Here is a 114,586-nt window from a genome sequence, read left to right as displayed (position 1 = left end):
ACGAAGTGGCCGATCCGTGCCTTGGCCATGACCGGCACGGACACGGCGTCGATGATCGCCTCGATCATGTCCGGATCGGACATGCGGGACACGCCGCCCTGGGCACGGATATCGGCCGGAACGCGTTCCAGCGCCATCACAGCAACAGCACCGGCGTCTTCGGCGATGCGGGCCTGTTCGACGTTGACGACGTCCATGATGACGCCGCCCTTGAGCATCTCAGCCATGCCCCGCTTCACACGGCTGGACCCGGTTTGGCCGGCCAAGGATACGGAATCGGGCGAGTTAAAAGATGCGGACACTGGGGACTCCTTGATGGGAAGAAAGAACTGGGGCATGAGGGCAGCGTTTATCCATGTCATCCCCGCCTGCTGCAGCAACCGACAGGTCGCCGGAGCAGGAGGCCTCCTGCCGGCACCTCCGAAATGTTTTCACCAACAGCACAGCTGGAGGCCCGCTGCGTTGCACCGGGTCCATCGCAGGAGGTACTTGCGTGATGCACCCCTGCACGTCAACCAGTCGGAAAGGCCTATAAGGCGGCAAAGACAATGAGAAATAAATTGCTCACAAAGGCAGTATAGATACAGTGGAGGTGCTGCACAAGAACGTTTGCCGCCCCGGGCCCGCAGAAGGGGCCCACCTGATAGGCTCCAAGCTGAGCACTTTATCACTCGCCCGAGCGCAGGATGGATCAATGACAGAGGTCGATGTCGCGGGGCACTCCTTGATTGCACTGGTTGGCGGAACAATCAAGAAGCTTCGTACCGCACAGCGCATATCCGTGACGGATCTGGCGAAGCGGTCGGATGTCAGCCGCAGGATGCTCACCGCCATTGAAGCCGGCACGGCCAATGCCTCCCTGGTAACCCTCGATAAGATCGCCCGGGCATTGGGCGTGGAATTCTCCGCGCTGGTCCGCACCCGCGCTGACAGCCCGGTAGAGCTCCTGCATGCAGACGAAGCGTCCACTGTATGGCAGGGAACCCGGGAGGGCAGTCGCGGGCGCGTCTTCACCACAACCAAGAGCCAGGGCCCGGCAGAGATGTGGGACTGGACCCTGGCCCCAGGGGACCGCTATGACGCTGAACCTGACCCTGCGGGATCAGAAGAGATACTCGCCGTCGTCAACGGAACACTCGCCCTCTCGGTGGATGGATCGAGCTATTCAGTGGGCAAAGGTGGGGTGGCCAGAATTGCCACAGACCGCACCTACTCCTACATCAACAGTTCCGCGGAAGTAGTGAGCTTCGTTCGGATCGTAGTGATCAACACTCCCTGAGCCGGAGATCGCCGGGCGTCGCACCGCTTCCCGCGGCGCCTGCCCCAAAAATCCTCCGCAGGTCACCCCCGGGTCTCCCTACCCACAGGGTGATGGAGTGCCCACGGCCCACGCTGAGCCAGGTCGCGGCAATTCGTCGGCGGATAGTCGGTGCATCGCCTGGATTGAGGACCTCCTCGGTTTGCTCCGAACGGATGATCGAAGATCCAAACTTCTGGATAACTGTCAGCACTCGAGCAGGCGCACCCTCAAGATGACAGCAATGCCCGGAAGGCAGGGTGGCGCTGACCATGCCCACCGCGGACTCCTTGGGATTGGTAAGAAGCTGCAGCGACAACTCCTGCATGTCCCCATCAATGGAGCTCATCGCCGGCCCCTTCCAGCCCAAAGTCTCCTGATTCGGGTCCACTACCTCTTCCACCCGCAGGGACAACGCCCTGCAGGGACGCACCACAACCGGCAGGCTTGCGTTCCGCCCGGACTCGATGTTGCTCAGAGAACCGACTGCCAATCCCACGGCTTCTGCAAGGCTGGTCAGGCTAAGCCCAAGCATGATCCGCTGTCGCCGGAGGCGTCGGCCCACGAGCGTTGCCATTCGAACCTCGGATGGTCCTGTTGCGGGAACGTCGTTGATCGTAGTCTCACGCACAAGCGAACACTATATTGCGCATCCTGGTCAGTCCTAACGGGAAGTGCGCTAGGCGAAGATGTGCGGTTGGTGGTCCAAAGCTCCACTAATCCATACAAAGGGTTGCGCGGTGGGGAGCAAGCGCGGGTGGGTTGTCCGTCACCACTGTTGTGCAGTATATTGCTCTTATTGGCAGGGCTGAGGCCCGTCTATCTGAAGGCGCGCCACCTGCCCCTCCTGACGGCGGTCTTCCGCGCGATGAGAAAGAACGAGACTTATGGAACAGCGAATCATCAACACGCCCGCAGCTCCTCCGGCAGTCGGCGCCTACAGCCAAGGCAAGCAGATCGGGCCCTTCCTGCAGCTCTCGGGGCAACTTGCCATCGATCCCACGACGGGATCGATTCTGGCCGGTGGAATTGCGGAACAAACGGAACAGAGCCTCAGGCAGATCGAAGCACTCCTGAAGGATGCAGGAGCATCATGGGCTGATGTGCTGATCACACGGGTTTACCTTGCTTCGGATGATGACTTCGACGCGTTCGACGCTGCGTACAGCAGGGTTGTTCCGCAGCCCTTCCCCGCCCGGGTAACCGTAGGTGCACAGCTTGCCCCAAGCGCCCTGGTCGAAATCGACGCACTGGCCGTCCTCCCGCACTGATCCCGCAGGCGCCCGTGCCATCGACGTCGACTGACGCCCCCGATGGCACGGGCCCTCCGGCCGCCCACGGAAGCTGAAACCATGGCGACTGAAACCAGCAATCCCGCCGCACCAACGGGTCCAGATGGGTGGAACGAGTTGTCCGAGGGACAGAACGTCGTCCTCGTCCACGAAACAGGACTGCCCGTCGAAGGCACCGTTGACGCCATCACCCACGACGGAAAAATCATCTGGATTACCTCGGTACCGCTGCACCGGCGCATATTTCATGCCGACGACGGTTACCGGATCAAGAACTAGCAGACATCACCAGGCAACGCCCCGCTACCGACCAACCCACCGGCGGCCGGAAGAGCCGTAGCGGTTCCCCCGGCAGGGCATGAGCCATTACCCCTTCCCCGACCCACAGACCGGAACGAGACTATGAACGCAGAAGACCCACCTACTCAAGGCACCGGTGCCCGCAACGGCGGGGACCTCGTCGTTGAGACCCTGGAAGCCCTGGGTGCGAAAACCGTCTTTGGCATCCCGGGCCAGCACGCCCTGGGGCTCTTTGACGCAATGGGGCGCGGCAACCTGCAGTTCGTCTCGTCGCGGGTGGAGAACAATTCCGCGTTCGCTGCTGACGGGTATTCACGGGCAACCGGTGAGGTGGGGGTCCTTTTCCTGTCCACCGGTCCCGGCGCCCTGACGTCCTTGGCCGGGCTGCAGGAAGCGTATGCCACCGGCGTTCCCATGGTGGTGGTCGCGAGCCAGATCCCGCTCGAGGGCCTGGGTGCCCGGCGCAAGGGTATGCTGCACCAGCTTGATGACCAGAAGGCGTCGGCGGCTAATGTCACCAAGAGCCAGCGGCTGATCCAGCACGCATCGGGCATCCCGTCCGCCATCCAGGACGCCTGGACCGAGGCCATTTCCTCGCCCCAGGGGCCGGTGTGGATTGAGATTCCGCAGAACGTGCTGCTTGATCCGATCATGGTGCCGCCGGTGGAGGACGCGCTGGCGGAAGCGGCGGACAATCCGCCGCGGGTGGAGCTGGTCCGTGAAGCGGTGAAATGGCTGCGGGCCGCGGAACGTCCGGCGATCATTGCTGGCGGCGGCACCCGGCGCGGCCGGGCAGAAAAGTCCCTGCTCTCCATCGCAGAAAAGCTTCGCGCCCCGGTGATCTGCACCCCGGGCGGCAACGGTGCGTTCCCTTGGAACCATGAGCTGTCGCTGCAGTCCTGGATCGAGGACCGCCACATGACCGATGTGCTGGAGGACGCGGACGTCCTGGTGGTTATCGGTTCGTCCCTGGGCGAGGTCACCTCCAACTACTTCACTTTTGAGCCGCGGGGCCGGATCATCCAGATCGACGCCGAACCCCGGGTCCTGGAGTCCAACCGCCCAGGCCTGGGCATCCGCGCGGATGCCGGCCAGGCCCTGGCAGCCCTGGACGAAGCACTTGAGGCTGGCCGCGCCACGCCAAACTGGCACGGGACATCCCCCGAGGACCTGGTGCAGGAATCACTGGCCAAGGTCCGTGCCCGCCTGGAATCACAGGACCTGGCCAAGGAACTGAAGTTCATGGCAGACATCCGCGAAGCGGTTCCGGCGGACATGCAAACCTTCTGGGACATGACTATCTCCGCGTACTGGGGCTGGAGCTGCTGGGATGCCCGGGAGGGCCAGTTCCACTCCGCCCAGGGTGCCGGCGGGCTGGGGTACGGCTTCCCGGCAGCCATCGGCGCGGCAGTGGGGCTGGAAACAGTGGGCAAGCCAGGCCGGGTGCTTGCTGTCTCCGGCGACGGATCCTCCATGTACTCCATCTCCGAACTGGCCACCGCGAAGCAGCACAACGTGCCGGTCACCTGGCTGATCGTGGACGACGGCGGCTACGGCATCCTGCGCGAATACATGGTAGGTGCGTTCGGCAAGGCGACCGCCACCGAACTCGCGCGGCCGGATTTCGTCAAGCTCGCCGAAGCGTTCGGCGTGCCTGCCACAAAAGTGGCCCCTGAGGATGTGGGGAAAGCCCTGAAGGCGGGCTTCGCGGCCGACGGGCCCAACGTCATCGTGGTGGAAACGCTCCTGAAGATGTTTGCCCCCACCCACCCGTCCACAAGCTGAAACCCATTGAGCCACGCAGAGCCGCCCACCCTGATACCAGGAGGGCGGCTCTGCCATTGCCACGACGCCCTCTGCAATATCGGCTTGAACAGCTGCGGGAATGAACAGCTGCTTTTGCCTACCGGGCCGGTGAAAAGACCGGGGTCTCGCCGGAACCCCGTGGCACTGACCCTGTAGGTAGCGGGCGAAATGCCCCAGTTGTCAGTGCTGAGGTGGGAAGAGGCCGGGAATCTGCAGGGTGCGCAGGGCGCATCATCAGGGGTGCGACGAAGGCTCCACCTGTAACCGAGCGGAGCCTTCGTCGAGGAATCGCGTCAGGAAACTGTGCGGATGAGCTTTCTGTTCGCGAACTCCTCAACCCCATAGCGTCCAAGTTCCCGGCCGAAGCCGGAGCGTTTAACCCCTCCGAAAGGCAACTCCGGTGATTCGACACCTACCCCATTGAGGAACACCATGCCGGCTCCAGCTGGTCGGCTACCCGCAACGCCTGCTCTGAATCCGTACTGAAGACGTAGGCTCCGAGCCCGAACACGCTGTCGTTAGCGACCGCTATCGCTTCGGCCTCCGAGGACACCCTGTGTATCGAGGCAATGGGTCCGAAAAACTCTTCCTGGTAAGCCGGGTTTTCGGCATCCAACCCGCTGAGGAGAGTCCCGGGGAAAAAGGTTCCGGACGGGTCTCCCCCGGTGACGACAGTCGCCCCGTGGGAGACTGCAAGGTCAAGCTGCTCCTGAAGCCGTTGTGCTGCCGCAGCCGAGGAGACAGGGCCCAGGATGGTTTCCGGACGAGAGGGGTCACCAGGCTTCACCTGTTCGAGAGCGGTCGCAAAACGGTCAGTAAAGGCGTCGAACAACTCGTCGATGACGACGAATCGCTTGGCCGCGTTACAGGCCTGTCCGTTATTTTCCAGGCGGGCCGAGACCGCTGATTCGACGACTCGGTCCAGGTCATCCGTTGACAGGAGGACGAACGGGTCCGACCCTCCAAGCTCAAGGACAACCTTCTTCAAATGCCGTCCAGCGATTTCCGCGACCGCAGCACCTACACGTTCGGAGCCGGTGAGGGAAACGCCCATGACGCGCGCGTCGGCGATAATTTCAGCTACCTGGTCATCGCTGGCATAGACGTTGGCGAACGCGCCTGCAGGAGCACCGGCGCTGTGGATCAGGTAGGTTGTTGACACCGGCTGACGGGTGGTTGGCCCCCGAGGGCGCTGTGAGCGCGGTGGTTGTTGTAGAAGTTTAACCACGCGGTGAGGGCGTCGGCTCGTTCCTGGTTTAAAGCGTAGGGGCGCCGGCAGGCACAACCTTCCTGAAGCGTCCGGTTGAAGCGTTCTGCCTTGCCGTTTTGCCACGGATGCCTGGCTTTTGTGAGCTTGTGCTTTGCGCCTAAGTTCTTATGGGCGGACTGGAAGTCGCGGGAGCGCCGATAAGCCAGCGCGTTATCGGTCATGACCCTTTCCACCGGTGCTCCGTGTGTTGCCATGAAGGCCACGGCCCGGGACAGGAAAGCGGCGCAGGTAGCGCCTTTTTCATCAGCCAGGACCTCGGCATAGGCCAGCCGGGAATGATCGTCAACGGCCACGTGCACGTAGTCGAAACCGATGCCGCGCCCACGCACTGACTCGCTGCGTCCGTGGGCACGCCACCCACCGCCGGCGGGATCCTGCCCAGTTTCTTCACGTCCACGTGCAGCAATTCACCGGGAACCTCGCGTTCGTACCGGTGTTCCGTGGCCCGACCGGCGCGGATCCTCACCCGGTGACCGGGTCCAGCTCCCAAAGCCTGGGCATGCCTGCCCGGGCAAGGATCCGCGAGACAGTGCGCGGATGCACGCCGCAGCGCATGCCCAGTTCGAGAGGGCCTTCGCGGTGCTCGGTACGTTGTCTGAGCACGTCCGCGACGAGCTTTTCATCCGTAGCGTGCGGGCACGAGCGGGGCCTGGAGGAGCGGTCTTCCAGCCCGTCCCAGCCATGCTGCCGGTAGCGGTTGAACCACCGGTAGGCACAGGTGCGGGAGACGCCCATCTCCTTAGCCACGTGTGCTGCCGGCCGGCCGGACAAAATACGCTCAACGAGTATCCGCCTACCTGCAAGGGCCAGACGGGAGTTACGGTGGACCATGAAGACCTCTTAGATTCAGTTGGCAGTTGTGGTAACCACCAACCTAAGAGGTCTTCACCCTTTCACCGTGTAACCAACGTCCTGTCTTAATACAGTTAGCGCGCGAGTCGGGCGCACCCTGCGTTTGCGGGGGTGTCGTTATGGGTGGGTTCTCCGGCCGAGAGGAGTCCGCCCCGGCCGGAGAAGGATTTATGCCTGTGCGCGGCGCGCGAAAAACTCGCTGACTTTTGGAAGACCGGCACGAAGAACTTCTTCGTTGTTGGCGTACCCGATCCGGAGGCAACCCTCCAGATCAAAGGCACTGCCCGGCATCATCAGCACACCGGTTTCTTTCAGCAGGGCCTCCGCCAACTCCGCTGACGGTTCGTCGGTGTTGTACTGCAGCAGAGCCGTGGTACCGCCGGCGGGCTTGACGTAGGTGATTGACGGCTCCTGCTGGACCCATTCATCCAGAATGGCCAGGTTGGTGCGCACGATGGAACGGGAACGCTCGAGGATCGCATCCTTGTTCTCCAGCGCGATGCGGGCCAGTACGTCATCGATCATTCCGACGCTGATGGTGTTGTAGTCACGACGGATTGCGACGCGCTCAATCACTTCCGTGGGGCCGGCCACCCAGCCCAAACGGAGTCCGGCGAGGGAGAAGGACTTGGACATGCTGGCAGTGCTGATGCCGCGGGCATAAACGTCCGCAATCGAGGCAGTGAAGCCGTCACCGTCCTGGGCCGTTCCGCGGTACACCTCATCACACAGGACGTACGCCCCCACGGTGGAGGCAATGTCGGCGATGGATTCGAGCACCTGCCGATCCATGACTGAACCAGTCGGGTTATTCGGGTTGTTCAACACGATGAGCTTAGTGTTTCCATCCACCATGGACTTCAGCTCATCAAGGTCCGGCAGGTAGCCGTTCTCCGGGCGGAGCTTCAGCAGCTGGACGTTGGCGCCGTAACTTTCCGGGATGGAGTAGTGCTGCTGGTAGGTCGGCAGTACCGAGATCACGCCGTCGCCGGGTTCGACCAGGGTTTCATGCACGAGGGCGTTGGCGCCGATCGCGCCGTGGGTTGTGATGGTGTTTTCCGGCTTCAGGGTCTCGTAAAGGCCGGCGATCTGCTCCCGCAAAGCTTCAGAGCCTTCAATCGCCCCATAGGTGAGCTTCATCGGCAGGATCTCGGCCATGAAGCTTTCCCTGCGCCCGGCCATTGTCAACAACTGATCAACCGTCAGCGACTCAACACAGGTCTCGGCGAGGTTGTACGCGCAGTCGTTCTCGTACTTGTTCATCCAGATCTCGACGCCGAAGTCCTTGATTTTCATGGCAGCTCCAAAATTCGATGGCACACGCGGCCATACGGGTTGTCTAAGAATGAGCACGCGACGCTCACCAGTGCTGTTACTTATATTGCCCACCTTGGGCAATGCGTGTCAAGATGCGGGGTTTTCGTGCCTGATCTCAGTCGGAAGTGCTGCTGCTTGTATTGCTCTTGTGAGCAATATATGTCTACTATGCCGGGGGTGATTTCCACCACCATGGGGCCCAGCGCGTCAGTTGGCCCGATTACCAGACTTTAGGAGTGCCAAGGATGCCTCCACTTCTTCACACCGTCTTCCGTAAGACCATCCCCGAAGATCAGGAGGGGAGCTCCCCCGTCGGCGCGCACTCGCTGACCAGAAGCATGGGAGTTTTTCAGCTCTCCATGCTCGGTATTGGTGCGACGGTCGGAACCGGATGGAAGCGGGAGCAGTGGGCAGCGGCAACAGTGCTGGGCGTCGCGCTGGCTGGAATGAATACCCTACCTGGCCATCGGTGAGATTCCGATAGGTGTGGCCGTGACCCTTGAATTCACCGGGCCCCTTCTGCTTGCCCTTGTGCAGACCCGGCGCCTTACCGACGCGGCATGGGCGCTGTTGGCGTTCGCCGGCGTCGTTCTCCTGGGGCTCGACGGCGGCAGCGCCCTCTCGGTCGCGGGTATCCTTTTCGCGCTCGGCGCGGGCGCCTTATGGGCTGTTTATATCCTTGCCAGTGCACGCGTCGGCCAGCTGGTACCCGGCGTCGAAGGCCTGGCCGTATCGATGGCGATCGGCGCGGTCATCGCGTTGCCCCTCGGCGCGACGGCTGCGACGGGCGGAGCGGTGGCCTCACCGCTGGTGCTGCCGGTCTTCATGGGTGTGGCGCTGCTGTCCAGCGCGCTTCCCTATGGTCTGGAGATGCTCGCGCTGCGGCGGCTGTCCACCCGTGTCTTCGGCGTCCTCTCCGCCCTGGGCCCGGCTGTGGCCGCCCTCGCTGGCCTGCTGGTGTTGGGCCAGGCGCTAGGCCTACGCGAGATCATAGCCCGGGTTTTGGTCACAGCCGCCTCAGTCGGTGTCACGGTCGGCGTACGACGGCGCCGCGCGGACAATGCAGACCTCCTCATCCCCCAACTCAAGAGAACGGACTAACCCATGCCCCTGCCCACGACCGACACCACTGTCACGTACCCGGACGGCGCGACCACCTCGACCGGAACCGTCCTCCACGTTGAGCCGCTCTCCGATGGACGATCCGCAGTCCTCCTCGACACCACCGCATTCCACCCGGTCGACACCGCATGGCCTGACCAACCCGCCGACCGCGGCACGATCACCACCGCGGCAGGCGAACAGCCAATCGTGGGCGGCGTCACCGGTGGCATCCACGACGGTCAACTTCACCTCGGCGCGGACATGCCCGTCCGGACAGGAACCGAAGGATGGACCTTCGTGGTCGCCTACATCATCGAAGGCCCCCTACCCGCGGTCGGCGAGTCCGTACAAGTCGACGTCGACCAGGACTACCGCGCAGCACTCTCCGCAGCGCACACCGCCTGCCACCTCGCCGCGCTTGCCCTCGACGCCGCACTCGCAGCAGCGTGGAGCAAACCAGCACCCACAGACGCACTGGGAAACCCAGCCTTCGACGCACTGGCCATCCAGCGTTCGCGCATCGACGCCCACGGGTCTACCGACACCTACCGCATCAAAAAATCTCTCCGCCGCAAGGGATTCGCTCCTACCTCCCTCGATGACCCCTCCGCCGTCGCCGAACGTGTCAACGACCAGCTCGAGCAGTGGATCAAGGCCGGCGGCGCGGTGAGGATCGAGCGGGACGATACCGCTCTTTCTGCCCGGCGCGCCTGGGTCTGCGAACTCCCTGACGGACGCACCGACATCCCCTGCGGCGGCACCCACCTCCACGACCTCGCCCAACTCTCCGACATCACCACATCGCTCACCACCGCCGAGATCGACGGTGGACTCGAACTGATCATGGAAACTGCCGCCACCACGACATGAATCTCCCGCAACTTTTACACCTTCGGCAGCGCGGCCGGCGCTGAACATTCATTGGTCAGAATCGCCACAGACCATCATCGCGATAGCAGACACGCCCTTTTACAATCCGGGCCAGAAGCCACAGAAAGCACTTGGAGAACGGCCGCGTACCGGTGGGATCGCACGGGTTTGCCCTGCCGAGGCAGGGTGACGGAATCCAGCTTATCGGCGCGAAAATACAGCGAGAATCAAGGGGAGTGGCAGGCGCTTCAGCCGGTCAACTCCTCTTGCCGAGCCCTGGCAAGGCCGGCGGAGTAAATTCCGCGGATCTTGGTCGTCCGGTTGGCTTAGCGGCCGAGCGACGCATAGCCGGAGCCGTCTTTGAAAATCCAGTCGGGTGCTTCCCAATCGGTCTCAGCCACAGTCTTTCCCTTCGTCGGCCGGTCACGCTCGTTCCCCTCATGGCAAGCGGACGGCCGGGTCCGGAACGGTAGGCTAGCGCGCATGAGGAAGCACCCGTACACGGGGCCCCGGGACACCGATGATTTCGATGGGCTGAATGCTGACCAGGCCGCGAAGCTGATGCAGGCGTACCGGCATCTTGGCGACGCCTTCGAGACGGTCGGCGACGAAGACCTGTCCGGACGGGGCTGGCTGATCGATGATCCGCTGGCACTGGTCGCGGCACGCAGGCGCCGGATGGCCAGGGCAGGCCGCGAACTGCACGCTGCAGTGAAGCTGGCACGACACCAGGGCAAGAACTGGGACGAGATCGGCGAGGCCTTGGGAATCAGCGCCCAGGCGGCCCGAGCACGCTACGGTCCCTGAGTGGGCGCGGCCGCGGTGGCACCTGCCTTAGATATCGTCGATTATCGGCGAAATGTCGGTCTAAATGACTCTTCCCTTATCCAGCACTATTGTCGGATATCCAGCACTATTGTCGGAGCTCGTCGGTGTGGGGGCTACGTTCTTATTAGGCGGCGCTGAGTCTTGGGTGGGTGCCGCGATCGTGCTTGGGCATGGGCTAAACCACTTTCGACCGGGTGATGCCGAGCATGACCCGGCCAACGATGGATTCTCTTCCGGCACACCGGGGCAGGATGCGATGGCACCCGCCCGCGGTGGTGCGGGCGGGTGTCGGAGGGCTCTGTCAGGCGTGCTGGTCGGACTGGGTGGAGTCGGGTTGGGCTGTCCAGGCCGGGGGCTCATCCTTGCCGGAGGCCTCGTCCTGTTCGGCCTTCTGGCTGGTGGCCTGCACGAGGCCGGGGGCATGGTGGACCGGGGCGTAGATCGCGTACAGGCGCATCGGCTCCTCGCCGGTGTTGATCACGTCGTGCCAGGTGCCGGCGGGAACCTGGATGGACCAGCCGTCGCTGACCTCCTGCTGGAACTCGAGGCGGTCCTTCTCCGGGCCCATAACGCATCGTCCCTGCCCGGCGTCCAGGCGCAGGAACTGGTCGGTCTCGGGGTGCACCTCCAGGCCGATGGACTTGCCGGGCGGGATGGACATCAGGGTTACCTGCAGGTACCTCCCGGTCCAGGCGACGGTGCGGTAGTTGGAGTTTTGGCGCGTGGCCGTCTCGATGTCGAAGGCGTTCGGGTTCGGGCCGTTGTCGTTAATCTGCACGGTGGGTGCTCCTTTCGGATCTGCGGGTGTTGAGAGGGTGTCTCCTCCAGACGGCGGGGCGCGGGCTGGGTGGCTGGGCGCGGCCCGGTCCTCACAGGGAAGGCTCGGCGCGGGCGGGCGGGGATTTCTAGACGGGGTGCGCATTCACCGCTCCTTCGCGGCGGCGAACCTTGTGGAGACCAGCAAGGCGATCGCAGCGCCGAGGCCCGCGGTGGTGAACACCGCGGTTAGTCCGGCCGCGGTGGCACCGGCGGTGCCGACCAGGGCGCCGGCGAGTCCGGTGCCGATGGCAATGCCGGCTTGGTTGCCCAGTTCCATCTGGGAGGAGGCGCGCCCGACGGAGCCGGCGGCGTCGTCGAGGACGGCGATGGAGTTGGTGGTGAACCCGATGCCGGCGCCGAGCCCGGCCACGATCCACCCGCCGACGGCGGCCAGGATGGGCGTCTCGGTCACGATGACGGCGCCGATGACGGCCAGGCCGACGATGACGAGCAGGGCACCGGCACGGGCGATGGCGGCCGTGCTCACCCGGGCCTTCAGCAGCCGGTCGGGCAGGTATGCGCCGGCGGTCCACCCGATGATGCCGGCGGTCAGCACCGCTCCGGCGGCGGGGGCGCTGATACCGCGCAGACTGGTGAGGGCCAGCGGGATGAACAGGTCCGCGGTGAAGAACGCCATGGACAGGGCGGCGGCGAACACCACGTTCGCCGGCAGCCCCCGACGGACGGTGAGCGTCCCGGCAGGCAGGATCTGCCGGATCCCCTGGTAGGCGAACGGCAGTCCGCACACCAGGGCGGCAACCGCCCACCACGGGGCCAGGTTCGGTGCGATCAGCACCGCCGCCAGGCCGGTGCTCAGCGCCAGGCCGCCGCCGAGGTACCGCGCCAGCGTGTGGCGGCCGCCGGTCGGGGCGCCGGCCTCGCCTCCGGCGCTGGCGTGCCGGTCGAGTCGTCCGAGTGGAGCCCGGATCAGGAACGCGGCCAGCGGGGCCAGCGGAACCAGGATTCCGAAGACCCACCGCCAGGTGAGGTTCTCGGCGATCAGCCCGGCCAGTACCGGACCGATCAGGCTCGGGATGGTGAACGCGCTGGCGTTCAGGGCAAGCATCTTCGGACGGATCCCCTCCGGGAAGCCCCTGCCGATCGCCGAGTATGCCGCGACCGATAGTGCGCCCGCGCCCAGGCCCTGGAAGATGCGGCCGGCCACGACCACCCACATTGCCGGAGCCAGGCTGGAGATCAACAGGCCGCCGGCGAAGCACGCCGTCCCGACGGCCAGGGGCTTGAGGATCCCGAACCGGTCGAACAGCGGCCCCGCGACGGCGAGGCCGATGATGTTCGCCAACGTAAACCCGGTGAAGACCCACCCGTACAGACCCACTCCTCCCAGCTCCTCGGCGGCTGCGGGCAGGGCGGTGCTCACCCCCAGACGCGAGAACGCCGCGGCGGCGACCAGGGTCACCACGCCGAGGGCCAGCGCCCGGAAGCGCGGACTGAGGACTCCCCCGGCCAGTGGCGCCTGCTCCTTCTCGACCGGCATTGTGACTCTCCCCCTTGCAGTTTTCCGTGTCATACTCAGTCCAACTACTTATCTAAGATAGTTATTCCTGATAATAATATCGACCGAGGAGGCAGGGGTAATGGCGACAGCCGAGCAGGTGATTGACGCGCTGTTCAGGGCAGGGCGCGGCGTGCAGACCTACCGGCGCCTGCCGGAGGGCCTGCGGCGCGCCCATCTCTACGTGCTGCACGCGATCGAGCAGCTGGGCGGCACGGCGCGTGTGACCGATATCGCGGAGCGGAGCCTGGTGAGGGTCCCCAATATGACCCGGCTGCTCAAGGAGACCGATGCCGCCGGCTGGACCGGCCGGGCGTCCGATCCGGCGGACAGACGCGCGGTGATGGTCTGCCTGACCGAGGCCGGCTCGGCCTGCCTGAAGAGGTACTACTGGGACTATCTAAAGGCCATCGCCCAGCGCCTCCAGCCCGGGGAACATCCCGAGTACGACGTCATGATCACCGCCATCGATCAGGCGGTCAGTGCCATCGAGGAGGCCACCGCCAGGATCAACAAGGCCGACACTGATCAGCCGACAACGGGGTAAGATCTCCGCTCGGGTCCCCGTGCGCATGTAACGCTGCAACCACCCCGACAATGCGTCGGCCGGCTGCCGCTCGTCTCACAGCAATACGCGGCCGGGCCGGTCCTCGGCGGCGCCGGTCCCGTGGGATCAACCTGCCGCGGTTTCCAGGTTCTGCCGCCTCGTTGTCTGGACGGCAGCCAAGGTGGACCGGACGTTTGAAGCGGCAGGTCACCCCCTTCACTCGGATCGATCACGGTCAGGGCGGAAGGGTCCGCGGCGCGGAGCCGGCGGCGGTGCAGGGTGCGGTCGCGGCTGCGACTGCTGTGAAAGAATGGCGACTGTGATGGCATTCGGCAATGAGAGCCTCTCGGAAAGGGTCAAGCAGACGATCCTGAACCGGGTGATTGATGGCACGTACCAGCCCGGAACCCGACTGGTTGAGCTGCAGCTGGCGAGGGAATTCGGGGTCAGTCAGGCCCCGGTCCGGGAGGCCCTGCGCGAGCTGGTCTCCACCCGGCTGGTGGAAAACCTTCCGCGGCGGGGCACGTTTGTGCGCGCAGCCTCGCAGGATGATCTGGCCGAGGTGTACCTGGTCCGGGTGGCGCTTGAGGGCACGGCCGCCCTGCATGCCTACCCGCGCCTACATGCCGATCCGACCCCGCTGCGTGAAGCCCTCGAAGGCATGCGCACCGCGGCTGCGGCCGGGGACGCGCACGGCATCGCCAAGTTCAGTACGGACTTCCATCGGGCCGCCATCGTGGCCACTGGCAACCGGCTGATGCTGGAAATCTGGGATTCACTGTTTGTGGAGGCCCGCACTTTGGCCACCGTCATCCGCGGCCACGTGGATTTGCACGCCGCGGCGGAGGCCCACGCCCCGATTCTGGAGGCCTTCGAGCACGGCACGCCCGAGGACTGCAAGCGGCTGGTGATAGAGCACCAGCAGGAGTACTCGATCCTCCCCCTCGGCTAGGAGCTGCTCAACTGCGGCTCCTCAGGCCTGGACGCCCCCGGCGGGACCGGTGCGTATCCTGAATTAGCACGGCGATGGTGATTCCTGCCAGCGCATATTTCGGTTTCCGCCCCGCCGCCCACCAGAACGGTCCCGGGTGGGCTTGGACTCTCCAGCCGGTTCGTCCACAGGAACAGCCAGGGTAAAAGCGTCGTCGCCAGCCCGTTATAACGCCTCATGAACGGTTCGGCGGAAACGGCAGACCGGTCACCTACGGGGCCAGGGGCGATCGGACCCGTGCCAGCCAACAGTGCCGGAGCACTCATTCCCAAGCCGGCGTGGCCGCCGCAATTAGGGGGAATCTGCGATGGATCTTAGCCTCCCGTCCGGCGACAGCAAGCGGGACCGCCACGTAGACACGCCGGTGGGCAGGGCACATGCGCCCCAGCCGCGGACCCGACGGCGATGGCTTCAGTCCGACCCGGCACAGACACAACCCGCTCTGCCACCGGCCGAAATGGCACGAAACGGGCGACTAAAGATTCCCCCACGCCTCTTGTGATGTGCGCCACTCGGCACGTACGCTATTACTATCAATTATCGATAACGCGCCCGCAGTTCGACCCGCGGGATCTTCCCGCAAGTTAACGCCACCGGAGCGAAAGCATGACTTGGCAAGGAACTCAACAGGGCTCACCGGTCGTTTGTGCCGATTGTGGGCATTCTTGGAGCCCCGATCACGGGTGGCTTGGGGCGATGATAGGGGTCTCACCGCGCCCGGGGCCGTGCTCGGCATCTGATGAATCGCAGGGCATGTGCGGATGCACGTCCGTCGGGCATCTCTGCTTCTAGAACACTATGTGCTGCCTTCCTCCCAGGAGTTGCCGGTTTTAAATCTGGTCGCGACAGGCATGTTATGTCGCCTGATTAAGCTTTTGTTTCTTTCAACTATTGGGGGCCCGACTACGCGGCTGCAGGCACGAAATGCGCTCTGGTCCTCGTTGTGGAACTCATCCAGGGCGGCGGGCGAGGAGCTTCCCTTCGCTCCAACGCCTTATACTCCGGCTCAAGCTGGCGCCGCCTTTGACTGGCCGCGCGTCGAAAGCCGTCGGCCGCAAGACCAAGCACGGCAGCAAAACACCTTCCGCGCGCAAGTTTCCGAAAGGAACTGGGCGGGGTGCAAACGGAGGGTGCCGATCTTCACACTTCGGGCGGCTATGGTTATTCCCGTGGAGGACTTTGCCCAGACCAGCACTGTGGGGGTTGTGCTTGCCGCCGGCGCCGGGAGCAGACTCGGAAGAGGGCCAAAAGCCCTGCTGCCGTATCGCGGCAGGCCCCTCGTGGAATCCGTTGCCGCAGCTCTACTCGAGGGCGGCTGCCGTGAAGTTGTGGTGGTGCTTGGCGCCGGCGCTCCGGAGGTCGCCAAGATTGCCGAACTGGACCATTATCGCGTGGTGGTGAACGAGGAATGGGAGTCGGGGATGGGAAGTTCCTTCGCGCTAGGCAATGCCAATGCTGAGGCCAGCAGCCATCTAATGATTGCACTCGTGGACCAGCCCGGCCTCACACCCGTGACGGTGGGACGGCTCTTGGCCGCCCACTGTCCGGGGCGGATCACGGCAGCCGCCTATGGGGATGGCGGGGCGAGCGGCAAGTCACGCCGCGGGCATCCGCTGGTGATCGACGTCGGGCTGCGCGAGGCTGTGGCCGAAACGGTAGCGGGCGATGCCGGGGCACGTGGTTTCATGCAAGCCCACCCGGAACTAGTGCAGGAGGTGGACTGCAGCGACCAGTCCAGCGGGCAGGACATTGATACGCCCGAGCAACTCCACCTTCTGCACTAACCGCTCCAGCCACATATTTGTCCGACAGCTCCAGGCCAAGCTGGCATCGAGCAGTTCCTGCAGCCTCAATCGGACCAGGCCAAAACTTCGATGTCGTCGTACCCCAGATGGACAAAGGCCCTTTCGTCGACGCCTTCCGCGGCGATCCAGAAGCCTGACCTGTCGGGAGTCACTGCCTCAATCGTCCCGCGGCGGGGTGTTGCGCCCTGGCGGCGCAGCTCGATCAGTTCTCCTGCTTCGGGGGTCCATTCAGGTGAGGATTCCGGATGAACCAACCGGTAAGGACCGTTCATTTCATTCTTCTTCCGTGCCGACCGCATGTTTACCCAGGGCCTAGGGACAAGCCACTGCTGACGTCGGCAAGCCTCTGCGGCGCCTTCGGATCGGGTGGGTGCTGGCTGTCATGGTGGATAGGGCTATCGAGCGCGGACAAAGGCACCCCGCTGCCACCCCAGCGACGCGCTATGATTTCGGCGGCAATCGACACTGCCGTCTCTTCCGGGGTTCTGGCACCGAGATCTAGTCCGACCGGGGACGCGAGTCTCGAGAGTTCGCGGTCCGTGAAGCCATGACAGCGCAGCCGTGCGTTCCTGTCCTCGTGCGTTCGGCGGCTGCCCATGACACCAATGAAGGCGGCAGGCGTCCGGAGTGCCTCCTCAATCACGGGTACGTCGAATTTCGGGTCATGGGTCAGGACGCAGATCACTGTTCTGCTATCGATGTAGGTTTCCCTGACATACTCGTGGGGCCGGCGGACTATCACGTCGTCGGCATCGGGGAACCGGGAGCGGGTCGTGAAGACGGGCCGGGCATCGCACACGGACACCCTGTAGCCTAGGAACTTTCCCACCCTGGTGACAGCCGCGGCGAAATCGGTTGAACCGAAAATCAGCATCCGCGGCGGCGGAGTGTATGACTCGATGAAAACGGTGACGTCCTCATGGCGCCTCTGTCCTTCTTCACCAAACCGCATGGTCCTGTTACTGCCGTGCTGCAGCAACCCTTGGGCGCCAAGGACGATGGCCTCATCCAGTTGGCTGTTGCCCGTCGATCCGTCGATCAGGTTCTCGCCGATGACCAGCTGGTCGCCGACGTGTAGGCCGTTCACAACTGTTGCCAGAGCTGTGGGCTGCGCCGACCGTACACGGTCGGATATCAACGCGATTTGATCTGCTGCCGGGTCGACCCGCCTAACGAAGAGTTGCACTGTCCCTCCGCAGGTGAGGCCGATAGTGAATGCATCATCGTCGCTGACACCATATGTCACGAGTTCAGGTTGCCCGGTGCCGAGGACTTCCTCGCATCTGGCGTAGAGGTCGCCCTCGACGCAGCCTCCTGAAACGGAGCCGACGACTCGGCCTGCCGAGTCGATCGCCATGGCTGCGCCGGGGGGCCTCGGTGAGGAGCTCCAAGTCTCGATAACCGTGGCGAGGGCGAAGGGAGCTGACCAGGTGGATATTTCGCTCAGTATGTCGCGCATGAGGAATCCGCCTCCGGGCGGTTAGGAAAAGCTGTGTCGAGATCCTTGTGGGACGTTATCCGGTCTCCCGCTGCAAGGTGGACCCGAGGGGACCGACAGTCGTATTGCGTGCTCCGACTGCTCAGGGTAGCCAAATGCAGGGGACTCCCCGGCCGCGGCGGTGCCGCACGCGGTGCGAACCACGGCTGCAATGCGGGGAGCACGTGACAGGGGTCCCCGCATTGCCGGGAATGGCTCTCTGCTGCGCGCTGTGGAGCGACAAGTTCGCTCACGACGCTGAAGCTAGGAGCTCGCAGGGGCCGCCGTGAGCTTGTCGTAGAGCGATCCTGCGTTAAGGGTCTGAATGTACTCCATCATGTACTCCTGACCGATGTCGACGGGGTAGCGCTCGGTGAAGTTCACGCGCTCGACTGTCTCCTCGCGGCTCCACCCGTTTGCGATCGCGTCGGCGACGGCGCTCTTCCAGTCAAGGAGGACTGCCCTCTGGGTGTTTATGTATGTCAAGTCCGTGACTGGGCCGTGGCCGGGCACGACTATGTCGACGTCCAGTGCGCGAATCTGGTCCAGGGCGGCCAGCCACTGGTCTACATCGGAGGTCATCAGCCAGGTCTGGCAGTCGCTGAACACCGTGTCGCCAGTGAAGACAAGGCGTTCTTCGGGAACGTGCACGGCGATCTGTCCGGGAGTGTGCCCGGGCGTATGGATGAGGTTGAATGTGTGGCCACCCAAACGGAGCGTCAGGTCGCCGTTAAAGACGATTTTGCCCTTGTTTGGGTCGCGGTAGTATTCCTCCCGCTCGGGGAAGAGATGGGCGCCCTCCGGGTCGTCAGGGAGCGCTTCGCGAGCGTATTCAAAAGGGTCCAGCTGGGGGTACACGGTCATGAAGTTGTCGTAGACGCCCTGGTGGTGCACGACGGTGCCGGCGCCCTTGAAGTAGTAGTTGCCGAAGATGTGGTCGACGTGATGTTCCGTGTTAATGACGTAACGGATGGGACCGTGGGTTTCAGCTTCACGGCGCATGGCCACAGCCTTGCTCGGCAGCTGCGGGGTGTCGATCACGACAACGCCGTCTGATGTAACGACGTAGCCGGGGTTGCTGCCTCTGATCTTCGTTTCTACGAAGACGTTTGGCCTGATCTGTTCCATGGGACGTACCTCTCTGTGCGTCTCGATGAGATGGTGTGGTTCGCGCTCAATCTGTACCGGTGAGCGGGACGGCCGGCTCGGTATGTTGCAGGACAAGGGAGCCGAAGAATTCGATGTGGGAACGCATCTCCACTCCGGCCAGGTTTGGCTCGCGCATGCGCATGGCACGCAGCACGGGTTTGTGCATTTCAGCGATCATGTGCAGGTCCCAGTCGGACTTGATCATGCTGATCAACGTCCCGGTTTCCACGCGGAGTGAGTGCCAGAGGTCGAGCAGGACTTCGTTGGCTGCCGTCTCGACGATGATTTCGTGGAAGCGGGTGTCGTGTGCCATCTGCGCGCGGGGGTCACCGGCCTCTGCTGCCACTTCCATCCCTGCGACTTCCTTCGCGAGTGCTCGGAGCACGTCTTCGGTCATCCTGGGAGCGGCTTCCCTACCGGCAAGCTCTTCGAGGGAAGCCCGGACAGGATAGACCTTGGCCAGCCTCTCCGGGGTCAGGGCGAGAACCCTTGCGCCCTTATGCGGCTGGCTTTCGATCAGGCGCATTCCCTCCAGATCGCGCAGTGCTTCCCGAACCGGAGCCTGGCTGGTGCCGAACTCCTTCGCGAGCTGGCTCTCGACGATGCGCATCCCTGGCGGGTAGGTGGCGTTGAGGATGCGCTCGACGACGCGGTTTTTGATTTCTTCCCTCAGAACCGTGCGGCCAATTGGCACGTCCATGTCGCTCCTCTTCGCCTGGTTGCCAGCAAATCGATTATCGATGATTCATGTGGGGATTGTCAACGAACCCCGGCGAGGGCCCGCCTTCCCGGGTCTCGGTCAGGCGGTGCCGCTCGCCGGAGTCTGCCGACTGGCAGGGCCTCAGGCTGGCCTTCGGGCCGGCCCAATGAGGCGTTGGAATTAGGCGCTCACACCGTCTCGGCGACAGGTCCCCTCGCATTGACAGGCGTGATGACCCGCTGCAGCAACCTGCCTGCCATGTCGGATGCGATGCCGAGCAGGGCGCCGGCGACCAGTGCAATCAGTGGGGCTATTGGGTCAGTTGCCCCGGTGCCGAAGAAACAGGCGCAGCCCGCAAATGCACCCGGAATGAAGGAGAGGTGGCGCCATGAAGCCTGGAGGCAAATTGCGAGGGTGAAAACGGCTACTGACACGCCCAGGGCACCGGTAAACATGAGCCATCCTGCGCCCAGGATCATCAGCCATCCGTAGATGACTCCGGATGCGTTGGCAGCCAGTGTCCTCGCCAGTCCCGACGCGCCGCCGCCGGCGGCGAAGTAGCAGGCCCAGGAAACGAAGGCGACCCATGTCACCGCGCCCAGGGAACCGGAGAACTGGGCCCACAATCCAGCCAGGACGGCCGCTGCGATTCCGACACCGAGATACGCCTTCATTCCCCGCACCCCCCTTCTGCGGATGCCCGGGGTGACCCCTGTCGGATGATTTTCTGGTGGGCAGTCGTCATTGACTCACTCCTCTGTAGGGAAGGCGGCCGGCCGGGAGGCCCCAACCACGCCGCCTGATGGGTGGATGCCGCCTCGTCCCGGTCTGATGCGCACCAGGTAGAAACCCGCCGTAACCCTCCGACGAGGGCCCGGTCCTGTCCGCGTCCACAGCGGGCGGTCCCCCGATCATCGATGATCGATAGTCGATAGTCAAGGAAAAAATTAGATTTACTTCAGGGCTTGACGTGCTCCCCGTCACGGTGGATCATCGATTATCGAAAGTTCGGCCCGGGATGGTCCCGGCTGTGACCAACACAATGGAGTGGGTTATATGAGCGACAGCAGCAACGTACGCGGCACGTTCTTCGGAGATGAAAGCTTTCCGATCGCGTGGGAGGAGGGGCAGAAGGATCTTTTCTGGGTCCATGACGACCTGCACATTCCAAACCCTGTGTCCCCGATGTATTCGGATATCGGCGGATGGTGGTTGAAGTGCGACTACATGTTCCGCCGTTTCGGCACCCCCTTCGCCTCTGACTGGATCGTTAAGATCATCAACGGCTACGTCTACACTGCTGCCGTTCCGGCCAGGGCAGGTATCAGGGCCGAGGGTTCGGAATACGGTGCTCGTTATGTACCGAGGGTGCCGCTGGACCCGGAGTACCCGGACCGCATTGGCGCGTATCTGGGATGGACGCTCCCCTACTATGCCGACAACTTCCTGGACTGGTGGCAAACGCGCCTGCGCCCTGAAATGGAGCGGAACTTCGAACGGCTCGATAGCTACGACTACGACGCGGCGAGCCTGCTTGACCTGGCCGTGCTGCTCGAGGACGCGATCGACATGCACGACCGGCACTGGCAAATCCACTGGGTGCTCAACTTCGCCCAGTTCTCCTCGACCACCGCGCTGAACACCGCAATCGCCGAGGCCAAGTCCGAGGGCGACCACTCGGCGCTGATGGGACGCCTGCAGAGTTCGGTGGAGAACCGCAACTGGGATTCAATCAAGCAGCTGTGGGAGATCAAGGAGAAGGTCAAGGCCGACGGCGGCGACGTCGCGGCAGCGTTCGGAAAGGCCACCGCCACCGATGTCCTCGCCGCGCTCAAAGAAACCGAGGCGGGCCGGTCATTCCTGGCCCAGGACATCGAGGCCTATCAGAAGGTCTACGGCTACAAGTCGATGTGGGCCCACGAATTCTCTTTCAAGACCTGGCGTGAGAACCCGGCGCCCATCATCGAAGCCATCCGCGGTTACCTGGAGGCCGACTACGACTTCCCCTCGGAAATCGCGGCGGTGGCGGAGGACCTTGAGGCGGCCAAGATTGAAGTCATGCAGGACGTCCCGGAGGGGGAGCAGCGGGAGAAGCTGGCGCGGGCACTGGAACTGAGCCTGAAGATGAACCCGCTCACCCCGGACCACCATTTCTATATCGACCAGGGCACCAACGCTCGAGTCCGGATCGTTCTTATAGCTATCGGCCGGAAGCTTGTCGAGGCGGGCATCCTGAGCGACCCCGAGGACGTCATGTACCTGCACTACAACGAACTCCGGGCCGTGATGGGCGGCGGCTACCCCGGCGACGTGTCCGAACTCGTCTCCGACCGCCGCGACGCCCGGGAGGACGCCTACGAGATCCGGCCGCGCGACTGGGTCGGGACCGCGACCGACGAGGCGCTGGCCTTCCCGTATCTCGCATTGTGGGCGTTCCCCGAGAAGTTCGACCGCAAGCCTGCCGCGGCTGGAGACCCGATCGTCGGCCTCCCTGCCTCCAGCGGCGTCGTGGAGGGAACCGCCAGGGTGGTTCTCTCGCCCGAAGAGTTCGAGCAGGTGCAGAAGCGCGACATCATTGTCTGCCGCATGACCTCTCCGGCCTGGGTGGTGCTGTTCACCCGCATCGGTGGACTAGTTACCGACGCCGGCGGCATGGCTTCGCACCCCGCCGTCGTCTCACGCGAATTTTCAATTCCTGCTGTCGTCGGTACCTCAGACGCCACCCGGAAGATCAAGACAGGCGACCGCATCCGAGTTAACGGATCCACCGGCCAGGTCGAAATTCTCGAGAGCTTCGAGCAGTCCGCAGAGCACCTGGCGGTCAGGGATCTGTCCGCCCACATCTGAAATAGCTGTAAGGAATTCATTATGAACGACATCCCGCTCGTCCTCTCGTTCGACGATCCCCGGGCGATGGAGACCAGCCTCAGCGGCGGCAAGGGCGCCTCACTGGCGACCATGACGTCCGAGAACCTCCCAGTCCCGCCCGGGTTTGTGATCACATCGGCGGCCTTCTCGGCGGCCGTCGATGAGGAGGCTCTCCGGCAGCGCTGCCGGGCCAAAGACATGGCCGGCGCCCGCCGACTCGTTGCCGCTGCCCGCCCGCCCGTGGACCTTATCGCCGAGCCCTACGCTCGGCTGCAAGGTCGGGTGGCAGTGCGGTCCTCGGCCTGCGCCGAGGACTCGGAAAACGCCAGCTACGCGGGCCAGCAGGAAACCTACCTCAATGTCGAGAACTTCGAGGACGTCATCGACAAGGTTGTTGAGTGTTGGCTGTCCTTCTTCACCGACCGGGCAGTCTTCTACCGTGAAGAGAAGGGCTCGCTCGAGGACATCGCGATGGCAGTCGTCGTGCAGCAGATGGTCGACTCGAAGAAGTCCGGAGTGATGTTCACCGTGGATCCTGTCCACCAGCGTCGCGACAGGATGGTCGTCGAAGCAGCCCTGGGACTTGGCGAGAACGTCGTCAACGGCGAAATGACCCCCGACCACTACGTACTTGACCGCAAGGGGGCGATCAAGCGCAGCAAGGTCGTCGATCAGCCAATCCTTGCGGAGTCGGAATCCCGCCAGCTCGCCACCCTGGGGCAGCAGCTGGAAAGCCTGCACGGCTCCCCGCAGGACATCGAATGGGCCTTCGACGAGGACGGCGCGCTTTATCTGCTCCAGTCCCGGCCTGTCACCACGTTCGGGGAGAGCCACCAGTGAAGTACGTTACGTACGAGAATGGAGGCCGCCGGCGCGTTGGGATCCTTGATGGGTCCCAGGTGCTGGATGCCGGCTTCGATGGCGACATGGTCGCCTTCATCGAAGCCGGCGCCCCGGCCGGGACCACGGTCCCGGTCCAGGGAGCACGCCTCGTGGCCCCGCTGCGGCCACGGACCCTCAGGGACTTCCTTGCATTCGAGGGGCACCTGAAGAATGCCTACCGGAACCTCGGCCGCGACATCCCGCAGGAGTGGTACGAGGTCCCGGCGTTCTACAAGGGACTTCCGGACACTGTGATCGGACCCGACGAGGAAATTCCCTGGCCGTCGTACTCCGCGCAGCTTGACCACGAGCTTGAGCTTGCCGCTGTCATCGGCACCCCGGGTCGCAACATCTCCGCCTCGGAAGCGGCCGGGCACATCTTCGGGTACACCATCTGGAACGATATCTCGGCCAGAGACATCCAGCGCCGGGAACTGCCGATCGGGATGGGCCCGGGCAAAGCCAAGGACTGGGATGGGTCCAACATCCTCGGACCCTGCATTGTCACCCCCGACGAGCTCGACCCAGAGGGCGTCCGGCTCACTGTGCGCGTCAACGGAGAGGAATGGGGATCGGATACAACTGCAAACATGCACCACACTTTCGCGGCCATGATCGAGTACATCTCCCAGGATCTCACCCTCCGGGCGGGGGAAGTCCTCGGCTCCGGCACCGCCGCAGGGGGGTCCGGCCTTGAGCTGGACCGCTGGATCCAGCCTGGAGATTTGATCGAGATGGAAGCCAAAGGCATCGGGGTCCTCCGCAACACCGTCGGCCCCCGCTCCTAACCCCGAACCAGCCACCACACCCAAAAACCGAAAATAAGGAGAAAGAACATGGCATTCGTCGTCGCAGCAGTGTGGAAAGCCAAGCCGGGCGAGGAGCACCGCATCCACGAAGTCATCCAGACTATGACCCCGCTCTCCCGGGCAGAACCGGAGAACCTCTACTACCAAGCCCAGGTCGCCCCGGATGACCCCACCAAGTTCTTCCTCTACGAGCAGTACACCTCGGAGCAAGGCTACGAAAACCACAAGGCGACCGAACATTTTCAGAAGCACGTCTTCGGCTACGCTGTCGACTTCCTCGAAAAGCGCGAGGTGGCAACCTACGAGACCATCGATGTCTGACTCTTTCGACGCCGTGCCGCAGCGGCTTTTGCTGCTGCGGCACGGCGAGGTCAGCTCACACCGTGGCGACGTACCTGTCACTCCGGACGGTCTGGCGTTCGCCGAGACCGTCGGGTTCCGGCTGGCCCAGCATGATGAAGAAATGCTAGTCCTCAGCGGAGAGACCCGCCGAACCCGCGAGACGGCCGAAGCGATCGCCGAAGGAGCCCGCCACGGCGGGATGAAGGTCAATGGGCCACGCATCAGCTTCGGGCTGAGGAACCCCGACCTTTACGTCGCCGGCGAACGCGTCAATATGGTCTCCAGCGCCGAAGCCCTCGCCGCGCAAGTCGAAGGTCTCGGAGAGGAAACCGCCGCCCTCGTGCCCTTTTTCACTGGTTTCCTGCCTGCCAAGGACCGCATCGGGTGGTGGCTCGGCCATCCCGACCCGCCGGGAGACAACGCATCCTCAGTCGCCCACAGAATTACCAAGTTCGCTCAAAGTCTCGCCGACCAGCCCCGCATGAGGCTCGTCGTCGGTGTCACCCATTCCCCGGTCCTGCGCGCATGCGCCCTAGAGATGCTCGGCCAGGACGGTGGTGAGCCCGATTGGGTTGCCGGCCTCAGCCTGCAAATCGGTACCGACCGGTGCATTAAAGCCGAATGGTTCGAGCATCCGACCTAGGCGCGCAACCCGAAGCGACTACTCCCCCGACCTCCCACAAGGAAGCACTATGACAGCCGTGGCAGCCAGCCAAGTGATCACCGTCAACCCCGCAACCGGAGCAGCGCTGCGCACTTACGACTCCTTTGCTCCGGAGCACATTGAGGAAGCCCTCCAAGCCGTCCACACCAGCCAGCGCGCGTGGGCCCAGCGCGGCGTCGAGAAACGCGCCGCCCTCCTGCGCAGGCTCGCGGACCAGATCCGGCTCCAGCAGGAGAGCCTGGCGTCCCTCATGGTCCAGGAAATGGGTAAGCCAATCGGGGAAGCCCTGGCCGAAGTCGAAAAATGCGCCTGGGTATGCGAGTACTACGCCGAGAAGGGCCCCGCTGCTCTGGCGGACCAGGAGGTGCCCACGTCGGCAGTCCAGAGCTGGGTAGGCTATGAGCCGCTGGGCACCGTGCTGGCCATCATGCCCTGGAACTTTCCCTACTGGCAGGTCTTCCGGTTCGCCGCCCCGACGCTCCTGGCTGGCAACACGGCCTTGCTCAAGCACTCCCCCAATGTCACCGGATGCGCCCTCGCCGTCGAGCGGCTCCTCCTCGATGCCGGGTTCCCCCACGATGTCTTCCGTACCCTCGTTCTGGCCGAACCCGACGTCCCCGCCGCTACCGAGCACCTCCTATCCGACCCAAGGGTGTCCGCCGTCAGCCTCACCGGAAGCGAGCGGGCGGGCGCCGCCGTCGCGGCCCTGGCCGGACGGGAGATCAAGAAGAGCCTGCTCGAACTGGGCGGCTCGGACCCATTCGTCGTGCTCGACGACGCCGACCTGGAGGTCGCCGTCGCATCGGCAGTGAAATCACGCTTCCTCAACTCCGGACAAAGCTGTCTGGCAGCCAAGCGGTTCATCATCCAAGACGCCGTCGCAGATGAATTCCTGGAACGATTCGCCGCAGCGGTGGCCTCGCTGAAGATCGGAGACCCTGCAGATCCCTCTACCGAAGTCGGCCCGCTGGCCCGCGCCGACCTGGCCGAGGCCGTCGAACGCCAGGTTGCAGAGTCCCTAGCCTTGGGCGCCAGAGTACTCACGGGCGGTCACCGGCTCGACCGGCCCGGTGCTTGGTATGCTCCCACCGTCGTGGCCGACGCCACCCTCGAAATGCCCGTCATGTCCGAGGAGACCTTCGGCCCCGTCGCAGCTGTGGCGCGGGTGCACAGTGACGACGCGGCCGTCGAGCTCGCCAACGCGAGCAGGTACGGGCTTGGAGCCAGCGTCTGGAGCGCTTCGCCGGAACGCGCCCTGGCTGTCGGGCGCCGCATCACGTCAGGCGCCCTGTTCGTGAACGCGGTCGTTGCCTCAGATCCCCGGCTGCCGTTCGGCGGCACCAAGCGTAGCGGTTACGGACGGGAGCTCGGGGACGCCGGCGCCATAGAGTTCACCAACGCCCGCACCTACTACGTCGGATCCGGATCACTTCCTTCCGGACCCGCCACGGAGTAATCCCGTGCAGCCCTTCGCCTACGCCCGACCGGCCAGCATCACCGAAACCGTCGAAGTGCTCAGCGCCCACCCGGATGCCAGGCTCCTCGCGGGAGGCACCGACCTCACGGTCGGCCTCCGCGACGGACGGGTGACTCCGCCCCTCGTGGTCGATCTGAAGCGCATCAAAGACCTTCCCCCGACAATCATGATGACCGGCGGGCGGGTGTGGATCTCCGCCACGGTCCGGTTGACCGACTTGGTCGTCCATGAAGCCGTGCAAAACCACTTCCCTGCCCTCGCCGAGGCAGCGGAGGTCGTAGGCTCAGTGCAGATCCGCAACAGGGCCACCCTCGCCGGCAACATCTGCAACGCCTCCCCGGCAGCTGACACAGTCCCCGCCCTCGCCGTTTACCGCGCAGCAGTTGTAGTCACCGGCCCCGAGGGCGAACGCGTAATCCCCGTCGTCGACTTCATCCTGGGCAACCGGCGCACAGCCCTGCGGCCGGGCGAGTTCGTCACTGCGGTGGCCCTGCCCATCCCGGAGGAACCGGTCGGGGCGTCTTTCGCCCGTATGACACGCCGCCGCGGTGTTGACCTCGCAACCATCAATCTCTGTTGCCGAGTGGACAGCAGAGGCACGGTTTCCTACGCATTCGGCGCTGTCTCGCCCAAACCGCTTCTCGTCATCGAACCCAGTGTGCTCACCGACCCCAAGTCCACAGAAGCGCAAAGGGAACACGCCCTGGATGCTCTCGTCGCCCATGCCAAGCCGATCACCGATGTCAGGGCCAGCGCCGAGTACAGGCTCGCGATGGTCAGAGTCTTGGGCAAGCGGGCCCTCAAAACCGCCACACGGCGCCTAAAGGCGAAGGAGGAGTAATGACCGAGACCCACCCCCTCCGGATGACGGTCAACGGAAGTCCCCACATTCTCGATGTGCCCCCCAATCTGGCCCTGCTGGACGTGCTTCGGGACGGATGCGGGCTCACGGGAACCAAGGAATGCTGTGCCGTGGGAGAATGCGGTGCCTGCACGGTGAAGGTTGACGGCCGCACCATCAACTCTTGCCTCATGCTCGCCATTGAAGCTGACGGGGCAGAGATCACCACCATTGAAGGTCTCGCCAGCGATGGTGGGCTCAATCCCGTTCAACAGGCATTCCTCGACCACGGGGCCATTCAGTGCGGGTTCTGCATCCCCGGCATGGTGATGTCGGCCCAGGCTGTGATCGACAGCAATTCCTGCCCAGGCATCGAAGAGATCCGGGAAGGACTCTCAGGGAACCTCTGCCGGTGCGCCGGCTACAACCGCATGTTTGAAGCAATGCTGGAAGTATCACGGCACAACGACCACGCCGCCAGCGGCGAGCACGGCAAGCGGCCGGTGCCGCACGACGCGCTCGAAGGCGCTCAAGAAGACGCAGTAATCCACGGACCCGCAGAGGTGGAGTTATGATCACGTCCGGCGGCGGGGCAGGCGTCACCACCGGGGCCGGCGCGGCCGTTAGCGACGGGCCCAGCATCGGTACTTCGGCGCGCCGGATCGGCGGCCGGGAACGGGTGACCGGTGCCCAGGAATTCCTCGCGGACATCCGCCTCGACGGGATGCTCCACGTCAAACTCGTCACCCTGTCCGTGGCCCGTGCGCGTATCGTCAGCATCGACGCCTCCAGCGCCTGGCAGGTCCCGGGCGTACGGGACGTCCTGACCCCAGCAGACCTCCCCCAGCCGATACCGCGCTTCGGACCGGCCTACCAAGACCGGCCCATCCTCGCCGACGGCGAGACGAAGTACCATGGCGAGGCAGTCGCAGCAGTCGCCGCAGACACGAAGGAAGCAGCCGAGCTCGCTGCCTCCCTTGTCCACGTCGAGTACGAGGTCCTGCCCGCCGTGACCCGTATCTCCGCCGCACTCGCCACCGACGCCCCCCTGGTTCAGGACCCCGGGATCCGCGGCCAGGGTGACCCCCTGGCCGACACGAATGTCCTCAAGGAACGCCACTACGGCTGGGGTGACATCGACGCGACGCAGGCCGACCTCGTCATCGAAAATGACTACACGTTTCCCATGGTGACTCACTTCGCGATCGAGCCCCACGGCTTCATCGCCGACGCCACCGGCGACGGCATCCGGCTCTGGAGCCCGGTGCAGCACCCTTACCTGCTGCAGAAGATGATGGCCGACCTTTTCGGCCTCCCGCTCACAGAAGTCCGGGTCTTCGCCCCTGACCCCGGCGGCGGATTCGGCGGAAAGCAAAATCCCAAGCTCGAGCCAGTGCTCATCCTGCTCTCCCAGCGCACGGGACGGCCCTGTCGGCTTGTCCTTACCCTGGAGGAGTCGTTTCAGGCTGTCCGGCGCGCTGCGGCCGAGGTGAAGGTACGGACTGGCTTCACCCGGGAGGGAAAGCTGGTCTTTCAGGACATCGACTCCTCGTATCTCATCGGCGCCTACGCTGATATCGCAGAGCGTGTAATGACGAAGAGCGCCTACCTCGCCTGCGGGCCGTACCGGACCCCCGCAGCACGGATCAACGCTCGAGCGGTTCTTTCCCACACCACCCCGTCAACCGCCTTCCGCGGATTCGGTACGCCGCAGATGAACTGGGCGATCGAGTCCCAGATGAATGAAGCAGCCCGGTCCCTCGGCATGGACGGCTTTGAGATCCGCATGAAGAACCTGGCCCGGCGCGGCGAAGAAGTCGTCAAGGACGACTTCCCCGCCGACGGCGACTGGCCCCAGACCCTCCAGCTCGCAGCAGACATGATCGGATGGGGCACTCCCCTGCCACCGGGCAGGGGCCGCGGAATCGCCGTGGGCATCAAGTCGGGGGCGACGACCGGGCTCTCCAACTCCACGGTGCGGCTGCTCGCGGACGGCAGCGTCGTTCTCTACGCAGGGACCTCTGACATGGGCCAGGGCGCGCGCACCATCTTCGCCCAGCTCGCCGCCGATGCACTTGGTGCCCCGCTCGAGAAGGTCACCGTGATCATGGGTGACACCTCTGTGGTCCCCTTCGACCTCCAGACCTCCGCCAGCCGATCAACTGTCTTCATGGGCAGCGCTATCAACCGTGCCTGCGAGGACATTCATAATCAGCTGCGCGAGCTCGCCTCCGACCTCCATGGGGTCCCGGAAGCGGATGTGCGCGTCGAAGCAGGCATCGTGCACTTGCCCGACAAGTCCCTGCCGATCACGGAATTCGTTAAAGTCGGCCTGGGACGCTGGAACGGGGAGCTGATCGGCAACGGGCGCATGCGCAAACCACACATGCCCGACCACCCCCTCGGCGGAACACCCGCATTCTTCGAGTTCAACTGCACCGCCTTCGAGATCGAGGTGGACAGCGAAACCGGAGAAATCCTCATACACAAACACGTCACCACAAGCGACGTCGGCAAGGCCCTCAACCCCCTCCAAGTGGAGATGCAGGACGAGGGGGCAGCCATAATGGGCCTCGGACATTCCCTCATGGAGCACCTCATTCTCGACGATAACGGGGCAGTCCGGAATCTGGGCGCCCTCGATTACCGCATCCCGACCACCAAGGACATACCCATTGAGCTCCGCACCGGGATGATCGAGAACGGCGATGGCCCGGGACCCAACGGCGCAAAGGGCATCAGCGAAGGAGCCCTATTGTGCACTTCCCCTGCGCTCTCCGATGCAGTCGCCAGCGCAGTGGGCGTTGTCATCCGCGATCTTCCGATGACGCCCGAACGGGTATGGAAAGCAATTGTCGATGCCGAGGCTTTCGACCACCCATAGGCGACCACGCCTTCGTGCTCACCCGAGTCTGCGGAACTAGCTGGAACGCTCTCTCGGACCAGTTGGACACCGCCCATGAAGCAGTCAGATAAGTGGCCTCATCCGGTCGACGGCCCGGGGTGCTCAACACCAAGCACGGTCACAGCACTTATACCGTCGCCGTAAGTCCCGAAGTTGCCTTGGCATGACCTATGAACGGCCAGATGCGGGACCCATAAGCCGTAGCCGCGCTGTCCCGTTCACGAAGACTTGGCCGCGTCTGCAACGGAGCCGCCGGAGAGGCTTCCCCACTGTCGCGTAAGACGGTCCTCCAACGCGCCACTCCCCCGAGGGAAACGTGACGTGAGGTTCTCCTCGTTTCCGTGGTTCACCAATGCGCGGTTGTCCCGCCCGTAAAAGCGCCCGCGTAGGTAGCTCAAGTGCTACATCAGACGGGCCTCTTAAAGGGCTGCCGGAATCCGGGTCCTATTAGGGGATTCTGACCATTGCTCGTGAAACCCCATAGAGCCCGGCTTGGGACTTGAACGTCTTGCTGCGCGGACTCTCACACAGGCTACGTCCGCACGTCTGGGAACCAGCCCTCCGGTGCTTTCTTCGGTTCCAGATGTTCGGGGTCGCGGTGTTCTTTCATATCGCAGTTGTAGAACGGTCCTTGTGGGTCCAGGAGGACTCTCATGTGGTGGTCTGCGTGGTCGCGCCACCAGACGCTCATGCCGGTGGCGGGGTCGAGGCGTAGGTGTTCCCAGGAACGCCACATTGCCGCTACTCGTGAGACTGCTTCGGGGTGGAAGTACCACTCGATGCACCATTTGGCGGATTTCCCGGTGACGCTGCGGACGTACGTGGGCAGGAGTTGCTCGTGCAGGAATTCTTCGGCCGAACCGTAGACGAGCTCCGGTGTCTGCCCGGCCTTTCCGTCCTCGCTCTGGCTGGGGGCGGGGGGGTCGGTATCGAATAGTCCGAAATCATCTTCCATGAGGGAGGCGCTTCCTTACCTCGTGACCCAGGGATTAGCGTTCGGCGCGGCCGGGACCGGGACTGGCTCGACTTCGGGCTGCGGGCTGTACTTCTGGATGGACGCTTCCACGGCCTCCCTGTGCGGGCCCGTGTACCAGGGCAGGGTGCGCACCAGCGTTGCCGGTGCCCCCGAGGCGAGGACCACCGCGCGGCCACGGTCGAGCTCAGCGAGGTTGGAGACATCGAAAATGCGTTCCTTGCCCTCCTGCCGGGAGCGGCTGGACCCGGACTTGCCGGAAGAGACAGAGACATTGATGTAGCTGTAGTCGCCGATCAGATCCGAGAGCGCCCGGAGGAATCCCTCCTCGGCCACCCCGCCGCCGTAGACCTTAACGTTCGCGGCGGACCAGATTTTGCGCATGTTCGCCTCGCCCCAGAGGTCAACACCCTGGGACCAGGATTGCAGGATGCCCATGACGATCAGGCCCTTGGATCCGTAGTGGCTGAACTGGTCAGGCAGCCCGGCCCAGCGGACGACGTTGGCCAGCTCGTCCAGGGCGAACAGCGCAGGCTTGGGCAGGCGTCCGCCGCTGCGCTCGGCGCGTTCTTCCATGGCCTCAGCGATGGCCACCGTCAGTGCCGTTGTGAGCGGGGCAGCCGAGCCGGCCCCTTCCTTGGAGAGGATGTAGATCGTCTCCTGTGAGGCAGCGAACGCGTGCGGGTTGAACTGACGGCGCCTATCGGCAGCCACGCTCGCGCTCCCGGTTGGGGCGACCCACCGCAGCGTGTTCCTGCTCTTGAGGCACTGAATCATTTTCTCGGCCGTGCCGAAGATGCCGTCGCGCTGTTTATCTGCCAGTTCCAGCGTGGACTCCAGACCTTTGTACTGCAGCTCGTAGTCATGTGTTTTGAGGATGTTGATGGGTTCGCGGTTTACCTGCTCCGTCACCCACAGGTACACCTGGGTGATGGGCAGCCCGCCCAATGCGGCCGCGAGGAAGTACGAGGAGAGAATGTCTTCGGCTTTGGGATCGAAGTAGGCATCCGGCTTGGAACCCGGCACCCGCGAACCGACAGAGAAGTGCTGCGTGAGCTTGTAGGCCTTCTCTTCGTCCGTGACGTAGGAGAGCGGGTTCCACCACCAGTCCGGTTCCTCCTGAGCGATCTTCTGCGGATCGAACACCCACACCGGGGCCGGGGCCTCGCGGACGCCACGGGTGCCGTCCACGACGTCACGCTTGTTGGACGTCGAAACCACAGCCCCTGGTGCGTTCAGGATTGCGGGCATCACCCGGGAGGTCGACTTACCTGTTCGTGGTCCCCAGATATCGAGGCTGAGGTCTTCCCAGGACTGGACGAATTTCTGGCCGGTGGAGACGACCTTGCCCACGACGATGCCGGGGTTGTCCTTGATACCCAGCCGTTCGGCTTTGGCCTGCGCTCCCTTGTCGGAGAATGCGGCCAGGGACTTGCCCCGGCCCAGGTAGCGGGCGGCTTTGTCGACCCGGGCACGCTTGGAGGCGCCCTGCCGCCACGCCACCAAGACGACGATGGCCAGGGCCAGGATCAGGCCGGCCATGACGCAGACGACGATGGTGGACTGGGCTGGCCAGGGCACTTTGCCCTTCATGAGCCCGGCGATCAGGTCAATGGGGTGGGCTGGCGGTGCGTCAATGCCGGCCATCCAGGAGCCGATATGTGCGGCCGCGTACATGCCACCGCCGAAGACGACGATAAAGCCGATGGCCAGCCATACGAGGACGGCGTCGCCAAGGCCCATGCCTTTGCGGTTCGGTGCGCTCACAGCGTGCCTCCTTCAGTTGCCACGATGGGTGCGGCCGGGTCAAGGATTGGTTCCGGGGATCCGTGCCATTTTCCGTCGGTGTCGTTGACCCCGTCGGGGCCGTGCTCAACAGAGGTCAGGCCGACCTGGACCGGGATCCCGGGACGGCCGCCGACCTTGATGAGGAACTTTCCACGCCCTGGCGGTTCGACGTCGATGCCTCGGGAGTCCCACGCGGGCGGGTCCTGCCAGGAAATGAGCTTTTGCTGTTCCTGCCGGGACAGCGGGATCGCGGAGGTCAGCAGTGGCATCTCGGATGCGGGAAGGCCGCCGCAGATGACCATGCCGGAGCGTTCGACGAAGCCGCGGGCTTTCATCCGGTCCTCCTCTGCAGGCAGTGCCAGCAGGTCGGACATGGTGTGGGAGATCATGATCTGCCCGACGCCGACGGACCGGTTGAGCCGGGTGAGGGCGTCCACCCGGTCGACCATGCCCTTGCCGGCACGCAGGGCCCGCCACAGTTCGTCCAAGACGACGAAGTAGTTCCTGCGCGGCTCCAGGCCCGCGTCGGCAAGGGCGTGGGCGACGTTCACGGTGCCGAAGCCGTAAGACCAGCAGGCCAGCAGCACGGCGGCCTGCAGGTCGGTTTCGGTCTCGTCGATGCTGGAGACATCGAACACCACGGCCCGGTCACGCTTCATGGGGTTGGTGGTCTGGCGGGAGAAGATTTCGCCCAGCTTCCCTCCCCCAGTCAGGCCCAGCAGGGTTGCTTCCAACGCCCGTGTTTCCTGCAGATAGATGTTCATGTCGCCGCGGTCCAGCGCGACCTGGCGCAGTTCGTCGGGGGCGGAGACGATTACATCGAGCAGGTCTTTCAGGACCGGAATGCCGTCGAAGCGTTGATCGAGGACCCGCAGCGCCCGGTCCAGGATGGTCTGTTCCTGGTCGGTCGGCGGGTTGTTCCGGCTGATGGTGATCAGGGAGACGACCATGGTCAGTCGACGGCCGTGGGCGTCGGCGCGGACCCGTGCGGCGTCTTCATGGTGGCCGCTGTCTTCCAGCAGCTGGGCTGCTTCGACTGCCTGGCCGGGGTCGAGGATGTTCATGTATCCGACGCCGCGGCCGAGCTTGATGACCTGGCCGCCGAGGGCTTTCACGGCTTTGACGTGCTCGCCTTTGAGGTCGCCAAGGATCAGGGGGTGGACTCCCTGGGCCGAGAGGCCGATGAACATCCGTCGGACGACGGTGGACTTTCCGAGGCCGGGTTTGCCGAGGATGAACGCGGACGGGTTGGAAATCAGCCGTGCGCGCTGGAACCAGCTGATCGGGTCACAGCACACCGTTGCCTGGGTTTCCTCGTGGCGGCCGAGCGGGACACCGATCATGGGCGAGGATGCACCCGAAGAGAACGGCCACAGTCCGCAGACCTGGACGGTGGTTCCCCGGTACTCCCGGACGGACGGCAGGAGTTGGGTCATGCCGCCGCCCCGTCCGGTCCAGCCCCGCGATCCCGGGCCAGCTTCCCGTGCAGGACGCTTCGGAGTCTCGTCCGCCGGTGCTTTTGCTGTCTTTGACTTCTTTGCTGTCAAAAGCCTCATGCGGGCCATTAGAGGGCGTCCTTAATTTCGGAGGGCACCATGCTGTGCTTGGGTAGGACCAGCCCCAGGGGCAGGGACGCCGCGAACGCGGTGTCCTGGGAGCCGTAGGCGCGGCGCAGCAGCACGCGGGCGGTACCGGAGGTCTGTTCAATGGCGGCAACGGCGTCGGGCAGGCGTTCCTTGTCGGTGACGGTGGCGGTGACGACGATGCCGAAGTTCACCAGACCGGCGCCCTGGGCTTCTTCCTGTGCTGTCTGCACGGCGGAGCGGGCATCGACCAGGGCCCGGGCCGTGGGCCGGGTGCCGGAGGTGATGCGGACGTTGGCGTTGTTCTGGTCCCGCTCAACTACCGCTGCGGCACGGGCGGAGTCCATCGGGCGGTAGAGCAGGGAGATGCGTTTGCGGTCAATGTCCCCGTGCGGGGCCAGAAGCCGGGAGAGGACGGAGGAGTTCACGGAGCCGCGGGGAGCCCCGGTCATGGTCCAGGAGGCAGAGAATGCGGAGTCGTGGCGGTAGTCGTCCCAGCTGGCCTGTGTCGCGGTGGGGCCGACCTCGTCCCAGGTAAGGGACACCGGGGTGCCGGCCGCGTGGGCTTCGTCGATGATCAGCGCTGCGGGCGGGTCGTAGGCGATCCGTACGACCTCGCAGAGTTCCTGCGCGGACATTGGCCGGGCGATCCCGGCGCCGGTGGACTGCAGCCGGGCCGAAAGCCCGGGGATCCGGGAGGCCAGGTCGCGGGCGACATCCTCCGGGGTGCGCTTTTTCGAGCCCGCGCGCAGGGAGGCGTTGAAGGTCAGGGAAACCCAGGCGCGGACCGTGGCTGATCCTTCCGGGTAGGTCTGGACGACCTCGTGGAGCATGTCCTTGGCGAACTGAGGGGCGTCCGGGTCGATATTCATCATGACTTCGTTCCGCAGCCGGTAGCCGGAGTCCGGTGCGGTCTCGACGGTGACGGCGGCCGCGTCCAGGCCGGCCTCGTCGGCCAGTCCGGCGAGCCAGCCGCCCCAGTTCGCGACCCATGCGTCAACCTGTTCCGGGTCCACGAGGGAGGCCCCGTCGGGTTCTGTGGAGAAGATCACGGTGAAGTGGCTGGTGGCCGGGACGTGCAGCATGGCGAAGGGGCGCTTGTAGGAGTCAGTGAACTCGTACAGCGTGGACTTCGCTGCCAGCCCCGGGAGCTGGTACATGCCCCACTCCGTCACGCCCAGTGGACCGGAACGGTACAGATTCGTCCCTGAGGACTTCGAGACCTTGAACGCCATGCGGATACCGAGACGGTCCACTACTGACTGGCCGTGCTTGTCTTTGACTGTCAGCAGCAGGGCGCAGGCGCCAGCGACCGCGAGGACGCCCAGGCCGGCGAAGAGTCCCCAGATGGCGAAGCTGACGATGCCCAGCAGGAGGCCGACCATGACAATCGCGGTGCCGATCGCGCCGAGGTTGCCCAGGCCGGCTGAGCGCGGAACGCGCCAGTTGCCGTAGGACGGTTCTTTGTATTCGGTGTTAATTGCTGCCACTGGGGCCCTCCCCGGTTGAATCCTGCGCGGTCGTCTTGATTGCCTCTGACGTCCTGGACGCCACCTGTACGCCTGTGGCTACGGCCATGCCAGCCGGGCCCGCCGCCGTGGCTCCCGTCGCAGCCCCAGCACCTCCGGCCGGTGCTGCCGGTCCCGCTTTGCCTGCGGTGCCAGCGGCGCCACGCGGACCCGAAGAGCCAGGCGTTGGCTGCCCTCCCCCACCGCGGGGGCCTGAAGATCCAGAACTGCCCTTGGGAGAGTTGCCTGTGGTCGTGCTGGTTGTGCTGCTGGTGCTGGCTGGGGTGGGCGCTGCATTGCCCCGTCCACTGCCAACTCGGCCCATGGACACAGCCCCGGTGGCAAGGGCACCCACGGCGGCTCCTGCCGCTGCCCCACTGCCAGCGGCAACGGCTCCCACCATAGGCGTGACGAACCGCATCAGGGCTGGAAGGGCTAAAAGGGCAACGATCATCAACGTGAACCCCGTGATGGAGCCAACCAGGGCATCCTTCCCGCTGGTCTTGCTCATCAACAGGAATGCGACCGAGTACACGATGGCGGCAGCCGGCTTATAGAGAATGAAGGCGATGGTCCAACCAACTGCCTTCTGGAACCACTGCCTGCCCATCTCCGTATTCGTGAATGCGGCCGTGGTGGGCAGGATGCCCGCCAGAATCACCAACATGCCGCTGCGGACCACCATCAGCACAATCTGAACCAGAGATGCAATCAAGCCGACGAGGCCCAGAACGATCAGAATGAAAGCCCCGACACCGGTCTGTCCCGTTACGACGAGGACGTGCATCGATTGCGCGAAGCCCTTCCCGTCGGTGGATCGGTCAATAATGGCGGCCGCGAATGTGTCCGCCGCGATGATCAAGATGGAGATGACACCCACACCAAGACTGGACACCACAGTGAGGGTTATGAGTGAGCGCAGAAGATCTCTTAACGGTGCGCCCCGCTGCTCCCAAACCATGCGGATTCCTCCGATGATGACTGCCAGGACGGCCAAGGTCAGCGTCCATGGCCACAGCTGGCTGTTCACTGTGGAGACAACCGGGCTCGCTCCGGTGCGGTCCTCACTAATCAGGTTCACCGTTGGCATAGAGACCCAGAAGGTCGACAGGGTCGTCACCATCTGGCTCATTCCCTCCATGATTGATTTCGCCAAGTTGCTGATTGCATCATCGGCGAGGCCCTGAACCCAGTCCCCAACGGGGTTCCATGTGGGTTTCATGCTCCACTCCACGGGATAAAGCCGGATAGGTCCCGTACCTGTCGCGGTTCTTCCAGCGGCGCGCCGTTATCGGCGACGACGCCTTTCCAGTCACCGTCCTGCCAAAGCAACGTGGTGCGAACGGAGGCAAGCGCACCGTTGTCTGCCTTGAACGCCAAGTCGACGACGGCTTGGTTGGCCGTATAGGAGACGTTGAATCCGGCGATCTGAATTTTCACTGATGAAGCGGGAGCCTGAGTCTGGGGCGCTTTCATGCCTGCCTCACGACCAGGTCCGTTTGCAGCGAGCTGTTCGGCGATGGCGCGTTCCTTTGAAGGGTCGCTGCCCAGAGCCCAAAGGTTCACAGCCGCGTAGAGCGCACCCTTTGGTGTGTGGGCGAAGCAAGATCTGATCCCCTGGGCGTCTGTCTTCCCCGGACCAACTTGTGGGTCGGTGGGAGCAGCCATCGTTCCTACCAGCTCCCATTTGGTTTCCGGTGCTGCGCCGAGTGACGTTTCCGTCGAGGTTGGAAGACCGCAGACGCTGCTGGCAGCGGCAGAGGCGCTGGGGCTGGCAGCAGGCGTGCTGCCGGTTCCGGGAGCCGGTGGTGCTGGCTGTGCGTCACTCTGTCCTTTGGGGAGCAGGAAGATGACAATTCCTGCTGCCAGCAGCGCGACCACCAGCACGGCCGCGATGATGAATCCGGGTTTGGTGAACGGATTGCTTTCGGTGGTGCTCTCTGTTGACTGGCTCATACGGAACCTCCCGTTGATGGTGCTGGCTTAGACGAAGGCGCGGACGATGCCCGCGGCTCCGGTGATGATGATGCAGCCCATGAGGACCCAGCCGAGCTTGCCGATCGCCTGTGCGCCTTCACCGCGCTGGAGCTGGATGACCATGCCGATGCCGACGATGATGACGCCCAGGACGCCGAGGACCAGGCCGATGCCGGAAGCCCAGTTCAGGATGGTCAACAGACCGCCGGCCTGCGCCGGGACGACGGGGGTGGGGTTGGGAATAACGCTGGTTGAGAGTGCAGTGAACGTGTTCATGGCGAGACCTTTCAGTGGTTGGTTGCCGTGGCCAGGGCGGCCACGTCGGTAATGAAGCGCTGGTATTCGCGGACGGCTGGCAGCGCTGTGGTGTCCGTGTGCCGCCAGGCGTCCACCCAGGGCAGAGTCCAGAATCGTGGCGCTCCGCCGCCTACGAGGGAGGTGAAGTCCCGAAGCGCTTTGGGAGTCTTTCCCGGGGCGTCTGCAAGGACGGCGAGGCCGAGCAGATCGACCTGCGGGGCGGCGCCTGATGCCCACTGGGTGAGTGCGTTCCTGGCAGTTGTCAGGCCGCGCATGTCTGCGCGGCAGACCAGCAGCACCTGCGGGCTGCCACCGCTGGGGAGGACAGGCCAGCAATGATCCGTGGAACGGGCAGAATCGATGAGGTCAGCGATCCGGCTTTCACCCGCTCCCCCATGGGTACCAACAACCCAGAGACGGGCTGCGCCGGCCATGCTGCGGGACGCCAGCCGGTCTGCCGCGTCTGGCTCGATCATGCCCCGCAGCGGTGTGCTGATGACCGCCGCCGGCGGGACAGTCGCAGCCCGGGTTTCCTCAGCCGGTTCATCAGCCGTGGGGCGGGTAACCCAGGGGTTCAGGGTCTGTTGCATTGGTCCTCCTCTCAACTCTCAAGTTCCGTAGGGATCGTTCTAGAAGCCTTTGGCGACAGCGGCCGCTGCCGCGAGCCACGCCCGCTGGGTCGCGGGCTGGAGCGCTTCGTAGCGGATCGGCCCGTTGACCAGGGCGGGGTCGTAAGGAATCCGGACGACGGCGCGCACGAACGGCTCGAAGCCGTCCGCGATCCGCTGCGCCTCGGCTTTCGCCCGCTTCAGCGCATCCCCGGTCATGCTGCGCTTGGCGTCGGTGGACTCGGAGACGATCACGACGGCGTTGCGTGCCAACTCGGCGTCGTGGCCGCCACGGGATTCCAGGGTCTGCAGTGTCAGCCGGGCTGCTTCTGCACGGTCCTCGATGGCGGTGACGGGGACGACTAGCTGGTTGGTGTGGTCGATCATCCGCCGCCAGTTGGCGGCCCTGGCGGTGTTGCCGGAGTCCATGATTACCAGTCGGTAGTACCGGGTGAGGACCTGGTGGGCGATGTCCACTTCCTCTGCGGTGACTTCGTGGTCGCCTTCTTCGTTTTCGTCCGAGCGCAGCACATCGAACTTGTCGGCGGCCTGGTGGTGGACGAACTTGGCGATCTCGGCCGCGTTCGTGGAAGGGGACAGGAGTTCGCTGGAGGAATCGATCAGGTCCAGGACGCTGCGGTCGTGGGCGCCTTTCTCGGTCCGCCATCCCAGGGTGCCTTGGGATTCGTTGTTGTCCCAGGCCACCGTTGCGGCGCCGCTGTAGCGGGCAAGGATCGCCGAGAGCATCACAACCGTGGGCGTCTTGTTGGCCCCGCCCTTGCGGTTGACCACGGCGATGGTCCGCGGGCCGGGCCAGTGCTGGCTGACGGTGCGGATATCCTCACGCTCGGACAGCTCCTCCTCTGAGGGGTCCATCCGCAAGCCCAGGCGAGTCAAGGTCCCGCGCCAGCCCTGCGTGGCCGGCTCCAGCACCGGGGCGCTCACCAGGAAGGAGGTCTCCTTCAAACTGCGTCGGGTCACCGGCGCGTCGGTTGCAGCAGCTTGCTGCGGTGCCTCGGCGGCCGGAGCCACGTCCAACGAAGTCTCCGCGGCAAGGGGCGGCCACGGCTGGCGTTCCACCGTCGGCTGGGCAGGTTCAGGCTTCACCGCAGGCGTTGGCGCTGGAGTGGTGTCGGTGACTTCGGCGGTGGCCGCAGCGGGCGTGCTGGCGGGTGCGGCGGTGCGGCGGCGGCCGGGCCGGGGCTCGTAGGAGACGGATTCGACGTTGCCGCCCGGGTGGACGATCAGTTCGCCGTGGCCTTCGGGATCTTCGATGCGGACCCGGACGGGGCGCTGTAGCGTCCTGGCTTCGGCCACGACAAGGGCCAGGGCGTTGTCGCGCAGGTCCTGCAGCGTCTGCCCTGCAGGGACGAGGCGGGAGTTTCCTGCGACGATGACCTCGGCTGTGCCGTTGTCGCTGATGATGGCCTTGATGTTCGGGAAGGCCAGGACCTCTGTTGGAGTGGTGCTCATGAAACCTGATTCCTTGCGTTGACGGGGTTGGTGAGGTGCACGGGCTTAGGACGTGGGCGGGGTGAGCCGGTTGACCTTCCACGGGGCCTCCTGGCCTGTACGGAGCAGCTGCACGGTGTAGGTCCCGGCATCAGTGGGCACGGCTGCCATAACGCCGTAGCCGTTCGCCTCATCGACTGTCAGCGTCGCGGGGCCAGTGACCCGAGTGGCGGGGACATTGGCGGGATCCACGGCGGAGTAATCGGCGGTGGCCTGCGGCGTGAGCCAGCGGGCCAGGTCGTTGGCCCACTGCTTTTCCTCCACGCCTGGACGGGCGAAGTCCGCCATGGCCTTCTCAGCAACGTCTACGGCGGCGTCCTTGCTTGCCTGATCCCAGTTGATGCCGATGGTGGCCGGCACCGTGCCTTCTGGAGCCTGCGGGCCGTTGCCCGCGCTCAGGGAGACCGGTGCTGAGGCTGTGGCGGCCGTGCTGGGCACCGGGGCCGGTGTGGTGTTCGCTGCCGGTGCGCACGCGGCGCAGAGCAGGGCCACCGCGATGAGGGCCAGAGACTTTTTCACGTGCTCTCCTCTTGAGTAGGCAGGTACAGGAAGGCTGAAGGGACATCGCTGCTGACGGTCCGGGTGTAGTAGTTGTGGTCATCAGGGGGCGGGTTGCCGTTGTATCCCTCTTCGACGTAGGTGCCGTTGTCTTTGACCGCTTTGACCACCGCGACGTGGCCGAAAGTGGGGTCCGCTCCCCCGACCCCCGGCGCGTACCAGACAACCGCCCCGACACGAGGAACGGAACCGGTGGGCCAGCCCTTGGCATCCCAGCCGGCCTTCCACGTCAGCGCAGAACCCAAGCGCTCCCCGTCCGGGCGAAAGGTGCTGTTAAGGAACTTGAACGGTGCGCTGGTGGACCCCATCTGCTGGTTTACCCGCCACAACGCGAAGTCCACACACTCGCGGTAAAACATGCCTAGGGGCGATCCGGCAGCTGCGCCCGCTCCGACCTGCATCCAGGTGGGTGAGTTTTTCCACGGATAGTCATCTCCGGCGCCGGGCTGTCCCGGGAGCGCGCAGTCGCTGCCTTCCAGTGAGAACTTGCCGTCAGAGAGTGCCTGGACAAGTTTCACGGCCTCGGGCCAGTACTTCTGGTAGTGGTACGGGTCAGCGTTGCGCTGGACCTTGTTACCGGCAATGGTCGGTTCCAACAGCTCCCAGCCGTCGACCTTCTGCAGCGCCTTGATGAAGTTCGTCGCACTGATGGTCGGGTCCATCCGGTCCGCGTACGATCCCCAAGCACCGTTCCCGCGCTGCTGGAACAACCCGCGGGAATCTGGCCCGGCGGCGTCGCCGCGGTCAAGAACACGCAGCCCCGACTCCCCCAGGGCAACCATGACACTGATCATCTGACCTTTTGCAGACAGCTTCAGAGCCTTACCTGCACCCATGATCGCCGCAGCATTCTTCAGCTGCTCCTGGGTGTAGCCATCGACCTTAGTGTTGGCGTCCACGGACACCGAGACAGCCGGGCCACAGTCAGCCGCAGCAGGCTTACCGGGTGCCAGCAGGAGGACGGAGAAGATCAGGCCGAACAACAGCACAGGAACCGCGACGGCGATCCCGGCGAGCGGCCCTGGGGCCTTCATGATCGACCTACCGACGTCGAAGAAACGCTCGCCTTATTGCTTAGTAATAAAGTGGGGCAAAGATGTGAATCTTTAGCTGCCGAGACATCAGGCAAGATGGACGCATGCCAAACCTCATTCGACCAGTGCTTCCCGGCGAGGTTGAGATCGCGATCGGCGTCATTGGCAATCGGGCTCAGACTCAGATTCTGCGGCATTTGGCCATCCTCGGCCCGTCGGCCATCGGCCGCCTTCAGGCTGCGATGGACATCAGCCGCCCCAGCCTGAACCGGCACCTCGATGCCCTGTCCAAAGCTGGCCTGGTACAGACTGATCCGCCCGCCGGCATGCGCCAAGGCAGGGATGTCGTCTATGCCGTTCAGCTGGCGCGGCTTCGTGGGCTCGCGAGGGAGTACGTCAGCTACGTCGAAGGAAATTGAACCCGATTGGCGCAGGGCGCATCCTCGGTAACGCGATAGCCGACCTTGCGCGATGCTGCTTGCTGTGAGGGACACGAATCCACAGTAGCAGGCATGAAACATGTTTCGCACATGGTTCAGTCTGGCCGGGGCTCTCCGCTTTCGAAGGAGTTCACGTCGTCCAAGAGAGCATTGATGGCATCAAGAGTCTTTGAGTCAATATCGCCAAGGGTCCGGGCTGCAATGCTTTTGAGCTTGTTTCTGCGCATTTTCTTCAAGAGTTGCAGCTCTCGCTCAATCCGCTCAGGGAGTTCGCCCGTATCCTCGGTCAGATAATCCGGATCAACTTCGAAGAATTTGGCGAGGGCGACCAGCGCCTCTCTGGGTACGGCTTCAGGCGACTCACCGGATCGAATCCGCCACCAGCGGGTACGAGAGAGCACGTATCCGTTGTCCCGCACGCCCGCTTGGATCTCGGCAAACTCGTAGGGTTTGCCTCCTTCGGCGACCACGACGTCAAGAAGGAGGTTCACCTTGCGGGCAAGTGTTTCTGCCCGCTCGAGCCGGTCCCGTGGGGTGCTACCGCCAACCATCAATTCAGCCCCATTCAAATTCGTTGACTTTCTGCGTAACGCGTTCACGACCCGTGGGGAAATAAATCTTCATACCATCGGCGAACCGCCAGATCCCAGCCTACCGGGTCGGAATTCCATTCTTGAGTGTGCCCGGTGCAGTCGAACCCTATGAGTTCCACCATGCTCTTGTGGGTAGTAGCGAAGCGAGAAGACGTTTCAAACGGGACCGACCAGTCATTTCTATTGTGAAGGATCAGGGTGGGAGTACTCAATGAACTTTCAATCCTGGCGCGATCCGAGTTCCGGAGGTCCAGAGGAGTGTCCAAACCGACCAGCTGGCTGAAACCCTTGGACGCCAGGAGCAGAGTCACCAATGAGCCTAGGAATTGTGGGTATCCCTGGCGGCGTGCATTGGCGCGCAGCACGTCCTCCCATGCCAGGACCGGAGAGACCAACACGAGCCCCTTGATCATTCGTGCCCAGGGCGACCGCCGTAGGGTGTCCAAAGCCATGGTTGCGCCCATGGACCAACCAAATATGACGCATTCCGTTCCGCCATAATCCGCAACAAGCCGAAGTGCCGCTTCGAGATCGAGCCATTCCGCTTCGCCCAAATGTGATCGCGCGTCGCCCGAGCGGGGTCCGTCGCCATCATTCCTATATGAGATCACGAGTGAACTGAGGCCTATGCGGGTGGCAGTCTCAACCCCGCGCAGTGTTTGCGTCCGATCGCTCCCGTGACCGTGTACGTGAATGGCCCAGCGTGAAGCTCCCCCGTTGACCACCCAAGCCGGGGCTTCACCTATAGGTGTCTCGACAAGTGCATCAACGGCCCTCCCCGCTGTGGGATGGATGGCGACGATCCCGCTCCACCTTCCTCTGGAATCCAGAGACAAACTTTCAGGGCGCCAGACGAGACGCCTCGTGACTTTGTCGTGGTGGGTCGAAAGGATCTGCCCGATGACAACAGGTGGACCGCCGGTCTCAAGCTGCAGACCGAACTCGCCAGGCGTGAGCGTTTGCTTAGTTGCGGGAAGTTCTATTTCGCCCTCAGATATGGAGCTGGGAGAAATGTCGTACCGCCGCGCATAAGTAGCTGACGTGGCCTTGCGGGCGGCCAAGACCGAGCCAAGGATCGGGGCTGTGACAATCAGCAGGGCACCCCAAAGAACGGCCTTCAGCGAGGGCGCCATGTCAGCCGTTCGAGATGATTGGACGCCTGGGTCAGTGTCTTAAAACCCTCCGCACCGATCCTCTTGCCCGCTGAGGGGTCACGGGCCAAGGCGTCCTGAATCTCAACGATCATTCTGTGAAGTTCCGTGCGCCCACGGTTGGTCCGCCTCGGAAGCACACCGCGGTCCAAGGTCAGTCCGCTGTTGCCGTCGATTGCTTTCTTCCACACCGGTGTCAAGTGTTCAAGGACTGAGGTGGTCTTCGCAGTTTCATAGAGGGTTGTGAGTTTTCGTCCTGCCGGCGGCAGGGCCAAGCCTGTGCAAAGAAGGATAAATGCGGCTGAGTGCAACACGTCGTAAACCGCGGACAGTGTGCCCATCGAGGCCGTTGCACCTAGTACGTGCAGTGCATCGAGCAGGAGTACGTCGATGACCAGCAAAACTGCGGCCGCGCAGCCAAGGCCTATCAGATTAAACGCCACGCTGTAGATCCCTGTAGCCCAAGCCCTTCGAAACCGGAAGCAGGTCCAACCTGCGGCTGCCATGACAGCTCCAACATAGATGTACTGCGCAGCGGAGTAAGCGCCGGCTGCCAACTGTCCACCGTAGTCGCGCATAAACGACGTCGAAGTGACCGGGGCGTCTATTCTCAGGAACATTGCCGCCGTCACGGATATGGCAATGACCAGGCCCGCTTTAGCCCACTTGTCGTACGACGATCTCGTCTCCGAGGACGCGGGCGAAGCGGCTCGATGAATGGCCCGAGCAAGGAAATAGACACCCACCAAGAGAAGTAGATTCGCTGCCAGGTCTGCGTAGTTCCTTCCGCCAAACCAGCCGTCGACAAGTGTGAAGACGGGGCTGACGTTAAGAACCATTGAGATGGAAATCAGTGTTGACGCCCATAGAACGCTTGTGTCTTTGCCTTGGCCCCTGGATACCATGACAATCGCCGTCAACGCGACCATTAGTGCAGCAGCAATGAGTTCCATCAGCCAAAGACCTGCTCAAAAGCGCCTGGTTCGCCGGGGCCAACCCGGAGCGCATCTGCTAGCAAATCGGCGAGATACTCCGCGGTAGCCTCTTCCACAGTCCTGAACTCCGTACGCATGAGGGCCCTCCGAACGATCTCTGGGGAAAGTCCCCGCAAGCCCGCCTTCAGGACAGTGCCTGCACCTGGCAGTGCATCGTGTCCAAGTATCATGTGCGCAAGTTCGTGAAGAATGAACTGTTGTCGTTGAAGTTCCCATGGGGTTGGCGGATGAAACACCCACTCCTGGGCCCGGCCCGGCAACCAGAGGCCACAGATCGCGGTGCCGGCAAGCTTGTCTGTCGAGACCACTCTGATTCGCTTGCCACGCATCTTTTCGATTACTTTGAGCAACGAATCGAGGCTCAGACCGCCCGGCAGGTCCAAAGACCTGAACGCCGTTGAAGCGGCGCGGAAGGCCTGCTCGGCCGAGAAATCGGGCAGGGACCGCATAGCTTGCGTCACAGAAAATTCACCCTTCGGTAGCTCTTGGTGGGCGACATGTCTGAAACATGTTTCGAACTTGATTTACACTAGATGGAGGCCTTTGTAACGCTGGCCCGCCTCGGGCTGACCTTATCAAGCGGATGCCAAGACACCGACTAGAGGAAGAGGAAACGGATTGCCGACCATTCCCGATGACGCCACCTTCGGCTTACACCAGGCCTGCCCCGCCATTCGCCCCCACTGCGCATCTTCTCGGCGACACGCCGGAGGTCGACAGTCAGTCCGCCCCTCTCTTCGGTCTGGCCATAATCGACGGCGTACGGGGCTACGGATCACTACAACCGGCAACGCAGCGCGCGCGGCTGACAGCCGCCGCTGTAGCTGGCGGACTGTAGCGACACGGTGCGTACGAACGGAAATACTTCCGACACGCCGCATCATCAGTCCGTCCTTTCCTCGTTCGGCGGCGGCTTCAGGGCACCCACTCCCCCGCCGGGTGCTGTATCCGCCGTTGCGACACGCCGGAACAAAATTCTTTTTTGCGGATTTTTGGCCCGGTCCTGACCTCCTTACATGCGCAGTTTCCGGTCGGCGGTCGGGCTCCGGACACCGCCGGGGGCACCTGCAGAGCACATGTTTGGGAAATGGTTCCTTTTCTTCCATTGGAAACCGGGCCAAAAGTGGCCCAAAACACCCCTTCAGACGCCTCTTTCGCCCTTCGGGAATTGGAACCATTTGCACCTACGGAACCCCTGTTCCAAGCCTGTCTTCGGCCTGTGCCATGGTCATTCCGGCATTCCGCCGGCCCGGCCCTTCGCAGGAGCGGCATCACCAAGGCGGAAACTTTTACAGGTTGCCCGGATGTCGTCTTACACGATGGTAATTTCGTAGTAGTTGGAAACAGTTAAAGGATCAGCCGCGGCAGATCCGGTGACCGTTCCGGCGGGAATGTTCCCAAACCTTCCAGGCGGCCGGGACGTCCACCTAGAGGCGGACAGATCGACCCGAGATTCAAAGGACAGTTGAGAGCCATGGCTACTACAGGAAACCGCGGAGGCGGGCGTCGCAGTAAGGGCGAGCGTCGGTTCGTTGGCACCCGCGTAGACGTGAAATCTGCCGATCAGCTTGTCAGGGCTGCCAAGGGCAGGGGCGTCACCGTCAGTGAATTCGTCGAAGCCACGATCAAGAAGGAACTCGCTTCAATGGATCCTTCCGACTTCGCGCATCCAGGCCAGGAGGAGCTGCCTATCGGCCGCATGGTCTCCTAAAGCATAAGAAGGCCCGCACGAGGCGGGCCTTCTATGACAACTCAAAACTCAACACCTAAGAGCTTGCCGGCGACCAGGTGATGAGCCCATCGGTTCCCTCACGGGAATCGCAAGAAAGTCCCAAAAGGGGCTTTCCTTTACCCTCCCCATCGGAAGGAATAACCCCATCGTACAGCAGCGCCCTCGCGCGCTGCCAGACCGTGCCTTCGGCGTGCCGCGAGACCATCTTGCCGCGGACAACCCGGAAACCGTCTGGGCGGCGCTGGCTCCCGAGCTTGCTGGCCAACCCCGCGTGCGGATCTCGCGGGACGGCGGACGCAGCTACCCCCAGCGTCACGAACGCGACCTCGGCCCGGCGCTGCCATCCCAGCCGGCGGCCGTGCGCATCTTCGGCAAGGACGGCACCTGCCGGACCATCTGCCTCGACTTCGACTCTTCCGTCGACGGCATCGACCGGGTGACCGCCGATGTCTACCGGGTGACCTCCTGGCTGCACGAGCACGGTGCCCGCTGGATCGAGGACCACTCCCCCAACGGCGGCCGCCACGTCTACATCCCGCTGGAGCGCCGCGTCACTTTCACCGAAGCCCGCGAGTTCGTCGAAGCCCTGGGCAGCCGCTACCGCAGCCTGGACCGGTCCCCGCACCAGAACATCAGCCACGGCTGCATCCGCACGCCCGGCAGCCCACACAAGAGCGGCGGCCACCAGGAACTCGCCATGAGCCTCACCATGGCCTACGACATCGTGCGCCGGCCCAACTCCCCTGCTGTGTGGGAACGGATGGCAGCCGACCTGGCCCCCGAGATGGCCGCCGCCAGGGCACTGCGCCTCGAGGAGCCGGAGCAGTCCCTGACCGGGGTCTCGGCCCAGCTGCCGGATGCCGCCGCCGGGACCGGCCGGATGTCCCGGACGATGCTGGCCGCCGCCGTGGACGGACTCTACGACACCTCCCGCTATGCGACCCCCTCGGAAGCCCGGCAGGCCGTCCTGACTGCAGCTGCCGGATGCGGGATGAGCCTGACCGACGTCGAACGCCGGATGAAGCAAGGCATCTGGCCGGGGCTGGCCCAGTTCTATGCCCGTTACCGTGCCCACCAGCGCTTCACCGCGCTGCGCCGGGACTGGGGGAAAGCGGTCAAATTCATCACCGAAACCACCGGCAAAGAAGATGTCCGTAAAACCAACACAAGCCGGCCCCCTACACAGGGGGGGCAGCTTCAAGGTCATCTGCCGGAATCGCCGCACAGTGAGCACCGTTTCATCCGCACCTGGAGAAATGCCTTGTTCCTGGCTGAAGAGCGCTACCGCGGTTCCCGCGCAGGGATGGCCCAGCGCATGATCCTCAGGGCTCTCGGGGCCGCGGCACACATGACCGGCAGCCGGTTCATCGAATTCGGCGTCCGGTCCCTGGCTGTGGCCTCTGGAGTTGAACACACCACCGTGGCCGCCCATCTGCGCGCCCTGCGCGAAGAAACCGATCCGCTGGTCGTCCTCGTCAGCCAAGGCCGGGGTACGCACGGAGACCTGTACTGCCTGAACCTCCCGGAATCCCTGCAGGAAGCCGCGGAAAACCGGGCCTGGGACAAGGGCAAGCTGCACTCGTTGCGTCCGGTGTTCCGCGAGCTGGGGATGCCGGCGGCCTTTGTCTACGAAGCACTGGAGCACTCCCCCGGCCCGGTGTCCACCTCCGATCTGGTCCGGCACACCGGACTGAGTCGCACCGCCGTCACCGAGGCCCTTGAGATCCTCGCTGCCTGGAACCTGGCCGAACGCTCGGGCCGGGACCTGTCCTGGTGCCTGGTTCCGGCCACGTCCCTGCGCCAGCTGGCTGAGCTGTTCGGCGTCCTCGATGAGGTGGCCGGGCAGCTGGATCGGTACCGCCGGCAGCGGGCGCAGTGGCGCCAGTGGCTCTCCGAGCGGCTCAGCACCGTAGCAATCCTCCCCTCCCCCGGTGACGACTACCCCTGGGAAACCTTTGAGGGCCCGCCGGATGACTGGACGCTGGCCGACATGGCCTTCAAAATGACGGCCTGAGATGGCACCGTTGGAAGTAACACCTGTAATGGAACCATTCCTTCCGTTTGCTCCATTTGCTGCCCCTCCCCCACCCCGCAAGCGCCCTGACGGTTGCGCCGGCCAGCAGGGAGGCGTCTGCGGTACCAATACCTCCATTACTTCCGATCAGAGGGAACAGTACCTTTTCCTCCGTTTGCGCCGTTGTCTCCGATTGCGCCCTCTCCCCAGACCCCGCTGCACTCAGGCCGAACCGCTGGCAGGCCACCACCGCGTCATGGCGAAACCAGGGCACGGCGGTGGTATCGGAACCATTGCCTCCAATGCCACCTTTAGATCCGAGGGCAGGAATAGAGCTTAAGGAATCTTTTGCCCTTTCGGTTCCATCGGTTACGAATGACAGTAAAGGAATCATAAGTACCTACGGAACTGTTGGAACTTGGTTGGGAGCAGGCTGTGACCTCATCGGTGGGGTGTCTCGCCGACAGCCCCAAAGGGAGGAAACGGAACCTTTTCCTCTCACAGCTCGAATAGTTCCAAAGGTTCCATTATGGGCAGGAACGTCGAGCAGCCACTTGGTGGGGCAGAGCTCCTGGGGGCCAATAGGTGGCATAGGCTCCATCGGAACCAAAGCTGGTAAAGGCTCTAAAGGTTCCATTAGCGGCCGCTGCGGCAATGGAAACCCCTGTGTTCCCGGGATTATCAAGGCAGGGTGGCCACGCGCACGCTGCTGACGGTTCATGCGCCTCCGAAAGAAGTAAGGCCACTAAAGGTGGAAATGGAGGTGAAGTGCGCAAATGGTTCCATTAGTGGCATTGGCTCCAAGGCCGCGCCCGGGGGATGACACGGAGGGCTTTGCGCAAAGGGTCGTAATGGAACCATTTGCGCCGTTAGTTTCTCCGAGCGACCGGAAAGGGAACCTTTTGCGCCAGCAGTGGCAAAGGTGCCAAAGGTACGATTGGCGTCAATGGCACTATCGGTGGTAAGAGATCCAACTGCGCAAAAGGTTCCATTCACTCCAGTGCCGCCAACGGCGGTAACGGTACTAAAGGTTCCATTTAAGAATCTGTAACAGGCACGGGCGTGGCTACCATGGACGGCGGGGGAGCGCCGATAGTGTGGGAATCGATCGGTGCCGGCCGGTTGACTCTTTGCCACACGTGGGTCTCCTGCCGGCACGCTGCACCAGGAGAGAGGTAATGATTCCCATGCCGGCGAGAATCATAGCGGTCTGTAATCAGAAGGGCGGGGTTGGCAAGACCACCCTTGTCACCGGGTTGGCCGAGGTCTACACCCAAATGATGGGCAAAAAGGTCCTCGTGATCGACGCCGATCCGCAGTACAACACCACATCAGCCCTCGGCCTGTCGGGCCCGGAGTTCACGCTCAACGACGTGCTCTACGGCGACGAGGCGCAGAACCAGAAGATCTTCCCCGGCGTGGCAGCCGACGCCGTCCTGCAGGTGGGGGAGGAGTGGCAATCCCCTAACCATGCCGAGCTCGGCGTGATCGCCTCCGAACGCAACCTGGCCTCGCGCGAACGCGACTCTATGATGGCCCGTGAACACCGCCTCCGGATCGCCCTGAAGGGCGTCGCCGAAGAGTACGACATCGTCCTCATCGACTGCCCGCCCTCGCTGGGGCTGCTGACCGTGAACGCGCTCACCGCGGCCACCCATGCCCTGCTGGTCAGCGAACCCCGCGTCGCCTCGGTAGAGGGGCTGGCCGAAATCGTCACCACCATCGCCGAGGTGCAGGAAAACCTCAACGAGGACATCGACATTGTCGGGGTCGTAGTGAACAAGGTCCGCAAGGGACGCAAAGACCAGGACGCCTGGATCGAGAAGATCCGCACCGACTTCGGCGACCTGGTCCTGGATCCGCTGCTGCCGGACCGCGAGACTTTCGCCAAGGCGCAGGCTGCCGCCCGGCCGCTGAAGTCTTTCGGCACTGAAGCCAAGCTGTTGCGGGCGGACCTGGAGCAGCTGGCGCGTGCAATCTGGAAGGGGAGCGAAGCGTGAGTGTAGACCCCGTGTCCGGGCGGGGCGGCACCCCGGCCCTGGACAAGATCAAGCGCCGCGGACGCTTGGGCAAAGCCTCGAGCCGCAGCGTCATCGAAGACATGAGCGCGTCCTCGCCCATGCAGGAACCGGAACTGGAGCAGCCGGCCGAGAGCCAGCCCCCGGCCCCGGCGCAGCCGGCACCCCAGCCGGTGCCACCGCCTGTCCAGCATCCCGCGCCACAGCCCGTGCAGCAGCCTGTCCAACAGCCTGTTGAACAACCGGTGCAGCCGGCTCCGTTCGTCCACCAGGTGCCGATCCCTGCCGTCCAGCAGATTCCTGCCCAGATCCTGCAGGACGCACCGGCACCCGGGGCTGCGCCGGTCGAAGCCGCCCCGCAGCAGCCGGAGGCTGAGTCGAAGAAGGAAGCGCCGAAGAAAGCCAGTTTCTTTCAGTCGAAGGAGCAAGGGGACCGGATGCGGTCAACCTACAACTCGACCCGGCCGATGACCCGGTACAGGACCCTGTCGGAGTTCATCTGCGCCGCGGTCGAGAAGGAATGCGCCCGGCTGGAGGCCATGTATAACAATGGCGAACCCTACGATTCGGACCCGGACGACGTGCCGCGCGGCCGCCCTGTAGGCGGCTGATCGGGGCACACTGAATCCGAGACTCGGGGGTTACGCGGGATGCTTGTGGCCTTTGCCACAGAGTGTGTTGCGGGGTGCGTCAAAAACCGCCGCCGATTTGGGGCGCCCCTGCCGGATCTACATTTGATTCTGCAGGGGAACGATGCGGACACTCAGCCCGAAAATGCCTTCCCGGCAAAACCAATCAGTCGGGAAGGAAAACCATGGCCATCAGCGCCGTCCGCATCGCCAAAGTCTACCCCTGACGAAGGGACCGACGGCGTATGCCCGTCCTCGGCTGAGATGACCTTCCGCTTCCCGCCGTCGGTCGCTTTTCGACTGGTCGCCCAGAAGGGCTGGGACGCCACCACGGGGATCCTGTGCCCGTCCTGCTGCGTCCGCTCCGTGCTGCCCGCCCCGACGGTCAGCCTGTCGACGGAATGGCAGGCTTCCTGGCGAGTCGAGGATGGCCTCGCCTGCTCCATACTGCCGGAGCCGGTTCTCGGCGGTGTCGCAGACCAGGATGGCCCGGTCACCCTCGGCCACGTCCATTCGGAGCCGGCCCGGACGATGGTGCCAGATGTTCGTTTGCCCGCACAGCGGGAGATGGGCCTCGCTGGCGCTCGGGCTGTAGAAGCGTTTTTTGTTTTTTGGCTGCTGTCCTTCGGATCGTACGTGCCCGCTCCGGCCCGTCCAGCCCCTCCTGCGTCGGGGCCTGCAGGACAGGAATTTTCCCTCCGGCGCTCGTTCCTCGCTTATTTCCTTCAAGTAAATTTCCTGCCCTTTGCCCTGACGGGTGGACGGGCCTGCGACGGGCACAGCTGCGCGATGCTCCGCCAGCAGCCAAAAACAACCGGGGGAGAGGGGAAGCTGGCCGGTCACCATTGGTCGCCCCGCCCGCCACGTCCTCTGCAAAAGGGAGCCATACCATGAACGAGCACATCAAATTCACCGGCCCTGCCGACGTCTTGGCTTTCGTCCCGCACACGCTGGGACAGACCCCCAAGGAGTCCTTCGTCGCGCTGACCATGCAGGGCAAACAGCTTGGCGCGACCCTGCGCGTCGACGCCCCGTCCGGCCTGGAGGCCGTCGCCTACGCCCAGACGATCGTCAGCTACCTGACCGCCGACGAAGCCGCCACCGGCAGCCTGCTGGTCATCTACACCGACGAGAACACTAGCGAAGATGCGCGCCCCTACTCCGGGCAGGTGCAGGCACTGCGCACGGAACTGGAAGCCGCGGGAATGCCCTTGCAGGATGCATGGCTGGTGACCTCGGAACGGTGGCGGAACTACCTGTGCACGGACACCGGCTGCTGCCCGGACCAGCCGCTGGATGCCATCACCACCAGCAACGGCAACGCCGCCCTGATCTACCGGGGCAGTGTTGTCACCGGTTTCCCCGCCCCGGCACCGTTCACCGGAGACGAGGCGGCACGGGCGGCCATCGCAGCGCACAAACCCGACGGCTGGCCCGAAGACCTGGAAGCCAGCCGCGCCGCGTGGGCCAAGGTGCTGGAGAACCCCAAGAGCCTCACAACCCGGACCGCGCACCAGCTGGCCGGAGCGCTGCAGCACCCCGCCGTCCGGGACTACCTGATGGGGGACATCATCACCAACGATGCCGACCAGTTCACCTCCGTCATGCTCGGTGTCTTCGTCGCCCGCCCCAACTGGGCCCGGGTGGACACCGCCCAGGAAGTCGCGTTCGAACTCATGAAAGCGACCCCCGAAGGACAGCGCGCCCCGATGCTGTGCCTGATCGGCTGGCTGGAATGGCTCAAAGGTAAATCCAGCTTCGCCGACCGGTACTTCAAGCTCGCACTTCAGGACGTGGCCGGCTACCGGCTCGCTGAACTGTTGGCCGAGCTGGTCAACCGCGGCCTGCTGGCCGAGTGCGCCCGGGACCCTCGAAAGGCCTATGACCGCCAGCTGAACCGCTAACCCGCAAGGCCGGACCCCGATCAAAAGGGGGTCCGGCCTTCCCGTTGGGGTCTTCCCGGGTGCGGCGGCGGCCTCCCCCGCTTCGCTCCGCCGGCCGCATTGACGCTGCCGCGGGCGCAGCCACTTCCAGCCGGCCCGCAGGAACTGCCGCTACTGTGAAAGGACACTGCCGTCCCACACAGTCAAGGAGCCCCGCGTGGCCGATCACTTCCGCAGGAGCGAAGCCGATATTGTTGCCCCGGATGCGAGCCCCCTTGAAGACATCCTGGAACTGCGCCTGCTGACCGCCGGCCCGGCGACCGGACCGGTAGATTTCCCCGTGGAAGACCACCGGCTCGACGAGCCCTGACCCCGCGCAGCGCTGACGCTGCACTCAAAGATTTTCCTTTGCAGAGGGAAACCCAGGGAAGGGCCGGCACACAAGTGCCGGCCCATCCCCATGCCCGCAGGCCCGGAGAAATGTTGCCGCAAGAACATGGCGGCCGCGACACCGTGCGAACCGCCATGAAGGGGATCCGCCTCCAGCCGGGCCTTTGCGTTTTAGGTTTCGTCGGACACGTTGACCAGATGCCAGCCTTCCCAGCCCGGGTGTTTGCGCACCTCCAAGGTCCGCAATGGCGACGTCGAGGTGGCGCGCACCTGCAGGCGCCAGAACTCGACGTCGACAATGTTCCCCTGCCCCTTCCCGGCAGGCAGGTTGGATTCCCACCAGTTCCACCGGCTGAACCAGTGCAGCGGCTCGGCCGCTACCGGCCAGAGCCGGCCCCGCCAGCGCACCGCCAACGGCACCCCGTGGGGTGTGAACCGGATGTCGACCGGCTCATTGAGCGTCCGCGGGCCTGTTTGTTCCTGTACCGCTGTCATTGGCCTGCGCCGTCCTCTCTCCCAAAGCTGTCTTCCGTACCTGATCGTTCCGCCGCCGCACCGCGGACGCCCACACCCAGGTCACCCGGCGGACCCCTGCGTCCGTCCAGGTGACCTGCACCGCCCGGGACGTCCAGCCGAACGCCTCACCGGCAACCAGTTCGGCCGCACCCGGGAACCGGATCCACGCCCACACCGGGACACCGGGCACCACGCGGGTCACCTTGCAGTGCTCGAAATCCAGTTCCTCCGAGGTCAGCGACACCGGCTCGGCCCGCCTGGTGTAACGGGCCGCCAGCTTCGCCAGCGCGTCCCGATCCATCCCTTAAAAATAGAACACATATTCGAATTAAGCGAAGCGCCAAGACCAACGATGCCCGCGTCTTTGCCCCGGCCATTGAGTCCAAGGTGTGCCTTGTATCGTGGGCTCATGGATGCCAGGCTGCCGGCGACGCTGAGCCTGCCGGTCAAGGTGGCCTTGGCCCGCGCGGTGGAAAAGATGCCGGGCTCCGGCGCGCTGCCCGGCGGGACCTGGTACGAACCCAAATGGGACGGCTACCGCGCGGTCATCAGCCGCGACGGGGATGAGACGTCCATCTGGTCCCGGCAGGGCAAGAACCTTTCCCGGTACTTCCCCGACCTGGTTGAGGCGGCGGGGGAGCAGCTGCCGCCGGGCTGCCTGCTCGACGGGGAAGCGGTGGTCTGGTCGGGGGAGCGTCTGGACTTCTCCGCGCTCCAACAGCGCCTGAGCACGTCAGCGAAAACTCTGCCCGCGCTGGTGCGCCGGGTGCCGGCCCACTACGTGGCTTTCGACCTGCTCGCCGCCGCCGGGCACGACATCCGCAGCGAGCCGTTCCGGGTCCGGCGGGAACTGCTCGAAGAACTCGCCAAAGACTGGGACGAAACCCTCGAACTATCCCCGGGCACCACCGACCCGGACACCGCCGCAACCTGGTTCGAAGAACTGCCCGCCACCGGCATCGAAGGACTCGTCATCAAAGGCGCCGGCCAACCCTACGAGGGAGGGCAACGGAAATGGCAAAAAATCAAACACCGCGACACCGTCGACGTTGTATGCGCCGCGGTCATCGGCCCGCTCACCCGGCCGGAGGCCATCGTTGCCGGGCTGCCGATCGACGGGGAACTGCGCATCGTCGGACGCTCCGCCCCGCTGAAACCGGCGGCCGCGAAACTGCTGGCATCCCAGCTGCAGGCAGCCGGCCCGGATCATCCCTGGCCGCACCGGGTGAAATCCACGCTCATGGACCGGTTTAACGCCGACGCCGGCGAAACCGAGCTGACCTTGGTGGAACCGCTCGTCGTGGAAGTATCAGCGGACACCGCGATGTCCGGGACATCCTTCCGGCACGCCGTACGCTTCCTGAGGGCCCGACCGGAGCTGGATCCGGCATCGGTGACCCATCCCGCGGGAGAAAGGATGCCGTAGATAACCGCTTCGAGGACCCGGGTTATACCCAGTGGGGACAGCTTTGAGCTGTGCGGAGGGCTCCACCTGCCCACCAGTGGGCATAACCCGGGCCCCTAAAAGCCCGGGTCTTCGCTGCGCTACGCCCTTGGTGGGCGTCCGCTGGCGCGGCCGGCTGTTGGGTCCAGTGCCGGCTCCGCAGAGCTCCGCCACCCCTGGCCCTGTTGTGTCTACGACGTTTTCTGGTTGCTGTCCTACGGATTCTAGGCGTCCGCTCCACCCCGTCTAGCCCCTCCTTCGTCGGGGCCTGCGCCCCGGAAATTCCTCTCCGGCGCTCGTTCCTCGCTTATTTCCTCCGAGGATTTTCCCGGACTTGCCCTACGGGTAGACGGGCCTCCGTCGGCCGCCGAGCAAGCAAGCTTGCCAGCAACCAAAAAACAACGAGGGGGGAGCGGGGAAGCTGGCCGGTCACCATTGGTCGCCCCACCCACCACATTCCTCTGCAAAAGGAGTAACACCATGAACGCCATCACCATCGAGACGGTAACCACCGCCGACACCGGCGAGATCATCACCGACGCCCCGGTCCTGCGCGACTACCACGCCGACGGCGGGTACGAGTGGATGGACCTCATCGCCGAACACGGCTGGACCGTGATTCCCAGCTGGGGGAGCGAGGGCTGGGACCTTGGCCAGTGGCCCTACGTCATGGTCGCCGCCATCCGCACCGCCGATTCCATCGGCAACCTGTTCGGCATCGCCACCTACTGCGAGGGCGACGTGGAAACCACCTACTACCGGACCAAAGCCCGGCAGTGGGACGCCATCACCGAGCAGGCATTCTTCCACTGGAAGAACGGGCAGGCCCACGGACCGGCAGACCTGCCCGAAGCCGCCGCGGAACTGCCCAGCCGGTACCGGATGCCCTACACCGTCCACGCCGCCTAACCAGCACCCATGGTGGCCGGACCGCTCAGCTCCGGCCACCAGCCCGTCCCGGCAAAAGTTCGGGCGGGCCGCCGCACGGTGCAGCTGCCGCCGTGCTCCCCGGCGGCGGCCCGCCAATCCCGAAAAGTCCGACGCTCATCACCTTGCCGCCCCGGACCCGCCCCGGGGGCCCTGGCCGGCACGGGAAAAGTCCAACACGCTGCTGGACAAAGAGGGTGCTCGCAGGGCTCGCACTGATTCGGGCGTCCGCTGGCGCGGCCGGCTGTTGGGTCCAGTGCCGGCTCCGCAGAGCTCCGCCGTCCCTGAACCTGTTGTGTCTACGACGTTTTTTGGCTGCTGTCCTTCGGATCGTACGTGCCCGCTCCACCCCGTCTAGCCCCTCCTTCGTCGGGGCCTGCAGGGGCATGAATTTCCTTCCGGCGCTCGTGCCTCGCTTGTTTCCTCCAGGAATATCCCCACCCTTTGCCCTTGCGGGTAGACGGGCCTCCGTCGGGCACAGCTCCGCAAGCTCCGCCAGCAGCCAAAAAACAACGGGGGGAGCGGGGAAGCTGGCCGGTCACCACTGGTCGCCCCACCCACCAGAATCCTCTGCAAAAGGAGCAACACCATGAACACCACACCCACGCTGGAAATGCTCGACCCCAAGACCCTGACCATCGACATCAACGTCCGCAAGGACGCCGCGCTCACCCCCGCCTTCGTGGCCAGCATCAAAGAACACGGCGTACTCGAGCCCGTGATCGCACACCGCAAGGACGACGGCACGGTGCACGTCCTGATGGGACAGCGCCGCACCCGCGCCGCCGTCGAGGCCGAACGCCCTAAGATCCCGGTCATGGTCACCGAAAGCCCCGAGGAAGCAGAACGCATCGTCACCCAGGTGGTCGAGAACATCCAACGCTCCGCGTTGACCGAGGCCGACGAGGCCGAGGCCTACCACCAGCTCTCCCTGATCGGGGTGTCAGCGGCGCAGATCGCCAAGAAAACCGGGCGGACCAAGATCACCGTCGAGGACGCGCTGAAAGCCAAGTCCACCACCGCCGGGGACGCCGCCCTGGGCCGGGGATGCACCATCGAAGAAGCCCTGATTCTGGCCGAATTTGAAGACGACGCCGACGCGACCGAGGAACTTGAATCAGTCCTCGCCGACGAACCCGACATGCTCCTGCACGTCACCCAGCGGCTGCGGGACAAGCGGGACATCGCCGCCGCCCGTGCCGCGCTGATCGCCGAACTCGAAGGCCAGGGCAAGGCCATCGTGGAGGACGCGGGCCACTACGCCGACGAAGACGCCCTGTACGTCTCGGCCGCGAACCGGACCGACGGTGAACCTGCCACCGAGGACGACGCCAACGCCTACATCATCCAGCGCGACTGGCAAGGCAACCACGCCGCCAAACCAGTCATCAACGGGTGGAAGGAACTCGGCTTCACCCCGCGCCACGAACGCTACGACGGCGGCCGCCAGGCACAGTCCGGCCCCATGACCGAGGAACAAAAAGCAGAGCGGAAGACCCTGATCGCCAACAACAAGGCCATGGAATCCGCTGGTTTCGTCCGCCGGGAGTTCGTGAAGAACCTTCTGGCACGGAAGCAAGCCCCCAAGGGCTGGCAGTACTTCACCGTCCACGCCATCACCCACCACCCGAGACCGCCAGCGGCTACCAAGGCGAAGTCGCCGCAGACATGATCGGAGCCAAAACCGAAGACAAGAACGGACGCTGGGGCTGGAACCCCCTCCGCGACCACGTCGCCAACACCACCGCCCGGCCCGAGTTCTCCCTGATCGCACTGATCTGCGCAGGATACGAAAAGACCATCGCCAAGGACTCATGGCGATCACCCCACCAAAGCCACCGCGACTACCTCAACCAGCTGGTCACATGGGGCTACACCGCATCCGAGACCGAACAGCTCATCATCGACAGCGGCAAGGAAACCACAAGCGGAGCCGCCTAAAACACCCTTGCCGGGCGGCGACAAAACCGCCCGGCAAGGCACCAACCACCACAGACTGGCCGGAACCTCCCAAAAGTGGGGCGGTCCGCCGCCAGGCCAAGACACAATAGCCACTCACCAGCGGCGGACCGCCGCTCCACGCGACACAACCCCAAGAACCAATCCCCCGCGGGACCAGGAACAACGACGTTCCCCACCCCCGTGGCAGCATCACCAATAATTCAGCTACGCTGAAACACAGATTTCCTTTGCAGAGGGAAAACCAGACAGGGCCGGCACTCAGTGTCGGCCCTTCTGTTTATGAAACCCGGCAGAAGGAATCCTGCTGGACAAGCGGACTGCTGACTACGCCAAGAGCCCGTCACTCTTCCATTTCAAGGCATACGCCAAATATGGCTCGAGAATGTCTATTTCGCCGGATCTGCGGGAGGTGTATTCGAACAATGGCTGATGCCTGCTGTTGGGCAAGGTCTCGTCCGGAGCGGCGGCCGGCAGCTCGTCATCCTCGGTTTCAAGGTCATCCTCATGCTGAGCACTCAGCTTTCTCGAGGCGATCTTGGTAAGTTGCTTCAACTTGGTTACAAGGTTGAGGCGCGCAAATTCATCGTTCGAACCGTTTGCTAACAGCTGGGTGACAATCGGTTTCAAGTCCCGGACTTTGGTGGAAAGGACAGGACCACCCGCCTTCAATGCCGCGAAGATCAGCTGGTATCCGTCCAGTTTGCGGCCATCCTGCAGATCGAATACCCTCCGGTCCTGGCCTCGAACTGGAGGTCCATAGACCAAGGTCTCCAACCATTCGTAGGCCCGCTCATCTACCTGCTCCTCGAAGAAGTCGGACCAGTCGGCGGGGGCCTGGAGTGGCGTGGGTTGCTCCTGCTCCACTTTGACGTTGTTTGCGTCGCGCACGAAGCTAAGGCACAGAGCTTGCATGAGTTGCGGGCTGCCGTAGCTTTCGCTAGCCAGCGTTTGCGCGAAAACGCCATCGGGATCCAGAAGATTGAGCTTTTGGAAGCCGAGCTTAGCTATCTCTTCCAGCTCGGACAGCGTCCAACCCTCCAGTGCTGCCACCTTGTTTCGACCGATCATGTCCTGGATCTGCGTCACTGCTTCGTTTCGGTGATGAGGCAACGTAATGAGCACTCCTGTGGCCCCGTTTGCGCAGAGACCCTTGAGGCTCGCCACAACGTGAGCGCGCACCGATGGCGGCATGTAGTGAAAGTCGTCGATGATGATCACAGCGGACTGATCGACTTCGTTTAGGGCTCGAATGGCTGCCGTTACAGCCTGGTCCGCTGGAATTTCGGAAGACCAACCTTTGGCAATTACACGGGAGTGCTCGCCGCCAAATTGGCTCTCGGCGCTACCAAGCAGGAGATCGAGTTTCGCCTTGAATCCCCATTTTGAGGTGTCGCCATTAGTCCTATTGCCATTTTGGGTCGTAGGGATGTCGAGTTGAGCTGCTAGCCGTACCCAGAAATCTTTGGTGTCGGTGATCCAGCTGCCGTCAATGTAAAAAGCATCTGGCACAGTCCTACGAACCAGAACTGTTTTTCCCATTTTTGTGGGCCCAACGACGGGGATGAGGTAACCCTTCTGGTGAACGTATTGGCGGATCTGGGCGACTTGGGGAGCGTTCTCCCGTTCGACATGTGTGTGTTCGGAGTCGAGTCCCGGAACAAAGACCTTGTCGACAGCTAGCAAGGGTTTTGGGGTCATGGCTAGAGCCTACGACGGCTTTCACCGGACCTGCGTCTTCGCCCTGGTGGTTACAAACAAAAACAACCGTTCTGAAAGGGGCCTCCCTTAGCACAAGGGTTTGGTCGGATACCTTGAGATGCGAGGGGGTGTCGTTCATGGCCGTAAAAGAAGACGCTGTTAAAAACGCACACATGGTGTCGAAGGGCTATATCCGCGCGTGGGCAGACAAGAGGAACGTCGTCGACGTGCTCGATCTTCAGGAGGGTCGAGGCTATCCCTCTTCTTATCTGAGCGCCACAGTCGTAAGCTACGCCTACGACCCCAATGTCCTCACTCGAAACCTTGAGCGAGACTACTCACTTATTGAGAACGCCGGCACTCCGGCCCTCGTTAAAATGCGCAAAGGGGAACCGTTGACGACGGCCGAAGCGCGCGCTGTGATCGCCTTCCTGGACATGCACCTTGACCGAGGACGATACGCGGATCGAACCAAGGTCCGAGCCCCCGCCGTTGTACTGAGAACAGACGGACGGATTGAACAGACGGAGCTTGCCCTCGGGGACGCGTTGCTCCTGTCGCAGTCCTTCCAGGATGTCCTCAGGCTGACCACGTTGGGACTCGAACAATGGCCGTGGCAGGTGCGAGAGGCAAGGGGACTCGCCACCGGAGACGGCGCGGTCCTACTCTGGCGGACAACCGACGGTGCCGAAATCTCCACCATCTCCTTCCCACTCTCCCCCAGCCAACTACTCGTGATCGGAGAAGATCTCCCAGACGACGTTCCCCATAATCCGCTGCTTGCAGAGAACAGCAAACGGTGGATCGTCGGAGCTAGGGGATCGCTCAATTTCAGCAAGGCTGCGGTCATCGCGGCTAAACGATCTCCAAAATGATCTATCCACATCCCTGATGTCTGTTGCCTGACCATCAAAAAAACGACCGTTTCTGTCACCACTCCGGCGTGGGACACAGGAAACCACTGCTGGCCACAGAAGGGGTATGCGCTCAGCCTTGCAGCTCTTCGTAGACCAGCTCGCTCAGCATCTGGAGCAAGGCATGCATCTTTGTCTTGTCCCCCAGGGCCTGAAGGCTGAGGTTGTAGTGGCTGTCCATGGAGTTGGTGACGGCGTCGCTGACAGCCTTTTCGAGGTGCGGGCTGCTGCCGAAGTGGCTCCGAGAGTTGTTCTTGGCCTGTTTCTGCAGCGTCTCGTTTTTCACCAGCTCCCGCCGCACGCCTTCCACGAAGTGGGCCACGGCGTCCAGTTCCTCTCCTTCGAAGGGCAGGTTGGCCTGCTGGATGACTTCCTTCCAGGTGACCAGGACAGGATCCTTGGCCTGGCCGGTTCCCGGATCAGTTAGGGGCTTTAGTAGCTCACCTTCGCCGGAAAGCTGCAGTTGCGCCTCACCTTTATCCTTGAGCGCGTATTTGGCAAGCACGACGCCGGAGAGATCCAACGCCACCTTGGCGTCGTTCACTCGCAGCACAGGCAGGAGGTGCTTGTAGTAGATTGCGCGCTTCTCCAGGTCGGTGTCGGCGTAGTCGTAGATCTGGGAGAGGAAGTCGTAGGCGCGAACGAAGGAGCCCATATCCTTGCGGAACAGGTCCAGCTCGTCCTCGGCGGCCTTGTTAGCCTCGGCCACGGCTTCGTTGTAGCGGGTGTTGAAGCGGGATTTGGCCGGTGCTACCCAGCTGGACAAGGCGTTGTTGCCTTCTTCAAGCACATAAGACTTCACCAGGCCGTCCACCTCGGAATCGAGGTAGATCTGGGCGGCGTCGAGCTTGGCCTGAAGGTCGTGCACCACGTTGGGGTTGGACACGTCCTCCAGCGCGGCCTCGCGGAAGTAGGGCTGGAACGATGCAAGGATTTCGGCGGGTTCGTTGATGAAGTCCAGCACGAAGGTTTGGTCCTTGCCGACCGCCGTCCGGTTCAGCCGGGAGAGTGTCTGAACTGCGGAGACGCCTGAGAGTTTTTTGTCCACATACATGGCAACGAGCAGCGGCTGGTCGAAGCCGGTCTGGAACTTGTTAGCCACCAGCATGATCTTGTACTCGTCGGTCGAGAACGCCTCCGGCAGTGTGCGGCCCTTCAATCCTGGGTTCATGTTCAGTTCGGTGAATGCCTCAGGACCGGACTCGGCATCGGTTACTTCGCCGGAGAAGGCGACCATGGTGCCTAACTCGGTGTAGCCGGCATCGTTGATGTACTTGTCGATTGCGAGCTTGTACCGGACGGCTTCCTTGCGGGACCCTGTGACAACCATGGCCTTGGCTTTGCCGTCGAGACGCCAGGCGACGTTTTCGCGGAAGTGCTCCACGATCACTTGGACCTTCTGGCTGATGTTGTAAGGGTGCAGCTTCACCCACTTCATCAGGGACTTCAAAGCCTCGGACTTCTCCACTTGGGTGTCTTCCGAGTCGTAGTCCCGGCCTTCGTGGGTCAGCCGGTACGCCACCTTGTAGCTGGTGTAGTTCTGCAGCACGTCCAGAATGAAGCGCTCCTCGATGGCCTGCTGCATGGAGTACAGGTGGAAGGCCTGCGGCAGCCCGTCTGGACCTTTACGACCAAATAGCTCCAGGGTCTTGGCCTTCGGCGTGGCAGTGAAAGCAAAGTAGCTGATGTTCTTCGCGTCTGCACGCTCCGCCATTTCGGCGGCGAGGAAGGACTCAACGTCGAACTCGCCGCCGTCGTTGACGTCCGCCAGTTCCTCCGCAGAGAGGACCTTCTTCAGCTTGTTCGCGGTGGAGCCCGTCTGTGAGGAGTGCGCCTCATCGGCGATAATCGCAAAGTTCCGGCCCTTTAGGGCCTGGGATTCGGCGATGGCCTTCAGCGCGAACGGGAAGGTCTGGATAGTAACGATGATGATCGGCGTCCGTGCCACCAAGGCCGCAGTGAGTTCAGCGGACTTGGAGCCGGCGTTGCCGCGGATGGGAACCACGACGCCGGACTTGTGCTCGATCTGGTAAATCGCATCCTGCAGCTGGGCGTCCAGCACGGTCCGGTCGGTCACCACGATGACGGAGTCAAAGATCTTCTCGTTGCCCGCGCCGTGCAGGGAGCTGAGCTGGTGCGCGGTCCAGGCGATGGAATTGGTCTTGCCGGACCCTGCGGAGTGCTGCACCAGGTAGCGGTGGCCCGGGCCCTCGGTGCGGGCCGCCTCGATGAGCTGGTTGACCACGTCCCACTGGTGGTAGCGGGGGAACAGCAGGGACTTGCGGACTTCCCGTTCACCGGTGACGGGGTTAGTTTTGTCGCTGACCTGCAGGTGCAGGAACTTGCCGATGATGTTCAGCCAGGAGTCGCGCTGCAGGACCTGTTCCCAGAGGTAGCTCGTGGCCGATCCCTTGGGATTGACCGGGTTGCCGGCGTGCCCGTCATTGCCGAGGTTGAAGGGCAGGAAGTAGGTGTCCTTGCCCTTGAGCTCGGTGGTCATCTGGATTTCGTCGTTGCTGACGGCGAAGTGCACTAGGGCGCGTCGGCCGAAGGAGAGCAGCGGCTCGTCCTTGTTCTTGCCGTTGCGGGGGAGCCGGTCCTTGCGGTACTGCTCGACGGCGTCATTGATGTTCTGAGTGAAGTCTGTCTTGAGCTCGATGGTCGCGACCGGGAGGCCGTTGACGAACAGCACCAGGTCAATGCTCTTCATGGTGTCGACCGTGGAATAGTGCACCTGCCGGATCACCCGGAGGCGGACCTTGCCGTACCGCTCCAGCGTCTCTGGGTTCAGTCCCATGGCCGGCTTGAACTGGCACATCTCGAATTTGGCCGCGACGTCCTTGAACCCGGTGCGCAGCACGGAGAGCATGCCGGCTTCCTTGGCTGCCGGCTTGTCCAAAACCTTGCACAGCCGGTCGAGGAGCAGCCGCTGGGCGACCTCATGCTCGGCGGCGGAATCCGTCGGCTTCAGGACCTTGCCCAGTTGCTCCGGCTGGGAGTCCTCCAGCCACCCGAAGACATCCTCCGGGACCAGGGCCCGCGTGGCGTCGTAGAGATCGGCCGCCTTGCGGTGCGGTTCGTAGATCCAGCCTTCGGCCGCGAGAGCCTGGCAGATCTCTTCCTCGAACATCACTTCATTGTGCTGAGCCAAACCTTTTCCCCTTAGAAACTGTCAAGAGTGTTTTGCGGTCACAACTACGCATTTCCTTCTCGGACATCAATTTTTCCTGTTACAGCGGCAGAGATGATGGCGGAACGGCGCTCTTGGAGCAGAGCGATGGCTCCCGTCGCGGCGGCCGTCATCTTGTCTATCTTTGACAGTCGGACAGCGATGTAAGCTGCGATCTCGGCCTGCTCAGAAGCGGGCGGCAGCGCAACGTCCAACTTCTTGAGAGCGGCGCACGTCAACGCCCCTTTGGTGCTGCCGTTCTCATCACTGAGCTGACGCAACCGGTCATACGAGGAACGAAGGAACCAAAGGAGATACTCGGTATTCCACACTGATGGATCGCTTGCCACGTATGCGACATGCTGGTTGATTGTTGCTGGCAAGCGGAGAATGGATGCCATTCCCCTGGTCTTTCCTTGGCCCGTAAGACCGATAAGTAGGCTTCCCGGATTGACAAGAGGGAGGTGGCACTCCGCCCTAGCAGTTTCAGTGACGAATTGGTCCGCGTCCGTGATTTCATCGCGATTTACGTGGCTACTGTTCAACCACGGGATGTTTCCGTCAGTCCAGTAAGCCGCAGTATCTCGGTTAGGTGTGGATCCGTTTCCGATCCTTGCATGCATACCGAGCTGTGGGACGGTCCAATGAGCCGGCACATCGCCCATCCAAGGAACCCCGGACTGTTTCTTTCGGGCGTCGGGATTCCTGCCTTTGGTCACGGCTTGGGTGATGATGGCCTGGCGCTTCTCGGCGAGCAATTCAATGAGCCGCTCCTGCTTGCCGATCAGATGGTCAATCCGAGCCGTTTCATGGTCAAGGAAGTCAACTATCTTGCGTTGAATCTGAAGAGGAGGCCGGGGGACACGTAATTCCCCGAGGATCGTCGCGTTCAGATTGGCCAATCCAGTGCTGGTCGTCGAATAGAAGCCCAGCTGCTCACGGGATTCCTTCGCTTGAAGGACATACCAATAGAACTTCGCATTGTCGGTCGTCGAGATGCGAAGACGCTGCATGAAATTTGAGTAGCAGGGGCGCATAGATGCGACCTCTTGCGTCACGAGCGTTGTTTTTCCGATGTGACTCGAGCTGCCGCTGGACTTTGTAACGAGCAGGTCACCGCAGTGCAGCCTGTACCGCACCGCGTCCCTTTGGTTAAGCTTTCGAGGCGCAGGATCATCTATGGCCCAGTGACCACCAACCGTCTGCTCAGTGGACCGAAGGACGATCGTGTCATCGACTCCATCCGGGTCATCTCCCCAAACACCTCCATCGTTCCTGGAAAGCAAACGCTTGAGGGGAGTATGTGCGTAGCTCATCCTTCGACCTCGGCCAGCAGCGTCGTGATCTCACCGATGAGCTCATTGAGGTCGGCGTCGATCTCGTCCAGCGACCTGGGTGCGACGTACTTGTAGAAGTGCCGGGTGAAGGGGATTTCGTAGCCGGTTTTGGTCTTGGTTTCGTCTATCCACGCGTCGGGGACATGGGGGAGGACCTCCCGCTCGAAGTAGGCGCGAATATCTTCGCCGAGCGGGACGTTTTCGGTGTCGCGAAGGTCCGTGTCTGCTTCGGGCGTTCCCTTCAGGCTTTTACAGACGTCGGCGGTTTCGTCGCGTTCAGAAAGACCTGCCACCACCGCTTTCAGGACTGGGGCGCCGGGCTTCAGGCCGGCGCTGGCGAGAACCTGTTTGAGGACCTTGAGGAAAGCTTCGCGGTTCTTCCAGAGCTTCGTTTCGTCTTCGCCGAGCCGCGTGAGCGTCTTCTTGAGAAGCTGTCGGTCGTCGTCGGACAGTTTCTCGACTGGTTTCTGCGCCAGGACGGCGTCGACCCTCTCCGGAGCGCAGGCGAAGTTGAGCCTCAACGGACGCTCGATCGTGATGGTGGAGTAGCCGAAGTCTCGGTTGTTGAAGATCTTGGAGGTCTCGCCGTCGTCCTCAAAGGCGCCGTAGAGCTGGACAATGCTCGCGATGTCCTTGGGTCCCAGTTCCTTGCGTTTGGAGCCGAGGCTTTTGCGCATTTTTTGGAAGAAGTCGACACCGTTGATGAGCTGGATCTTGCCCACACGCTCCGGGTGTTTCTGCTTCTTGCTGTTGGAGAGGATCCAGATGTAGGTGGCGATGCCGGTGTTGTAGAACATGTCCGTGGGCAGCGCGATGATGGCCTCTACGAGGTCGTTCTCCATGACGTATTTGCGGATTTCGGACTCGCCGGAGCCTGCGCCGCCGGTGAACAGGGGCGAGCCGTTCAGGACGATGCCGATGCGGGAGCCGCCGTCGTGCGCGGGACGCACCTTGCGGATCAGGTGCAGTAGAAACAGCAGCGAGCCGTCGCTCACGCGCGGCAGGCCCGGACCGAAGCGGCCCTCGAAGCCGTACTGCTCGTGCTCCTTCTGGATCTGCGGCTGGATCTTCTTCCACTCGACGCCGAACGGCGGGTTGGAGAGCATGAAGTCGAACTGCTGGCCGATGTTCTGATCGTTGGCCAGGGTGTCGCCGACCGAGATCTTGGAGATGTCCTGGCCTTTGATCAGCAGGTCCGATTTGCAGATGGCGTAGGACTCGTCGTTTATCTCCTGGCCGTAGGCGACCAGGGAGGCGCTCGGATTCAGCGCGTGGAGGTGCTCCTGGGCGACGGTGAGCATGCCGCCGGTGCCGGCGGTGGGGTCGTAGATGGACCGGACGATGCCCTCTTTGGTGAGGACATCGTCGTCGTAGTTCAGCAGGAGCTGGACCATGAGCTGGATCACCTCTCGCGGGGTGAAATGCTCGCCCGCGGTCTCATTCGAGGCTTCAGCGAAGCGGCGGATGAGCTCCTCGAACATGAGGCCCATCTCGATGTTGCTGATGGTCTGTGGGTGCAGGTCGATGCCATCGAAAGCCTTAGTCACGTGGTAGAGCAGGTCCGCACCGTCCAGCTTCTCGAGTGTCCGGTAGAAGTCGAAGCGCTCGAAGATGTCACGGGTGTTCTCCGAGAAGCCTTGGACGTAATTGATGATGTTGGCCTTGACGTTGGTGGGATCGTCCAGGAGCTTGGCGAAGTTGAACTTTGAGGTGTTGAAGAAGCTGTGTCCCGAAGTTCTTTGCAGGAAGGTGTCCAAGGGGATGTTCAGGTTCTTTTTGGCTTCAGCCTCGCTGAGGACCTCATCCTTCGTTTTCTCTAAGACGCAGTCGAGCCGGCGCAAGATGGTGAATGGCAGGATCACCGAGCCATACTGGGCGGGCTTGTAGGTGCCCCGCAAAATGTTCGCGATGCTCCACACCAGGTTGGCGTTGTTGTTGCCTGCCATTGATCCCACTTCCGAGCCACAGGCAGCAGCGGGTCACCAAGGTGCGGCTTGTTAAGGCCGGACCTACGGTCCCCACCGCCATGCAGCGTCCATCGTTCTCGCACGTACTTGCCTTGAATTCTATGGGGAGGGGCCGCTAGAGCCTGCCACGGTTGCAGCTTGGGGATTCGCGCCTGCTAGTCCTCAGGTCATAAACGACCGTTTGAGACCCTGTCAGTTCGACCGCCGCGATCACCCGATAAATGGCCTAGATCGAGCTGTAGGAACTCGTTGCCGGAATCATAGTCAGTCAAAATAAGGGAGAAGGCGTTATTGACCACTGAGAGCGGACGCACTGGATCGAGGCACGGCTTCGCTTCAGAGTGCGGTCGCTTTCTGGCGGAGCGCATAACCTGTGATCTCAACGATGCCGAGTGGGGTTGTTACATTCCGCCGCGTACCAGCAGGTTCTTGTGGAGTTGTCGCCAGCCTTCGCTCAGTTCCTTGCTGGCGTTGTAGTTATCTGCAATGAGCTTCGCACTTACGCCTGTGGTGCCCAGCTCCAACGGGTGCAAGTTGGGAAAGTTGCCACAGCCAGAAGCTCCGGTCTGCGGTTCCGGGGTCTGGATGACTAGACACACGTTGCCCTTCTCGGGCTTGTCCGGCGCTGCGATATAGAACGCGTAGTCGTTCTCCTCCACCAACAGTCGCGTGCTGTCCGGCGCTATGCCCAGCGTTTCGGTGTCACCGGCGAAAGTAGCAGCCGCACCTGCCGGAGCTTCAAGGGCAGCTATCCCAGACTTCGGATCACTAGTGCAGCTGGCCATCGCCAGCAGTACGACGGCACCGGTTGCGAGCTTGGCTGAGGTGCGCATTATGTCCCCGTCTCTGGTGTAACAGCGTTTGTTTCACGCTAGCCGCAGGACTGTGCTGCAGAGTCGGTTTGACGTTACAAAGCAATAACTTCCAAACCGATAGCGATGTAGCTACCAGCCATGAGCCGGCCCGGTCGTCTCGTCAAAGGATGTAAGGATGATGCATGGCGCAGAAGCGAAGGATCGGTAAACCTGGCCGACTAGTTCTGACTGCAGTATGGGTCGCAGTTTGGTGCTGGATCGCGTATCAACTAATGGGTTGGCTTGGAGTCGTCGCAATCGTTGCCGCAAGTATCTCAGGATGGTTCGTGGCAGTCTCCGTCAACCGTTCCGTGCGACGGAACCAACCTCGCGACCCCCACAACTCCCCGGACAACGGTCTCATTTAAGGACCGGTTGCCAAGACCGACCGCCAGCGTATTTCCGACGGGCAGGTTCCCCGGAAACCAGTGTGGATTCCAGCGAGATAGCGCTGCGATCACAGGAAACCTTGGGAGTAATCTTGTCCAAACAACGTGTCTCACTCCGTTATTCTTAGAAACATCAGAAATTGTGCTTTGATGAGACAATCGTGGTGAATCGGACAGCACCGCCGCCATCGGGTGTTCGGGGCGCCCCGCCATGGGCCGCGCAGGCGTTCCATGACCTTCTCCTGCGCCAGTCGTGTGACTGATAGCCGAGAATGGCGCTTTTTCACGTGGGTTCGACAGGGACGGGCCAGCTATCCAGCGCTAACGAGTTGTGCTCTCAATTGCTGTTGCTGCACTTTGTAGTGCATTGGGTAGGCTTCGCGTATGGATCGTGGGTTTCGTCAAGTTGATGTGTTCGGTGTGGACTCGTGCCTGGGCAACCCGGTGGCCGTGCTGCTCGATGCGGAGGGACTCGATGATGAGACGCTGCGCCGGTTCTCGGTATGGTCGAATCTGTCTGAGTGCACGTTTGTGCTGCCGCCGACGGTTCCGGGAGCGGATTATCGTGTGCGCATTTTCAGTCTGAAGACCGAGTTGCCTTTCGCAGGACATCCGACCTTGGGAACGGCGCGGGCCTGGCTGGACGCCGGTGGTGCTCCGGCCACTACAGGTCTCGTGATGCAGGAGTGCGGCGCGGGCCTGGTGCCTGTGCGCATCGATGGCGACCGGCTCGCCTTCACCGCGCCACCGCGCCTGCGATCCGGCCCAGTTGATCCGCACACGCTAACTGCGTTAATCGAGATCCTCGGGATCAGACGCGAGCAGGTGGTGGATGCCGAGTGGCTCGACAACGGGCCCGGGTGGGTGGGACTCCTCCTCGACAGTGCGCGCACCATCCTCGATCTGCGCCCCGACGCGTCTGCGCATCAGGGCCGGTGGGATATCGGCGTGATCGGCCCCCACGAGCCAGGCTCCGAGACGGCGTTCGAGTTACGTGCCTTCTTCACAGAGGGCGAGGAGCCGCTGCGCGAGGATCCGGTGACGGGAAGCCTCAACGCCGCGGCCGCGGAATGGCTCATCGCTACCCAGCGCGCCACTGCGCCATATCTTGCCGCCCAGGGAACGGCGATGGGGCGGCAAGGGCGGATTCACATCAGCAGCAACGACGGCAAGCTGTGGGTCGGAGGACGGGCTGAGGTCATCCTCTCCGGATCAGCCGTCCTGTAGCTGCCCCCTTGCAATCATGCCTTTAAGGGTGGTCGTTGGACGATCCGGTAGACCGTACTCCGGGCGACCTTGAAGAGCTCGGCGATCTCGGCGGTGGTGTGTTGTCCTCCCTTATATAGGGAGACGAGGTGGGCTTCCTGGCTTTTGGTGAGTTTGGGCTGTTTGCCGCGGAGCCGGCCCTTGGCCTTGGCGACCTGCATGCCCTCCCGGGTGCGGGCCCGGATGAGGTCGGATTCGAATTCGGCGACCATGGCCAGGACATTGAAGAGCAGCCGGCCGACCGGGTCGGTCGGGTCGTGGACGGACCCGCCGATGCTCAGCTTCACTTTTTTCTTGGTGAGCTCCCTGCCCGATGTCGCGGGCATCGGGCAGGGAGCGGGCAAGCCGGTCGAGTTTGGTGACGACCAGGGTATCGCCGGCGCGGACCGCGGCAAGGGCTTCGCGGAGGCCGGGCCGGTCGCGGTTGGTTCCGGTGAGCCCGTGGTCGGTATAGATCCTGTCTTCGGGCACACCCAACGCGGCCAGCCCATTCCTTTGGGCCGTGAGGTCCTGCTCGTTGGTTGAGACGCGGCCGTAGCCGATGATGTGCGCGGACATGTTAGCGTTTAGGCCACCCTCACCGGGCTTTTTTGCGGGCGGGGTATACGCGCATCCAAGAAGCCAGGACTTGTAGGGGATATTTCGCGTCGGGGGAGCGGTGCCTAAGTGTCGCGCTGGAGGACCGGCTTACGGGCAGGCCATCCATTCGAGCCCGCCTCGTACTCGAGCGATCCAGATCTTAATCGTGCCCCGTCACGGCCCAGCGTTTCATTGCTTCGAGAAGATGATTGGGAGCGAGCATGAAGCGAGGTTCGAGTTCCTCCCAGCCCGGCTCTTTCACGCTCCGGCTGTACGCTGCATGGTCAGCATCAATGGGAATGGACTCGTCGAGCCCACCCGATTCCTCGCCCATTAAAGCTAGGTGATAGATCCACATTGAGCCGTCGGCTTCGACGTTTCGGAACGTCGCTTCAGAGACCGCGCGCTCCGCCGAGAGTCCTTGTTGCAGCTCATCCGGTCGCGAATTGAGCATGTTCATCCAGTCCTCGAATGCCTGCTCCTTGCCGTTCACGATGCGTGAGCGGCTAAGTTCGAGGCGCATACCCTGAGGTACTGACAGAGGCATTTGGTGCCCAGGAAAGTTGCGCGGTACCGGAGTGAAAGGGATCTCGAAGTCAGCGTCATGAGAGGTCATGACAGTATTCTTACGGCGATGACCGCACAGGGGCGCCATTAGGGCGGACGTGTTTCGTTCAAGGATCCTCAAACGGGACAGTAATGAGCCCTGATGGACATGGATTCCATCGCCCACTGGCTATTCAGTGCTTGCATAAGCTCTCGCTCATCCAAGTCGCGGTGGGGGACCGGCTTCGCGTCGCTGTCCTGGGGAAAAGTCCCAGTCTCCGCGCAGACGGCCTTTAGCCTCTGTAATAAGAGCGAAATTTACCGATGCGAATCACAGACATAGGCACCAATAAACTGCCTGCATGACATCAGCGCGACTAGCCGGATCAGAGGATGCCGCGAAGCGGCTAAGTGCGACGTCGTTACGCGAGTTTCTAGACCCCAAAAATGATGAGGACACGACCAAACGGTACCGGCGATACCGGCGGCCAGTTTCCCGCAACGAGATAGCACTTCCCGGGTTGGCGCGGTACGCACTAAAACTAGTCGGTCTGCCTGCGGCCGGCCCTGGTGAGAAGGTGGCGTGGTGGGTGAACTTCCTGTTTCAGGGCCGCCAATGCGAACTTGCGTTAGAGAAGTTTGGCTTACGGTTGTACGTCGAACTCGTCGACAACGACGAAACGCAAGCTAATCAAGTGGCAAACAGAATCGTCAAGAAGCTCAGCTCCAGCATGCGGGCTGTTGAGAGCTTAGTCCTGGCCCCGGCTGCCTCCGGGCTCTTCCGTAACGGCGAGGCTACTGTAATCAACCAGCACACGAGTCTGCGTCGGACCTATGAGTATTTTCGTGAGCGTGCATCAAATCCGTCCGTCATCGAAGACGAGGTGAAGCATTTCGGTACTGGGGATGGGATTGCAGGTGGAACGACCTTTCGATCAGGGAAGCTGCTGATGCAGCTGAATTCGTTTCATGACTTGGTTGCCGCAGTTAACGCCTATCTCAGTCTTCTCGAACACCACATGGTTCTGGCGTTGCCTTTCCAAGGCTTCGACCCTTCCAAGCACTCTCTCGAAAAGTTCATAGGTTGCCGGTGGGGGGATAAGTACGGGCAGATTTTTGATCTGACCCGAAAGGATGACAAACGCTACTACGACAGGTTGGTTGAGGTAGTCGAGCGCTGGCGCAACACCTATTCTCACGGGGGGTTTGAGAAGGGTCATGGCTCTTCGGTCTACCTTCACTATGAAGGGATTGGGGCCATCCCCGTGGGGCTGAGCTCCGCAACTGAGCGCGTCGGCATCTTCTTCACGCACGCGACAGATGAAGACATCAACCACGTTTTCGAGCTGTTCGATGAGTTCGATGCGTGGCTCAGTGACACGCGTATGCGTTACGCCATGGAGTGGATCACCTCTGGCCTGCAGGTCCGATTCGATCCTGCTTTCCGGGCTGAACTCGTCGACGCCATGGAAAGCCCTGAACAATTTTTCAAATACCTCGACTACAACGCGTACCTTGATGACCGCGCTGTAAACATGGACTACTGAAACTCAATGAGTAAGGACCCGCACAGCTTACGTTGACGCCACCCGCTACGAGGCTGAGGACTCTGCCTCTCCGTAGCGGACCAGCAGATTCTCCTTCAGCAATTGCCAGCCTTCATCCAGATCCTTGGTCGTATCGTAGTCGTCGGAAATTAGCTTCGCTTCAACGACCGGGGCTTGCGAATTGAGTTGGAACGTCACGGATGGGATGGAACCGCCGCATCCAGCGGCTGTGGCCTCGCTGTGGATGAGCACGCACGAGCCGCCGTCTCCACCGATCGCCTCTGCGGCATAAAATTTGTAGTCACCGTCTTCCGCCAGCAGATGTTTGGCGCCTACTCTGACGCCCGGGGTGGGCTCATTTGCCGTGGAGGCGGTAGCCGGTTCTGCGGGATCGTTCAGTTCGGATGCCCCAGGGGCGGTTGCGCTGCCGCAGCCGGCCACCGCCAGCAGTGCAGCAGCAGTCGCCAGTTTGACCATTCTTCCGCGCATTTTCCTCCGCCTCTTCTGTTGAAAAGTTTTGCCCAACGGTAATCGCGCCCTTGTATTTATGGGAGGTGTGAGAGTTGCGAAGCGGTAACTTTCGAGAGTCCCGACATGCGGATGGTTGCGGAACGGTGGACGGGATGTGGGCCGTGGCCGCCGAATGGATGCGCCTTTGGCATCGCTAAGGGAACAATTGAGGAACTGAGGGGCCGCCCGGCCAGCGATCGTTCCTCCGATATGGGCGTCCGCTGGCGCGGCCGGCTGTTGGGTCCAGTGCCTCCGTCGCAGGGCTCCGGCGGCCCTGGCCCTGGATACGTCTGCGACGTCTTTTGGTTGCTGTCCTCCGGATTTTAGGCGTCCGCTCCGGCCCGTCCAGCCCCTCCTTTGTCGGGGCCTGCGGCGGCCGGAAATGTCCCTCCGGCGCTCCTGCGTCGCTGATTTCCTTCAGGAATTTCCTCCCCCCTTGCCCTGCGGGTAGACAGGCCTGCGTCGGCCGCCGAGCAAGCGAGCTTGCCAGCAACCAAAAAACAACGGGGGAGAAGGGGAGCTGGCCGGTCACCAAAGGGCCGCCCCACCCACCCGTCTTCTCGGACAAGAAGGAACAACACCATGAACGCAATCGCAACTGCGGCCGTGACCACCCAGGACACCGGAGAAACCATTACCGGCGTGACCGTGCTGGGCGATTACCACATGAACGGCGGCTACGACTGGATGGAACTCATCGAAGCCGAAGGCTGGGCTGTCATTCCCGGCTGGGGCTGTGATGGGTGGGACCTGGGCCAGTGGCCCTATGTCATGGTCGCGGCCACGCGGACCGCTGACAGCATCGGGAACCTGTTCGGCGTCGCCACGTACTGCGAGGGAGATGTGACCTGCACGTTCTACCGGACCAAGGCCCGGCAGTGGGAAGCGATCACCGAGCAGGCGTTCTTCCACTGGAAGAACGGGCAGGCCCACGGCCCGGACGACCTGCCCGAGACGCAGCGGAACTGCCCTCCCGCTACCGCCGGCCCTACACGGTCAACGCCGCCTAACCATCCGTCACAGCCGGTGCCCCGCCCACGGCGGCGGGGCACCGGCCCCTCGGAACCACCTGAAGAGGACAACAATTGATGAGCACCTGCAGCGCCCTGATCATCCCCGCCGACGGACACGAACCCGCACGGGTCGAACCTATCGACGCATCCCTGGAGAACCTGCAAGTCCTCGTGGCCGGAAACATCGAGGCCGTGAGCGGGGATGACTGGCATTTCTACCTGAACGAGGAAGGCAAAATCCTGAACCTCGCCCCTAACCGCCGCGCCGCGCTGCTGGTGCTTGAAGAAACCGGAGTCCTGGCCGATGTCTACTGCGGCAACGCGGTGTTCCTGGGCGAGACGGACGACGGCGGCGAGGCCGACGTGCCCGGGGAATTGATCGACCTCGCCCGGCAACTGTTCGGACTGCACCAGCCAGCGGACTGATCGCCCGAGGGCGGTGGCCGGTCCTGCCGGACCGGTCACCGCCGGCGGTCCGCCGTCGTGGCCGGCTGCCGCTTCCGGTCGCCGACGGCGGACCGCCACCGCCCAGAATTCTGAGTGGGAACCCCGGGCGCCGCGGCCCGCCAACCGCAGCACACCAGATGCAGATCCCGGGGTACTGGTAAAGGGTTCGCAGAGCTCACCCGATGCGGACGTCCGCTGGCGCGGCCGGCTGTTGGCGCGCTTCTTTCATCAAATTTGGGGCAAGAAGAGTTGGGTGAGGTGTGAGCCGCCCGCCAAGCGGAGGCAGAACCCGGCGGGCGGCTCACGGGTTGGCGCTAGACGAGTGCCAGCACCGGGTAGTCGGTGTACCCAGTCGCGTCGCCGCCATACAGGGTCGTCGGGTCCAACTGGTTCAACGGGGCATCCGTGCGCAACCGCTCGACGATGTCGGGGTTGGCTAGCGCGAACCGGCCGAGCGGCGCGATATCCGCAAGCCCCGCGTCAATGTCGTCAGCGATCTGATCCCGTTCGCGCCCGTACCGGACCACGAGCACCGCCGTCGGCCACAGCTCTCGGAAGGAGCGCAGCAGTTCGTCATCGCCGAGGTGGTGCACGTGCAGGTAGGCCAGGTTCAGTTTCGCGAGCTCACCGACCAGGTAGCGGTACTGAGTACGCACGGATTCGGTGTCGCCCTCGTCGAGACCGCCGAGGGGGAAGGCAGGAGAGATGCGGATGCCGGTGCGGTCCGCGCCGATCTCCTCGGCGACAGCCTGTGCGACCTCGATGACGAACCGAGCCCGGTTCTCCACCGACCCGCCATAGCCGTCGGTGCGGTGGTTGGCATTCGAGGCCAGGAACTGGTGGAGCAGGTACCCGTTGGCGGAGTGGATCTCCACCCCGTCCGCCCCGGCCGCGATCGCCGAGGCTGCGGCGTGACGGAACTCACCGATCACGTCCTGAATCTCTTCTGTGCCCAGCGCGCGCGGTGTCGGGATCGCTTGAGGCCCCGTGGGCGTGTGCATGTCCTGCCCGGGAGCGATTGCTGATGGCGCGACCGGCTGCCGGTGGTGCGGGGTGTTGTCTGGATGCGAGGTCCGGCCCACGTGCATCAACTGCACGAACAGATGCCCGCCGCCCTCGTGCACCGCGTCGGCGACCTTGCGCCACCCTTCGATGTGCTCGGGCGTGTAGATGCCCGGGGTGTTTAGGTAGCCCTGCGCGTCTGCGGAGGGCTGGGTACCCTCGGTGATCAGCAGACCGAGAGCGGCGCGCTGCCTGTAATACTCCGCGGCCAGTTCACCCGGAGTGCCGTCGGCATTCGCGCGATTGCGCGTCATCGGCGCCATGGCCAGGCGGTGCGGAAGCTCGAGACGCCCCAGCACGAATGGCTCCCACAGTGAAGATGAAGTCATGAGAAGAGTTCCTTTACATCGAACGATCAGGAGCTGTCACCGAGACGGCCTCGCATAGCGGGGCCGTCTCGTCCTGCCGTGAAAGAATTAGTTCAGGCAGATATGAGTCAACGCGACAGTGACTACTGTCATAACTGAGTGCAGTCACTATTTATTCCAGGAGGATCATTCCATGCCCCTCGCACCACAGCCGATCGGTCGGCGCGAGCGGAGCAAGCAGGCCAAGCTCGAACGCATTACCGCTGCCGCCAGTGAACTGTTCGCGGAAAAAGGCGTCGATGAGGTCACCACCCAGCAGATCGCCGATAAAGCCGACATCGGTGCTGGCACCCTGTTCCTCTACGCGAAGACCAAGGGCGAGCTGTTGCTGCTCGTGCAGAATGCCCACTACGCCACGGCACTTGCCAACGGCCAGGCAGCCGCAGACAAGACGCCCGGCACTCTCGATTCTGTGCTGGCGATCGTCAGGCCGATCGTGGAGTGCAACCGAATCCAGGTCGATAACGGCCGCACCTACCTGCGCGAGATGGTCTTCGGGGATCCCAGTGAGCCCCATCATGCCGAGGCCCTGAGCATTGTCGCTCGGACAGAACAAACCTACGCTGACATTCTCAGCCGCGACGACACCATCAATGGCGTCGATGCCGGCACCCTTGCTCGTGTCATCTCGTCTATCACGTTCCTGACGATGGCCAGCGGCGCACACTCAGCCGCCAAAACCGAGGCCATTATCGAGAACATCCGCGTCCAGGTCGCTGCGATCCTGCCCCACTGATCTCAGCGCGGACGTGTGTCACGCCTTGGCCGCCTGCTCGGTGCCTGAGGCGCCAGAGGTGGGGACGCGAACGAACTCCACATCCTCGCGCCCAAGGATTACGCCATGGGTATCGACCAAAGCGGCGCGCACACGCTCGTGGCCGTCGCGAGCCACCGGAAGTACGCTTCCAGTTAGTCCTCGCGGAACGTGCACTTCGCCCCACTGCTGCATAGCCACCAGCACGACCTTCAGCTCATCGCCTGCTGCGGTGAGTTCGTAGGCGTCCCGCGTGCGCTGCCCGGGCTCTTGATACCGAATCCTCTCTAGCACACCGTGCCCCACTAGCGTGTTCAGTCGCGCACTGAGCACGTCACTCGCGATGCCCAAAGAGTCTCGGAACTGCGCGAAGGTACGCCTCCCCAGGAGTGCCTCGCGGAGCAGCAGGAAGCTCCAAGAATCACTCAACACCCCAAGGGATCTGACGATGGCGCACTGGTTGTCCAGTGCATCTGCGAGAATTTGTGACTTTCGGGGCATGACCTCATCCTCTCTCGACTCTGCACAACCGCGCTGCAGGGATGCTTGCGCGGAGCTGCGTGGCACCTGTGCGTGAGCTATTCGGTGGCGAGCTGCAGTTCGCCTCTACCGAAGGAGAAGTTCTCTTTCGGTACCGGAACCAGTGCAAGGAACACATCATCAGCGCGGATACCCAGGGCGTCCACAGCGTTCCGGCAGATTGCCTTCGTCAACACTTTTTTATCTGCCAGTGGTCGCTCGGCCGTGAAGAGCACGGTGATGATGATCGCATTCGCGCTTCGTTGCATCCCCATGTAGCCGGGGTTCAGATGGAGCTCGTCCGGCCCGTGGGTAGTGATAGCGACAAACTGATCATCGACGGGAATCCCCAACGCCTCATTGAGCGCTTGGGGCAGCGCTTCTGCCAGCGCGCGCTTCTGCTCCGGAGAGAACTTCTGATCGGGCATATGGACCTGGAACACCGGCATGGTCAAAGACTCCTCCCGCGCACCGTCCGGCCCGCAATATTTCACCTGAGTTGCTATAACCAACCTAGCATCGGTTAGGGTTGATCCCACCATTGGCAACCTGAATATGCCCTCGTCGAAGGAGACGACACATGCGTTACACCACATTTGGCCGTCGCACTGGCCTGCGGGTTTCGCAGTACGCGCTTGGCACTGGGAACTTTGGCACCGGGTGGGGTGCGGGCGCGGAAAGGGACGAGGCGAAAGTGATCTTCGACCGCTTTGTGGAGGCGGGTGGTAACTTCATCGATACCGCCGACACCTACCAGACCGGCCAATCGGAGCGGCTGGTGGGTGAGTTCAGCCGTGCCGATCGTGATGACCTGGTGCTGGCGACGAAGTTCGCCGTCGGCGCGAATCAACAGCGGAAGCTGTCGCGCACCGGGAACTCCCGGAAGAATCTGCGTGTTTCCGTCGAGGAGAGCCTGCGCAGACTGGGAACCGACTATATCGACGTGCTGTGGGTGCACTACCCGGACGCGCTGACGCCGATCGACGAGATCCTGCGCGGGTTGGATGATCTGGTCAACCAGGGCAAGATCCTTCACGCGGCGTTCTGCAATTTTCCAGCCTGGCGCGTCTCCCGCGCCGCAATGCTAGCCGATGCATCCGGGTGGGCTCCGGTGGCGGGGATTCAAGTCGAGTACAGCCTGGTCGAACGCACGGCGGACAGGGAGCTGCTGCCGATGGCCGAGGCTCTCGGTCTGGGCGTGACGCTGTGGTCGCCGCTGGGGGGCGGGCTGCTGACCGGCAAGTATCGCAAGAGTCAAGCGGGACGCCTGAGCGACTGGAAAACCCTCGTGCACACCGAATCCTCTGAGCAGAAGACCGCCGTCGTGGATGCGGTGATAGAGGTAGCCGCGGAGGTTGGCCGTGCACCGGCGCAGGTGGCGACTGCGTGGGTCAACGAGAGGTCGCGGCGTCTGGCGACCTCCTCGGTGCCGATTATCGGCCCGCGTGACCTCGCCCAGCTGGAGGACTATCTCGCCGCACTCGACCTTAACCTCGGTGACGAACACTACGATCGGCTCACCACGATAAGTGCCATCGACCTCGGCGTCCCGCACGAGGGAAATGTCAGATCTTTGAACGGGCTGCAAGGCGGTCACGCAGGAGCGTTTGATCCCCCGATCATCCCGGTCGTCTGAGTACCCATGCATGGTATCGAGCACCCAGAGGAGAGCTGATGACACCGTCGCCCCAACCGCCGACAAACCGTTCGCGCACTATCCACTATCATCGCCCCGAAGAGGACAAGATGAAGCTGTTCGAGCGGACCGGGATCGAGCAGTTGCGAGCTCTGGCCAACGGCCTGATCCCGCCGCCCCCGATCAGCAGTCACATTGGATTGGAGTTTGTCTCTGTCAATGATGGCGATGTTGTGATGACCGCCCAGCCTGACGAGTCGCATTACAATCCGATCGGTTCGATCCACGGAGGATTCTTCGCGACGCTTCTTGACTCGGTGTGCGGGTGCGCCGTGCACAGCACTCTGCCCGCAGGGGTGGGGTACACGAGCCTGGAGATCAAGGTCTCCTTCCTCAGGCCGATCACCGCCGACACTGGCACCGTCACCGCTCACGGCTGGGTCACCCGCCGCGGCAAGAGCGCTTCCTTCGCCGAGGCCGACATCCGCGACAGCGCCGGCCGCGTGCTGGCGACCGCCTCGAGCACCTGCCTGATCATCCAACCGGGTCCCGCCCGATGACCCGTCAAGGGACGACCTCGCCTGAGCACACATCCCCTTCCCGCGAGCGATGGCGGCTGGGAAGGCGCGGGGCGTTCTGGGCAGCGGCATCCGTGCTCGCGCTGGTGCTGTGGTCCTCCGGAGCCCCCAGCGTGCTGTACCCGATCTACGCTGAGCAGTGGGATCTGACTCCGCTCACCATCACGACGGTGTTCGCTACCTACCAGCTCGCGCTGATCATCGTTCTGCCGCTCTTCGGGAGTCTCTCCGACCAGTTCGGCAGACGGCTCGTCATGATTGCAGGTGTCGCTCTCATCGCGGTCTCGGCGATCATTTTCGCCGTCGCTCCTGACGTGGTGTTCCTGTTCATCGGCCGGGTGCTGCAAGGTGCCGGTGCAGGATTGGCGATGGGAGCGGGGACCGCGTCACTCATTGAGAACAACACCAGCGCCAACTCCCGATTCGCGAGCTCCATGGCGACCATCGCCACCGCTACCGGGCTCACTCTCGCCCTCGTGCTCAGTGGTGTGCTCGCACAGTTCGCCCCGTTGCCCCTGCTCTGGAGCTACATCGTCCTGCTCGTCCTGTCTGTGGTGTCCATCGCTGCGCTGATTTTCTCACCCGATGACCGGCCGATCCGGGTCCGGCGCTGGCGACCGCAGACCCCTAGAGTGCCCGACGGCATCCGACTGCACTTCACCATCGCCACCTTGTCGGTCTCCCTGGCTTATTGTGTGGGCGCGATTTTCCTCTCCCTCGGTGCTCACATGATCACCGAGTTCGCTCAGACCGAGAACAGCGCGCTCGTCGGGGTCCTCCTCGGCATTTCTTCTGCGGCCATTGGGTTCACCGCTCTCTTCCTGTTCCGTGTCCGGCCACAGGTCTCCGTTTGGGTTGGCGCAGCGCTCACGGTCCTCAGCCTCGGGCTTATGGTCGCTGCCAGCACGGCCGGATCGGTCTTCTTTTTCCTCGGCTGGTGCGTCATCGGCGGGATCGCCTACTCCTTCGCTTTCACCGGAGGGCTCGGTCTCATCAACCGGGTCGCTCCCGAGCGCCACCGCGGCACGGCTTTGTCTCTGCTCTACTTGGTCGCCTACGCTCTCCAAGCGGGAACCGCTATCGGCGTCGGCGCACTTGCGACCACGGGGAGCTTGAGCACCGCTGTCGGCATTGCCGCCGTCTCATTGACAGCCCTCAGCGCCGCTGTGCTCGTTCTCATGAACGTCGCAAGAAGACTGCGGAGAGCCAGCACAGCGCAACCAGTCGTCTCTGGCAGTCGTCAAGCTACGACGCTTCCGCCGTGATGACGGCTTCGAGCCCGCTCCACCAGCACTCTGAGCCGGAACTTTCGTGCGTGCCGAGAATCGCATTTGACGTGATGAAGAACAGGGTCGATGTTTCCTCCCCGTCCCGCGTCGGCCATGGCACCGGCACTGGTCGTCGGCCTCATCCTGCTCGACGGCGAAGACACCGCCGCGGACTGCAACCCGGACCAAGACCTCCGCTCGGACACTCCGATGACCCAGGAGCAGAAAGCCGCGCGGAAGGCCCTGATCGAAAATAATAAGCTGATGCTGTCGGCTACCGTGGTCCGCCGCGACTTCGTGAAGACTCTGCCGGCGAAGAAGCAGCCGCCGAAGGGATGGCAGCACTTCACCGTCCACGGGTATGAGAAGACCATCGCCAAGGACTCCTGACGGTCCCCGAGCAGGGGCCACGTCGATTACCTGACCCGGCTCGTTGGCTGGGGATACACTGCAAGCCCGGTTGAGCAGATCATCCTCGACAGCGCCGCACCCGCGCAGGAAGACGAAGCCGTCTAAGAACCCGTTGCCGGGCGGTAACCCCACTGAATGGGCGGGTGGTCCGCCGCCGGGGTGCGAACCACGGCAGCCACTCATCGGCGGCGGACCGCCGTTCGATGCGGCCACCAGCCAGGCAGCAAAGTGCCGCGGCTTCTGGCAGGCTAAGAGGCACACGCGGTGGGACCCCGGGCGCCATGTTTGCCGCGTCGGGCGTCCGGGTTCGAGACAACATTCCGCTATATGCGGATCACGGATTTCCTTTGTCCGAGGAGCGGAGACGGGCCGCCCACCAGCCGGCCCTTTTCTGTTGTCCACTCAGTCCTCAATGCTGGTGCCGGAGGGTCCCGTCCCGCACCGGGGCGGTTGATCCCGGCCGGCACCTGGAAAGGGTGCAGGCCTTCTGGTGCTTCCGCCGGCCCCAGCCGGTGTTGTCCATGGTTGCAAGTGACCGGCCCCGCCTTGCGGGCGGGCCGGGCGCGGGACGGCTTGGACCCTGGGAAGGTCTGCCGTTGGCAACCGCCCCGTAGCGGAGGCTGTGCATGACCGCCGGGGTCCGGTGGTGAGTGTTGGGTCCGGTGGTGACCTGGCGGTTGTGTGCAGCCGGTTGGATGGGTCCCGTCGTCCAGGTGTGTGCGGGAAAAGCCCGGAGGATTTAGCTTTTGCCGTGCACAGGTGGGCGAGGGGAGACGCTACTAGTTTGCGGGTGTGACGATCCCTGTGCGTGCCTCGGAATCGTTTGCGGTGGAGCGGGTGGCGACTTTCCTGCGGCGCCCGACGGCGCCGGATTCGAGTCCGAGTTTCTTGAGTTCCTCGGGGCTCCAGCCGTCCTTGGTGGCGCGCACGTAGGCGCGCTTGTCGTCGCGCTCGGCTTCGGCGAGCTGTTCTTTGAGATCGGTGATCCGCTGGCGGGTTTTCACCAGTGCGGTGACGGATTCGATGCGTGAGTCTAGGAGTGCGCGGGCCTGGTTGCGTGTCTGTTCAATATCGAGGGTAGCCATGGAGCCAGCCTAACCGGATGGGACGCCGGCCCGCAGGCCGTCTGACCTCTGGAAGGCGACCATGGCGGAGCAAGCTATACACTTACACGGGTGTAAGTGGTGAATCCTTTCGACAAAGGGTTGTCTCTGGGGCACACTGGTGGGTGTGGTCCCCGTTCCGGGGTCGCTGCGCTGGGCTCTTGAAGGGAAAGGGGAGATGAATGACTGAAGAGGATATTTCCCGCTCCCGGCTCTCGCGCCGACGCCGCGCAAACGCGCCGGCCGGGACAAAGAAGCGCCGCGACGTCTGGGTCACGGCAGAAGAGGAAGCCTCCCTCATCGCGCGTGCGGCCAGGGAGCGGGTGACGGTGCCGAATCTGCTGATTTCCGCAGCGTTGGCGGAGCATTCCGATTCGCCGTCCGAGCGGCGCGCCATTGCCGCGGAGTTGATGTCTCTGCATAACTTGCTGGCCCGGTCCTCGAACAACATCAACCAGCTTGCACGGCAGGCAAACGCCACCGGCGAGTTCCCCGGTGAAGCCCGTGAAGCACTGAAGTTCATCCGGTCTGTTGCCATGCGAATCGACGACGCCATTGACGGGCTGGTGTAGAGATGATCCCGAACATCACCCGCGGTTCGCGGATGGTCGGCCTGATGGTCTACCTGGCCTCCACGGACACCGACAAGACGAGGAACGCACACACAGAGCCGCATCTGGTGGCCGGGGATGCGGCGATCATGGCCTGGTACGACGACGGCGTACTGGACCGCGACGATGCGTTGGCGATTGCCAAGCATCTGGACCGGCCGCGCAAGGCGTTCGGAGTTTCGGTTCAGATCAAGGACATGCAGTGGGATGCGGCCAGGAAGGAGCGCGTCCACGTCGGTTACAAGGACGCGAGCGTGTGGCACTGCTCGCTGAGCCTGCGGGCAGAGGAAGGCGCGCTGACCGACCAGCAGTGGGCTGATATCGCGAACGACTTCGTGGACTCGATGGGCTTCACCGAAGCCAGCGGCAAGGCTCGCTGCCGGTGGGCTGCGATCAATCACGGAACCAGCGAGAACGGCAACCACCACATCCACATCGCGGTGTCCCTTGTACGCGAGGATGGCACCAAAGCCTCCACCCATGATGATTACAGGCGGGCACAGAAAACCTGCCGGGAGCTGGAGGTCAAGTACGGGCTGGAACAGCTCTCCACGGTGCACGCCGCCCGCGGTTATGACCGTGCCGAGAAGGCTACCGCGGTCAGGGATGAGCGCGAAATGCACCGGTCCTCGCTGGCACGGAAGGTGCGTGCAAGCGCAGGCGCCTCGGTATCCGAGGCGGAGTTCGTCCGCCGCGCCCGCGACACCGGATTACTGGTCCGGCCGCGCTACGCGAAGAACACCACGGACGTCATTGTTGGGTACTCCGTAGCTGAACGCCCCAAGCCGGGGGAGCGGCCTATTTGGTTCGGTGGCGGCACCCTCGCCTCCGACCTCAAGCTCACCGCCTTGCGGGAAGGATGGACGGACTCGCCACAGTCGGCGATTGAAGCTGCAGCCGAATGGAACGCAGCTGCACGCAATAGGCGCAAGGTGGCCAGGACCGGCCCCGAGAAGGTGATACCGCCGGCAGAAATGTGGGTGGAGTACACCCGTAACGCAACCGCACTGGTCGAGCAGCTGCGGGCACTGCCGCATGATGACCACGCCACGTGGGCGAAAGCTGCACGGGAAGTATCCGGTGCCTTCGCGGCGTGGTCGCACCAACTGGAACGAACGCCCGGACCGCTGGCGGCCACCGCGGCTGAACTGTCCCGCACAGCCCAACTCAGGACCCCCAAGGCACACGGAAAACCCGTGCCCCTGCCGTCCATTGCCGGGACGGCGATGCTGTTCATGGCGGCCTCGAGCAAGAACAAAACGGCCGCCCAATCAGCGCTCATGCTGCAGCTGGTCAACACGGCCTTCGCCATCCACGAAATGCACCAACAGTCCGGACGAACGAGGGAAGCGCAGCGGATCCGTGCCATCGTCACCGAGCAGCTGAAACCGTTCGCAGCGTCCATGCCCCGACCCGTCACCGCCGGGACACAGGAGCAGGTAGCACCAGGGCAGAGGCCTGTGCCGAAGTCGGTGGAGCTTGGCCTTCGTGGCCTGGCTCCCACCCGTCCGGGGTCGGCCGTGCCGGCCACTCCAACCCCGGCCAGAACCCGTCAACACACCGGGCGCGAGTCCGGACCTGTGCTCGACCGATAAAGAACCACGCCAAGGGATAAGGGGAACGCCGTGAGTGACTCAGACGGAATGGACGATGTCTTGGACAACGGAATGCGGCAGGCCCTGCTGATGGCATCACGCATTGCCGAAACACTTGCCCGGCGCCGGCAGGAATCCCTGCGGCAGCAGGAACACCAGGACGCCCAAGCCGCACACGAAGCCGATACACGCCTCGCGGCCGAGCGCAGTGCCGCGCGCGCGGCACTGGCACCGGTGGAGAAAGACCAGTGGTGGGACAAAGCCCAGCCCAATGACATCGCCGCCGTACATGCCGTCGCGGAGGGCTGGAAAGACCATGACCCCACCGCCTTGGCAGCCTCGGAAAGAATCCGTCAGGAAGTGCTGACGCGCTACGCCATCGACACGAACGACGTCGGTGCGGACGGCGCCTATCTGGAGTCATATCTCCAAACCCTCACCACGGAAAAGGCGCGGCAGGACGCGCTGGCAGCCAGCCAGGACGAGACGCGCAAGGCGGCCGCCGAACATGAGAAGGCCATGGCGCTGCTCGCAGCGGCCCGTGCCGAAGAACTCCGCGCCCAGGCCCAGAAACTGGCCCCGGAAATGGAACGCCACCAAGTACCCGTCGAGTACCTGGCCAACCCCGACCTCGCCCGGGCCCTGCAGCGGGCGCACAACGCGAAAACCCCCAACGCCATTGCCGCCGCCGAGACCGAGATCAAGGAACGCCTGTACCTCATCGGTAAGGACGGGATCAACGGCCCCGACATTGACCAGCTGCGCCAAGAAACCACCGCCGCCGTCAACGGTGCCGACGACTCACACTTCAAAGATCCTGCGTTCGTCAAAGCCGCCAAGGACATGCGCGAAACCAGGCTCCTCGCAGAAGGCGGCTTCACCGGCTCCCAATCCGCGTCAATGGAACAGCGCTACGAACAAGCCGAGAAGGAACTCTTCACCCGCCTCCAAGGCGTCGGCCGCGACATCGAGAACCGCGTCACCGGCAACGACAGCAGCCGGCTGAAAGACCAAGGCCTCAGAGCAGAAACCGCTTCGTCCGCCGACTACGGCTCAACCGAGCGCCAGGAAGCTTTCGCCGCATCCCTGGCAACAACCGGGGCCAACGAAACCCAAATCCGCGGCCGCGCCGCCGCGGAACGCAGCGAGGGCACGCACCCCAGCGCAGCCATCACCCTAGGTAAAGGTGCAGCCAAAGCCAAAAAGACCCGCCCAGGGGCAGCCATGGGCGCGGAGCGGACCAAGAGCGGCCCCTCCCGATAGGCCGCGCGGCCAACGAATGGGGAGACTTCCCGGGCGGTCTCCCCATTCTCAGGAGTGTATTGCTCCGTATCCTGGGCCGCGATCCTGGTGCTTAGCACCGGGCAACGCGAACGGGTCGTGCCTGGCCAGATAGTCCAAAGTTCTTTGGATCTGGCGCGCGTGGGAACACCTCCGGCTGGAGCCGGCCTTTGGAGCCGGCCCTTGGTGGTTGAACCACGCCGACTCCCACATGCGAATCCTCATGGACAAGGTAGGGCCGTTCAAAGAGTGCGCCTACGGCCACAAGTTCTCTCGAACGCCGGGCCTCACTTCTCTGCCGCACACGCGCCCCGAACCGGGCATCTTCGACTGCCCGCCACCACCTTCGGGGCCATGAAGTAGTGTCCGGATAGATAGGATCGAATCCATGACTCCAGCCGGCGACCTTTCCCTCCCCAACGGCTACACCGACCTGCTGGGCGAACTCAAGATCCGGGTCAGTACCGCGCGCACCAAGGCGCTGCGGGCCGTAAACACCGAACTGATCGAGTTGTATTGGTCCATCGGCCACACCATCCTTCAACGCCAGGAGGCCGAGAGCTGGGGGAGTGGTGTGATGGGACGGCTGGCAGAAGATCTGCGGGCAGAGTTCCCGGAGATGAAGGGATTGTCGCGGCGCAACCTGTTCTACATGCGCGGATTCGCCGCTGCTTGGCCGGATCCAATTGTGCAACAGCCTGTTGCACAATTGCCGTGGGGCCACATCACCGTACTGCTGGACAAGGCGCAGACACCGGAGCAACGGGCCTGGTACGCGTCGGCCGCTGTGGAGTACGGCTGGTCCCGGAACGTCCTGATGAACATGATGATGAACAAGTCCATGGAACGGACCGGCACGGCGCCGTCAAACTTTGTGCAACGGCTTGTTGCACCGGATTCGGAGCTAGCCCAGCAGGCCGCCAGGGACCCCTACAACTTCGAATTCCTTGGCCTCTCCGGGCAGGTCGCCGAACGCGACCTCGAGCAAGCGCTCATGGACCGCATCACCGACACCCTGAGGGAAATGGGTCCCGGGTTCGCCTTCGTCGGCCGTCAGGTTCACTTCGACGTCGGCGGTGACGACTTCTACCTTGACCTGCTGTTCTTCCACGTCGAGCAGCTACGCTACTTCGTCATCGAACTCAAAACCGGCCGATTCCAGCCCGAATATGCAGGCAAACTCAACTTCTACATCGCCCTCGTCGATGACAGGCTCCGCCGCGAAGCGCACAACGACACTGTGGGCATCCTGATCTGCGGCAGCAAGAACGACCACACCGTCCGCTACAGCCTCGGCAGGTCCACTTCACCCATGGCCGTCGCCTCCTACACCTATGAGTCCCTGCCTGCCGAGGTACGCAATGAATTGCCCGACGCCGACCGGCTGACCGCCGCTCTCGACTGGACCGAAGATACGACGGGCTAACCTGCACGACCAACAGGAACGGCGTGTCTTGGCCGATTGCGTCCCGCTCGGATTCCTGTGCCTACTGGGCCGGCTACAACCTGATGCGGGATTGTGCCTCTGCTCCGGAACTGGCTTCCACGGGGGTCAGGCACCTACCTGCAGCCAAACAATCGCCGTTCCACCTTCCCTAGTGAACATGATGCTCCAACATCCTGGTTCGTCGAGTACCAGGGCGGACCCGTATTCGTCCCCAGGACATTCGTAGTTGCTGGATGAGTGGTATTCAGGACCCCACGCCAGACTTGATTCACTGCCGTCGGGCCGGGCGTCATGGACGAGCTGTACGGCGGGCCGGACAACTGGATTTGGGGCAGAGCCGGTCGAACAGGGCGAGTCCGGCGGCGATGGCGGCCAGGTCGATGTAGATCGGTCAGATCATAGGCAGCAAGAATTCCATGTCTTCTCCGTCAGACTTCCTTCAGGGCCTCTTCCTGGTTCGGCTTGTTCTCGATCGCGGCGATCAGAGCGCGGGCTTTAAGGTGAATCTCATTCACTTCCTGTTCCGGCACGGACAGTGCAGTGATGCCACCGCCGGTTCCGATGACGGCCGTGTCTTGCGTGCAAACGATGGTGCGGATGGTCATCGAGAAGTCGGCGACTCCGTCGAATCGGATGTACCCGAATGCGCCCGCGTATAGTCCACGGGGTCCGGATTCGAGCTGCTGCAGCAGCTCCATGGCGCGTTTCTTGGGAGCGCCGGTCATCGATCCGGCCGGGAAGCAGGCGGCGAGGGCATCGAGGGTGTCGTTGTCCGCGCTGAGCTGGCCTTCGATCGTGCTGACTAGCTGGTGGACCTGTGGGTGGGATTCCACCTCGAGCAATCGCGTGACGTTGACGGTGCCGGGGTCGCAGACGCGGCTGAGGTCGTTGCGCATGAGGTCCACGATCATGATGTTCTCCGCGCGCTCTTTGATGTTGTTCTGCAGCTCGATTCGAAGATACTCATCTTCGACGGCATCGCCGGAACGCGGGCGCGTTCCTTTGATGGGGCTCGTTGAGACGACGCGGTGCTCATTGACGGACAAGAATTGTTCGGGTGATGTGCTCAGAATCCAGGTATCACCGATGCGGATGATGCCGCTGCGGCTTGTGCCGTTACTCTGCCGAAGTCGCTGGTACACGGCCAGCGGCTCCATGCGGGCGTGCACCGTGATCCGTGTGGTGAGGCAGAGCTGGTACGCCTCGCCAGCTCGAATGTGGTCCTGGCATCTGATGATCTTGTCGGCGTACTCGCTGTCGGTATCATGCCACCGGACGCTGTCGACCGCTCCGTATGGAGCTTCAGACTTTGTGTCTAGTGGGCGGCTGAGTTGCGCGCGTAGCTCCCGAATGCGGGCGCACAGCTCCCGGCTGGAGCGGTGGCGTGTGATCAGGCTGGCGGTGCCGTTTGGGTCGATCGCCAGCGTCTCACGGACCTCCATGAAGGATGTGTGCATGCCTTCCACTTGGCCGATTTCGACACCTTCGGTCTCTGCTCCGAGGTCGTAGCTGAGCCAGCCGACCAGTCCCAGCACGGTGCTGTCTGCATCGCGCATATCGTCGGATGCCCGACGCAGACCGGGCAGGATCGCGGTAGTGGGTTCGACGGTGGTGCCTATGCCGACGTAACTAGGCAACGAGTTGCCACCGTCCAGCCAGAACGCTGCGTCCGCCTTCCCCGCGAGTGCTTCGAACGCCGCGTCGGCGGTAATGCCCTCGGTGATGGGGATGACGGACAGTTCAGTCATGGCTCGGTTCTATTCCTGGAGTGCCTTGGAGTGGGCTCGGGTGTCTCGCGCTTAGGTGAGCCGGTTGCTTACGTCTAGGTCGAGGTAGAGGATGATCGTCATTTCGCCATGACGAGGGCCCTTTCTGATTTACGTGGGCTTGTGACCGGATACGGCGTAGGGCCGACGTTTCAGTGCATCGAAAGCTCGGCAACGGCAGCGGTGTTAGAGAGTAGTGTCGCGATCGTTCTCGGGCCGAAGCTCTGTGGACGGGAGTGGTCCGTCCGGCATGTCCCGGACGTTGTCGAAGCGGACATCGCCGCCCAGGCCGGTCCCCGTGCGACGGAAGTCGCTAACCGCGACTCCGGTTTTACGTGATTTCTTACGCTGAGGGCGGGGACACCGGTGACGACGCGGACATCCGCAGGAGGGGGAGGACTACTACAACTAGCATCTCCCCCTCCGATGTCCCCGCAGAACCCTCGGCGAACAGGAACCACCCAACGAACGGCTCCGTCAGAACGCCCGAAACCCATTGTCATAGGACTCCGTCAGCTGCGCATCTAGCGATCTCTGCCCACAACAGATTCGACGGTGACCGGGTCAGTGGGCTGCGGCCAGGGCCTGGTCGTTGTCCCCGCTCTTGATCACCTTGTCGAAGTACGGGGAGGGGGCCACCCGCACGCGGATCTCGCGCATCGCGTGGTCGTCCACGGTCGCACGCCGCGATTCTGGCTCGCCCCACAACAGGGTCAGCTCGGTGCCGGGCTTGGCGAATTGGAGGTCCACTAGGGCCGTAGAGATCACGTGCCCTCCGTTGGCCGTGTAGGAGTTCCACTGGGAAACGCCGACCGTCCGGCCGGCCGACTGGACGGCGTCGGACTCGAAGGTGGCGTACATCGGGCTGGGCAGGGCGAGGTAGCGGGCCGGCTTCGCGGCGTCGTCGCGGGCGCCGGTGAAGAGCGAAGCGGCGATGGTCCCGGCCACGTCCTCGTCGCACCATTCGAGGGTGACCTTGGTGCGTTTCTGGTTGCCACGCTTGGCGAGCAGGGCGTCACGGCCCATGAAGTCGCGGTCCCAGTCGATGAGGTTGCCGTAGCCGACCTCGATCGGGTCCACGTAGTAGTCCTCGATGGTCTCCGAGACCAGGCTGCCGCCGAGGGAGCCGATGGTCTCCAGGTAGTAGCCGTTGAGCCACTCGCGGTAGCCGGCGAGTTCGGGCGCCGTGTAGATAGCCGGCAGCGGCATCGGCATCCAGCCGGATTCCTGCGCCGTGGTGGAGTAGGCGAGGCTACCGGCCTTGCGCAGCCCGAGGTCGGCTCCGGCCTCTTCGATCGCGGCCCGGACCTCGGCCTGCTCGTCCCAGGGGCCGTAGAGTTCGAAGCCGGGGGTGCCGGCCATGCCGTGGCGCAGGCCGCGGACGGTCTTTCCGGCGATTTGGAATTCGCCGATGCCGAAGAACCGCACCTCCGGGACGTTGCCTCCGGTCACCCGCATCATCAGTTCCATGGCGTTCGGGCCCTGCAACTGGAACCGGTAGACGTCGCGCGGCACGACGCCGGCCGACCAGTTGTCGAATTTCGTCGCCTTTACCTCGTGTTGGGTGTTCTGCGCGTTGTAGAGCAACCAGTCGGAGGCGAAGGGAGCACCGACGATACGGTAGAAGTGCTCCTCCTCGTGGAAGATGATCGCGTCTGCAATGAGGTTCCCGTCCGGTGCGGCCAGCACGAGTTGCTTGGCCCGCATGACAGGGAACACCTCTAGCTTGTTGACGGCGAACTCCTTGAGGAAGGCGATGGCGCCGGGGCCCTCCAAGTGCAGTTCAGTCATGTGGTAGCTCTGCTCGAGCAGGGCCACACTGTCCTTCCAGGCTCGGACTTCGTCCCGCCAGTTGGTGTATTCCGCGGGGATCCCGGGGAAGACGTAGGGGCCGAGATTGGATCCGCGGAGCAGGGGCACTGCGCCGCCTGCCTCGGTGATCCGGGTGGCCAGACTTGCATGGGGGTCTGCGTGGTTCATGGTGCTCCATTCGGGACGGTCGAACACAAAGGGTGCTCTGGATCACATATTCAGATACCAACTAGTATCTGGGAACCCCGGAGGGTGTCAAGGGGTTTCACTAGTTCTCCGATTGAGCCTGATTTGACCATCGATTTCCCCGTGGTTGACGCGAACCCGCGGCTATTGACACCACTCTCTGTGTGATGAAAGTCTCATCGGTATGCAAATGCCAACTGGTATTTCGCTCGCGATGGCGGCCGATCACGTGCCGCCGCACTGTCTACGCCGGGCACCCGCTCCGTGAGCCCATCCCCGTCGACTCATAAAATCACCCGGTGCTGTCTCAAGCGTCGGTGGTCGCTCTGCACTTTGCTCGCCGCGACCGCCGCGAGGCCGGGTGCGGTCCGTCTCCAGCCCTTCACTCGAAACGAGGCACCCCATGTCACTCTTGCACCCGCAGCAGCACGCCCGCGTCCCGCACGGGTCCGCACCGCGCCGCCGCCCGACCATGCTCGGCCTCGCCGGGTTGGCCGTAGCCGTCCTCGCCCTGACAGGGTGCGGCTCCACCGAGGAGGGCGCCGACGCGGGTTCCTCCGGGGCGGCCGGCCAAGCGACCCTCGGCGAGGTCGTCTACCGGGACGCGCAAGGGGAGTGCGCATCGCCACCTCTTGACGGTGTGAACTATACGGCGGCGAGCGAGCTGGTCGGCTACTTCGAAGAGCAGACCACCGAGCTGCCGATCACCGAGAAACTGCCTGAAGCGGTGGCTCCGGACACCACGGTCGCGTACCTGGACAACGGCTCGGCGGTGTCGGCCATCATCTGGGAGGGCCTGGAGCGGGCCGCTCAGCGTGCCGGGGTGGAAATTCAGCGAGTTGACGCCGGATTGGACGCCCAGAGTGTCAATGCGGCCGTCAACACCGTGACCGAGAACGCCCCGGACATCCTCATCGCTGCCGCTGTGGACGCCACCTTCTTCCAGAACCAGCTGGCCACTCTCGAGGACGCTGGGACCACGGTGGTCTACGTTGGCTCTTCCAATGCGGACAAGTTCGGCCTGCTGGACTCGCATTCGGGTCTGGGCGCCTCGAAGGTCAACGGTGAGGTGCTCGCTGCCGCGGCCATCGCCTTCACCTGCGGCACCGGCACGGACTTCGTTTTCTACCGCGTGCCGGAGCTGAACTTCTCCGACCCTCAGCTGGAGGCTGCGAAGGCCTACCTTGAGGAGAACTGCGCCGAATGTGAGCTGCGCGTGGTGGACATTCCGGTGGCCACCATGGACACCACAGCCGGTGACGCGATCATCAGTGACTTGCAGGCTCATCCGGACACGGACTTCTTTATCACCGTGGGCGACCAGATGCAGATCGGTCTGCCGGCCAAGCAGGAGCTCGCTGGAATTGACGTCCCGGGCATGGGGCAGTCCTCGTTGCCGCCGAACATCGAGCAGATCAAGAACGGCACCCAGATGGCCGGTTTCGCGGTGGACTACAACGCCTACTCGTGGTTCGCCTTCGATGAGGGCCTGCGCCGCCACCAGGGCATGGACGTCTCCTATGACGACTGGCAGCCGTGGGTGAAGGCCATCTCCCGGGTCCTGACTAAGGAGTCGGCGGGCGAATACGAGGGAGGTTTCGTGGCCTCGTCGACGATGGAAGACGATTTCGCGGCCTTGTGGGGAACCGACTGATGAACATCAAGCCAATCGGCGCCATCCCCGGTCACGGCCCTGAGGGCCGGGCCGGGGCCCCGGTCCTCGACCGGCCGCTGTTGCGGGTGCTGGGTGTTACTAAGAACTTTCCGGGGCTCCGGGCGGTGGATGATGTGTCGCTGGATGTGGCTAGCGGAGAGATTGTCGCCGTCGTGGGCCATAACGGATCGGGGAAGTCCACGCTCGTGAAGATTCTCGCCGGGGTGTACACCGCCGACGCGGGAACGGTGGAGCTGGCCGGGACCGGGGGCGCGAGCTCCCCGGCGCTACAGGCCGAATTGCACATCATCCACCAAGACCTGGGGTTGGTGGCCGAGCTGAACACGGTGGAGAACCTCGGAATCTCCCCGCGCGGACGCCGGTCCGACTGGGGGCCGGTGAAGGAGGCCGGGGAGCGGGAACACGCCCGAGAGCTGGTCTCTCGTTTCGGGGAGCCCTTCGACGTCACGGTCCCCATCTCTCGGCTGGCTCCAGCCCAACGCTCGGTCATCGCGATCGCCCGGGCCTTGGACGGATGGGAGCATCCACATAACGTGCTCATCCTCGATGAGCCGACCGAGGCGCTCCACGCCACGGAGACGGAAATCCTCTTTGAAGCGGTGCGGCGCATCGCAGCGGAGGGGGCCGGTGTCATCTTCATCTCCCACCGACTCGACGAGGTGCTCGGCCTCGCCGGCCGCGTCGTGGTGCTTCGCAATGGCGTCACCGTGGCCGATGTCCCCACGGCTGGGTTGGACCACGGGCAGCTCATTGAATTCGTCACCGGGGCCAGCGCCGAGGAGATGGAATCACCGCAGCGGTCAGCTGTTCCCGGGGAGACTGTTCTTGAGGTACGCGGCCTGGTCGGAGCGGATGTGCAGGGTGTGGACCTGGACGTCCGGTCCGGGGAAGTGGTGGGGATCGCCGGTGTGCTCGGTTCTGGCCGCGAGTCAGTCCCCTCACTGCTTTTTGGGGCCACGGCCTCCACCGCGGAGGCTTTCAGTCTCCACGGTCGTGCGTACCATCACCGCACCCCGCGCCGCAGTGTCCGGCGAGGGATGGCCTTCGTGGCCGGTGACCGACGACGCTACGGCGGGGTGGGCCTGATGAACGCCCGCGAAAACATCACACTGCCCGAACTCGGCAGCCTGACGGGGCGCTGGGGCAGCCTCCATCGCCGGCGCGAGGCCGAGTTGGCTCAGGCCGCGGTCCAGCGCTACGACATCCGTCCGGCCTTACCCGAGCGCCGGTTCGGCCAATTCAGCGGTGGCAATCAACAGAAGATCGTCTTCGCCAAGTGGTTGCGCAACGAGCCCGACCTACTCATCCTCGAGGAGCCCACCCAGGGTGTTGACGTCGGGGCGAAGCAGGCCATTTACGCGGAGGTGGACGCAGCTGCCGAACGTGGCGTGGCCATCGTCGTCGCCTCCTCGGACGCCAAGGAGTTGGTGCGCCTCTGCGATCGTGTCCTCGTCATTCTCGAGGGAACCATCGTCGCCGAACTTTCGGGCGACGACCTCACCGAGAACGCTGTGGTGACCCAGAGCTTCGGCTTCGGTATCACCGACAACCCCGTCGCCGGCCCGGGCGCCGCAACTACCACCGGCAGCGCCGGAGAACAGGAGTCCTGACATGGGACACACACGCGAGGCGGCGCACCCCCGCTGGGTTGCTGCGTTGTCCTTCAAGAACGTCAGCGCGATCTACATCTTTGCGGGCATCTTCATCCTCTTCGCCCTCATCACTCCGGAGACCTTCCTCCAGCCCGGATTGTGGCGCACGCTGCTGGACTCCGGCGCCATCACTGTGATCGCCGCTATCGCGGTGATGATCCCCCTCGTGACGGGGTCGTTCAACCTGGCGGTGGGCTCCGAGGTTGGTTTCGCTGGGATCCTCGTGGCGGTGCTGCAGGTCAAGGCCGGCATCCCCTTCGCGGTGGCCATCCCCCTGGCCATCCTCTCTGGCGCGGTGATCGGGCTCATCTCCGGGCTGATTATCACGCGGGTGAGAATCGACTCATTCATCGCGACCCTCGGCCTGAGCTCGGTTCTGCTGGCCGGGCTGGCCTGGATGTCCTCCAGCCAGCAGGTCATCGGCCTCGACGAGGGCTTCAGCGCCCTTGCAACCACCACGTTCGGAGGCATCACGATACCGACCTACATCGTGCTGGCCATCGGACTGGTTGTCTGGTTCGTGCTGGAGAGGACCCCGGTCGGGCGGCAGATGTACGCCACCGGTTTCAACGCGGACGGCGCGCGGCTGGCCGGCGTCAATGTGGACCGGATGAAAGTCGGCGCCCTGGTGGCTTGCGGAGTCCTCGCGTCGGTCGCTGGTGTATTGCTGACGGCCCGCTTGAATACCGGTGAGCCGACTGTCGGGCCCTCGCTGCTTCTGCCTGCCCTCACGGCCGCCTTCCTCGGGTCCACCCAGTTCCGCGGTGGCCGTTACAACGTGTGGGGCACCGTGATCGCCGTGTACGTGCTCGCCACCGGTATTAAGGGGCTTCAGCTCATCGGTGCTCAGCCGTGGATCAGCGACCTGTTCAACGGCGTGGCCCTGCTGCTGGCCGTAGGCCTGTCCGCATGGGAGCGCACCTCCACCCGAACCGGCGCGGTGAGCCGCACATTGCGGCGATCCCGCAGTGGCGAGGGCCGGGATGGCTCGGCCGGCGGATCATCCGGCCGCGGACCGGACGCCGGACCCCACCAGGGGGCCCAGACAAACGGGGCAGGAAGCGTTCCCAGTGCAGTGGCCGCTGCGGGGGCCACAACGGTCACCGGGCCGCGCGATGCCGACATCGTCGCGGGCAGCCGGTCTCCAGGGGCGCCGCTGCGGGACGGGCCCACCGGCGTGCAGGGCTGAACGCGGTACCCCCGCGAGCCGCGAGACCGGACAGCCCAGCGTCCACCTGCGCTACCTGTCTGCATACATTCATCCCATTTATTCCACGCCCATTAGCCACAGAAAGGTCCGACCGTGTCCGACACCACCACGGAAATCCACACCGCCACCGGCCACGATGCCGCAGCATCCACCGGCTCCGCCGCCCCGCCGTCAACCCTGGAGGAGCGGATCCGCGCCGCCGGAAGCCCCGTGCGGTTGTTGCGCGGCCCCGGCCAGCTTGGCCCCTACGAGTTCCCCGGCATCCCGGCCGAGTACACCAACTGGCGGGCCGAGCAACGTGCCTGGAAGGACTCGGTCGCGCTGCTGGAGCAGTCATACCACATGAGCGAACTGCACCTGCGGGGCCGGGACGTGCTGCGACTGCTCGGCGAGATCGCCGTGAATAAGCTGAACCCGTTCCCGATCATGCGTGCCAAACAACTCGTCCTGGCCAGCCCGGATGGATACCTCATCGGCGATGCCATCCTTTTCCACGAAGAACCCGAATTCCTCCGGCTCGTCGGCGCCCCCTTCGCCCTCGACTGGGTCCAGTACCGGGCCGCGCGCTCTGAGTACGACGTCACGGCGCAGATGAACCACAACTGGTCGGTCGTCGAGGCGCCGCGGGACGTGTTTCGGTTCCAAATCCAGGGTCCCCATGCCCTGGCAGTAATGGACGAGGTGACAGAGGGTGGCGCCCCCGGGGTCGGCTTCTTCTATATGGCACAGGCGGGGGTCGCCGGCAAGGACATCCGAGTGCTGCGCCACGGGATGGCCGGCACCCCGGGGTTCGAGGTCTACGGCCCCTGGGACGACCGCCCCGCGGTGGAGGAAGCCATCCTGCGGGCCGGGGAGGCGTACGGGATCCGCAAAGCAGGCGAGCACGCCTACTCCACCACCGCGCAAGAGTCCGGCTGGCTGCCCCTTCCCCTGCCGGGGATTTATCACCAGGAGGAGCTGCGCGACTACCGAGAGCACCTTCCGGCTTTCTCCCTCGAGTCACTCGGATCCCTCGGTGGCAGCCTGGTCTCGGAGCGCATCGAAGACTACTATGTGGATCCGCTAGAGGCGGGCTACGGCCGACTGATCGACTGGGACCGAGACTTCGTCGGCCGGGACGCATTAACCCAGCGGGCAAAGGACCGACGACGCCGGAAGGTCACGCTGGTATGGAACGACGAAGATGTCGCCGCGGTCCTGGCCGAGTCGCTGTTCGGCGGAGCAAGCCGGCCCCAATTCATCCGGATGCCCTCGCCCATGTACTCCACGTGGGCCGCCAACGAGGTGCTTCGCCCCGAGGCGCGCGCCGGATCCCGTGTAGGGTTTTCTCAGTACATGTCCTACTCGGCCAACGCCGGCCATGTCCTATCCCACGGCATCATTGACGTGGGCTTGGCCGAGCCGGGGACCGAACTGGTGATGCGCTGGGGTGAGCCGGAGAGCCGCCGTGATAACGTCGGCCCCCACGAATTGCGCGACATCCGCGTCACGGTGGCCCCGACGCCGTACTTCGAGAAAGTCATCAAGGGCCGCTGAGCGGGCAACTCGCCGGGGAGACCGGTCCGGGAAGTCCCTTGCTGGCCGCCCGGTGAGCGGCCCACAACCTCGAGCCCGGTGCCCGGCTTACCATCATTGGGTAGGTGGACGAACGCGACGAGGGTGCGACAGTGGATTGCCACCTTCAGGAAGTGAGGCCCAATGGCGAGGTTGACGCGGGAACAGAGCCAGGCGCAGACCCGGGAGAGGATTCTGGACGTGGCCGCCGACATCGTGGCGCAGTACGGCTACGAGGGCGCTTCCGTCGAGCGGATCGCCGAGGCCGCCGGGTACTCCAAGGGCGCCTTCTACTCGAATTTTTCCTCCAAGGATGAGTTGCTAAGGGAATTGCTGCGGAGCTATGCCGGCGGGGTGGTCGAGGACTTCGCGCGCGCCCTCGAGGGCACCGAGGGCCCCGATGAGGTCATCGACGCGGTCGCCCGGTGGAGCGATGAGCGTGCAGCCGAGCGCAAGTGGGGGATCATCGCCATCGACTTCCTACGGCGCGCCCACCGGGATGACACCCTCACGGAGGCGCACCAGGAGACCTTCATCACGCAGTGGCGCCAGATCGGCGCGATGCTCGGCGCCCGGATCTTCGAGGGCCGGGAACACCCCGTGGCGGACGAAGAGCTCGGCGGGATCGTCATGGACATGACCTTCGGGGGAATCTCCGTGTACCTGGAGTCCGTCATCTCCACGGGCGGGATGATCCGGCACATACTGCAGTCCTTCGTGGCCACCTCCCGGGCGGTGAATCCAGCCTGACGGACACTTGACCGGCGGCCGCACGGAGGTCGCGCGTTGAGAGGACATCACCCCATGGAGCACAGGGTGGTGTCCTCTCGGCTTCCCGATGGAACAGGGCACGGTTCCATCGGCGTGGACGGGCCAGTTCCTCGGTTCTGACACCGCACCACCAAAGGGTCCAGCGGGGGTTGACATGACGCGGATCACAGCAATACTAGATAGAAGGGATACCAGTTGGTATCCGGAAACTGATTGGTACTCCAGAAGCGAGGACGAGATGTCCCACCCCGTTACCGAGGCTCCGGCTGCCCCGGCCGTCGTGTCCGAAGCCCTGACCATGAAGGCCGCCCGCATGCACGAGGTGGGAGCCCCTCTGGTCCTTGAGGAGGTGCCACGTCCGCACGCGAGCGGGACCGACGTCGTCGTCAAGGTAGCGGCGTGCGGCATGGTGCCGAACCTGGCCAACGTACTGGCCAATTGGGAGACGTGGTACCCGCACGAGCCATTGCCTCCGCGCCCGGCGATCTTCGGCTTGGACCCGGTGGGCGTGGTCGAGGAGGTGGGCGAGCAGGTGGTCAACGTCTCGGTCGGTGACCGCGTTTACGTGAACCCGTCGCGCTCCTGCGGCGCCTGCCACCACTGTTCCTCGGGTCATGCCCAGCAGTGCGCCTACTGGACGTTCGCCGGCTACTTCGGCTTCAGCATGAAAAGCCTGGACATGTACACGAAATACCCCCACGGTGGTTTCTGCGAGTACATGCTGGCCCCGCAGTCAGCGATCGTGCCGATCCCGCAGAACCTCGACTTCCACCGCGCCACGCGTCTGGGCTACCTCGGCACCGCCTACGCCGGGCTGAAGAAGTTCGGCCCCCTGACGGGCAAGACGCTGATGGTCCATGGCGGCACCGGCACCCTCGGCGTTGGCGCCACGCTGGTGGCGCTGGCCATGGGTGTTTCCAAGGTCTACGCCGTGGCCCGCGGCGTGCCCCTACTGGAGCGTCTGCGGCAACTCGACCCGGCCCGCGTGGAGGTCTTTTCCAATGTGGATGGTGGCACCGCTGACTGGGTGCATTCTCGCACTGCAGGCCGCGGGGTCGACTTCATGCTCGACACCCTAGGCGCCGTGGCCTCTTTGGAGGCCATGAAGGACGCCATGCGCGGCATTGCCCGGGGCGGGACGCTGGTCAACATCGGAGGCACCGCCGGCGAGCTCGGCGTGGACGTCAAGTGGTGCATGGACAACCAGATTCGGCTAGCGGGGTCGGCCTGGTTTACCTCGGCCGAGGGAATGGAGCTGGCGGACATGATCGGCTCCGGCGCCCTGGACGTTTCCGGGTTGGTGCCAAAGGCATGGCCGCTCGAGCAGATCAACGAGGCCATCAACGGCGTCGCTTCCTCGGATGGAGGCTTCACCAGCTACCTGGTGGAGATTGCCGACGCCTAACGGGCGCCACTTAGATGGCACGCAAGCCGCGGATTGGCCGACGTCTCAACGGACCGGGACGGGCACCTGCGTTGAGAATGGTGACCACGAAGTCGACGGTGCTGACTCTGGTGGACCGCGGTGGCCTCGGCCTTGCCGCATCCTGCGCGCACCTCGGCTTCGCTAGCGTAGGAAGCGCAGGCCCAGACAGACTGAGTCCCGTCCAGATCGCTCGGTGCCACACGGTGCCGCTGACACGGCACGGACCTGCTAGTGCGATCTGGGGATACTGGGATGACCCATATCACCCACGGGTGGGCCGACGACGGGACATCCTGACGTGACCACTACTCGTCCGGGCACCGACCTCGGTCGTCTCCGCACAGCGGACACCCCATAGCCAGTCAGATTCAACCTTCAACGAGGGGATAATGCCTTGACCGCAACCATTATCGACGGACGCACGGTAGCGCTCGGCATTCGGGCACGCACGGCGCAGCGCGCTAGTGAATTCGCCGAACGCCACGGATACCCTCCCGGACTCGCGACGATTCTCGTCGGCGACGATCCTGCCAGCGAGGTGTACGTACGCAACAAGCGGCGCACTGCTGTAGAGGCCGGAATCGCTGACGTTCACCATCATCTGGGTGCGGACACGCCCCAGGCTCAGCTCGTCGAGCTGATCGATGCTCTCAACGTCGACCCGGGCGTGTCCGGCATCCTGTTGCAACTACCGCTGCCAAGCGGCCTTGAACGGGCTGCGCTGATCGACCGAATCTCGCCGGCAAAGGATGTCGACGGCCTCACCACGCTCAATCAAGGGCGTCTTGCCCGCGGTGTCGCAGGGCTGCGCCCTTGCACCCCTGCCGGTGTGATCGCGTTACTCGATTCTGCGGGAGTGGTCATCGAGGGATCCCATGCTGTTGTCGTGGGCCGGTCTGAGTTGGTCGGGCATCCGGTGGCCGAGTTACTGCTGCGTCGCAGTGCGACGGTGACGATTGCTCATTCCCGCACGCAGGACCTCGCCGCGGTGACCTCACGCGCCGATATCCTGGTCGCCGCGGTTGGGATGCCCGAGCTGATCGGCCGAGAACATGTGAAGTCCGGTGCCGCCGTGATCGATGTGGGGATTCATCGCACGGCAACCGGCTTGGTGGGTGACGTCCGTTTCGCTGAGGTTGCCGATGTCGCGGGATGGATCACGCCCGTGCCTGGAGGGGTCGGCCCGATGACGATCGCGATGCTCATGGCCAACACCGTGACAGCCGCGGAAGCCGCCGCAGAATTCGAAGATGGCCGCAATGTGCTCCAGCATGCGTGAAGGATCCACGTTCAGCGCTGACCTCGAGCGCATCCGGCCCTGTCCCCGGGAGTTAGAGCAGGCGCATCAGCACCGCGATTAAACCCGCAGAGCGAGCCCTGCCTGCCACGCGACGAGGTGAGGCACTATCGTCACCGGCTGGTCAGCCCCGTGAGTGAGCGGAGGGAATGATCCGCCCGGGTGATCAGTGTCTCCTCAACCCGGAGCCAGGAGGTCGCTCACGTGCCCAAAGTGGTGGAAGAGCCGTGGGGGAGGGGCTCTGACTCGGCAGGCAGCTTATCGGTGGCGTATGTCCGGGGCGACGGCCTCAGTGGCTCTCAGCCACGGTGGTCTCTGACTGGTCGTACATGCTGTGCAGCAAGGACCTACCCGTCGGCCCATTGAACGTCCGGTGCACCCCTCAGATTCGCCGCGTAGTAGGTGCGGCACCGCTCCGCTGCCAACCCGATCACCCACGTGCCCGGTGGTGTTATGCGCCGGGTTTCACCGCAGGTCGGGAGGCCGCCAGGCGGTCACGCTCGAGTGTCAGCGGGCCTGCCACCACCGGGTGGCGTTCTGCATCCATGTCGCCGTGCCGAGCGGGCCTCCGAGCGCATACAGGTGGATCCGCACTTCTCCGTGTGCATCGGGGTCGAGTCGTTGTGCAAGGTCATCGATCAGCTGGTTGGGGCCGATCTGCAGCCGCGGTGGCCGAGGAAGATCCGTACCGGCCAGGTTCCACATCGGTTGTGGCGCCGATGCGTCGGGCGTAAGCCAGCAGACGAGAAGGTTCGATGGGACCGACCATCCCGACGCGGACGGGGGCAGTGATTCCTGCCGACAGGACCGCCTCGATCCAGTTTATGACCGGCTCAAAAAAGAGTGTGAGCTGGGTGTATAGCTCCATGCGCAGGCCCTGGTCCGCGAGTACCGCGGCCTTGATCAGCAGACCGCACCATACGGCCCCCCGGGCGTTGGTGGATCGCCGCCGAGGAGTAGCAGGTGGCGGCAGGAGCCGTCCTGGTGGAGGTCGGCGAGGAGGCCGGGGAGGGCGTCCGGGGACGGCACCTGGCGGGCGGCGATATGGGGCACAGGGGTCAGCCCGTGGGTGGCGACCGACGCTGCCGTGGCCCGGCGCAGTTCCGGGCCCTCTTCGTTCGCCGCCCCGATGTTCACTCGGCCTGGGGTAGCACCGAGGCCAGCCTGCGGAGTTCCTCGAGGTGACGGCCGATCATGTCGAGGGACCAGTCCTGGACCAGCTCTGCGGTGTGCACGGGCGAATTTTCCTCGTCTGGGCGGTGTGGCGCCGGCGCCGGCTCGCCCGGGTGAACGAGCCGGCATCGACGGTCCGAACAAGGGGCCGAACGGGTCAGAAGACGATGGTGTGGTTGCCGTGCCGGATCACGCGGTCTTGGGCGTGCCACAGCACCGCGCGGGAGAGCACGGCGCGTTCGACGTCGGCGCCGTGGCGCTGCAAATCGGACGCGGAGTCCGCGTGGGTTACCCGGACGACGTCCTGCTCGATGATCGGCCCCTCGTCGAGGTCCTGGGTGACGTAGTGGCTGGTGGCGCCGATGAGTTTCACCCCGCGTTCCTTGGCCTTGCGGTACGGGCCGGCGCCGATAAATGCCGGCAGGAATGAGTGGTGGATGTTGATGACCGGTACCCCGACTTTGGTGAGGAAGTCGTCGGAGAGGACCTGCATGTAGCGGGCCAGTACGACGAAGTCCACGTTGCCCTCCAGCAGAGCCAGGATTTCGGCCTCGGCCCTGGACTTGTCCGGACCTGGCTCGGAGGACACGTGAAAGAACGGCACGGAGAACGAACGCACGTCGTCGGCGGTGTTCGTGTGGTTGGAGATGACCATCGGGATGGTCACGGGCAGTTCACCGCGGCGGTGTCGCCACAGCAGGTCCAGAAGGCAGTGGTCGGAGGTGGAAGCAAGAACGGCCATCCGTTTCGGCACGGATAGGTCGCTGAGCCGCCAGTTCAGGCCCTCGGCGCCGAGCGTAGACTCCAGGTCCGCTTCGATCTCGGGCAGGGCTGCGGACAGCCCGGGGCGCTCGAACACGATGCGCTGGAAGAACTCCCCGCCGTTCGGGTCATCGGAGTACTGATCCAGGCTGACGATGTTGCCCTGATTGCGGGTGACCAGCCCTCCGACAGCGGCGACCAGGCCGGCCCGGTCGGGGCCGTGGATGGTCAGGCAGGCCTGGTCCGGGGTTCCTGGACGGGCGACGACGGTCATTTGCCCTGCTCCTTCCGCTGGTCCTGCTTCTGGTGCTTGGTATGGCCCGCGGCGAAGTCCCGGGCCCATTCGCTCGTGGCCTGCAGGCCGCCGAAGGCGTAGAGGTGGACCTTGACGTCTCCGGCGGTGGGCTCGGCGGCCAGCCGGGCCGACAGGTCGGACATGAACCGGTCTGGTCCGGCTGTGCCGAGCAGGTTGGTCAGCGAGAAGCCATACTTCTTGGCGATGCCGGCCGAGGTGGAGACGCCGAAGCGTTTGGCGTAGTTCAGCAGGCGCTTGATGCCGGCGGGCCCGGGGATGCCGAGGCGGATGGTGGAGTCGATGCCGCGGGCGCGCACCTGAAGCACCCAGTCCACGATCGTCTCGGCGTCGAAGCCGAACTGGGTGAGGATGGTCGCCTCGAGCCCCTGCTCCTTGAGGGAGGCGGACTTGCGCTGGAGGTGGTCCCACAGTTGGGTGTCGGTGATGTCCGGGTGGCCCTCGGGGTAGCCGGCGATGCTGACCTCCTGGGCGCCGTACTCGGCCAGCAGCCCGGAGGTGATGAGGTCCGTGCTGGCCTCGTAGGGACCCATCGGCTCGGCGGGGTCTCCGCCCACGGCAAAGACGCACCGTGCCGCGCCGATTCCACGTAGAGCCTCGAGGAATTCGCGGGCCTCCTGCTCGGAGCGGAGCCGGCGAGCGGAGATGTGGGGGACTGGGCGGAAGCCGTTGTCCAGCACGGCTTGGGACGCGGCTACGCGCATCGGAAGGTCCTCGTTGCCGAGGAAGGTGACGTTGACTTTGGTGCCGGCCGGGATGGCGTGCACGGAGTCGAGCAGCGCCGGGACGTCTTTGCCGGTCATCTCGAGCGAGAAGTCCTGCATGAGGGCGGCGGCGGGGCTGAGAGCGCCCGACGTCGAGGGGGCGGTCTGGTCGGTCATGGCGGGGTAGTCCTTGTCCTGCGTCTCGATGGGTGCGGGGTCATCAGGATCCGCACCGATGGATGGTGGGGGTCCCGGCCGTGGGGCGGCCGACCGGTGGTCAACCGCCCCACGTGGGTCCGGCACGTCGGGAGTGCCCATGCCGGGGTGGTGCGGCGGCGGGCCGTGCGGCCCGCCACCGGTTCGGGACATGGCCGGGTTAGGCCATGACGTGGGTGTTGGAGCGGTACTCGGTCCGCGCCTTCGTCACGAGCGGGGCCGGCTGCACGGTGGCGCGGATGCGGACCTGCTTGTGGTCCTCCACTGCCGGCTTGGAGGACGGGGTCGGCTCGCCCCAGATGACTTCGACCTCGGTGCCCGGCTCGGCGAACTGGGCGTCGACCACGGAGACCGAGAGCATGGAGCGCTCGTTGGCGGAGTAGCCGGTGTGGCAGGAACGGCCGATGAGGTTGCCCTCGCCGGACTCGATGCGGTCGTAGTGGTAGGTCGCGTAGTGGGCGATGGGCTGGTTGATGTACTTGGCGCCCACGCCGGGGTGGAACATGGATCCGAAGGCCTTCTCCACGTCGTCGCCGTTCCACACGAGGGTGACCTTCTGGTTGGCCTGGGCGCGTCCGGATGCGACCTGGGCCTCGAGGGCGGCACGGCCGATGAAGTCGTGATCGAACTTGACGATCTTGCCGTAGCCCACGTCGTAGGGGGAGAAGTAGTAGTCCTCCAGGTCCTTCGAGTACAGGGAACCACCCAGCGAGACGCCGGAGTCGATGTCGTCGGAAGGCAGCCAGGCCCGGAAGTCCGCGGTGGATGCGCCGGAGTAGAAGGCCGGCAGCGGGCGGGGCAGCCAACCGGACTCCAGCGAGTTCGTCAGGTAGGCGCGGCCGCCGACCCGGACCATGCCGTGCTTCTCGCCCGCTTCCATGATGGCCCCGATGACGGCGTCGCGGTCCTCCCAAGGGCCGACAAACTCGAAGCCGGGCTCTCCGGCCATGCCGTGGCGCAGAGCACGGACCATCTTGCCGGCGATGGTGAAGCGAGTGCCGTGGAAGAACTTGACGGTGGGCACCTCGTGGCCGATGGCGTCGCGGATGACATCCATGGCGCCCGGGCCCTGGACCTCGTACCGGTAGACCCGCGGGTTGCCGACGCGACCATAGGAGGGGTTGTCCCGCCAAATCTCCACGTCGTAGCCGCCGGTGGCGGCGTGGTACTGCAGCCAGTTAATCGTCGGGGGCACGCCCACGGCCTGGAACTCGTCCTCCTCGTTGCGGAAGAGGATGTTATCGCCGATGAGCTGGCCCTCCTCGTTGACCGCCACATACTGCTTGGCCTGGTTGACCTGCCAGTTCTCCACGGAGTTCACCGCGGTGTCCCGGATGAGCTTCAGGGCGTCGGGTCCCTTGATGTTGAGGTCGGCCATGTGGTGCGACTGGTCGAAGAGCACGGAGGTGCGGCGCCAGGCCTGCTGCTCGTCACGCCAGTTGGTGAACTCGGGGGTGACTGGGGTGGAGACGATGGGCGGGGACTGGGACTCCCAGAGCATGGTGTGGGCGTCACCGGCGCGCTGGATGGAATCTGAGAGGTGTACGGTCTTCTCGGTCATGGGGATTCTCCTGTTGGTGTTGGTGTTGAGGTGCAATGTCGGGGTTGGTCTGGTGGGGCTGCGAACAGGGGTCAGGCGGTGAAGGCGGGATCGACGACGCCGGCCGCAGCCTCGCGCTGTTCCTCGCCGATCAGCCCGGCCTGGATCATGATGTCGACGGTGGCGGCCAGGGCGGTGGGGGAGACTGTGGCGCCGGCCGGCCACATACCCAGCCCCCGGGTGTATTCGAGCCCCCGGGCGGCCATCTCGGGGGCATCGGGGGTGGTGATGCGCCGATAGGCCGGAAGCGTCGTGGCGTCGTTCGCAGGGTCGTTCACTAGGGCGTGGGCCTCGGCGAGCGAGGCGGTGAAACGGCGCGCGACGTCTCCGTGGTCGGCGAGCCAGCCGGCGTCGGCCACCACGGCGGCGAAGACGATCTCGGGGATCACGTCCGGGATCTCGCCGATGAGGTTGTACCCGGCGTCCTCGGCCAGAACGTTCCACGGCGCTGGCTGCGGGGCGGCGTCGATCTCATCGGCCTGGAGGGCGTCCCAGCGGGCGGTGTGCACCCCGGCCAGGACGAACTCATAGTCACCGGGGTAATGCAGCCCCGCGGAGGCCAGTAGCGGCCGGATGTACAGGGAGGTGCCCTCCGTCAACGAGGAGGTTCCCAACCGCTTGCCGCGCAGGGACGTCAGGTCCTCGATCCCGGGGCGAGCCACGAGGGACATCGGCAACCGCTCGGCGTTGGAGGCGATGATCCGTAAGGGGCCGCCGGCCAAGAAGTCGGCCACCGCTCCCTCGGGCGGGGTGATGGCCAGCTCGGCGATGCCCTCTTTTACCGCGCGGGTGGCCTTGTCCACGGAGCCCAGGCGCTGGTACTCGATGTCCAGCCCGTGGCGGGCGAAGATGCCCGTCTCCTCGGCAACGAAGACGGGCAGCCAGTTGAAGCCCTGGGCGCCACCGGCGAGGCGGAGGGTGGTTGGTTCGTTGGTCATGTCGGTCGTCCTTCCGAGGTGGGATGGAATGGTCTGGTGGGCTGGGACGGGGCCGGAGCGGGTTCAGCAGCCCCGGGCCGTCAGCAGGGAATCGAGCCGGGGGAACACGCGGCGGGCATTGCCCTCGAAGACCTTATTGCGGTCGGCGTCGGTGATCCTCGCGGCGTCCACATAGCGCTTGGTGTCGTCGAAAGGGTGTCCGGTCTCGGGGTCCTTGGCCTTGACGGCGCCGAGCAGCTCCGAACCGAACAGGACGTTGTCTGCCCCGATGACCTCCAGGAGCAGGTCGATGCCCGCCTGGTGGTAGACGCAGGTGTCAAAAGAAAGGTTGCCCAGCAGGTGCTCGGGCAATGGTGGTCGGTCCTGGGAGATCGCCAGTCCGCGAAAGCGGCCCCAGTGGTACGGGGCGGCCCCGCCGCCGTGTGGGATGACCAGCTGCAAATCCGGGTGGCGTTCGAAGAGGTCGCCGGAGAGCAACTGCATGAACGCAATGGTGTCCCCAGCTAGGTAGTGCGAGCCGGTGGTGTGGGAGCCGTGCTGGGTGGTAGCGGAGACGTGCACCATGGCCGGGACGCGGAGGCGTTCCAGGGTCTCCCAGAGGGGATCCCACCAAGGTTCGGTGAGCGCCGGACCGGACCAGTTTCCGCCGGAGGGATCCGGGTTGAGGTTGAATCCCACGAAGCCCGCAGCCACGCAGCGCTCCATCTCCGCAATGATGGGGTCCGGGTCCCCGTCCACCACCTGGGGCAGCTGGCCCACCGGGGCGAAGCGGTCCGGGAAGAGCTCGGCGATCCGCCCCACGGTGTCGTTGGACAGCCGCGCCCAGCGATCGGCAACTTCCTGATCCGGGACGTGATGGCCCATGCCGGAGGCCCTGGGAGAGATCAGGGTGACGTCGGTACCGCGCTCTCGCTGCAGGCGCAGCTGGTTCGCCTCGATGATCTCCGCGAGCTCGGCGTCGTCGATGCCCGGGTAGTCCCCCGGGTCGGCGCTGCGGCCCTGTGCGAACGCCACCAACGCGGAGCGGTAATCGCGGAAGGACGCCGGTTCCGTTGTGAAGTGGCCGTGGCAGTCGATGATCATGCTTCGACTGTTCCACACGTCACAAAGAAGGGTAAAGCGGATAATTTCTGACCAATGCATCGATTTAGTCGAAATATCTTATTCGGATGAGTCGGGATGAAGTGCCGATTCAATCTGCTTTTCCCGGACAAAGCCGCGGAGCAGAATGTCAGGAGGTGTGAAGCTCGTCACGGCGAGGTCCATGCGCATCCCATGTACACGAGAGAAGGACCGCCCTCATGGCACAGAATCCGGCCGGCATTCCCGGCTCTACGGGCACCGCGGTGGACGCGAGCGTTGCTCTCCCCGGTCACCTGCCTAGCCTGCCGCCGGGACTGGCTGGCGAGCTGGCCGCCGTCGTGGGTTCTGACTGGGTGCATCTGGAGCGGGCCAACATCGATGAGTTCAAAGATCCCTTCTGGATCCCCGGAGATGAGACGTACGCCGCCTCCGCCGTGGTCCAACCGGCCACCGTGGAACAGGTGCAGTCGATCATGCGGATCGCCAACCGCTATCGGGTGCCGGTCTCCCCGCACTCCCAGGGCCGAAACCTCGGCCACGGCGGGGCCTCACCCCGGCAGCGCGGGGCCATCCAGCTCGGGTTTCAGCGTATGACCGGGATCCTGGAAATCAACGAGGACATGGCTTATGCGGTGGTGGAGCCGGGGGTGACCTGGAAGGAGTTGCACGACGCCGTCCGCGCGCGGGGCCTGGATTTGATGACCCCGGCCCCGGACCTTGGCTGGGGGTCGATTATCGGCAACTCCATGGACAGCGGCCACACCTACCAGCATTACGGCGCCGACTACCAGATGCCGACCGGCTTCGAGGTGGTGCTACCGAATGGTGAGCTGCTGCGCACTGGCCAGGGGGCCATCCCGGGCAGTCGGGCCTGGCACCTCTATAAGCGCAGCCTTGGCCCATCCCTCGACGAGCTATTCGTTCAGTCCAACCTCGGGATAGTGGTGCGGATGGGGGTATGGCTCAAGCGCCGCCCCGCCGCCTACGCACCGCTGGTCATGGTGGTGGACGAGGACAACGACCTGGAAGCCGCCATCGACGCCATCCGCGAGCTGCGCCTGGCCGGCCACCTCGAGGGCATCCCGGCCGTCTACTCCACACTGCGTGCCGCACACATGGTGCTCGACGAGCCGGTGGCGGCCCGACCGGACCCGTTCACCCCGGAGGAATTGCGAGTCATCGGGCAACAGAAGAAGGTAGGAGCCTGGGCCGTGCGGGCTGCAGTCTGGGGCGAACCCGAGATCGTCGAGGCCCGACTGCGGCACATCAGCCGCATCTGGGAGGCCATCCCCTCGGGCTGGATGCACCCCGTGAAGGTGTACGGGCGCGGGGACGAGGACCGGTTCACCCGCTCCGCCGAGCAGATCACCCTTGGCATCCCGACCATGAAGGCAATCGAGTCCACCCCGGACCACGTGGCGCACCTGGACGTCTCCCCGGTGGTTCCGCTGCAGGGTACGGCGGTCCGCCAGGTGGTCGAGGAGATCCGCCGGCAGTACGCCGCCAGCGGGCTGAACTTCGGGGTCGGCATCATGGTCACGGGGGAGCGCTCCGCCGTGACCATCGCCGGTATCCGCTATGACCGCACAGATCCGGATTCGTGTCGGGCCGCCTTCTCGCTGGGCAGCGGCCTGGTCGTGGCCCTCGGAGAGCTCGGCTACGGTGACTCGCGGCCGCATCTGGAGTTCATGGATCTGGCCGCCGACGTGCACTCCTACAACAACCACGCCTACCGCCGCTTCGTTGAGCAGATCAAGGGCGCGGTGGACCCGAACGGGATCCTTGCCCCGGGCCGACACGGCATCTGGGGCAGCGCCGCTCGGGCGGCGCAGGACCCGGCGAAGGCCGGGCCTCGGACCCCAACCACCCGGGAGGTGCGGGCATGATCGGCTTCGGTGACACCGCGGACGTGACCCCGTTACGCCCGGGAGAGCCGGACGCCGAAGGCTTCACCGCGGACGTGCTCGTCGTGGGCACCGGACCGATGGGTGCCGCCACCGCGTTGGCGCTGGCCACTTACGGGGTCCGCGTCAAGGCCGTCAGCCGCTCGAATTGGCTGGCCAACTCGCCCCGGGCTCACGTGACCAATCTCCGGACCATGGAGGTGCTGCGGGACCTCGGTCTCGAGGAGGAGGCTCGGCAGCAGGCCACCGACTGGGAGCTCATGGGGGACACTTCTTTCACCATGAGCATGGCCGGTCCGGAAATTGCCCGGATCGACAGCTACGGCCTGGGCGATGACCGCTACGGAGAGTTCCGGGCAGCCAGCCCCTGCCGACTGGCTGACCTGCCACAGCCCAGGATGGAACAGCTGCTCGTCAACGCCGCGGCGTCCCGGGGTGCCGGGTTCACATTCAATACTCTTTACCGCTCCAGCGTGCAGGACGCCGACGGGGTCACCGTGACGCTCGAGGACCGTGCCACCGGGCGTGCCTACGAGGAGCGGGTGCGCTACCTTGTCGGGGCGGACGGCGCCCGGTCCCAGGTAGCCCGGGACATCGACCTGCCTATCGAGGGGGTCATGGGTCGGGGCGGGACGGTCTACGCCCAGTTCTCCGGTGACCTGTCCCGGTATATGCAGCACCGCCATAGCGTGCTGACGTGGATCGTCCACCAGGACGCCGCCGTGGGTGACATCGGCCTGGGGTTGATGCGTGCCGTGCGGCCGTGGGACCGGTGGATCGCCGGCTGGGGCTTCTCGATCGACGACGGCGAGCCGGACCTCAGCATGGAGAACGCACGGCGGCGCATCAAGGAGTACGTGGGCGACCCTGACTTCGAGCCAGAGGTCACCGCAGTCAACCCCTGGTACGTCAACGAGGCCTGGGCCACGAAGTACTCAAAGGGGCGGGTCTTCGTCGGCGGAGATGCCGTGCATCGGCATCCGCCGTCGAACGGCCTCGGCTCCAACACGTGCATCCAAGATGCCTACAACCTGGCGTGGAAAATCGCCTACGTGCTGCGCGGTGATGCCGGAGAAGAGCTGCTGGGCAGCTACGACGCCGAACGTGTACCGGTCGGACGGGAGATCGTGGCCCGGGCCAACCAGTCCCGGCGCGAGTACGCCCCGCTGAAGGCCGCTCTCGGACCGGAGCGGCACGGCGGACCGCGGAACTGGGACAAGCTCACCGCCGCCACGGACGAGGGTGCACGCGCCCGACGGGACTTGGCGGCCGTGCTGAAACTCAAGGACAACGAGTACAACGCCCTGGGCATCGAACTCAACCACCGCTACGTCTCCTCCGCGGTGATCCTCGACGGCGAGTCAGAGGAGGAGTGGACCGTCGACCCCGTAGTCCACGCCCAACACACCACCCGCCCCGGGGCCAAGCTGCCGCACGCCTGGGTCGTGGATGCGCGGGGAAGGAAGGTCTCGACCTTGGACCTCGTCGGACGCGGCCGGTTCACGCTGATCACAGGACTCACCGGCACTGCCTGGGCCGAGGCAGCACGAGGGCTCAGGCTGGACTGGCTCCACGTCGTGGTCATCGACGGGGCCGAGGCGCGAGACCTCACCTTCGGCTGGGCCCGAGTGCGGGAGATCGAGGAAGACGGGGCGCTGCTGGTCCGACCGGACGGTTACGTCGCCTGGCGTTCGCACTCGGGCCCCGTGCCCGACGTCGACTCGTCGGCGTCCGCGTCAGCGTCTCCGGAAACGGCCACCACCGCCGCTCATCAGCTGCGCAGAGTCCTCGACCGGGTACTGGCCACGGGCGCGGACGCACGGCCGGCGATGGTGGCCGGCGGGAAGGTGCATACACCGGACGGACGAGGCGTGGCCCCCTGACCCCCCCGCCCCCGGCCGCTGGCGGGGATTGTCTCCCCGGGCATAATGAGGTATTCCAATGGTGAGGCAGGAAAGAGTCCGATGGAACCGAATTACGCCAGTGATGTGCTCGCCCCGCCGTCGTTCACCTTCCGGCAGCTGTCCTACTTGATGGCGGCTGCCGAGGAAGGCACTATTGTCGCGGCGGCCCGGCGCATGCACGTCTCGCCGTCGGCCATGTCGGACGCGATCACCGAGCTCGAGCGGCTCGTCGGCACCCGGCTGTGCGTGCGCCGGAAGGCCCAAGGGCTGACCCTGACGAGCGCCGGGATTCGAGTGGTCGAGGAGGCGCGGGGACTGCTGCGTGGGGCGCAGGAGCTCGACATCGCACTGCGGGGTGGCCCGGACGAACTCGTCGGCCCCGTGGCCATCGGATGTTTCCCCACCCTGGCGCCCACGATCCTGCCGCCGCTGCTCAGCGCCTTCCGGGCGGAGCATCCCCGGCTAGACATCGAAATCATGGAGGCCGACCAGAATCAGCTGGTCGAACACCTCCACTCCGGGCGCCTCGACGTGGCCTTCGCCTACGACGTACAACTGCCTGGCTCCGTGCGGCGGGAATCCCTGTACGAGCTACCCCCGCACATCGTTGTGGCCGCCAACCACCCGTTGGCGGGGTCAGGACCTGTGCACCTAGGCGATCTGGCGCAGGAGGACTTCATCATGCTGGACTCCTCCCCCTCCAGCGACCACACCGTGTCCACCTTCGCCGCACACGGGGTCCTCCCACGCATCCGCCATCGCACGGGGAACCCCGAGGTGGTGCGGACTCTGGTGGGGCGAGGACTCGGCTACGGCATGTTCATCCAACGCCACGCGGATGGGGTGGGCGCGAAAGGGTTCCCCCTGGCCGTGGTGGAGATCGCCCCGCCCGTAACGGCGCTGGCGGTGCAGGTCGTCTGGTCCTCGGCGATTTCGCCAACCCCACGGGCCCGGGCAGTCATCGATTTCGCCCAACGGGTCGAGTGGCCTGGCCGGAGGGTTTCCCGCTAATTCGATTCTTCCGACGGGCCTTCACGAATAAATCAGGTTGAGCCGGAGCGACAATCGCAGAATACTCGATGATGTGATCTACTCCACATCGAACTCATTGGCGGGACGCTGACATGGCCCGCGTCGTCACGGACACTCCCCGACTCCCTGTCCGAATGCTGGACGCCTTTGCGGAACTCGGCGTGGCCACGGTCCACGAGGCCCAAGGCCGCAGCGGGCTGCTGAACCCTCGGCTCGTCCCCCGACAGGAGGGCGCCGCCATCGCCGGCTCCGCGCTGACCTGTGAGGTGGCGCCCGGGGACAACTGGATGATCCACGTCGCTCTGGAACAAGCCCGCCCGGGCGATCTCCTCGTCGTTTCCCCGACCTCCACTTGTCTGGACGGCTACTTCGGGGACTTGCTCGCCACCTCGGCACAGGCGCGGGGCGTGCGGGGGATCGTCATCGATGCCGGGGTCCGGGACATCCGCACTTTGCGGGAAATGGGCTTCCCCGTCTGGAGCACCGCGGTCAGCGCCCAAGGCACGGTCAAGGAGACCCTCGCCGACGTCCAGGTGCCCCTGGTGTGCGCAGGCCAGTTGATCCACCCCGGTGACGTGGTCGTGGCCGATGACGACGGCGTCTGTGTGGTTCCTCGGGTCGCGGCCACGCGCGTCCTGGAGATAGCCCGACGCCGGTCGGCCGACGAGGAACTTAAACGCGAGCTCTATGCCACCGGGCGTTTGAGCCTGGAGATCAATCCCGCCCTCGCGGCGGGGCTCAGAGAGAAAGGACTGCAGTATGAGTGAAGAACTGTTCCCGGCGCCGAGCCGGCCCCGACGCGTGGTGACCGCCGTGAAGGACGGGTGCTCCAGAGTCGTCTCCGACGGCCCCATCCCCAACGTTCTACACCACCAGGCCACCCCGGGGATGATGAGCTCCATCGTCTACCGGACTGCCTCGCAGCCGCGGCTGACCGACGGCACCGAGGAAACCGCCCCGGAGCAGGGCCCCCTGGTCCCGGCCCCGGGCGAAACGACGCTGCTGTTCGTGAAATTTCCGCCCGACAGCGTGTACCAGCTGCCGGGCTTCGACCCCTTGGCCTCAGCAGAAGAGAGCGCCGGTTTCGCCCCCGACTTCGCGGCCACCTTCGAACCGGACAGCCCTGGATTCCACGACACAGGCACGATCGACTACGACATCGTCGTGGACGGGGAGATCTGGCTCGAGCTGGACGAGGAGACCGTCCACCTCGTGGAAGGTGACGTCGCCGTTCAGCACGGCACCCGCCACGCTTGGCGAAACAAGGGCGACCGGACCGCCACCATGGCTTTCGTCCTCATCGGTCCGGCCGTCACTGAGTCGGCCAGTTCGCCCACCCCCACCCATCACACCGTCCAGGGAGAATACGCATGACCACCACTCAGCAGTCCGAAACCTCCGCCGATCGCTTAGCCCCGCCCACCGCGACCATGCGCGCGGCCCGCCAGCACGAGCGCGGCGCGACCATGACCATCGACG

General features: G+C 64.0%; 99 protein-coding genes and 6 pseudogenes (1 of these 105 cut by a window edge). 56 read left to right on the top strand and 49 right to left on the bottom strand.

The window, feature by feature from the left end; all coding sequences use genetic code 11:
- A protein-coding gene (pdxS, locus tag AC5RWG_RS17090; RefSeq protein ID WP_494167520.1) for a pyridoxal 5'-phosphate synthase lyase subunit PdxS crosses the window boundary here: on the bottom strand, positions 1 to 317 show its start. 622 nt of this gene lie to the left of the window's left edge; 317 of the gene's 939 nt are visible here — the first part of the coding sequence; its start codon is at positions 315 to 317; its stop codon lies off the left edge, out of view.
- A gap of 377 nt (positions 318 to 694) precedes the next feature.
- Between pdxS and AC5RWG_RS17085 the strand changes: the two genes are divergently transcribed.
- Entirely contained in the window at positions 695 to 1,279 is a 585-nt protein-coding gene (locus AC5RWG_RS17085; protein WP_494167509.1) for a helix-turn-helix domain-containing protein, read from the top strand.
- Here the strand turns inward: AC5RWG_RS17085 and AC5RWG_RS17080 are convergent.
- Positions 1,266 to 1,874 (bottom strand): helix-turn-helix domain-containing protein, encoded by a 609-nt coding sequence (locus AC5RWG_RS17080; RefSeq protein ID WP_494167508.1) that lies wholly within the window; start codon positions 1,872 to 1,874, stop codon positions 1,266 to 1,268. The genes AC5RWG_RS17085 and AC5RWG_RS17080 overlap by 14 nt on opposite strands.
- A gap of 310 nt (positions 1,875 to 2,184) precedes the next feature.
- On the opposite strand from AC5RWG_RS17080, the gene AC5RWG_RS17075 reads away from it, so the two are divergent.
- From AC5RWG_RS17075 to AC5RWG_RS17065, 3 genes are all read left to right on the top strand, one after another.
- Positions 2,185 to 2,568, top strand: coding sequence for a RidA family protein (locus tag AC5RWG_RS17075; protein ID WP_494167507.1), 384 nt, complete (start codon positions 2,185 to 2,187; stop codon positions 2,566 to 2,568).
- A gap of 81 nt (positions 2,569 to 2,649) precedes the next feature.
- The gene (locus AC5RWG_RS17070) at positions 2,650 to 2,868 is read left to right on the top strand and encodes a hypothetical protein (protein ID WP_494167506.1); all 219 of its coding nucleotides are present in this window, start codon (positions 2,650 to 2,652) and stop codon (positions 2,866 to 2,868) included.
- Positions 2,869 to 2,991: 123 nt separating this feature from the next.
- Entirely contained in the window at positions 2,992 to 4,674 is a 1,683-nt protein-coding gene (locus tag AC5RWG_RS17065) for a thiamine pyrophosphate-binding protein (RefSeq protein WP_494167505.1), read from the top strand.
- Between the two features lie 314 nt (positions 4,675 to 4,988).
- Here the strand turns inward: AC5RWG_RS17065 and AC5RWG_RS17060 are convergent.
- From AC5RWG_RS17060 to AC5RWG_RS17050, 3 genes and pseudogenes are all read right to left on the bottom strand, one after another.
- A pseudogene (locus AC5RWG_RS17060) lies at positions 4,989 to 5,857 on the bottom strand (aldehyde dehydrogenase family protein).
- Positions 5,839 to 6,796 (bottom strand): annotated as a pseudogene (locus AC5RWG_RS17055) (IS481 family transposase). Before AC5RWG_RS17055 ends, AC5RWG_RS17060 begins: the two co-directional pseudogenes overlap by 19 nt.
- Positions 6,797 to 6,985: 189 nt before the next feature.
- Complete coding sequence (locus AC5RWG_RS17050; RefSeq protein ID WP_494167504.1) at positions 6,986 to 8,113, bottom strand: aminotransferase; 1,128 nt, start codon at positions 8,111 to 8,113, stop codon at positions 6,986 to 6,988.
- Between the two features lie 513 nt (positions 8,114 to 8,626).
- On the opposite strand from AC5RWG_RS17050, the gene AC5RWG_RS17045 reads away from it, so the two are divergent.
- The 3 genes from AC5RWG_RS17045 to AC5RWG_RS17035 all read left to right on the top strand — a co-directional run bounded on the left by AC5RWG_RS17045 (position 8,627) and on the right by AC5RWG_RS17035 (position 10,915).
- Entirely contained in the window at positions 8,627 to 9,235 is a 609-nt protein-coding gene (locus tag AC5RWG_RS17045; RefSeq protein WP_494167503.1) for an EamA family transporter, read from the top strand.
- 3 nt (positions 9,236 to 9,238) lie between these two features.
- Entirely contained in the window at positions 9,239 to 10,108 is an 870-nt protein-coding gene (locus tag AC5RWG_RS17040) for an alanyl-tRNA editing protein (RefSeq protein WP_494167502.1), read from the top strand.
- Positions 10,109 to 10,591: 483 nt separating this feature from the next.
- On the top strand, positions 10,592 to 10,915 hold the full coding sequence (locus AC5RWG_RS17035) for a hypothetical protein (RefSeq protein ID WP_494167501.1): 324 nt from the start codon (positions 10,592 to 10,594) through the stop codon (positions 10,913 to 10,915).
- Positions 10,916 to 11,237: 322 nt separating this feature from the next.
- Here AC5RWG_RS17035 and AC5RWG_RS17030 read toward each other — a convergent pair whose 3' ends face one another.
- Positions 11,238 to 11,714, bottom strand: coding sequence for a cupin domain-containing protein (locus AC5RWG_RS17030; protein ID WP_494167500.1), 477 nt, complete (start codon positions 11,712 to 11,714; stop codon positions 11,238 to 11,240).
- Positions 11,715 to 11,858: 144 nt separating this feature from the next.
- The gene (locus AC5RWG_RS17025; RefSeq protein WP_494167499.1) at positions 11,859 to 13,253 is read right to left on the bottom strand and encodes an MFS transporter; all 1,395 of its coding nucleotides are present in this window, start codon (positions 13,251 to 13,253) and stop codon (positions 11,859 to 11,861) included.
- 100 nt (positions 13,254 to 13,353) lie between these two features.
- On the opposite strand from AC5RWG_RS17025, the gene AC5RWG_RS17020 reads away from it, so the two are divergent.
- The 3 genes from AC5RWG_RS17020 (at position 13,354) to nboR (ending at position 16,593) form a co-directional block, all read left to right on the top strand.
- Positions 13,354 to 13,818: a MarR family winged helix-turn-helix transcriptional regulator gene (locus tag AC5RWG_RS17020; protein ID WP_494167498.1), complete on the top strand. Its 465-nt coding sequence runs from the start codon at positions 13,354 to 13,356 to the stop codon at positions 13,816 to 13,818.
- A gap of 322 nt (positions 13,819 to 14,140) precedes the next feature.
- Positions 14,141 to 14,770, top strand: coding sequence for a GntR family transcriptional regulator (locus AC5RWG_RS17015; RefSeq protein ID WP_494167497.1), 630 nt, complete (start codon positions 14,141 to 14,143; stop codon positions 14,768 to 14,770).
- Between the two features lie 1,196 nt (positions 14,771 to 15,966).
- Positions 15,967 to 16,593, top strand: a complete 627-nt coding sequence (gene nboR, locus AC5RWG_RS17010; protein ID WP_494167496.1) for a nicotine blue oxidoreductase — start codon at positions 15,967 to 15,969, stop codon at positions 16,591 to 16,593.
- 65 nt (positions 16,594 to 16,658) lie between these two features.
- On the opposite strand, the gene AC5RWG_RS17005 is transcribed toward nboR, so the two are convergent.
- From AC5RWG_RS17005 to AC5RWG_RS16985, 5 genes are all read right to left on the bottom strand, one after another.
- Positions 16,659 to 16,886: a hypothetical protein gene (locus AC5RWG_RS17005; protein WP_494167495.1), complete on the bottom strand. Its 228-nt coding sequence runs from the start codon at positions 16,884 to 16,886 to the stop codon at positions 16,659 to 16,661.
- A gap of 29 nt (positions 16,887 to 16,915) precedes the next feature.
- Positions 16,916 to 18,073 (bottom strand): XdhC family protein, encoded by a 1,158-nt coding sequence (locus AC5RWG_RS17000; RefSeq protein WP_494167494.1) that lies wholly within the window; start codon positions 18,071 to 18,073, stop codon positions 16,916 to 16,918.
- A gap of 282 nt (positions 18,074 to 18,355) precedes the next feature.
- Positions 18,356 to 19,219, bottom strand: a complete 864-nt coding sequence (locus AC5RWG_RS16995; protein ID WP_494167493.1) for an MBL fold metallo-hydrolase — start codon at positions 19,217 to 19,219, stop codon at positions 18,356 to 18,358.
- 46 nt (positions 19,220 to 19,265) lie between these two features.
- Positions 19,266 to 19,940 carry a GntR family transcriptional regulator gene (locus tag AC5RWG_RS16990; RefSeq protein ID WP_494167492.1) on the bottom strand — a complete coding sequence of 225 codons (675 nt, stop codon included), beginning with the start codon at positions 19,938 to 19,940 and terminating at the stop codon, positions 19,266 to 19,268.
- 188 nt (positions 19,941 to 20,128) lie between these two features.
- Positions 20,129 to 20,614, bottom strand: a complete 486-nt coding sequence (locus AC5RWG_RS16985; protein ID WP_494167491.1) for a DUF1097 domain-containing protein — start codon at positions 20,612 to 20,614, stop codon at positions 20,129 to 20,131.
- A gap of 382 nt (positions 20,615 to 20,996) precedes the next feature.
- Here AC5RWG_RS16985 and AC5RWG_RS16980 point away from each other — a divergent pair, with 382 nt between their 5' ends.
- Genes AC5RWG_RS16980 through AC5RWG_RS16940 form a run of 9 tightly spaced genes read left to right on the top strand, consistent with a single transcriptional unit; the run spans position 20,997 to position 30,707 of the window.
- On the top strand, positions 20,997 to 22,787 hold the full coding sequence (locus AC5RWG_RS16980) for a PEP-utilizing enzyme (RefSeq protein ID WP_494167490.1): 1,791 nt from the start codon (positions 20,997 to 20,999) through the stop codon (positions 22,785 to 22,787).
- Positions 22,788 to 22,808: 21 nt separating this feature from the next.
- Positions 22,809 to 23,648: a PEP/pyruvate-binding domain-containing protein gene (locus AC5RWG_RS16975; RefSeq protein WP_494167489.1), complete on the top strand. Its 840-nt coding sequence runs from the start codon at positions 22,809 to 22,811 to the stop codon at positions 23,646 to 23,648.
- The gene (locus AC5RWG_RS16970; RefSeq protein WP_494167488.1) at positions 23,645 to 24,478 is read left to right on the top strand and encodes a fumarylacetoacetate hydrolase family protein; all 834 of its coding nucleotides are present in this window, start codon (positions 23,645 to 23,647) and stop codon (positions 24,476 to 24,478) included. Before AC5RWG_RS16975 ends, AC5RWG_RS16970 begins: the two co-directional genes overlap by 4 nt.
- Positions 24,479 to 24,526: 48 nt before the next feature.
- On the top strand, positions 24,527 to 24,820 hold the full coding sequence (locus AC5RWG_RS16965; RefSeq protein ID WP_494167487.1) for a putative quinol monooxygenase: 294 nt from the start codon (positions 24,527 to 24,529) through the stop codon (positions 24,818 to 24,820).
- Entirely contained in the window at positions 24,813 to 25,484 is a 672-nt protein-coding gene (locus AC5RWG_RS16960; protein WP_494167486.1) for a histidine phosphatase family protein, read from the top strand. The genes AC5RWG_RS16965 and AC5RWG_RS16960 overlap by 8 nt, the downstream gene beginning before the upstream one ends.
- A gap of 49 nt (positions 25,485 to 25,533) precedes the next feature.
- Positions 25,534 to 26,961, top strand: coding sequence for an NAD-dependent succinate-semialdehyde dehydrogenase (locus AC5RWG_RS16955; RefSeq protein ID WP_494167485.1), 1,428 nt, complete (start codon positions 25,534 to 25,536; stop codon positions 26,959 to 26,961).
- 4 nt (positions 26,962 to 26,965) lie between these two features.
- Positions 26,966 to 27,823: an FAD binding domain-containing protein gene (locus AC5RWG_RS16950; RefSeq protein ID WP_494167484.1), complete on the top strand. Its 858-nt coding sequence runs from the start codon at positions 26,966 to 26,968 to the stop codon at positions 27,821 to 27,823.
- Entirely contained in the window at positions 27,823 to 28,398 is a 576-nt protein-coding gene (locus tag AC5RWG_RS16945) for a (2Fe-2S)-binding protein (RefSeq protein ID WP_494167483.1), read from the top strand. The genes AC5RWG_RS16950 and AC5RWG_RS16945 overlap by 1 nt, the downstream gene beginning before the upstream one ends.
- On the top strand, positions 28,395 to 30,707 hold the full coding sequence (locus AC5RWG_RS16940; protein ID WP_494167482.1) for a xanthine dehydrogenase family protein molybdopterin-binding subunit: 2,313 nt from the start codon (positions 28,395 to 28,397) through the stop codon (positions 30,705 to 30,707). Before AC5RWG_RS16945 ends, AC5RWG_RS16940 begins: the two co-directional genes overlap by 4 nt.
- Positions 30,708 to 31,260: 553 nt before the next feature.
- On the opposite strand, the gene AC5RWG_RS16935 is transcribed toward AC5RWG_RS16940, so the two are convergent.
- The 11 genes from AC5RWG_RS16935 to AC5RWG_RS16885 are packed head-to-tail and all read right to left on the bottom strand — an operon-like array spanning position 31,261 to position 42,566.
- On the bottom strand, positions 31,261 to 31,683 hold the full coding sequence (locus AC5RWG_RS16935; protein WP_494167481.1) for a DUF4913 domain-containing protein: 423 nt from the start codon (positions 31,681 to 31,683) through the stop codon (positions 31,261 to 31,263).
- 15 nt (positions 31,684 to 31,698) lie between these two features.
- Positions 31,699 to 33,468 (bottom strand): type IV secretory system conjugative DNA transfer family protein, encoded by a 1,770-nt coding sequence (locus tag AC5RWG_RS16930; RefSeq protein WP_494167480.1) that lies wholly within the window; start codon positions 33,466 to 33,468, stop codon positions 31,699 to 31,701.
- On the bottom strand, positions 33,465 to 35,054 hold the full coding sequence (locus tag AC5RWG_RS16925; RefSeq protein WP_494167479.1) for a helicase HerA domain-containing protein: 1,590 nt from the start codon (positions 35,052 to 35,054) through the stop codon (positions 33,465 to 33,467). The genes AC5RWG_RS16930 and AC5RWG_RS16925 overlap by 4 nt, the downstream gene beginning before the upstream one ends.
- The gene (locus AC5RWG_RS16920) at positions 35,054 to 36,562 is read right to left on the bottom strand and encodes an SCO6880 family protein (protein ID WP_494167478.1); all 1,509 of its coding nucleotides are present in this window, start codon (positions 36,560 to 36,562) and stop codon (positions 35,054 to 35,056) included. The genes AC5RWG_RS16925 and AC5RWG_RS16920 overlap by 1 nt, the downstream gene beginning before the upstream one ends.
- The gene (locus AC5RWG_RS16915; protein WP_494167477.1) at positions 36,549 to 37,802 is read right to left on the bottom strand and encodes a TrbL/VirB6 family protein; all 1,254 of its coding nucleotides are present in this window, start codon (positions 37,800 to 37,802) and stop codon (positions 36,549 to 36,551) included. Before AC5RWG_RS16915 ends, AC5RWG_RS16920 begins: the two co-directional genes overlap by 14 nt.
- Positions 37,799 to 38,536, bottom strand: coding sequence for a DUF8175 domain-containg protein (locus AC5RWG_RS16910; protein ID WP_494167476.1), 738 nt, complete (start codon positions 38,534 to 38,536; stop codon positions 37,799 to 37,801). The genes AC5RWG_RS16915 and AC5RWG_RS16910 overlap by 4 nt, the downstream gene beginning before the upstream one ends.
- A gap of 27 nt (positions 38,537 to 38,563) precedes the next feature.
- On the bottom strand, positions 38,564 to 38,833 hold the full coding sequence (locus tag AC5RWG_RS16905; protein WP_214944378.1) for a hypothetical protein: 270 nt from the start codon (positions 38,831 to 38,833) through the stop codon (positions 38,564 to 38,566).
- Between the two features lie 11 nt (positions 38,834 to 38,844).
- Positions 38,845 to 39,444 (bottom strand): DUF6668 family protein, encoded by a 600-nt coding sequence (locus tag AC5RWG_RS16900; RefSeq protein ID WP_494167475.1) that lies wholly within the window; start codon positions 39,442 to 39,444, stop codon positions 38,845 to 38,847.
- Between the two features lie 39 nt (positions 39,445 to 39,483).
- Positions 39,484 to 40,935, bottom strand: a complete 1,452-nt coding sequence (locus tag AC5RWG_RS16895) for a MinD/ParA family ATP-binding protein (RefSeq protein WP_494167474.1) — start codon at positions 40,933 to 40,935, stop codon at positions 39,484 to 39,486.
- A gap of 45 nt (positions 40,936 to 40,980) precedes the next feature.
- Complete coding sequence (locus AC5RWG_RS16890; protein ID WP_494167473.1) at positions 40,981 to 41,493, bottom strand: hypothetical protein; 513 nt, start codon at positions 41,491 to 41,493, stop codon at positions 40,981 to 40,983.
- Complete coding sequence (locus AC5RWG_RS16885; RefSeq protein ID WP_494167472.1) at positions 41,490 to 42,566, bottom strand: CHAP domain-containing protein; 1,077 nt, start codon at positions 42,564 to 42,566, stop codon at positions 41,490 to 41,492. The genes AC5RWG_RS16890 and AC5RWG_RS16885 overlap by 4 nt, the downstream gene beginning before the upstream one ends.
- Before the next feature lie 104 nt (positions 42,567 to 42,670).
- On the opposite strand from AC5RWG_RS16885, the gene AC5RWG_RS16880 reads away from it, so the two are divergent.
- Complete coding sequence (locus AC5RWG_RS16880; protein ID WP_494141626.1) at positions 42,671 to 42,985, top strand: ArsR/SmtB family transcription factor; 315 nt, start codon at positions 42,671 to 42,673, stop codon at positions 42,983 to 42,985.
- A 116-nt stretch (positions 42,986 to 43,101) separates the two neighbouring features.
- Here the strand turns inward: AC5RWG_RS16880 and AC5RWG_RS16875 are convergent, their stop codons facing one another.
- Genes AC5RWG_RS16875 through AC5RWG_RS16860 form a run of 4 tightly spaced genes read right to left on the bottom strand, consistent with a single transcriptional unit; the run spans position 43,102 to position 46,206 of the window.
- Positions 43,102 to 43,605: a hypothetical protein gene (locus tag AC5RWG_RS16875; protein ID WP_494167471.1), complete on the bottom strand. Its 504-nt coding sequence runs from the start codon at positions 43,603 to 43,605 to the stop codon at positions 43,102 to 43,104.
- A complete protein-coding gene (locus AC5RWG_RS16870; protein ID WP_494167470.1) occupies positions 43,602 to 44,732 on the bottom strand; it encodes an alpha/beta hydrolase family protein in 1,131 nt (376 codons plus the stop codon). Before AC5RWG_RS16870 ends, AC5RWG_RS16875 begins: the two co-directional genes overlap by 4 nt.
- Positions 44,717 to 45,703, bottom strand: coding sequence for a hypothetical protein (locus AC5RWG_RS16865; protein WP_494167469.1), 987 nt, complete (start codon positions 45,701 to 45,703; stop codon positions 44,717 to 44,719). Before AC5RWG_RS16865 ends, AC5RWG_RS16870 begins: the two co-directional genes overlap by 16 nt.
- On the bottom strand, positions 45,703 to 46,206 hold the full coding sequence (locus AC5RWG_RS16860) for a hypothetical protein (protein WP_494167468.1): 504 nt from the start codon (positions 46,204 to 46,206) through the stop codon (positions 45,703 to 45,705). The genes AC5RWG_RS16865 and AC5RWG_RS16860 overlap by 1 nt, the downstream gene beginning before the upstream one ends.
- A gap of 1,088 nt (positions 46,207 to 47,294) precedes the next feature.
- Here AC5RWG_RS16860 and AC5RWG_RS16855 point away from each other — a divergent pair.
- The 6 genes from AC5RWG_RS16855 (at position 47,295) to AC5RWG_RS16830 (ending at position 54,391) form a co-directional block, all read left to right on the top strand.
- The gene (locus AC5RWG_RS16855; protein WP_494167467.1) at positions 47,295 to 47,456 is read left to right on the top strand and encodes a hypothetical protein; all 162 of its coding nucleotides are present in this window, start codon (positions 47,295 to 47,297) and stop codon (positions 47,454 to 47,456) included.
- Between the two features lie 211 nt (positions 47,457 to 47,667).
- Complete coding sequence (locus AC5RWG_RS16850; protein ID WP_494167466.1) at positions 47,668 to 49,491, top strand: MarR family transcriptional regulator; 1,824 nt, start codon at positions 47,668 to 47,670, stop codon at positions 49,489 to 49,491.
- A 1,178-nt stretch (positions 49,492 to 50,669) separates the two neighbouring features.
- Positions 50,670 to 51,491, top strand: a complete 822-nt coding sequence (locus tag AC5RWG_RS16845) for a ParA family protein (RefSeq protein WP_494167465.1) — start codon at positions 50,670 to 50,672, stop codon at positions 51,489 to 51,491.
- Positions 51,488 to 52,120, top strand: a complete 633-nt coding sequence (locus AC5RWG_RS16840; protein ID WP_494167464.1) for a ParB family protein — start codon at positions 51,488 to 51,490, stop codon at positions 52,118 to 52,120. The genes AC5RWG_RS16845 and AC5RWG_RS16840 overlap by 4 nt, the downstream gene beginning before the upstream one ends.
- 908 nt (positions 52,121 to 53,028) lie before the next feature.
- Entirely contained in the window at positions 53,029 to 54,042 is a 1,014-nt protein-coding gene (locus tag AC5RWG_RS16835) for a DUF4192 domain-containing protein (protein ID WP_494167463.1), read from the top strand.
- 196 nt (positions 54,043 to 54,238) lie between these two features.
- Positions 54,239 to 54,391, top strand: a complete 153-nt coding sequence (locus AC5RWG_RS16830; RefSeq protein ID WP_494167462.1) for a hypothetical protein — start codon at positions 54,239 to 54,241, stop codon at positions 54,389 to 54,391.
- 191 nt (positions 54,392 to 54,582) lie between these two features.
- On the opposite strand, the gene AC5RWG_RS16825 is transcribed toward AC5RWG_RS16830, so the two are convergent.
- Entirely contained in the window at positions 54,583 to 54,906 is a 324-nt protein-coding gene (locus AC5RWG_RS16825; protein WP_494167461.1) for a hypothetical protein, read from the bottom strand.
- Positions 54,863 to 55,228 (bottom strand): hypothetical protein, encoded by a 366-nt coding sequence (locus AC5RWG_RS16820; protein WP_494167460.1) that lies wholly within the window; start codon positions 55,226 to 55,228, stop codon positions 54,863 to 54,865. The genes AC5RWG_RS16825 and AC5RWG_RS16820 overlap by 44 nt, the downstream gene beginning before the upstream one ends.
- A 108-nt stretch (positions 55,229 to 55,336) precedes the next feature.
- On the opposite strand from AC5RWG_RS16820, the gene AC5RWG_RS16815 reads away from it, so the two are divergent.
- The 3 genes and pseudogenes from AC5RWG_RS16815 (at position 55,337) to AC5RWG_RS16805 (ending at position 59,239) form a co-directional block, all read left to right on the top strand.
- On the top strand, positions 55,337 to 56,353 hold the full coding sequence (locus AC5RWG_RS16815) for an ATP-dependent DNA ligase (protein ID WP_494167459.1): 1,017 nt from the start codon (positions 55,337 to 55,339) through the stop codon (positions 56,351 to 56,353).
- 498 nt (positions 56,354 to 56,851) lie between these two features.
- On the top strand, positions 56,852 to 57,280 hold the full coding sequence (locus AC5RWG_RS16810; protein ID WP_494167458.1) for a hypothetical protein: 429 nt from the start codon (positions 56,852 to 56,854) through the stop codon (positions 57,278 to 57,280).
- Between the two features lie 607 nt (positions 57,281 to 57,887).
- A pseudogene (locus tag AC5RWG_RS16805) lies at positions 57,888 to 59,239 on the top strand (ParB/RepB/Spo0J family partition protein).
- Between the two features lie 345 nt (positions 59,240 to 59,584).
- On the opposite strand, the gene AC5RWG_RS16800 reads toward AC5RWG_RS16805, so the two are convergent.
- Positions 59,585 to 60,958 carry a hypothetical protein gene (locus AC5RWG_RS16800; RefSeq protein ID WP_494167457.1) on the bottom strand — a complete coding sequence of 458 codons (1,374 nt, stop codon included), beginning with the start codon at positions 60,956 to 60,958 and terminating at the stop codon, positions 59,585 to 59,587.
- Positions 60,959 to 61,095: 137 nt separating this feature from the next.
- Here AC5RWG_RS16800 and AC5RWG_RS16795 point away from each other — a divergent pair, with 137 nt between their 5' ends.
- Complete coding sequence (locus AC5RWG_RS16795) at positions 61,096 to 61,833, top strand: DUF4238 domain-containing protein (protein WP_494167456.1); 738 nt, start codon at positions 61,096 to 61,098, stop codon at positions 61,831 to 61,833.
- 112 nt (positions 61,834 to 61,945) lie between these two features.
- Here the strand turns inward: AC5RWG_RS16795 and AC5RWG_RS16790 are convergent, their stop codons facing one another.
- The 4 genes from AC5RWG_RS16790 to AC5RWG_RS16775 all read right to left on the bottom strand — a co-directional run bounded on the left by AC5RWG_RS16790 (position 61,946) and on the right by AC5RWG_RS16775 (position 69,178).
- Positions 61,946 to 65,023 (bottom strand): type I restriction endonuclease subunit R, encoded by a 3,078-nt coding sequence (locus AC5RWG_RS16790; RefSeq protein ID WP_494167455.1) that lies wholly within the window; start codon positions 65,021 to 65,023, stop codon positions 61,946 to 61,948.
- Between the two features lie 44 nt (positions 65,024 to 65,067).
- Complete coding sequence (locus AC5RWG_RS16785; protein ID WP_494167454.1) at positions 65,068 to 66,357, bottom strand: restriction endonuclease subunit S; 1,290 nt, start codon at positions 66,355 to 66,357, stop codon at positions 65,068 to 65,070.
- A complete protein-coding gene (locus AC5RWG_RS16780) occupies positions 66,354 to 68,324 on the bottom strand; it encodes a type I restriction-modification system subunit M (protein WP_494167453.1) in 1,971 nt (656 codons plus the stop codon). Before AC5RWG_RS16780 ends, AC5RWG_RS16785 begins: the two co-directional genes overlap by 4 nt.
- Before the next feature lie 422 nt (positions 68,325 to 68,746).
- Positions 68,747 to 69,178: a hypothetical protein gene (locus tag AC5RWG_RS16775; RefSeq protein WP_494167452.1), complete on the bottom strand. Its 432-nt coding sequence runs from the start codon at positions 69,176 to 69,178 to the stop codon at positions 68,747 to 68,749.
- A 794-nt stretch (positions 69,179 to 69,972) separates the two neighbouring features.
- Between AC5RWG_RS16775 and AC5RWG_RS16770 the strand changes: the two genes are divergently transcribed.
- Positions 69,973 to 70,815: a PhzF family phenazine biosynthesis protein gene (locus AC5RWG_RS16770; protein WP_494167451.1), complete on the top strand. Its 843-nt coding sequence runs from the start codon at positions 69,973 to 69,975 to the stop codon at positions 70,813 to 70,815.
- A gap of 14 nt (positions 70,816 to 70,829) precedes the next feature.
- On the opposite strand, the pseudogene AC5RWG_RS16765 reads toward AC5RWG_RS16770, so the two are convergent.
- Positions 70,830 to 71,412: pseudogene (locus tag AC5RWG_RS16765) on the bottom strand (recombinase family protein).
- 181 nt (positions 71,413 to 71,593) lie between these two features.
- Positions 71,594 to 72,049 carry a DUF6176 family protein gene (locus AC5RWG_RS16760; protein WP_494167450.1) on the bottom strand — a complete coding sequence of 152 codons (456 nt, stop codon included), beginning with the start codon at positions 72,047 to 72,049 and terminating at the stop codon, positions 71,594 to 71,596.
- A gap of 520 nt (positions 72,050 to 72,569) precedes the next feature.
- Here AC5RWG_RS16760 and AC5RWG_RS16755 point away from each other — a divergent pair.
- Positions 72,570 to 73,526, top strand: a complete 957-nt coding sequence (locus tag AC5RWG_RS16755) for a hypothetical protein (protein WP_494167449.1) — start codon at positions 72,570 to 72,572, stop codon at positions 73,524 to 73,526.
- Between the two features lie 45 nt (positions 73,527 to 73,571).
- Here the strand turns inward: AC5RWG_RS16755 and AC5RWG_RS16750 are convergent, their stop codons facing one another.
- Positions 73,572 to 74,003: a hypothetical protein gene (locus AC5RWG_RS16750; RefSeq protein ID WP_494167448.1), complete on the bottom strand. Its 432-nt coding sequence runs from the start codon at positions 74,001 to 74,003 to the stop codon at positions 73,572 to 73,574.
- 615 nt (positions 74,004 to 74,618) lie between these two features.
- On the opposite strand from AC5RWG_RS16750, the pseudogene AC5RWG_RS16745 reads away from it, so the two are divergent.
- Both AC5RWG_RS16745 and AC5RWG_RS16740 read left to right on the top strand, forming a co-directional pair.
- Positions 74,619 to 75,046 (top strand): annotated as a pseudogene (locus AC5RWG_RS16745) (hypothetical protein).
- A gap of 78 nt (positions 75,047 to 75,124) precedes the next feature.
- Positions 75,125 to 75,475, top strand: coding sequence for a DUF3846 domain-containing protein (locus tag AC5RWG_RS16740; RefSeq protein WP_494167447.1), 351 nt, complete (start codon positions 75,125 to 75,127; stop codon positions 75,473 to 75,475).
- Positions 75,476 to 75,810: 335 nt separating this feature from the next.
- Here the strand turns inward: AC5RWG_RS16740 and AC5RWG_RS16735 are convergent, their stop codons facing one another.
- A complete protein-coding gene (locus tag AC5RWG_RS16735; RefSeq protein ID WP_494167446.1) occupies positions 75,811 to 76,887 on the bottom strand; it encodes an alkene reductase in 1,077 nt (358 codons plus the stop codon).
- 172 nt (positions 76,888 to 77,059) lie between these two features.
- On the opposite strand from AC5RWG_RS16735, the gene AC5RWG_RS16730 reads away from it, so the two are divergent.
- Positions 77,060 to 77,662, top strand: coding sequence for a TetR/AcrR family transcriptional regulator (locus tag AC5RWG_RS16730; RefSeq protein WP_494049256.1), 603 nt, complete (start codon positions 77,060 to 77,062; stop codon positions 77,660 to 77,662).
- Between the two features lie 18 nt (positions 77,663 to 77,680).
- On the opposite strand, the gene AC5RWG_RS16725 is transcribed toward AC5RWG_RS16730, so the two are convergent.
- Together AC5RWG_RS16725 and AC5RWG_RS16720 are read right to left on the bottom strand one after the other, a co-directional pair.
- Positions 77,681 to 78,181 (bottom strand): winged helix-turn-helix transcriptional regulator, encoded by a 501-nt coding sequence (locus AC5RWG_RS16725; protein ID WP_494167445.1) that lies wholly within the window; start codon positions 78,179 to 78,181, stop codon positions 77,681 to 77,683.
- 77 nt (positions 78,182 to 78,258) lie between these two features.
- Complete coding sequence (locus AC5RWG_RS16720) at positions 78,259 to 78,648, bottom strand: tautomerase family protein (protein WP_494049258.1); 390 nt, start codon at positions 78,646 to 78,648, stop codon at positions 78,259 to 78,261.
- Between the two features lie 131 nt (positions 78,649 to 78,779).
- Here AC5RWG_RS16720 and AC5RWG_RS16715 point away from each other — a divergent pair, with 131 nt between their 5' ends.
- The 4 genes and pseudogenes from AC5RWG_RS16715 to AC5RWG_RS16700 all read left to right on the top strand — a co-directional run.
- Complete coding sequence (locus AC5RWG_RS16715; RefSeq protein WP_494167444.1) at positions 78,780 to 79,835, top strand: aldo/keto reductase; 1,056 nt, start codon at positions 78,780 to 78,782, stop codon at positions 79,833 to 79,835.
- Between the two features lie 38 nt (positions 79,836 to 79,873).
- Positions 79,874 to 80,395, top strand: coding sequence for a PaaI family thioesterase (locus tag AC5RWG_RS16710; RefSeq protein WP_494049260.1), 522 nt, complete (start codon positions 79,874 to 79,876; stop codon positions 80,393 to 80,395).
- Positions 80,392 to 81,678, top strand: coding sequence for an MFS transporter (locus tag AC5RWG_RS16705; protein ID WP_494167443.1), 1,287 nt, complete (start codon positions 80,392 to 80,394; stop codon positions 81,676 to 81,678). Before AC5RWG_RS16710 ends, AC5RWG_RS16705 begins: the two co-directional genes overlap by 4 nt.
- Before the next feature lie 210 nt (positions 81,679 to 81,888).
- Positions 81,889 to 82,197 (top strand): annotated as a pseudogene (locus tag AC5RWG_RS16700) (ParB/RepB/Spo0J family partition protein); the annotation flags it as partial.
- Between the two features lie 674 nt (positions 82,198 to 82,871).
- Here the strand turns inward: AC5RWG_RS16700 and AC5RWG_RS16695 are convergent.
- Complete coding sequence (locus AC5RWG_RS16695) at positions 82,872 to 83,177, bottom strand: hypothetical protein (RefSeq protein WP_494167442.1); 306 nt, start codon at positions 83,175 to 83,177, stop codon at positions 82,872 to 82,874.
- A gap of 200 nt (positions 83,178 to 83,377) precedes the next feature.
- On the opposite strand from AC5RWG_RS16695, the gene mobC reads away from it, so the two are divergent.
- The 5 genes from mobC (at position 83,378) to AC5RWG_RS16670 (ending at position 88,108) form a co-directional block, all read left to right on the top strand.
- Positions 83,378 to 83,767, top strand: coding sequence for a plasmid mobilization relaxosome protein MobC (gene mobC, locus AC5RWG_RS16690; RefSeq protein ID WP_494167441.1), 390 nt, complete (start codon positions 83,378 to 83,380; stop codon positions 83,765 to 83,767).
- Between the two features lie 2 nt (positions 83,768 to 83,769).
- Positions 83,770 to 85,401, top strand: a complete 1,632-nt coding sequence (locus AC5RWG_RS16685; protein ID WP_494167440.1) for a relaxase/mobilization nuclease domain-containing protein — start codon at positions 83,770 to 83,772, stop codon at positions 85,399 to 85,401.
- Positions 85,402 to 85,431: 30 nt separating this feature from the next.
- Positions 85,432 to 86,664: a hypothetical protein gene (locus tag AC5RWG_RS16680; RefSeq protein WP_494167439.1), complete on the top strand. Its 1,233-nt coding sequence runs from the start codon at positions 85,432 to 85,434 to the stop codon at positions 86,662 to 86,664.
- Positions 86,665 to 86,812: 148 nt separating this feature from the next.
- Positions 86,813 to 87,040 (top strand): DUF4913 domain-containing protein, encoded by a 228-nt coding sequence (locus AC5RWG_RS16675; protein WP_494167519.1) that lies wholly within the window; start codon positions 86,813 to 86,815, stop codon positions 87,038 to 87,040.
- Positions 87,041 to 87,070: 30 nt separating this feature from the next.
- Entirely contained in the window at positions 87,071 to 88,108 is a 1,038-nt protein-coding gene (locus AC5RWG_RS16670) for a PDDEXK nuclease domain-containing protein (protein WP_494167438.1), read from the top strand.
- 449 nt (positions 88,109 to 88,557) lie between these two features.
- Here AC5RWG_RS16670 and pabB read toward each other — a convergent pair whose 3' ends face one another.
- Complete coding sequence (gene pabB / locus AC5RWG_RS16665; RefSeq protein WP_494167437.1) at positions 88,558 to 89,877, bottom strand: aminodeoxychorismate synthase component I; 1,320 nt, start codon at positions 89,875 to 89,877, stop codon at positions 88,558 to 88,560.
- A gap of 582 nt (positions 89,878 to 90,459) precedes the next feature.
- On the bottom strand, positions 90,460 to 91,875 hold the full coding sequence (locus AC5RWG_RS16660) for an aminomethyl transferase family protein (protein WP_494167436.1): 1,416 nt from the start codon (positions 91,873 to 91,875) through the stop codon (positions 90,460 to 90,462).
- Between the two features lie 421 nt (positions 91,876 to 92,296).
- Between AC5RWG_RS16660 and AC5RWG_RS16655 the strand changes: the two genes are divergently transcribed.
- The 7 genes from AC5RWG_RS16655 (at position 92,297) to folD (ending at position 101,460) form a co-directional block, all read left to right on the top strand.
- On the top strand, positions 92,297 to 93,547 hold the full coding sequence (locus AC5RWG_RS16655) for a sugar ABC transporter substrate-binding protein (RefSeq protein WP_494167435.1): 1,251 nt from the start codon (positions 92,297 to 92,299) through the stop codon (positions 93,545 to 93,547).
- The gene (locus AC5RWG_RS16650) at positions 93,547 to 95,178 is read left to right on the top strand and encodes a sugar ABC transporter ATP-binding protein (protein ID WP_494167434.1); all 1,632 of its coding nucleotides are present in this window, start codon (positions 93,547 to 93,549) and stop codon (positions 95,176 to 95,178) included. Before AC5RWG_RS16655 ends, AC5RWG_RS16650 begins: the two co-directional genes overlap by 1 nt.
- Before the next feature lies 1 nt (position 95,179).
- Positions 95,180 to 96,409, top strand: coding sequence for an ABC transporter permease (locus AC5RWG_RS16645; protein WP_494167433.1), 1,230 nt, complete (start codon positions 95,180 to 95,182; stop codon positions 96,407 to 96,409).
- Positions 96,410 to 96,523: 114 nt separating this feature from the next.
- Entirely contained in the window at positions 96,524 to 97,966 is a 1,443-nt protein-coding gene (locus tag AC5RWG_RS16640) for an aminomethyl transferase family protein (RefSeq protein WP_494167432.1), read from the top strand.
- A gap of 162 nt (positions 97,967 to 98,128) precedes the next feature.
- Positions 98,129 to 98,734: a TetR/AcrR family transcriptional regulator gene (locus AC5RWG_RS16635; RefSeq protein WP_494167431.1), complete on the top strand. Its 606-nt coding sequence runs from the start codon at positions 98,129 to 98,131 to the stop codon at positions 98,732 to 98,734.
- A 259-nt stretch (positions 98,735 to 98,993) separates the two neighbouring features.
- Positions 98,994 to 100,160 (top strand): alcohol dehydrogenase catalytic domain-containing protein, encoded by a 1,167-nt coding sequence (locus AC5RWG_RS16630; RefSeq protein ID WP_494167430.1) that lies wholly within the window; start codon positions 98,994 to 98,996, stop codon positions 100,158 to 100,160.
- 415 nt (positions 100,161 to 100,575) lie between these two features.
- On the top strand, positions 100,576 to 101,460 hold the full coding sequence (folD, locus tag AC5RWG_RS16625) for a bifunctional methylenetetrahydrofolate dehydrogenase/methenyltetrahydrofolate cyclohydrolase FolD (RefSeq protein ID WP_494167429.1): 885 nt from the start codon (positions 100,576 to 100,578) through the stop codon (positions 101,458 to 101,460).
- A 921-nt stretch (positions 101,461 to 102,381) separates the two neighbouring features.
- Here the strand turns inward: folD and AC5RWG_RS16620 are convergent.
- The 6 genes from AC5RWG_RS16620 to AC5RWG_RS16595 all read right to left on the bottom strand — a co-directional run bounded on the left by AC5RWG_RS16620 (position 102,382) and on the right by AC5RWG_RS16595 (position 108,267).
- A complete protein-coding gene (locus tag AC5RWG_RS16620; protein ID WP_494167428.1) occupies positions 102,382 to 102,615 on the bottom strand; it encodes a hypothetical protein in 234 nt (77 codons plus the stop codon).
- A gap of 193 nt (positions 102,616 to 102,808) precedes the next feature.
- Positions 102,809 to 103,687, bottom strand: coding sequence for a formyltetrahydrofolate deformylase (gene purU / locus AC5RWG_RS16615; protein WP_494167427.1), 879 nt, complete (start codon positions 103,685 to 103,687; stop codon positions 102,809 to 102,811).
- Entirely contained in the window at positions 103,684 to 104,607 is a 924-nt protein-coding gene (locus AC5RWG_RS16610; protein WP_494167426.1) for a methylenetetrahydrofolate reductase, read from the bottom strand. Before AC5RWG_RS16610 ends, purU begins: the two co-directional genes overlap by 4 nt.
- Positions 104,608 to 104,806: 199 nt before the next feature.
- The gene (locus AC5RWG_RS16605; RefSeq protein WP_494167425.1) at positions 104,807 to 106,207 is read right to left on the bottom strand and encodes an aminomethyl transferase family protein; all 1,401 of its coding nucleotides are present in this window, start codon (positions 106,205 to 106,207) and stop codon (positions 104,807 to 104,809) included.
- Between the two features lie 71 nt (positions 106,208 to 106,278).
- Positions 106,279 to 107,184, bottom strand: coding sequence for an ABC transporter substrate-binding protein (locus AC5RWG_RS16600; protein ID WP_494167424.1), 906 nt, complete (start codon positions 107,182 to 107,184; stop codon positions 106,279 to 106,281).
- A gap of 63 nt (positions 107,185 to 107,247) precedes the next feature.
- A complete protein-coding gene (locus AC5RWG_RS16595) occupies positions 107,248 to 108,267 on the bottom strand; it encodes an amidohydrolase family protein (RefSeq protein WP_494167423.1) in 1,020 nt (339 codons plus the stop codon).
- A 218-nt stretch (positions 108,268 to 108,485) separates the two neighbouring features.
- Here AC5RWG_RS16595 and AC5RWG_RS16590 point away from each other — a divergent pair, with 218 nt between their 5' ends.
- From AC5RWG_RS16590 to AC5RWG_RS16570, 5 genes are all read left to right on the top strand, one after another.
- Positions 108,486 to 110,153 carry an FAD-binding oxidoreductase gene (locus tag AC5RWG_RS16590; protein WP_494167422.1) on the top strand — a complete coding sequence of 556 codons (1,668 nt, stop codon included), beginning with the start codon at positions 108,486 to 108,488 and terminating at the stop codon, positions 110,151 to 110,153.
- Positions 110,150 to 112,054, top strand: a complete 1,905-nt coding sequence (locus tag AC5RWG_RS16585; RefSeq protein ID WP_494167421.1) for an FAD-dependent monooxygenase — start codon at positions 110,150 to 110,152, stop codon at positions 112,052 to 112,054. Before AC5RWG_RS16590 ends, AC5RWG_RS16585 begins: the two co-directional genes overlap by 4 nt.
- A gap of 81 nt (positions 112,055 to 112,135) precedes the next feature.
- On the top strand, positions 112,136 to 113,086 hold the full coding sequence (locus tag AC5RWG_RS16580) for a LysR family transcriptional regulator (protein ID WP_494167420.1): 951 nt from the start codon (positions 112,136 to 112,138) through the stop codon (positions 113,084 to 113,086).
- Positions 113,087 to 113,241: 155 nt separating this feature from the next.
- The gene (locus AC5RWG_RS16575; protein WP_494167419.1) at positions 113,242 to 113,874 is read left to right on the top strand and encodes a 4-carboxy-4-hydroxy-2-oxoadipate aldolase/oxaloacetate decarboxylase; all 633 of its coding nucleotides are present in this window, start codon (positions 113,242 to 113,244) and stop codon (positions 113,872 to 113,874) included.
- A complete protein-coding gene (locus AC5RWG_RS16570; protein WP_494167418.1) occupies positions 113,867 to 114,481 on the top strand; it encodes a cupin domain-containing protein in 615 nt (204 codons plus the stop codon). The genes AC5RWG_RS16575 and AC5RWG_RS16570 overlap by 8 nt, the downstream gene beginning before the upstream one ends.
- Positions 114,482 to 114,586 lie beyond the last annotated feature (105 nt).

It is taken from the genome of Arthrobacter sp. Y3221160, from assembly GCF_059092585.1.
The sequence above is the reverse complement of the archived record's forward strand: the minus strand, read 5'-3'. Positions and strand labels throughout refer to the sequence as shown.

Bases quoted from the DNA above. Each gene is read 5' to 3' on its own strand.
- AC5RWG_RS17075 (WP_494167507.1), top strand. From the start codon at position 2,185: ATGGAACAGCGAATCATCAACACGCCCGCAGCTCCTCCGGCAGTCGGC.
- AC5RWG_RS16605 (WP_494167425.1), bottom strand. From the start codon at position 106,207: ATGACCGAGAAGACCGTACACCTCTCAGATTCCATCCAGCGCGCCGGT.
- AC5RWG_RS16635 (WP_494167431.1), top strand. From the start codon at position 98,129: ATGGCGAGGTTGACGCGGGAACAGAGCCAGGCGCAGACCCGGGAGAGG.
- AC5RWG_RS16910 (WP_494167476.1), bottom strand. From the start codon at position 38,536: ATGAGCCAGTCAACAGAGAGCACCACCGAAAGCAATCCGTTCACCAAA.
- AC5RWG_RS16900 (WP_494167475.1), bottom strand. From the start codon at position 39,444: ATGCAACAGACCCTGAACCCCTGGGTTACCCGCCCCACGGCTGATGAA.
- AC5RWG_RS16945 (WP_494167483.1), top strand. From the start codon at position 27,823: ATGACCGAGACCCACCCCCTCCGGATGACGGTCAACGGAAGTCCCCAC.
- AC5RWG_RS16940 (WP_494167482.1), top strand. From the start codon at position 28,395: ATGATCACGTCCGGCGGCGGGGCAGGCGTCACCACCGGGGCCGGCGCG.
- nboR (WP_494167496.1), top strand. From the start codon at position 15,967: ATGGTTATTCCCGTGGAGGACTTTGCCCAGACCAGCACTGTGGGGGTT.
- AC5RWG_RS16735 (WP_494167446.1), bottom strand. From the start codon at position 76,887: ATGACTTCATCTTCACTGTGGGAGCCATTCGTGCTGGGGCGTCTCGAG.
- AC5RWG_RS16800 (WP_494167457.1), bottom strand. From the start codon at position 60,958: ATGACCCCAAAACCCTTGCTAGCTGTCGACAAGGTCTTTGTTCCGGGA.
- AC5RWG_RS16595 (WP_494167423.1), bottom strand. From the start codon at position 108,267: ATGATCATCGACTGCCACGGCCACTTCACAACGGAACCGGCGTCCTTC.
- AC5RWG_RS16650 (WP_494167434.1), top strand. From the start codon at position 93,547: ATGAACATCAAGCCAATCGGCGCCATCCCCGGTCACGGCCCTGAGGGC.
- AC5RWG_RS16695 (WP_494167442.1), bottom strand. From the start codon at position 83,177: ATGGCTACCCTCGATATTGAACAGACACGCAACCAGGCCCGCGCACTC.
- AC5RWG_RS16760 (WP_494167450.1), bottom strand. From the start codon at position 72,049: ATGACCTCTCATGACGCTGACTTCGAGATCCCTTTCACTCCGGTACCG.
- AC5RWG_RS16570 (WP_494167418.1), top strand. From the start codon at position 113,867: ATGAGTGAAGAACTGTTCCCGGCGCCGAGCCGGCCCCGACGCGTGGTG.
- AC5RWG_RS17005 (WP_494167495.1), bottom strand. From the start codon at position 16,886: ATGAACGGTCCTTACCGGTTGGTTCATCCGGAATCCTCACCTGAATGG.
- AC5RWG_RS17000 (WP_494167494.1), bottom strand. From the start codon at position 18,073: ATGCGCGACATACTGAGCGAAATATCCACCTGGTCAGCTCCCTTCGCC.
- AC5RWG_RS16740 (WP_494167447.1), top strand. From the start codon at position 75,125: ATGAGCACCTGCAGCGCCCTGATCATCCCCGCCGACGGACACGAACCC.
- AC5RWG_RS16965 (WP_494167487.1), top strand. From the start codon at position 24,527: ATGGCATTCGTCGTCGCAGCAGTGTGGAAAGCCAAGCCGGGCGAGGAG.
- AC5RWG_RS16575 (WP_494167419.1), top strand. From the start codon at position 113,242: ATGCTGGACGCCTTTGCGGAACTCGGCGTGGCCACGGTCCACGAGGCC.
- AC5RWG_RS16645 (WP_494167433.1), top strand. From the start codon at position 95,180: ATGGGACACACACGCGAGGCGGCGCACCCCCGCTGGGTTGCTGCGTTG.
- AC5RWG_RS16780 (WP_494167453.1), bottom strand. From the start codon at position 68,324: ATGGCAGGCAACAACAACGCCAACCTGGTGTGGAGCATCGCGAACATT.
- AC5RWG_RS16870 (WP_494167470.1), bottom strand. From the start codon at position 44,732: ATGGCGCCCTCGCTGAAGGCCGTTCTTTGGGGTGCCCTGCTGATTGTC.
- AC5RWG_RS16980 (WP_494167490.1), top strand. From the start codon at position 20,997: ATGAGCGACAGCAGCAACGTACGCGGCACGTTCTTCGGAGATGAAAGC.
- AC5RWG_RS16845 (WP_494167465.1), top strand. From the start codon at position 50,670: ATGATTCCCATGCCGGCGAGAATCATAGCGGTCTGTAATCAGAAGGGC.
- AC5RWG_RS17035 (WP_494167501.1), top strand. From the start codon at position 10,592: ATGAGGAAGCACCCGTACACGGGGCCCCGGGACACCGATGATTTCGAT.
- AC5RWG_RS16985 (WP_494167491.1), bottom strand. From the start codon at position 20,614: ATGAAGGCGTATCTCGGTGTCGGAATCGCAGCGGCCGTCCTGGCTGGA.
- AC5RWG_RS16590 (WP_494167422.1), top strand. From the start codon at position 108,486: ATGGCACAGAATCCGGCCGGCATTCCCGGCTCTACGGGCACCGCGGTG.
- AC5RWG_RS16775 (WP_494167452.1), bottom strand. From the start codon at position 69,178: ATGCGCACCTCAGCCAAGCTCGCAACCGGTGCCGTCGTACTGCTGGCG.
- AC5RWG_RS16655 (WP_494167435.1), top strand. From the start codon at position 92,297: ATGTCACTCTTGCACCCGCAGCAGCACGCCCGCGTCCCGCACGGGTCC.
- AC5RWG_RS16880 (WP_494141626.1), top strand. From the start codon at position 42,671: ATGCCAAACCTCATTCGACCAGTGCTTCCCGGCGAGGTTGAGATCGCG.
- AC5RWG_RS16670 (WP_494167438.1), top strand. From the start codon at position 87,071: ATGACTCCAGCCGGCGACCTTTCCCTCCCCAACGGCTACACCGACCTG.
- AC5RWG_RS16975 (WP_494167489.1), top strand. From the start codon at position 22,809: ATGAACGACATCCCGCTCGTCCTCTCGTTCGACGATCCCCGGGCGATG.
- AC5RWG_RS16705 (WP_494167443.1), top strand. From the start codon at position 80,392: ATGACCCGTCAAGGGACGACCTCGCCTGAGCACACATCCCCTTCCCGC.
- AC5RWG_RS16960 (WP_494167486.1), top strand. From the start codon at position 24,813: ATGTCTGACTCTTTCGACGCCGTGCCGCAGCGGCTTTTGCTGCTGCGG.
- AC5RWG_RS16820 (WP_494167460.1), bottom strand. From the start codon at position 55,228: ATGGATCGGGACGCGCTGGCGAAGCTGGCGGCCCGTTACACCAGGCGG.
- AC5RWG_RS16715 (WP_494167444.1), top strand. From the start codon at position 78,780: ATGCGTTACACCACATTTGGCCGTCGCACTGGCCTGCGGGTTTCGCAG.
- AC5RWG_RS16770 (WP_494167451.1), top strand. From the start codon at position 69,973: ATGGATCGTGGGTTTCGTCAAGTTGATGTGTTCGGTGTGGACTCGTGC.
- AC5RWG_RS16685 (WP_494167440.1), top strand. From the start codon at position 83,770: ATGATCCCGAACATCACCCGCGGTTCGCGGATGGTCGGCCTGATGGTC.
- AC5RWG_RS16810 (WP_494167458.1), top strand. From the start codon at position 56,852: ATGAACGCCATCACCATCGAGACGGTAACCACCGCCGACACCGGCGAG.
- AC5RWG_RS17065 (WP_494167505.1), top strand. From the start codon at position 2,992: ATGAACGCAGAAGACCCACCTACTCAAGGCACCGGTGCCCGCAACGGC.
- AC5RWG_RS16720 (WP_494049258.1), bottom strand. From the start codon at position 78,648: ATGCCGGTGTTCCAGGTCCATATGCCCGATCAGAAGTTCTCTCCGGAG.
- AC5RWG_RS16750 (WP_494167448.1), bottom strand. From the start codon at position 74,003: ATGGTCAAACTGGCGACTGCTGCTGCACTGCTGGCGGTGGCCGGCTGC.
- AC5RWG_RS16580 (WP_494167420.1), top strand. From the start codon at position 112,136: ATGGAACCGAATTACGCCAGTGATGTGCTCGCCCCGCCGTCGTTCACC.
- AC5RWG_RS16955 (WP_494167485.1), top strand. From the start codon at position 25,534: ATGACAGCCGTGGCAGCCAGCCAAGTGATCACCGTCAACCCCGCAACC.
- AC5RWG_RS17070 (WP_494167506.1), top strand. From the start codon at position 2,650: ATGGCGACTGAAACCAGCAATCCCGCCGCACCAACGGGTCCAGATGGG.
- pabB (WP_494167437.1), bottom strand. From the start codon at position 89,877: ATGACTGAACTGTCCGTCATCCCCATCACCGAGGGCATTACCGCCGAC.
- AC5RWG_RS16995 (WP_494167493.1), bottom strand. From the start codon at position 19,219: ATGGAACAGATCAGGCCAAACGTCTTCGTAGAAACGAAGATCAGAGGC.
- AC5RWG_RS16730 (WP_494049256.1), top strand. From the start codon at position 77,060: ATGCCCCTCGCACCACAGCCGATCGGTCGGCGCGAGCGGAGCAAGCAG.
- AC5RWG_RS16865 (WP_494167469.1), bottom strand. From the start codon at position 45,703: ATGGAACTCATTGCTGCTGCACTAATGGTCGCGTTGACGGCGATTGTC.
- AC5RWG_RS16915 (WP_494167477.1), bottom strand. From the start codon at position 37,802: ATGAAACCCACATGGAACCCCGTTGGGGACTGGGTTCAGGGCCTCGCC.
- AC5RWG_RS17040 (WP_494167502.1), top strand. From the start codon at position 9,239: ATGCCCCTGCCCACGACCGACACCACTGTCACGTACCCGGACGGCGCG.
- AC5RWG_RS16785 (WP_494167454.1), bottom strand. From the start codon at position 66,357: ATGAGCTACGCACATACTCCCCTCAAGCGTTTGCTTTCCAGGAACGAT.
- AC5RWG_RS16885 (WP_494167472.1), bottom strand. From the start codon at position 42,566: ATGAAGGCCCCAGGGCCGCTCGCCGGGATCGCCGTCGCGGTTCCTGTG.
- AC5RWG_RS16990 (WP_494167492.1), bottom strand. From the start codon at position 19,940: ATGGACGTGCCAATTGGCCGCACGGTTCTGAGGGAAGAAATCAAAAAC.
- purU (WP_494167427.1), bottom strand. From the start codon at position 103,687: ATGACCGTCGTCGCCCGTCCAGGAACCCCGGACCAGGCCTGCCTGACC.
- AC5RWG_RS16815 (WP_494167459.1), top strand. From the start codon at position 55,337: ATGGATGCCAGGCTGCCGGCGACGCTGAGCCTGCCGGTCAAGGTGGCC.
- AC5RWG_RS16905 (WP_214944378.1), bottom strand. From the start codon at position 38,833: ATGAACACGTTCACTGCACTCTCAACCAGCGTTATTCCCAACCCCACC.
- AC5RWG_RS16895 (WP_494167474.1), bottom strand. From the start codon at position 40,935: ATGAGCACCACTCCAACAGAGGTCCTGGCCTTCCCGAACATCAAGGCC.
- AC5RWG_RS16795 (WP_494167456.1), top strand. From the start codon at position 61,096: ATGGCCGTAAAAGAAGACGCTGTTAAAAACGCACACATGGTGTCGAAG.
- AC5RWG_RS16585 (WP_494167421.1), top strand. From the start codon at position 110,150: ATGATCGGCTTCGGTGACACCGCGGACGTGACCCCGTTACGCCCGGGA.
- AC5RWG_RS16600 (WP_494167424.1), bottom strand. From the start codon at position 107,184: ATGACCAACGAACCAACCACCCTCCGCCTCGCCGGTGGCGCCCAGGGC.
- AC5RWG_RS17020 (WP_494167498.1), top strand. From the start codon at position 13,354: ATGGCGACAGCCGAGCAGGTGATTGACGCGCTGTTCAGGGCAGGGCGC.
- AC5RWG_RS16835 (WP_494167463.1), top strand. From the start codon at position 53,029: ATGAACGAGCACATCAAATTCACCGGCCCTGCCGACGTCTTGGCTTTC.
- mobC (WP_494167441.1), top strand. From the start codon at position 83,378: ATGACTGAAGAGGATATTTCCCGCTCCCGGCTCTCGCGCCGACGCCGC.
- AC5RWG_RS17080 (WP_494167508.1), bottom strand. From the start codon at position 1,874: ATGGCAACGCTCGTGGGCCGACGCCTCCGGCGACAGCGGATCATGCTT.
- AC5RWG_RS16710 (WP_494049260.1), top strand. From the start codon at position 79,874: ATGACACCGTCGCCCCAACCGCCGACAAACCGTTCGCGCACTATCCAC.
- AC5RWG_RS16630 (WP_494167430.1), top strand. From the start codon at position 98,994: ATGTCCCACCCCGTTACCGAGGCTCCGGCTGCCCCGGCCGTCGTGTCC.
- AC5RWG_RS17085 (WP_494167509.1), top strand. From the start codon at position 695: ATGACAGAGGTCGATGTCGCGGGGCACTCCTTGATTGCACTGGTTGGC.
- AC5RWG_RS17025 (WP_494167499.1), bottom strand. From the start codon at position 13,253: ATGCCGGTCGAGAAGGAGCAGGCGCCACTGGCCGGGGGAGTCCTCAGT.
- AC5RWG_RS16610 (WP_494167426.1), bottom strand. From the start codon at position 104,607: ATGACCGACCAGACCGCCCCCTCGACGTCGGGCGCTCTCAGCCCCGCC.
- AC5RWG_RS16660 (WP_494167436.1), bottom strand. From the start codon at position 91,875: ATGAACCACGCAGACCCCCATGCAAGTCTGGCCACCCGGATCACCGAG.
- AC5RWG_RS16925 (WP_494167479.1), bottom strand. From the start codon at position 35,054: ATGGCCCGCATGAGGCTTTTGACAGCAAAGAAGTCAAAGACAGCAAAA.
- AC5RWG_RS17050 (WP_494167504.1), bottom strand. From the start codon at position 8,113: ATGAAAATCAAGGACTTCGGCGTCGAGATCTGGATGAACAAGTACGAG.
- AC5RWG_RS16825 (WP_494167461.1), bottom strand. From the start codon at position 54,906: ATGACAGCGGTACAGGAACAAACAGGCCCGCGGACGCTCAATGAGCCG.
- AC5RWG_RS16935 (WP_494167481.1), bottom strand. From the start codon at position 31,683: ATGGAAGATGATTTCGGACTATTCGATACCGACCCCCCCGCCCCCAGC.
- AC5RWG_RS17015 (WP_494167497.1), top strand. From the start codon at position 14,141: ATGGCATTCGGCAATGAGAGCCTCTCGGAAAGGGTCAAGCAGACGATC.
- AC5RWG_RS16725 (WP_494167445.1), bottom strand. From the start codon at position 78,181: ATGCCCCGAAAGTCACAAATTCTCGCAGATGCACTGGACAACCAGTGC.